Here is a 97852-nt window from a genome sequence, read left to right on the forward strand (position 1 = left end):
GATCGTTTACTTCATGGCACGCCGGGAATGGCTGGTGCAACAATCACTAGTGACGGTGGCATAGCGTTAATTCTAGATGTGCCAAGCATGTTGAAGCATTACGCCAAAAAATCAGACGTACATAAGAAGTTACGTAAGTAAAATAACGCCAAATTAAGAGATATTAAATGGCATACAAAGTATTGGTGGTTGATGACTCTAGCTTCTTTCGACGTAGAGTCAGCGACATCCTTAGCCAAGACTCAAACATCGAAGTAGTTGATGTTGCTATTAATGGCAAGGAGGCTGTAGAAAAAGCTGCCAAACTTAGACCAGACGTAATCACTATGGACATTGAAATGCCAGTCTTAAATGGTATTGAAGCTGTTCGTCAGATTATGTCTGACTCACCCACCGCTATTTTAATGTTTTCATCGTTAACACATGAAGGTGCCAAAGCGACATTTGAAGCGTTGGATGCTGGTGCATTAGATTTTTTACCGAAAAAGTTTAATGAAATAGCCAAAAATAGTGATGATGCTGGCAGCCTACTTAGGCAACGTGTATTAGAATTAGGTCGAAAAAGTGCTTCAGTAAAAAGAGGTAGTTTCGCTTCTAATCGACTTGCAAATAGGCCAATACGAACGAATAAGTCAGCTGGTTTATCTTCTGGTATCAAACGACCACTAGGTCAAAAATCAGCGCCAACTTCATCTACAGAGCCAGCAAAGTTAGTAGCGAGTAAATTAAGAAAAAGCTCTGGTAAAAAGTATAAATTATTAGCAATTGGTACTTCTACTGGTGGTCCTGTTGCGTTACAGAAAATTTTAACTCTTATTCCTAAAAACTTCCCACTGCCTATTGTGATGATTCAGCATATGCCGGCAGCATTTACAGAAGCGTTTTCAAATCGCTTAGACTCTCTGTGTCAAATTTCCGTCAAAGAAGCCCAGGATGGCGACAGGTTAACGCCTGGTACTGCTTACTTAGCGCCCGGTGGCATGCAAATGCTTATCGATGGTACGGAAAATGCAGCAAAACTAAAGATAATGGAAGACAACTCGCCAAGAGTTGCTTACAAACCAAGTGTAGATATTAGTTTTGGCTCTGCAGCGAAGATATATAGTGGTGATGTACTAGCGGTAATATTGACCGGCATGGGCGCAGATGGAAGGGAAGGCTCTCGCATGTTAAAAAGTAAAGGTGCGACAATTTGGGCGCAAGATGAAGCAAGTTGTGTTGTTTATGGTATGCCACAAGCGGTAACTGCAGCTGGTTTATCCGAAATGTCATTACCACTTGAGGAAGTAGCAGCAACTATCCTCAAGGAGGTTGGGAATGGATAAGCTCAGTATTGCTGGGCTTGTTGTTGCGATATTAGCTATATACCTAGGATTTAGTATCGAAGGTGGAGCGATATCGACGCTATTTGAATTTCCAGCATTTATTATTGTATTTGGCGGCACTGTTGGTGCTGTCATGTTGCAATCCTCTCATGAACAGTTCTTTCACGCGATTAAATTGTTAAAGTGGGTTTTTACACCGCCAAAATTCGATATCGACAGAGGAATAGAAGATATAGTCGACTGGGCACAAAAAGCCCGAGAGTCTGGATATTTAGTACTCGAAAATATAGCGTTTGATATTGATGATCATTTTGTCAATAAGGGGCTGAATTTTCTTGCTGACGGTGTTGAAACAGAACAGTTAATTACTAATATCGAACTAGATTTAGAATTATATCGCGAGCATAGTTTGCGCTCTGCAAATATTTACGAGTCAATGGGGGGCTATAGCCCAACTATTGGTATTCTTGGTGCCGTGCTTGGGCTTATTCAAGCAATGAGCAATTTAAGTAATCCAGATATGTTAGGACAAGGCATTGCTACTGCTTTTGTCGCAACAATATATGGTGTTGGCTTTGCTAATTTAATTTACATTCCTGTAGCTAACAAGTTACGTACAATTATTCATCAGCAAACCATGTATCGCGAGATGATGGCACAAGGGCTTATTGCAATTTCGCAAGGTGAAAACCCTCATGCCATTGAAAATCGATTGTCAGCATTTAGGTTAAATGAATAATGCGTATAAGAATCAAACGCCATGATGTCGAGCACGACGATGTTCATCGTTGGTTAGTTTCTTATGCTGATTATATGACACTTCTTTTTGCTTTGTTTGTTGTGTTATATGCTATGGCAATGGTCAATGAAGAGCCATTTGAAACGGTCACAGAGTCTTTAGGTCGTGTTTTTCAAGCAAATGATGAACTACCTAAAAACCGTGGTCACGGCGACGATATTTTACCTGTCAATTCCAGCCGTACTAACAAGCGTTTATATGGCAATGGTATTAAAGATGAGAAAGGTCCAGAGTTAACCGATGGCGATCCAATATTATCTAATGTATCAGATAGTGATGTTGGCACTAATTTAACTTCGCTTGAGGAAGAGTTACACACCGCGTTATATGATCTAATTGAGTCGGGGTATGCGCAACTGCAAATCGATGGAGACTGGCTTGAAATTGAACTTAACAGTGGACTGCTTTTTCCTAGCGGATCTTCATCTCCCACCTCTTCAGCCAGAGCTATTTTGTCGGTTATCAATAACATATTAGCTGATGTAACTAATTTTATTCGCGTTAGAGGCTATACTGATAATCAACCGATAAATAATGAAATATATGAATCGAATTGGGAGCTTTCTGTATTTCGTGCAACAGCGGTACTACGATTAATGGAAGAGCTTGAAATTGTACCTGAACGCATGGCGATTGAAGGTTATGGCCAATATTACCCCAGTGCTGATAATACTACCGAGGAAGGTAGGGCACAAAACCGCAAGGTTGTGATTGCAATTTCAAAGTACGGTTTAGATAAAGCTAGTTTACTTGAAACGCCAGCGGTAAGTATTAATGATATTCAAGCAGTAGAGGAAGTAGTTGATTCTACTGATAAAGATAATAGAATAAAAATTATTAGGTTGGAAAACGGAGCGATTCGTATTACAACCCGTGACGAAGATAATTCTGACGACTCAAATTAAGTAGGTGCTCTGTTGGTAGTTTGGACGATAGCAAATCAAAAAGGTGGTGTGGGTAAGACTACGTCAACTATCTCTCTTGGTGGTTTATTAGCAGAGAGGGGAAATAGAGTATTGCTAGTAGATACTGACCCGCATGCGTCACTTAGTTATTATTTTGGTATTGAGTCAGAAGATCTAGAGCTAAGCGTCTATGACTTGTTTACTCAAGTTTCTACAAAAGAACAAATTGAGCAAAGTCTTTGCCCAACAAAATATAAGAATATCGATATTCTTCCTGCAACCATGGGACTAGCGACGCTTGATCGCGCATTGGGTACTAAAGGAGGAATGGGTTTAGTGCTTAAAAAGGCGATTCAAAAACTTGAAGGTGATTACGATTTTGTATTGATGGATTGTCCACCTGTACTTGGCGTACTGATGGTAAATGCACTAGCAGCATCAGATAGAATTATCGTGCCAGTACAAACTGAGTTCTTAGCCCTAAAAGGCTTAGATCGCATGATGAAAACAATGGAGATAATGCAAGGTGAACAGCAAGAACCGTTTACTTATACTATAGTTCCAACAATGTTTGATAAAAGAACTAAAGCATCGTTATTGGCGTATCAAAAATTACAAGAAGTCTATGGTGATACCGTTTGGCCAGGTGTTATTCCTGTAGATACTAACTTTAGAAACGCTAGTGTTGCACAAAAAGTTCCTTCGGATTACGCAGGAGCCTCTAGAGGGGTGTATGCTTATAAGAGCTTACTTAAACATTTATTAAAACTTTCGGTGGTGAAAAAGTAGATGTCAAAATCATTAGCTGCTAGTCAAAAAGTTATGAAGTCTTACTTGTCTGAACTATTAACAGACGAGTCAGAGCAGCTGGAACACAAAGAGCCAGAAAACCAGAAGTTAGAAAAGTTACTGGAAAATGTAACACCGACTACAACATTACCAATTGAAGAAAAAGTAACTACTACAAAAGCTAAAGCTAAAGTAGAAATACCAACTGCTGAGCCGCCCGTTGTTAAAAAATCGGCGCCAGTTATTGAAGAAGCACCAGCCAAAGATATCGAGCTTCAAACTATCAAGAGCCAAAAAGGCATTACGGTTGAAGTGCGAAAAGATTATCGAGAAGGTAGCTTTCAAGCTATGTTTTTCGAAGTGGCAGGTCTTACCATTGCGGTGCCATTAATCGAGCTAGGCGGCATACATAATGTTGAACCTATCAATAATTTGATGGGAAAACCAAATTGGTTTAAAGGGGTAATGTTACACCGAGAAGAAAAAATTAACGTTGTTGATACTGCGCAATGGGTGATGCCAGAAAAGTGTGATGATAAATTAAAAGATTCACTAAACTATCAATATATTATAATGTTAAGTAATAGTCAGTGGGGGCTAATGGCAGAAACATTAGTTGATACTGTTACTTTAGAACAGTCCGATGTGAAGTGGATGGAAAATTCACATAAAAGACCTTGGCTCGCCGGGTTAGTAAAAGACAGAATGTGTGCGTTACTAGATGTAGATGCCCTTATCACGTTGTTAGATAAAGGGCTTGACGTATACCAAGCATAAATATGTTGCCTTCAACGCAACCTAGAAAATTAACTTGAGGACAAGAAGTATGTCTGATGAAAGACGTAATGCTAATGAAGCTATCGATACCAATGATGAAGTATTGCAATGGGTAACGTTTAAGTTAGAAACTGAAACTTATGGCATTAACGTAATGCAAGTCCAAGAAGTATTACGTTATACCGAAATTGCTCCAGTTCCAGGTGCACCAGACTATGTACTAGGGATTATAAATCTTCGTGGTAATGTTGTTACGGTTATCGATACTCGCTCTCGGTTTGGACTAGAATCAGCTGAAGTAACTGATAATACGCGCATTGTGATTATTGAAGCAGAAAAACAAGTAATTGGTATTTTGGTTGATAGTGTCGCTGAAGTTGTTTACTTGAAAGCTTCTGAAATTGATGTTGCACCAAATGTTGGAAATGAAGAAAGTGCTAGATTTATTCAAGGCGTATCTAACAGAGAAGGTGAGCTGTTAATTTTAGTTGATCTGAATAAATTACTTTCAGACGACGAATGGGATGAACTTAAACAGTTCTAAACCGTTAATTTAAGCAAAAAAGCCTGATTGTCAGGCTTTTTTTGTGAATGGAACTATAGCATTGCATATCGAACTTACTATCCTTGCGTTGGGACTACTGATTGTTTTAGTAACATATTCAGTTTTGTTATTTAAATTTTTTCGATTATCAAGTCAATTAAAGCTTTTGCAAAGTCAAATAACAGCGACAGAGTTGTTAAATGGTGACTTGCAAATGAACTTAAGTACCTTACATAAAGAATTTACTGACTTTAAAGTGAACTGTGAGCTTGCTGAAACGGAAAATAGTCAAGTAAGTAAACAACTTGAACATCGTATTAAGACCCTTCAACAAGAGCAGGCTTCAATTAATAGCCAGTTAATACAGGTTCAAGAGCAGCAACCTCAAGATAAGTTCTACACTCGAGCTAATAAATTGGCAGAAAAAGGTGCAGATGTAGAAGAAATCATGGCTGAGTGCGACTTACCTAGAGCTGAGGTTGAAATGCTATTAGCCATACATAAACAAGGTAAGTAGTTCGCAACATTTAGAAATGGTTTTTAATATCGATGTTTGTAAAGGTAAGTGCAACTTAACTACTCTGCATGTTAATATGCCGCCGAAAATAATAATGATTCAAGGGTTTTTTCGTGAATAGTATTTCTTCTCCCCCGCGTTTTATGCGCATGTTTTTCGTCACATGTTTATTAGTGTTATCGGGCTGTTCATCGACACCTGATGTCGAAAATGACCCTAAAGATCCGTTAGAGCCAATTAATCGAGTCTCGTGGACGATTACTTGGGACTATGCAGATAAGTACGTGTTTAAACCTGCTTCGTCAGCTTATGCTGATTATACGCCGACGTTTTTACGATCTGGTTTACATAATATGGCGTTAAACCTTAATGAACCCTCGTCGTTTATTAATAACCTATTGCAAGGTAAATTTACTAACGCAGGTAAAAGTGCCGGGCGATTTATTTTAAACTCCACTATTGGCTTATTTGGCTTCTTCGACCCTGCGAGTGATTTTGAATGGTCAACGCCACAAGAAGAGTTTGGTGAAGTATTAGCTGTTTATGGCGTAGGTGATGGCCCTTATATTGTTATTCCAGGCTTAGGTCCAAGCTCTGTACGTGAAGAAGTTGGTGATTTTGTCGATCGGTACTATTGGCCTCTAGCGGTTATTGATTTTTGGCCAAATATTGTGCGTAGTGCGATTATCGGCCTTGAAGCGCGAGCTTCACTTGGCGATCAGGAGCAACTTATTTATGAGGCTGTTGACCCGTACGAGTTTGTTAAAAACGTTTATTTCCAAAATATGCAATATAAAGTTTATGACGGTAACCCACCGATAGAAGTGGATGAAGATGAAGAAGCTGAACTTGACGCATACTTAGATGAATTTGAAGATGAAGGCTAATATAAAAGCTAGTAAAAAGGTGCATGATTGCACCTTTTTATGTCTTTATTTATTAATTGCTTAACAACACTTAACCCTATTGATAGAATTCGCCGTTGTTTTATCGTTAATTAGCTCTTGCAAGGACATAGTTGCTCAATGAGAAAATTCGTAATAAAAATTGCTGCGCTAGCGGCAGGTCTACTAATTTCCGTGTCGGCACTGACAGCCGCAGTACCTAGTCAAATTTCCCCGCAGCAACTTGAACAATTCAAAAAATTACCTGCCTCACAACAGAGAGCTTTGGCGCAAAGTATGGGCGTTGACTACAATGCCATTAAAAAACAGCTTCAAGGCACAGGGCAACAAGAAAATGAAAAATTCAACCAAGAGGACGTTGTTTACCCTCGTGGTACAAAATTTGATGAAAAGGGTAATCCTATTTTTCCTGATGATGAATTTTTAGAAGAAGAGGAAGAAGGGGATACTGAGCCAAAACCATTTGGCTATGAAGTATTCGCCAATGCGCCATACACTTTTGCACCGACCATGGATATCGCAGTTCCTGAAAACTACATTATTGGTGCTGGTGATGTTCTTAAAATTCAAATGTTTGGTAAAGAGAATGAAGAGCATGAGTTGTCAGTTAATCGTCGCGGTGAAATTGTATTACCTAATTTAGGGCCATTTTCTGTTTCCGGGTTAACTTACCGCGAATTAAAAAACTATTTTTCTAAAGAAATCAAAAAGAAAGTACTTGGCGTTGATGTCGTGGTAACTCTTTCAGAGCTACGCTCAATGCGCATATTTGTCGCTGGTGATGCATTTAAGCCGGGCCCATATGTATTGAGCGCATTATCAAGTGTTACACATGCAATTTTTGCCGCTGGTGGTATTAATGATATAGGTTCATTGCGAAATATTCAGGTTAAACGGGCAGGTAAATTAGTTACCACGTTGGACTTATATGACCTGTTAATTTTCGGTGACTCATCAAGTGATATTCTGCTTAAGTCGGGTGATGTTGTGTTTATTGCGCCTGTTGGTGATCGCGTAACTGTCGACGGTGAAGTTCGACGTCCAGCTATTTATGAGTTAGCAAACAAAGAAAGTTTCGAGTCAGTAGTTAAGATGGCGGGCGGGTTATTGCCATCGGCATATCCATCTTCAACCGTGGTTGAACGATTTAATCAACACAATATTCGAACGATCGTTAATATTGATCTGACTAAATCGGAAGCCAAAGCCAAACTTGTTAAAGGTGGTGATGTTGTTAAGGTGATGAAAACATCTGAACAGTACGATGAGTCGGTAACGATTATTGGTGCGGTAGCTCGTCCGGGTAAATACCAGTGGCACAAAGGGCAGAGAGTAACGGATTTATTACCTAATATTCACGCCTACATGTTAGAAGATGCGGACTTGAATTACAGCATAATTGTTAGAGAAAAGGACATTGGCCGCAATATTGAAGTATTGCAGTTTAGCTTATTCAATGCGTTAAGTGATCTAAACTCGCAAGATAATTTACTTATTCAACCGCATGATCGAGTTCTAGTTTTTTCAATTAATGAAAAGAATGCTTTTGCAGAAGAGTCATTAGATTTATTGGCAATGACTCAAGAAGAATTAAAGAAAAAGAGTAAAGAAAAAGCTAAAGAACAATATAAAGATCGCATGTTTTGGCTAGAGTATGGTGAAGAAGAGCCATTAGAAGAGTTTGATGAATTAGATGAATCACTTAAGCTTGCCGAAAAATCAATGGAAGAACTGACAGGAGGCTCTTATGAAGAAGAAGTTGACCCTAAAGATATTGCTATTTTTTCTCGCCAAAGGTTGTTAACTCCAGTTATTAAAAAGCTTCAATACCAAGCTGCATCAGGAGAACCGCTTCAACTAATTGAAGTGGTAGGTGCGGTTAAATATCCTGGCATTTATCCATTAGCTCAGAATTCTAATGTCCAAGATCTTGTTGCTGCATCTGGAGGGTTACTAGAATCAGCCTATTTAGATCGCGCGGAGATTACCCGAAATGAAATAGTGGATAATAAAGCACAAAAAAGCTCAATGAATATTAACCTTCACAGTGCTATTGCTGGGGAAGTTGCACATAATATATCAATACAAAGTAAAGACCGTCTAAATATTCACACTATTCCTGCTTGGCAAGAAAACCACATTATTGAGTTAAGAGGCGAATTTTTATTTCCTGGTAAATACACCATTCAACGCGGTGAAACTTTGGGGCAATTAATAGAGCGTGCAGGCGGTTTTTCTGAGTTTGCTTATTTAGATGGTTCTGTATTTACTCGCGAAAAGCTAAAACAGTTAGAGTTGCAAAACATTTTAAAAGTTTCAGAAAGCTTGCGTATGGAAATTGCGTCAAAGAGTTTGTCTCAAAAGGATTCCCAATCTATTGACTATGAACAAGCACGAATGCTATTGGCGGATTTGACTAAAGTACAACCAGTAGGTCGTTTGGTTGTAGACTTGCCAAGAATTAGTAAAGACTTGAATGCGGATATATTGTTAGAAAATGGCGACGTCCTTTATGTACCAACTAAACAAAACTCAATTAATGTTGTTGGGCAGGTTCAAGTAGCAACATCACATTTATATCGTGATGGATTAGATGCTCATGATTATGTCGAGCTAAGCGGCGGAGTTAAGCAACAAGCTGATGATGGTCGGATATATGTTATAAAGGCAAATGGGCGTGTCATTATTCCTGATTCTAACAGTTGGTTTTCAAGCAATGAAAATACTTTGAGCCCGGGAGATACAGTAGTTGTACCATTAGATTCATACTTTATGGATAACCTAAGTTTATGGTCTACTGCGACACAAATTATTTACCAAATGGCAGTAGCAGTGGCATCTATATCAAAGATTTAGCATTAAATTATGTAAATTTGTGTAACTTAGCTAGAAAAGCATTCGTATTTACTAGCTAAGTCACCAATATAACACTATAATTCACGCTGATTTACGGACGTGCTTTAACAGATTTGAAGCAACAATTAATTTAATTGGTCACCTTTAAACAATATGTTTGATTTTTTTGCTTTAGCAGTTGCATTTTTCTCCTCAATTTTGACTATTAAGGTTCTTCTTCCTCTTGCGCCCCATATAGGTCTCATCGACATTCCTAGCGAAAGAAAAAGGCATGATGGTGCTATTCCCCTAATAGGTGGTATCTCAATTTTTACTGGTGTATTAATTGCTTCCACACTATTTATTGGTCAAAGCCAAATTGTTAATTTGTACTTAATTTCTTCAGCGTTAATTGTTTTTATAGGTACACTTGATGACATTTACGACCTAAGTGTAGGCTCTCGTATATTATTTCAAGGCATCATTGCGTGCGTTCTCGTTTTTGGTGCAGGTGAATATATTCATAATTTTGGCAACATAATTAGTTTTGGCAATGTAGATATTGGAAGTTATGGAATGATATTTACTATTTTGGCCGTCATTGCTGCTATTAATGCATTTAATATGGTTGATGGAATTGATGGTTTGGCAGGCTCTATGAGTATAATCACTATTGCGTCAGTAGCAATATTAACTGTATTGAATTCGCCGGATCAAAATGTGTTATTGCCATTACTAATTGTTGTTTCAACAATCCCATACTTGTTTTATAACGTTAGTACTCGTAACCCTCGTGGAAAAAAAATATTTATGGGGGATGCAGGTAGTATGTACATGGGGTTGACGATAATTTGGCTTCTTACGATAAGTACTCAGTCAAGTGAAGCAAGTAGTAGCTCATTTAGGCCTGTTACAGCACTATGGATAATTGCAATTCCTTTAATGGATATGTTTGCTATTATGTATCGCCGCATAAGGAAAGGAGAGTCACCATTTAAAGCGGATAATGGCCATATCCATCATATCTTTTTAGCAAATGGCTTTACTTCAAGGAAAGCTTTATGGTTGATCAGTTTCTTATCAGTATTATGTGCGGCAGTTGGAATTACTGGTGATTATTACGCGATACCTGAGTGGTTAATGCTGGTTGGCTTCATCTTGGTGTTTTGTGTTTATACTACAGTACTTCAAAAACACTGTATTATCCCAATTAAGCAAAGAAAAGTAAGAGCGCGTAATAACCTACCCACAAAAGATTAACTAATCTATAAATTCGAACATTAATAGAAACATATAAGTATTCGACATAATATTTCGCTCTTGATAGACTCCTGTTTAGTTTACATTACATCTAATTTTAAATAGTCTTTATGAATAAAAATAATGGTTTCACTATGATCGAACTGCTCATTGTGATTGTGATATTAGGCTTGTTGGCGTCATTAGTGGCTCCAAAATTCTTTAACCAACTTGGCACAGCTGAGCGTGGTGTAGCATTGGCGCAAATGAATGCATTCGAAACCGCTTTAGATACTTATCGTTTAGATATTGGTACATATCCCACTTCTCTTGAAAGTCTGCGAAAAAGTGATATTCCTCGTTGGGATGGTCCATATTTACCAAAGGATATTCCATTAGATCCTTGGGGTAATCCATATGTTTATACAACGCCCGGTGACGACGGTAATCCCTATAAAATGATGTCTTATGGTGCAGATGGTCAGCCAGGTGGTACCGACACTAATGAAGATATAGTGCATAAATAATGTTGTTAGGTGAAATACTTACAAAAGACTTTCAGGTTTCAGCAGATGACTTATCACGTGCTGAAAATTATCAAAAGAAATATGGTGGTCGAATAGAGCAAATTCTCGTAAACATGGGAAGCTTACCTGACGATCAAGTTCAATTACTTTACAGTAAGTATTTAGATATTCCTTTATTAAACCTTACAAACTGGATCGAAGAGCCAGCTGTTAAAATTTCAGACGAAGATCTTAAGTTTCTTTCTAGTTATGACTGGATACCGTTAAGTGCAGAAAGCGATAACTGGGTGTTTGCCTGCCGCTTCCCATTAGAGTTATCGATAAATGAGTGGTTAAGTCAACGTAATATTGAGCCTAAAATATTATTAGCTTCTGAAGCCGACATTCAAGCTCTTGCAGCCAAATTTGAGCAACTAAGTCAACATGAATCTGAACAGGAAATACTTGGAGATGAAGAAGCTAGGTTGAGAGAGTTGGCGACTGAAGCTCCAACTGTAAATTTATTAAATTCATTAATTAGTCGTGCTTTAAGACAGGGTGCATCAGATATGCACTTGGAACCATTTAATGGCCGCTATCGTGCACGTTTTCGTGTTGATGGTGTATTGCATGAGGCGGAAACTCTAGCGCCTAGGATGCAATTGCCAATTGTGACGCGCCTTAAGATATTGTCAGGCATGGATATTGCTGAAAAACGTCGCCCGCAAGATGGTAAAATTGAAATGCGTATCGCAAATCAAGAGTTAGATATTCGTGTTTCAGCATTACCACTTAATGATGGTGAATCGATGGTAATGCGATTTCTTAGAAAAGATAATGTTAAGTATGATATGTCGGTACTTGGCTTGTCTGAAGACATTGACTCAATGATCAGAGAAGACATTAAAACAACTGCTGGTGTTGTATTGCTAACAGGGCCAACTGGCTCTGGTAAAACTACCACGCTATATACTTTTCTCAATGCGCTAAATAAAGATGATGTTAAAATTATCACTCTTGAAGATCCTGTTGAATATCAACTTGATGGGATAAACCAGGTTCAGGTTAATAGTGAAATAGGCTTTGACTTCGCTGCGGGCTTACGTTCCATCGTTCGTCAAGATCCTGATATTATCATGTTAGGTGAAATTCGTGATAAAGAAACTGCACAAATCGCTTTACAGTCGGCATTAACAGGTCATTTAGTCTTTTCTACTGTTCACACCAATGATGCAGCAAGTGCATATACACGTTTACTAGATCTAGGTGTTGAAGAGTTTTTATTAAATGCAGCGCTAGTTTCAATTGTAGCGCAACGATTGGCGAGAAAGATTTGTCCTATCTGTAGTGAACCTCACCCTGAAGCAGCGCAATTAATTGAAAAATATGAATTGAATAATTTAGCTTCTAAGTTCAATATTTCAAAAATTCAACTTAGACAAGGAAGTGGATGCGAAGCGTGTGCTAATACAGGTTATAAAGGCCGTATGGCTGTAACCGAATATTTACGTTGCGATGATGAAATAAAAGCAATGCCTAAAGATTCAGATTTTATAGGTAAAGCTAAAAGGCATAATGCTGAACTGCAAAGAAGAACATTATTAGAAGACGGGCTTTATAAAGCGGTTTTAGGTTTTACTACCATTGAAGAAGTGGTTAGGGTTGCAGGCTAATTATGCCAATTTTTGTTTATAAGGCTTACGATCAATCTGGAGCAAAGGTTGACGGTCAGATTGATGCTGAAGATAAGGTTCATGCATTAGCATCGCTCAAAAAACAAAATTTGTTAGCGACTGAAATAACCCTATTATCTGAAGAACAAAGTATTTTTAGTTTTACTTTAAAAATATCACTTGCTGATTTAGAGTTTCTTACCTCAGAACTAAGCCTGTTATTAGAGTCTGGCGTACGCATTGACAAAGGTATCGATATCATCCGTAAGACTAAAGCTAAGCCAGCTTTAGCCAAGTTGTTAGCAGATATCAGTAGTAGCCTTAAACAAGGTAAAAGCTTGTCAGAGTCGGTAAAAAAACATAACGATATTTTTGATCCTTTGTACTGCAACTTAATTGAACTTGGTGAAACATCGGGTAATTTAAGTGAGGTTTTTGATGGCTTAGCGAAAGATTTAAAATTTAAAAGAGAGTTGCAACGCAAAATTATTAGTTCCTTAGCTTACCCAACCGTTATTTTCTTTGTATGCATATTAAGTATCTTTTTCATATTTAACTTTATAATCCCAAAAATGTCGGCAATGTTTAATGATGTTGAAGCGTTACCCTGGTACACACAACTGATGCTGTCTACTAGCGACTGGATGGTGAATTATCAAGGACTGCTATTAGTGGGAGCAATTAGCAGTATATTTTTATTAGTTACTGCATTTAAACAATCGAGTTTTATTCGCTGGTGGCAAGAAACGAGTTTAAAGTTACCTTTAATTAATAAAGCCGTAGTTACCGTAGAACGCATTCGATTTAATAGTGGCTTAGCAATGATGATTAAGTCAGGGGTGCAAATAGATAGAGCAATAGAACTTTCAGCAGGTAATATAAAAAATAAAGTACTCCAACGTGAAATGAATATTGCTAAATCAAAAGTAAAAGGAGGAAGCTCATTAACACCAGCATTAAAGCAAACATCGCTTTATCCTGATTTTTTTGTTTCTTTGCTTGAGGTAGGTGAAGAGTCAGGTAACCTAGAGAGAGTGTTTGATGAAATAGCTAACCGCTCTCGTCAAGAGTTTGAAAGTTGGACCGAGCGTATGACAACATTATTAGAACCCTTAATGATATTATTTATGGGCGGCTTTGTAGGCGGAGTGGTAGTGGTGATGTTGATGAGTATGGTATCGATTAATGAACTGGGAATATAGTTTGTTATGCCCCTTCGAAAAGGAAAACATGTTGGCTTCACTTTAATTGAATTGATGATAGTGATGTCTATTGTTGCTTTACTAATGGGAATGGTAGGACCTATAGCCTTTAATAGTTTAGATAAAGCAAAAGCAAAACAAGAAATGCTCACCCTTAAAGTCTGGTTTCGTAAAGTTAGTGCCCGCGCGTACCAAACAGGAAAAAACCATACAATAGAACTTAACGGTAAGAAAATATTTTTATATGTAGAAAATGTTTTGCAGCCTATAGAACAAACCTCTTTTGAGTCGCTTTTTTTCCAACCTCAGCAATTAAAATATAATGACAAGGGCTTTGTAGATACTGACAAACTTGTTGGATCTTACAGAGGTCAGCCTCTTGAATTAGAGCTTTCCGTTTGGGTCAATGGAGAAACTGAAATTGCACAAGCTCATTGATTCACCTAGAAACTCATTTGGCTTTACTCTTATAGAAATACTGGTGGCTACAGTCATATTGTTGTCATCATTAGCAGTAATAAATGCATTATTTAGCGGTGCTTTATTAGCATCTAATAAAGCTGGGAATCATGTTCAAATTGCAAATATTACGCCTATTCTCGTTTCAAATATTCAATTAGAAATAAGGGATAAAGGCAATCAAAATGCGAATTCTCTATTTGGTGATGGAACATTATGGGGAGCCAATTTCGAGTGGCAAGCTGATTTGATTGAATATAGTGCTCCTCCTTCAACTTACGATGTAGAAACTGGAACATATACTCATAAAGATAAGAAGTACAAACTATGGTTGGTTAAATTAATTGTTGCACATAAGACTAGTAAACAGGAATTCACATATAAAGAGCTCAGTTGGAATGAATCATAAAAATAATGGTTTTACCTTAATTGAGTTATTAATATCAATATCGATATTGTCTTTGATTTTACTATTAGGAAGCTACTCATATAGTTTACTAGCAGAGCGCTGGCAATCAGCATTAACTAAGTTTGATTTAGTCGAAAAAGATACGAGAGCCTTTAGTTTATTTAACGCAGTTTTGTCGGGCATATATCCATCAGTAATATATGAAAAGTCAAATGGTTCAATAAGGCCTTCATTCTTTTTTTCTGGCTCTGAAGACAGGTTGTTATCTGTTACTAGAGGAGGACTTTTAAATGATTTTTATCCAGAAGTTTTTAGGTTAGTTGCGACTAAAAACTCAAATGGAAAAATTGACGTGATTTATCAGCTGTCAGCTTTAAAACAACCGATTACTTCAATAGAGCAAGAAGTAACCTTTAGCAATAACATAGAGTTGTTTTCTGATTTAGATGTATTTGAACTTCGATATTTGGGTTGGGACAGTATTCAAGAAAAAGACGCTGGTTTAGAGCAAGGTTTAGGCCCAACATTAAGACCTATGTTTTCGGGGATTGAAAATCAAATGTTACCAGACAAGGTGTTTGCAAACATATCAAAAAACGGTAAGAAAATGACATTTTATGTAAGCCTAGATAATAACGCGTCAAGGTTTTTAGAAGTTTATTCTAAGGAGTAGTTTGTTGTTTTTATTTAGGGGAATTGCACTTATTCAGGTGTTGCTGATTGTAGCGTTATTATCAATTTTTGCTTTGTATGTTAAAAAGTTAGCTATTGAGCAAGTTAATGTTGCCAAACTGTCACAAGATAAAGCTCAAGCGCTGGTTGAAAGTCACTCGGTTATGTCTGAGGTATTATTTGCTTTACTAGTAAATGATACTTCCAAATTTTCTAATAATGTAGATAGTGACGATAAGACAATTGTAAATAAAATAAGATTTTCAGGTGTTCCTTTTAAGGTGGCTAACACATCTGTTAAAGTACAAGATCAGTCTGGTTTGTTTAATATTCACTTTTTCTATAAAAAGCACTTCATAAACTTATTCCTAGAAAATGGAATTAACGAGTCAAGAGCTGAAGAATTATGGGCTACTATTGTTGATTGGCAAGATGAAAATGAGATTTCTTCTATAGCTGGAGTGGAGAAAAGCTTTAATGAGTTTCCCGTTAGAAATGGCAAAATTTCAGATATAACAGAGCTTGAATCAATAATTGACCTGACAGAAGTTGAAAAAGAGCTGTTGTATCAAAATTTTAGTATTTTTTCTATTGGTGATTTAAATCTAATGGCAGCTTCTAAAGACGTATTAGGTGCTATTATAGGAGGGGAATTAGCCAATCAAATTGTAGAACTCAGAAGTAGCAATAATTTAACAGTGAAAAATTTTAGAGAAATGACTGGTATCACTTTTGAGACAGACTATAGGTTTACGCCTTCCTCGAGACTTGGATTCGAATTGGTAACTCATATAAATGATGTCAAATATGAAAGAGAACTTGTATTATCTCTATCTCCATATGCAAAAAAACAGAGTTTACCCATAAATATATTATTAGATCGTAAATAAATGAAAAATTCACAAAACTCTACTTTTACTACACAGGCTAATAGTGTATTTGGTCGGCTGATTAGTAATATAGGATATTATAACGGTACTCTATACCGCTTTCAGAAATCTCACTCCGGGGTTACTCTAGTTGAGCCAGCCAACAACTTTAAACCGAGCATTATAATAGTCTCTCCTATGTACTACATGGAAACTATTGAGCTTTTACCTAATGTTGAAGCGTCGGAATTAAGAAAACTAATTAAACTTAAATTAGCTTCAACTGACATAGCCATAATAAAGAAAAAAACAGAACAAGAAGTGAAAGCTAATATTTGGCAATTCTCAAAAAATGTTCCTTCGGCTTTTATTACTTTACCTGAAACGTTTTTGCTATCGTCAACATTGAGCGACAACGAAACAGCGCTTTATAAAGGACCTGACGATAAAGAAAGGTATGTTATATCTATTGATAACTGTATTGCGTCGGCTGCGAAAACAAATTTAATTAATAGTTATACTAATTTTACCACGTCGATAGGAACGTATTCTGGGAATGGTATTCAGATAGATAAAAATGAATTTGCCGACAAACTAATTGTCGGGTTAATTAAATCTAAAAAACGAGAAATAATATCATTTGTAGCAAAACCAACTAAAGAAAGCGTACTCAGCTTTCTAAAAACGATTTCTTTACCTGTTTTTACGCTAGGGGCTTTTTATTTATTAGCTAGTAGTAGTTATTTGTATTTGAAAAATGAATATATAGCAATGAAATCAAACAGCGTTCAAAAAGAAGCTGTAACAATAATGGGGGTTCAATCTGATATTGAACGTAGGCTTGCGAATTACAATATTTTATTAGAATTATATAATAGTAATGTAAATCCTAATGGAACTTGGGAAGTTCTTTCCCCTATTTTTGCGTTAGCGAAGATAAACAGCGTAGCTTTGCAAAACAATATTGTTAAAGTTCGAGGACAGTCTAAAAGTGCATCTGAAGTATTAGAATTAATAGCTGAACATAATGAGGTTAAAAATGCCAAATTTGACTCTCCTGTCCGTAAGTCAAAAGGAACTGAAAGGTTTAGTATTAGTTTCGAAATTGCAAGAAAGCAAACAAGCAATGATAAAGGGAGTGTTTTTTAAAAATGGAAGAGTTAAAAAAACACCCATTTGCAGTAGGTTTAATCGTGATTTTGGTCGCAATCAAATTTGTTATTCTACCGATATTGAATTGGCAGAATAAATTAATTGATGAGATTAGGCTAAATGAAAAAAGGCTAGTTAAAACTCAAGCGCTGATTCAGAATGGTGATTTGCTGCAAAAAAACTATGCTGATTTATTAGCTGAAGAATCTAAGCTTTATTCCTTATATCATGTAACTGATGATTTAGGTAACCTTCAAAGAATCCTACAAAGAGACATTGAAGATAGACTTAAAAATTTGGGCTTGAAAATTAGCTCCATAGGCTGGAAAACACCTATTAAACTAGACAAAGCGTCAGTAAGTTTAATTTATATTGATTATCGAATTGAGGGAAGTTCGAAGAATGTAATCAATCATATATTAAAGCTAAGTTTGATGGCAAAACCTCCAAAAATTGAAGCATTAAATTTGGTATTTCAACGTAGTGAAGTTGGAAAAATCAAGCGCTTAAACGCTCGTATTAGTTTATCTTTCGCGGTAAGGTCTGAATCACAGAAGGTGCAGAGTCAACAGGGGGTCTATAGTGTCAGTGATTAAATCTCAGTTTGAACTAGCCAAAAGCCCCCTAGGCTTAGTTGTTTTCTCCATAGTTGTTTTGTCTATAACCTACGACTTATTGTCGAGAGTAATAGTCGTTGAAGAATATATGAAGCAAAAAGCAAACTCAGTTTCTTTGAATGTTGTTAGTGATGGCCGTGTGAAGCTTGAGCAACAAATTACACAAATAAATTCTGAATATGAACAATATTGGCGAAATGATGTTCTGCAAGCGAATACTGCAGAGCAAGATAGCTCTACTGAAGAACCAGCTAACCAAGAAAGTGGCTGGGTTAGTGTCGGTGACGGAGAAATTCGAATTAAAGCGATATTAAGTGAGACTCTTGGAGAGTCAAATAAAAAGCTTAAAATAGCGGTAATTAAAATACGAGATAAAGCTAGTCAAACAAGTGTAATCAAGAACTACCGGGAAAACGATATTATTCTAGGGCACAAATTGATGATTGAGGGTAATACTCGCGTGGTACTAATTAACACCGATGATAATAGTAAGAAAGCTTTTGAAATGTATAAGACTAAAAAGACTAACTAAGGTAACTAAATGAATAAGTATATTGGCATAAACAGCTGTATTTTTTTGGCCATAATGACTGTTAGCTGTGCTTCTAATAACGATCCTAAATTTTCACCTGAAAAGTCATTTTTATCCGGTAAGGAAGAAGTAAACGTTAATAATGCAGAACTAGTGTCGAAAAAGCAGAAAGAGTTAGAAAATTCAAAAAAGTATCGGTTTGTACCTCCTTTTAAAGTAGATAGTAGCTATGCGGATTCTGCTGAGGACATTATCAATGAGTTTAGCGAACTTAAGAATATATCATTTGCAGCAGATGACTTAGCATTAGAAAATCTTTTACACCTGGTGTTTGGAGAGAAGCTAAAGGTCAGTTATGTTATAGGAGAAAATGTAAAAAGCGATAGAAAAGCGGTTACATTAAACCTTCAGTCAGATGTTACCGAGCGCAAGTTGTTTTTACTTACAGAAGAGCTGCTTAATCAACGAGGCTATATTATTCGTTTTGATTCCGGCGTCTTTTATATTCATAAAAGAGAAGGAGCAGGGAATAATAGCGATGTGGTTTACGGTTATGGCAAAAGCAACGATGATGTTCCTTCAACATCACTTGATATTATTCAAATGGTGCCGTTCGAGTTTGGTTTGCAAGTATCTTTAGGAAATACACTTAGACAGTTGATTGGAATTCGAGCAACGACAGATCTTCAGCGTCAGAGCTTAACAATCAGAGGGAAACGCAAAGATATAATTAAAGCCTTAGAGTTTATCCGTTTGATGGATACACCAACGATGAAAAATCGGCATGTAGGTGTATATCAAAGTGTTTTTACTACCACGGAAGAGCTAGCGAATAAGTTGGAGGAGCTTTTAAAACAAGAAGGTATCTCTGTTTCTTCTAATGGGAGTACAGAAAAAGCGCTTTCTATTGTAGCAATTGATAAACAAGGTAAATTAGTTTTATTTGCAAATAATCAACAAATTATAGAGCGTGCAGTATATTGGGCTGAAGAAATTGATAAACCACTAGCGACCAATGAAAAACAATACTTCTTGTTTCACCCGAATTATGCGAGAGCAGTTGATATCGGAGAGAGCCTACAAGTATTGATAGGAGGTAATCAAACTTCATCTGTTACAAATAGCACAAGCCTAGTTGCAGATGATAAAGCTAATAAATCAAGCAGCAAAAATGCCTTGTCGGCTAACTCTAACGACATGCAAATGGTGGTAGATGAAAGAGCTAATGCAGTTGTATTTTATACATCAGGTGAACGCTACCAGCAAATTTTACCGTTAATCAAACGATTAGATGTATTGCCTAAACAAGTACTGCTAGAAGTCCTGATTGCAGAAGTTACTATGACGGATGAATTTAAACAGGGTGTAGAGTTTGCGTTTGCTAACGGAAATTACGGGCTTTCAACTGCTGGTGCGTTTATGGGAGAAGGTGGGTTTGGTGGCCTTTCGTATATCTTAGAAGGTACCAACGGGCAAGTGGCGATAAATTTACTGCAGACAAACAGCTTGGTTAATGTTTTATCTCGACCGTCTATTGTAGTTCGGGATGGTGTTGATGCCTCTATAAGTGTAGGAACTGACATTCCAATTATTGGTGAAACCACCAGTGACCCAATTAATGGCGAGAAACAAACGACTAGCATTGAGTATCGCCAAACTGGTATAGAGCTCTCTGTAACTCCAACAGTAAATAGTCGAGGTCTAGTTATTATGGAAATAGAGCAATCAATTAGTAATGAACTTGATACGGGTTCGACTGTTGCTGGTAGTCCTTCAGTATTCGAACGAAGCATAAAAACTGAAGTGATTGCGCAAACAGGTCAAACGGTAATGCTTGGCGGGTTAATCAGTGAAAATAAAAGTAACAAACAAACAAAAGTCCCGTTTTTTGGTGACTTACCATTATTAGGGGCGTTATTTAGAGCCGATACTGAAAGTGGCGATAAAACAGAACTTGTCGTGTTTGTAACGCCTAAAGTCATTGACTCTGTATCAGACTGGGAAGTTATTAAACGTGACTTTAATAACGCACTTGAACAATTAACAATAGAAAAGTTTTAACTTTAATCAAAAAAAACAAGTAAATTATGCTTTTGTTGATTCCAAGGGTTGAAATATTGCAGAATGTAAGTTAGTTTTCTATCCAAGTTAGGTTATGACATGGATGCACTAGTATAAAAATCAGTCAAGTTAATGATTTGCCGCTAAATCTGGGTAATAATTTCTTGACAACTATATAGTGCTGCGTAAACTAGCTTAAGTTAGAAGTCGCTTAGGCGACGGCCTAAGTGTTAATTTACCTAAGTGTTAATTTAACGAAAATAAAATCTTGGGATATTATTTGATAATACTTCAAGTTTCATGAAACAAAGGAAATTTTAAAATGTTTAAAAAGAGTTTAATCGCTTTAGCATTAACAACTGCTTCAGCTGCTTCATTTGCAGCTGTTGATATTGAAACTGGTACTGAGGCTGCTGCACTTAACGTGTCAATTGAAGGTGCTGTTAATATGACTGAAGTTACAGCGGGTGACGTTGTAGCTGTGTTAGGTGCTGAATATGCAGTTGGTGATATTATTACTTTCACTTTTGCTGGCGCGACTTTAGATGTTGCAACTGTACCTGGTACATTAACAGCTGTTAATGGTACAAACGACCTTGACGTAACTGTAGGTTTATTAAGTGCTGCAGATAATGTTGTTACATACCGTGTAACAGAAGTAAAAGATAATGGTAATGCTACTCTTCAAAGTACAGTTCTTGCAACTTTTACTATCTCTAACTTAGAGTTTGATACTGCTACAGTTTTAGCTAACGCTAAAACAACAGTAACTTATGCTGCTGAAACATCAACAGGCGTTACTATTGATGCAGGTACGAAATCTTCTGGTGATATGATCACAACACAAAAGCAATTCTCAGTAGATCGTTCAGCTGATAGTGACTTTGATGCAATTATTGATGTTGAAGAACAACGTCTTCAATTCACAGATAACGATGTTGTAGATCTAGTTGAAATTACTCTTGTAGATGACGCTGGCACAACTGACTTTAATGCAACTGCTGCTACGTTCGATATCGTATTAAACGGTTCTTTCTCTTACTTAGATACAGATGCTAATACTGCTGGTATCCAAACTACTGGTATTACTACATCTTCAGGTGCGATCGCTGCTGCTGATATTTTAGCTGATACAGTTACTATCAAAGGTGCTGCTGCTGGTACTGTTACAATTACAATTGATGCTGACGCTGGTGCTCCAGCTGCATTCTCTGAAGCTGTAATTCCTACCATCGATTATACTGCAACGATTACAGTTGATTACACTGATTCAGGTACTGATGGTGCAGGTACAGGTGCTGCAGCAGGTGAAGCTACTGTTGTTACTGGTGAAGATGTTGGTGAGTGGGTATTAAATGGTTCAGTAATCGAAGTACCATACATGCCTATGGGTCCAAATACTCAACCGTTCTTACGTCACACTAACGATGGTTCACAATCAGGTGACATTACTTTACGTTACATGGTTGAAGGTGTTGATACTGAATACACTGACAGCGTAACGTTAGTAGAAGACGCTGCACCTGGTGTTCGTAACTTATTAAACGAAATTGAAGCTGCTTTATTAGCAGACGGTTATGACCGTTCAGCTGCTGGCTTTAAAGTAGCGTTGGAGATTACATCTAACGTTCCTGCTGATGACGTTAAAGTTACTACTGGTGCTAAGTTCATCAACCAAGAAAATACTGACCGTTTATCTATCGGTGTAATTTCTAGCAACTAATCTGATAAGGATTAATTAGCTTAGAAAAAAGCGAGCTTCGGCTCGCTTTTTTATTTCTACAAATAAAGTTTTAGGTTGTCGATAAATGCGGTCGTTGAATTCTGTATATAGCGAAGTAAAAGAAAGTGTAGGCACAAAAGATTACAGCCGTGCTTTGGTGTTAATAAAAAATGTGTACAAAAAAAACGCTTTAGTAAGTGTTGCGGACCGATTCCAATTTAAGTATTTAGAAACATATTGCTACCTACAGCTATCTAAAGCTGATAAAGCTGAAGCATCGATTTTAGAACGTTCTTTATATACTAAAGAACAGCAAGTAAAATTAGTAAATTTGCTTGCCGCTTATTTTAGCAGCCAGCAGACAGCTAACCTTATTAAAGCAGAAAATTACTTAGAAGAGAGTTGTAGACTAGACTGTAGCGTTAACAATGCTCAAATGTTATTTTCCTTATTTAAGTTCTATTCGGCAACTTATGATGTTCAGAATGCAGAACGTTTGTGGAAGCAATTGGTTAAGTGGAAAAACACCTTTGAACCAGCGATGTTAGAAAGGTTGGAGTATGCTAGTCGTCTTAACCTATCGACTATATTCAATGACACAATTGCTGAGCTTATTAAGAATTTTAGAATGCTATCTGAACAGGGGTGTTATACGTTAATATATACTTTGGCAACATTTAATCAAAAAGAAGAGGCTGAAAGGCTTTTAAGAGGTAATTCTGCTTCATCCCTAACTATGGAAGATGCCAAGTTATTGAAAGCATCTATTTTGTTTGAAGATAACGACTTTAAAGGTTGTTTTAAGCTGTTAAATAGCTTAGAAAATCAAACTGTTCAGAGTTTAAACCAAATGGCAAAGTGTCAGGAAAAAATGGAGCAGCATAATGATGCTTTTGAGTTATTTGAACGTAGTGCAAAGTCATATTTAGAGCAAAGTGCGAAATTTAAATTTGCTAATATATTGAACAGCTATAAATCCTTAAACTTAAGTAAGATTCAAGCTAAAAACCAAGAAGGATTTGAATCGATAAATATAGAGAATAAAAGTTACAAACTTTGTTTCATGATAGGTTTTCCACGCTCAGGAACAACATTGCTAGAAAATATACTCGATAGCCAAAGTAGTATCTTCACATTGCCAGAACTTGGTTTGATTAATCGAGTTATTAGCATTTATCAGGCGGTTACGGATAAACCTTACCCTAAAGGGTTGGAATATTTAACCGAGCGTCAGAAGGCAGAATTAAGAGCTTACTATTGCCGCTTGCTAGCAAACATTATTGAATGTAGTGAGGAGAATATTGAGGATGAAATGTCATTAGTTATTGATAAAATGCCTTTAAATACTATCCATCTACCTCTGATAAAAGTGCTATTCCCAAATGCTAAGTTTATATTTTCTGCCCGTCACCCGCTTGATGTTGTGTTAAGTAACTTTCAGCAGTTCTATAATTTAAATCGTGAAATGTCATTTCTTATATCGCTGGACTCCACTGTTAAACGCTATGTTGAGGTTTTAGAGTATTTTGAAATGTGCAGGGCAGCTCTAAAATTAAACCTTTGTATAGCAAAATATGAAGATCTTGTGTGTAATTTTGATGCTGAGGTTAATAATATCTTTAAGTTTTTAGGGGTGGTACCATCAAATAATTACAGGGACTTTAATAAACTAGCAAAAAATAAAACGATTAAAACCCCTTCTAGAAGTCAAGTTAACCAAGCAATCTATAAAGGCGCTACCTACAAGTGGCAAAATTACCAAGAACAATTAAACCCTTACATTGAACAACTGAAACCTGTGATAGATAAACTAAATTATTCTATTTAATGTGTTTTTAAAACGTATAGTCAAAGAGTGCTATATCTTTTTTGTATAGTTCACCAATGAATTCTTTAGATTCATCATCATAGAATTCTTTATACGATGGAGAAGGTTGGCTTTTCTTGGACTTTTTAGGAAATAGCTTTTTCTTCAAAACATGAGCTAGTGAACCATCTTGGGTTTTATTTTTATGAGGGAGATCTAGTGGTTGGCCGCATAAAGTTTGAGTAATGGAAGCAAAGTCTTCTTTTAGGTTTTCAAATTTTCCTACAAAATCTACCATTAAATTGTCATTATTGTCGTAGATGAATTGATATTGTGGCATGACATGCCTATAAATGCCGTTATGCTCTTTGTAATCATCTACGCCTTCTTCAGGGAAGTGGTTAAATAAGAAATCTTTAAATGCAAATTTGTGTTGTTTATATCTGTATTCTGAAACTAGTCTGTCCCATGGGTTTCTAACAATGGTGAACTTAAATAACTTACTTAGCTCGTCTTTAGTTAAGTAACCGTAGTCAAGGTACTCTTGGGTTGTTAAGTGCGCTAAACGAGGAGGGCCTAATTCAGGGGTTGAATTAGGCTTTAGTAGCATTGCCTCACGTTGTTCCCAGCTCAGTCCTGCTCTCTCTAAAAATACCGACTCTATGCTTTGGCCAGCCGTCTTTGGAATGTGAATGTATAAACAGTTATCGAACGTAGAAATCATGGGTTAATACTAATTAAAAATTTTGGCGTATTTTAACGTAAAGCCTTTGTGTTATATACTTTTTTGTTAACAAAATAATAGCTTAAAAGGTTTTGACTAGCTATTGCTATGGTCGTCGTTATTGCTGCTCCAAGTGCTTTATATTCGGGAATTAAAATAAATGCTAATGCCAGAGTTAATATAGCGATAAATAAGCTGTTATTTCGGTGTAGTTTTTCGTGCCCAGTCATAATAAGCAAATTAACAGCAGATCCTGTTGATAGGTTAATAAACTGTCCTAGCACTAGAACTTGAAGCCAAACGACACCTTGGCTGTATGTTGGGCCAAATATATTGAGTATAAATTCAGCGAATGTAATGGCAATAACACTACTGAATATTGCTATACCAATAAGTAACTTTTGAATATTTTTGACCAATGACTTTAGCTGCTGTATCTCTCCGTTTGCATAAAGTTGAGCAAATTTTGGGGCGTTTACTGCATTGATTGCCACGAGGAAAAATGGCATCAATAACGACACTTTCAATGCTATGTAATAAACCCCTACATCGCTTGCATCAGTATGTTTTGCTAGGAACAGCGTAGAAAATTGTTGGATGGTTATCGCAACAAGTGAAACTACCCATAGGGACGCACCGCTATTTAACAATGATTTTAATTGAGCTTTATCTGTAATTAGGTTAAAACTTTCTATCCTGCAGCATTTAAAAAAACTTAGAGTACAGGCTAAACAATTTGATATAAACACTAGTTTAATTAATGCCTGAGCACTTGTTGGTGAGGTAATTAAAATAAGCACTGTTGAAAAAGATAAAGTGAATAACCCACTAAAGATTAATGACAGACTTGCTTGCTGTACTCCTCTAAGCATTCCAGAATTTATCGCTAAGAAAACAGAGGGAAGTATCATAATCGCAATGTATGAACTTAAAGAGCCCAAATCCTTTTTATTAAAAATATAGGTAAGTGTACTCTCTCCAATTAGGTAGAAAACCCAACTGATGGATAAACTTATGGTTAACGAGACTAAAAGTGCTGTGTAGTAAAAATTAGGGTGGCTATTATTTTTAAACCAAAGCGCGCTGCGTTTTATAATTGCTGTATCAAGCCCAAATTTACAGGTGGTTGCTAAAACAATAATTAACAGTTGGACAATAGAAAATAGCCCAAATTCATGGGGAGTAAGGTGCAGGGTTGCTGAATAATTAAATAGTAAGCTTATGGCTGCCGTTGCAATTTTTATTGCTAGGGGTAGTGCTGACTTTCGGATAAGCGTCTTTTTGGAATCGATTTTTTCAGACATTTTTTATTGCTTTATAATAGCTTTTTCCAATAGTTTATTTACTTTTCTTGCTATATTCTCTGATGAAAAGTTTTGGTGAATAAAGTGGCTTTTATCCTCTGATTCTTTCCTTTTCCTTTGTTCATAACTTTTATTTAACATAGCTTCAGATAAAGTACTAACGTTAAATGAGGGAAGTATTGTTTCTTTTAATGTTTTTATTGTAGGTTCTGGGCCGCCACAAGAAGAAGAGATAACAGACTTTCCAAGCGCTAACGCTTCGTGAACGGCCACTGAAAATGTTTCGTATGCTGAAGCTAATAAATAACAATCAGAAGTGGTCATTTCTTTTACTACTTGCGAACGAGGAAGCTCACCTAAAAAATGCACCGCATTATCGACTTTTAGTGTCTTCGAAAGTGTAATCAATTCTTCTATTTGTTCGCCATTTCCGATGATTTTTAACCTAATGTTTGAGTTGCTTGATAGAGCCTTAGCAAATGCTTTTATTATTACATCAATTTGTTTGATGGGGCGTAAATAAGCTACGACGACAAAAGTGTAATGGTTACTTTCATTCGGTTGTTCTGGCAGTTTAAAACTATCAACATCAATTATATTCCCTATTATATTTATATTTCTATTAACCCCAAATTCATGCAAGTCATTTGCTAAACTTTCTGATACTGCAACAACGCTTGAGGCATTGTCAAAAGCTTGTTTAATTAAAGGGACTTCTTTTTTTTGATAATATTTGGTGTGAAAAGACGATGCATGTTCAGTAATAACAAAAGGGATTTTGTATTTTTTTGAAATATAATGTGCAGCGAGACCAGCAGAGCCAAACGGACCTAAAGCGCAACTGTGTGCATGTAAAACATCAGGGGAACCATTATCTGCTATATATTTTTTGTATAGTTTTTCATATTGCTTAATTCTATTCCAAATATTGAATTGTCTTAATTTGGGGATGGTAAAATAGGAGCTTTTGTAGATTGGCAAGCCATCTTTAGTGCATGTCTTTCCGGGTCTCCAATGTTGTACTCCTTTAAAAGATACAGCGTTAGGGTGGATGATTGCCACTTTATGTCCGAGATTAAGTAAAGCTATAGACTGATCTTTAAAAAAAGAACCCAAAGTTGGGTTTTTTGTATTTTCAAACCAGGAAGGGAGAACCAAAATATTCATTAAACTTCACATTAAAACAGGTTGCACAACAAATTATTAAGTTGGCTTGTTATTGGTGATAAATGATAACATTAAACAAAATTCACAGAAATATTAATTTAAAGAGAATGTTAGGCAGTTTCACCAAACGAATATTCAAGCGTATTCCTTTATCGTATTACCCATTCAAACCATTTATGCATAAACATAAATGCATTTTTGTTCATATCCCTAAAAATGCAGGTAGTAGTGTATTAGCGCTTTTTAATGATAAAAACGGTAGGAAACATGCTAAATGGTACGATTTTTATGAGTCTAATGATTACTTTTTTAAAAAATATGTAAAATTCGCCATAGTTAGAGAGCCTGTATCTCGCTTAAAATCTGCTTATAGATATGGTATGCAAGGGGGAAATCAATCGCCTTCTGATTTGAAGTTAAAAGAGTATATAGAAGCACATTCACATGATTTTGAAAGCTTTGTTGCTAACGTACTTTCATACGATTTCGTAATGGAACAACCTTTATTTTATCCGCAATACTTGTTTGTTTTTGATAGAGAGCTGAATTGTAAAGTTGATGAGTTACTAAAGTATGAGAATCTACAAAAGGATTGGCATATGTTTTCTCAAAAGTATTCCTTTCCTAAGGAATTACCTTGGAAGAATAGTAGCCAAAAAGTAAAGCAGTTAGAGACGCTTAGTGACATAACTGAGGGTAAAATTAAACAAATATATAACAAGGATTTCATCCTTTTAAACTATAAAACTTAGTAATTTTATAGTTTTCTTCTAGTTGCATTTCGTTTGCTTAGGTAGAATACCTATTCATAATTTTTAGTTCGATTTCAGGTAATTATTATTTAAAGGGGACTTTCATTGCATAGTTTGGATAAAAAACAAGATATTTCATTATCCGAGATCTTTCATGTGTTATTTAAAGCCAAGCTTTTAATTGTTTTAGGAACATTAGTGTTTGCAGCGATTTCCGTTGCTTTTTCTATGTATTTGCCTAATCAATATAAGTCTAAGGCAACAATTATAATTAACACAGAGTCGTCGAGTAAACTTGCCTCTTTAGCAGGGAATCTAAGCGGACTTGCTGGCATGGCGGGAATTAGCCTTGGAAAACAGGATAGTTCTAATCCCCTAATAGCCAAGGAGTTAGTGAGTTCCCAAAAATTTATTTTGGACTTTATAGAAAAAAATAACGTGCTTGTTCCTTTAATGGCTGCTAAGGGATGGGATTCAGTCAATAATAAATTGATTTTGGATGCATCTAAATATGACGCACAACATGGGATATGGTTATTAGGTGAAAACCCTAGCAAAAAGTCTTTTCCTAAAAGGGAAAATATTGTTAAGGAATTTAAAGAGGTCATTCAGCTATCAGAAGATAGTAAAACTGGAATTATAACTTTGAGTGCGGAATTTTATTCTCCGGCTCTAGCTCAAAAGTGGCTAGAAATGTTTATTGATGAAATTAATGAAACAATTCGACAGTCAGACATTGAGCAATCAACTAAGAGTATTAGTTATTTGACTGATTTAATTAATGAAACTGAGAATACTCATTTACTTGAAACTTTTAATACGCTGATTCAAGAAGAATCTAAAAAGCTTATGTTAAGTAAAGTGAGACTTGATTATGTGTTTAAACCCATTGATCCGCCTAATTTACCTGAAAAAAAATCTAACCCACGAAGAGCTATTATTTGTATCGTTGGCACATTTATCGGAGGATTTTTAATGTGTTTTGGGGTGTTGGTTCGATATTTCCTAAGTCATAAATAAGCACATAAAGGTAATTTGTGAAGTCATCTCCACTAAAGATCGCATTTATAGCACCAGGTTCGTTACTTCATACCGTTAAATGGATTAATGGACTTGCCGCAGATACAAATCTTGCTGTTACTCTTATTACTCAACATAAAATAGAAGATAAAGTGGATGACAGGGTTAACATTCGATATCTACCCTTTAGCGGTGGCAAAGGGTATATTTTAAATGCACTAGCACTGAACAAAGAAATAAACAGATTGCTCCCCGATGTGATTAACGTTCATTATGCAAGTGGCTATGGGACTTTAGCATTATTATCTAATATTAAACCTTATATTTTGTCTGTGTGGGGAAGTGACGTTTATGAATTTCCATTTCAGTCTAAATTAAAGTATTGGTTGATTAGAAAGTCACTAAACAATGCTAAAAGAATAGCCTCAACTAGTCATGCTATGGCTAAACAAACACGTACATTAATAGGTGATCGTAAACTACCTATTGCTATAACTCCATTTGGCGTTGATTTATCACGTTTTAACGCCAAAACTGAACCATTTAACTCTGAATTCATTACCGTAGGAGTAGTTAAACGCCTAGAATATAAGTATGGCATTGATTTACTAATAGACGCATTTGCGGCTTTGAAAAGTCACTACCGTGATATAGACCGCTCATTCGCCGCCAAACTGAAGTTGATGATCGTGGGTGACGGTAGTTTGGAAAATGAGCTAATTGTTCAGTGTGATAAGTTGAACATTTATGAAGATGTAGAGTTTGTTGGAGCGGTTAACAACAATCAGGTACCTGATTATATTGACCAGATTGATTTATTTGTTGTACCTAGTCGGATTGAAAGTTTCGGTGTAGCTGCAATAGAGGCGTTAGCCTGTGAACGACCGTGCATCGTAGCTAATACAGGTGGATTGCCTGAGGTAGTCATTAATAAGAATACTGGATTAGTCTGTGATTACGAATCTGCAGAGTCGATAGCCCAATGCCTAATTTGGGCAATTGAAAACCCGCAACTTGTCGTTGAAATGGGGAAACAAGGTAGAGAAGACGTATTGCGAAAATATAGTCAGCAAGCAGCAATTGATATTATGAAAAAAGAATATATAGCCTTCTATGACGACTACAGTAAGTAATATTTATTTAAAAAGCTCGCATGCTTGGCGCTTTGTTGTTTTTATGGTGTTTCTGGTTGTAGGTCCTTCGCTGGCATTATTGCAACTGAAGGGCTTCCATTTATCTGTTTTTTTTCTAGCCTTAGTAGGCTTTCTATATCTTATAAAAACTAAAAGCCTTGATATTAAGCAAGCACAGTTATGTATGGTATATTCGGTTTTTATCGGAAGCTGGTTTGTTGTGCATGCATACTTAGGCGTTATTTCCACTAGGTATATTACTTATTTATTTTATTTTACTTTCACGTTAGCCGTTTTCTATTTCTCCTTTAGAGCCTTAATTACATTAGAAAAAGAGACGTTATTTAAGATAATTCAAACGTTTATTTATGTTGATCTATTTATCGTCATGTTGGAAGTGATTGCTAATCAGGCCATATTTAACTTTTATCCGTTAGTAGGTAGTGAATATCAAGTAGGCTCAGCATTTTGGTCGAATATGAATACCAATGCAACGGCACTTATTTTATTTAATACATCGTTATATTTTCTTAATTTTAAACGGGCTTTTTACGTTAATACTATACCACTAATGGTATTGTCATTAGTGGTTGATGCTAAGCTTTGTTTTATAGCAGCGACAGCTCAAATAGTATTAACACAAATGTTGGCTAGTGGATTGGCTAGAGTGATCTTTATTACGTCATTGGCAGTCGTTATCCCTATTATCGTGATTGTTTTTCAGCAGCAGCTAAATTATGTCATTTATACTTTTTATCAAGCTTTAGATTTTCTTTCAAATACTGAGGCGTTAGAAGCCATTGTTTCATCTGGTAACATGTTTTCTGTGGCAATACGTGCCTTCGCCTTATCTGAAATGTTAAACTTAGTATCTGAATTTTCAATATTAAACTGGGTGTTTGGTATTGGTTTTGGCAACATAAATATTTCTTTCGTTAATAACGAATGGGGCGGACTCATTGAATATTTTGCACCACATTTGTTTTATCTAGAAATGACAATTTATGCTGGTATTAATTATTACATATTTTATTTTTTAGTGATGAAAATTATAGGTGGTAGATTAGCATGGCGCAGTATGTTAATTGCTTGCCCAACGCTTGGCTCAGTTATCGCTATTAGTTCCGCTGTTTACTTTTTACCTTTGTATTTCTTTTTAGCGGTATTAGTTTATTGGGAGTACCAGCAATTGAATAAAGAGACATTAAATGCAAAATAATGCGTTAGTCACAGTTTATATAGCCACACATAATCGTTCTGACATGCTTATAAGAGCCATAAAGTCAGTATTAAGACAATCATATAGCCCAATTGAAATTATTGTTGCAGATGATTGTTCAATTGATGATACCTACCAAAAGCTACAGCCTTTTATTGAAAGTAACCAAGTACGTTATATTAAGAATGAAAAAGCTCAGGGTGCTTGTGTAGCGAGAAACAAGGCAATAGATATAGCGAAAGGTGAGTTTATTACTGGTATGGATGATGACGATGCTATGGAGCCTAATCGTATTGAGCATCTTTTAGAAGAATACTTATCTGATGACTATTCATGTATTGCTAGCTCAATTAAAGAGCGAACACCGCAAGGAGACATTGTTCGTAAAATGGACATTGGTGATGTGCATTTGGATGATTTGCTTCATTATAATATTCTTGGCAATCAAGTGTTAACGCGAACTGAATATTTACGCTCTATAGGTGGTTTTGATCCTGAAATGCCAGCATTTCAAGATTATGATACTTGGGTGAGACTAGTGAGCAAGTTTGGTGTAGCGAAAAAATCGACACATGCAAGTTACGTGTGGTTTACCGATCATGCTCATGGCAGAATTAGTGAAAGTTCCGATAAACGCAAAAAAGCATTTAACAACTTCTACCAGAAACACTCGCCGCTAATGAATCACGCTCATAAAAATTCATTTGAGATTCTCAGACGGAAATTGGTTAATGAACCATATGGATTTTTCGATTTTATTAAGTTAACAAATAAAGGTAATTGGAAAGCATCACTTTCTTTGTTTGTTAATCAAAACATAAGAGCACTTAAATACTTATTAGATTTAACACGAACGAAATTTAATTCAAAATAATGCACATTCTTTTTCTTACAGATAATTTCCCTCCTGAGGGAAACGCGCCTGCTACACGGACATTCGAGCATGCAAGAGAGTGGGTGAAAGAAGGGCATAAGGTTACAGTGATCACTTGTGCACCAAACTTTCCTGAGGGGAGGGTATTTGAAGGTTACAAAAATTCTTTATATTCTCGCTCAAATATGGATGGAATTGATGTAGTTAGAGTAAAGACCTTTATTTCTTCTAATGAAGGTTTCGTCCTAAGAATACTCGACTTTATTTCTTTTATGTTTTCATCGTTTTTGGCCGGATTATTACAGCGAAAAGTAGACGTTATAGTAGCCACATCCCCGCAATTTTTTACAGCGGTATCCGGCTGGGCATTATCCACAGTTAAACGCAAAAAGTTTGTTTTTGAATTGCGAGACATATGGCCTGCATCAATTACTGCTGTTGGAGCAATGAAAGATTCTTGGGCTATAAAAATTTTAGAAAAACTAGAAATGTTTCTATACCGACGCGCTGATAGCATAATCTCTGTAACTAAATCGTTTAAACAGGAGTTGATAGAGCGGGGCATTGATGGCGGTAAGATTTCAGTAGTATTAAATGGTGTTGACCTGTCCAAGTACCAGCTACAGAGAAAAAAAGATAAATATTTTTCTGAAAAGTACAAATTAGAAAATAAGTTTGTTGTTGGTTATATAGGTACACATGGCTTGGCACATGCGCTTGAACATGTCATAGAGGCTGCTGAACTATTACAGGCTGATGAAAATATTCGTTTTCTGTTTGCTGGCGGTGGTGCGGCTAAAGATAAATTAGTTAAACTTGTAGATGAAAAGCAGTTGACTAATGTTGTCTTTATTGCTCGTCAGCCGAAAGAAAGTATGCCTTCTATTTGGAGTTTGTGTGATGTTTCGCTTATTAGCCTACGAGATACGCCACTTTTTAAAACGGTGATACCTTCTAAAATATTTGAATCAATGGGGATGGGGCTGCCAATGCTTGCCCCTATTCCTAAAGGAGAAGCGAGTGAAATTATTGAACTGGCAAATGCGGGTATTATTTGCTCTCCTGAAAATGGCGATACCCTTGCTGAAAAAGTCGTCGAACTTATCAGCTCAGAAAAGCTATTACACCAATATCAACAGAATAGTTTAGCGGCAGCAGCTCAGTTTGATAGAAAACAAATGGCCAGCTTGATGTTAGATGTTGTAGAGAGGTTAACAAAATAAATCTAAAAAAAACAACAGGGTAAGGTTATACTATTGTTTTCCTAAATCTGTTAAGGACAACAATGAAAACCTGCACATGGATAATGGCTACATTTTTATTTATTCAAGGACTAACTGACAAAGTTGGCCCTTGAATGCCTTGGTGGTTGAAAATAAATCCAAGGCCTTAGGATTATTTTTTTCATTAATATTAGATTTCGCTGTAATTTTTTACTTTGAAATAATTACATGCTCACCGTTTTTCAAATCTAATTGCTTGACCACATTGAAATAGGTTCCAACCAGTTGATCTTTTGATGTTGAGGTAATATCAAAGAATGAATTTGCCAAGCCTGCTCTTGGAGCCGCACAGGTATTACTTTCTATATTATAAATGGCTAAGGAAGCACTACCGACGACATATAATACTTGGTTATCTTCATCTAAAAACAATTGTTCAACGCCCCAATCACCAGGGGCAAGTATTTCTTCATTATAGGAGCTTAGGCAACTATCTAATATGATTGATTTATCATTGTTTGATAAGTTAACCGAAAAAATAGCGCCTAATGATTGACTTAATACGTAGGCGATATTGTTTGTTGAGTTAATTTTTACATCAGTTGTACTAGAATTCCCATCCTTGTTATTTCCAAAGCCACTAGTTAAAGTATTTAATACTTTGGTTGATAAGTCTAGCGCCATTAGTGAAGAGTTTTCTGTGTCAGTAATGAGCAGTTTGTTATTTGCTTTATCTAAGTCAAAACCAGTAAATGTTCCCCTGTAATAGTTGCTACTCTTTACATTGATAAGTTCAGTAATAGTTTTGGTAGCGAGGTCAAATAAATGCACATTGTTACTAAGCAAAACATAGAGTTGTTGAGACTCGTCATCGATGAGAATGTCGTTAATTGCTCCATAGACGGAAAGGTTTGATAGTGGGCTTCTATCGCCTGTGCTTAAGTTAATACTATATAACATCTTCGACTCGCTCTCTCCTATATAGAGCTTTTTATTCTTTTTAGAATAAGCAATATCTGTTGGAGTAGTTAGTTTTCTTCCTTCGCCTATGCCATTTTTAAACGTCTCTTTTCGTTCACCAGTGGATAAGTTTATTTCAATTAATGTGTCAGTGCTTAAGTCTAATACCATTAACTCATTATTTTGTTCATCAATTTGGCTATGCCTAAAATAGCCTATTTTTAGGTTGGCTTCATCAGCCTCATTAGATATTCGTGTTAATTCGCCAGTTGCAATATTTAATTCGATCACTCCACTGCTATCGATCAAGTATGCTAAGCCTGTAATAGAATGTATGTTGATTGATTTTAGTGGTGAATTGTAAGTGCGTTTTGCTAATTCTGGTGTTTCACCTTCATTAGCGATTGTTAATATTAGATCATCTAAACCAGTAAAATATAATAAGCCATTAAAAAAGGCTAAGCGCCCTTGTCCTACTTGAGCACCATTATGATAAAAATCATCTAACTTATCAGTCGACATATATAGACTGAGTTTGTCGTTGTCAAAACTATACTTATAGATGGCTAGTTTGGTTCTTGCTGACCTTAAGCGGACAAGAAAGTATGTCGCATTTTGCGGCTCAACATGCAGCATATCTTCTAATAAAGAATAATCTATTTCTGGATTATTTTGTTTCATATCATAATTAAATAATGAGACTCCAGAATTTGAGGTCAATGACACAGCTGAAGCTTTTAGGCTTCCCCCATATGAGGAAGCGGTTATTGCTAACGAAAGTGAGTTGTTATAAGTAATATGACTGCCGCTAATATTACCAACTGAAAGTGTAGATGCTGTTCCATCTGATAAATTTAGTACCATAATCCCAGATGAATAGCCTATTAAGCGATGGTTCTCATTATCTATTGTGAACATGTACGGTAAGTCTAAAGAACTTAAGGAAAATTGACCTGCTTTGTTATTTCTATGCCCGTTGCTGCTTTGTGTTTGTATATTAATATTTTGTTTAAATGATTTTTTTACCGGAATTTTGGCTTGCCATTGTATTGTTGAGTTTGTTTGAGAAATGTCAGCCGAGACACCCTCTATAACAATATCTGCTATTCCATCATCTTCCGTTGCTGTTCCTTTTATAGTTAATGTTGACGCATCCGTTTTTGCCGAGGAAATTGGAAACGTTATTTCAACCTTTGGTGCCAATGACTCATCATTAACAAAAGTAATAGGTGGGTTTTCTTTTTCTGTAGTGTCTTCTTTAACTGATTAGCTGTTACAACCAAGTAATAAGAAAAAGACAAGATAACTGATATATTTTTTCATTATTAAATCCATTTAATATTAAGTTTTTATGATCGGATTATTGAATATATATAAGTTAATTACTAGATTATTTAAATTAATTAATTGAACTTGCATTAAATGGCTTTTTAAAATGTTAATCTCATCAATGCTTACAGCAGAATAAAAAAACTTGTAAAATCAGTTCTCTTTTGAATTACACTAAACTAATAAACGAACGATCAGATTCATTCTTGAATCTAATTATCACTGCAATAAAGCTATTATGTTTAAATTATCTTTTATTAAATTTTCAAGACTCTGTGCAATATGTTTTATTGCAATTACTATTATCGGTTGCAACGGTGAAAGCAAGCAGCATAATTTTACAGACTTAAATGAGAATAATTTATCTCGAGAACAAGTCATTGAAATAGCTATTGAAAAATATTATAAGTTTGCGAAAGAGCGCTCCCCGATAGACGGTTACCCACGCTCTGTTGAGAATGAACACTGGGTATTAACCAATTGGAAAAGTTGGACCGATGGCTTTTTTCCTGGCATTTTATGGCAATTATCAATTGTTGACCCGAGTATACTTGAACAAGCAAAAACATGGACTTTACCATTGGAAAGCCATACGACTATGCCGAGTCATGATTTGGGCTTTATTATCAATAATAGCTTTGGTAAAGCTTATCGGTTAACAGGAGATATAGATTATTTACCTATGTTAGAAAAGGCTACTAACAATTTGTCTAGTAGATTTAATATGAATGTAGGTGCAACACGTTCATGGGACTTTGGTTCATATAGTTTCCCAGTAATTGTAGATAACATGATGAATTTAGCTTTGCTTTTTGATAGCAGTAAAGTACTAAATTCAGAACCATATTATTCGCAAGCGGTGGCCCACGCTTATACTACATTGGATAATCATGTAAGAAATGATGGTACTAGCTTTCACTTAGTTGACTTTTCGCCATTGAGTGGAGAGGTAATTAACAAAGTTACTGTGCAGGGATTAGCAGACGATTCAACATGGGCGAGAGGGCAAGCTTGGGGGCTTTATGGTTTTACTCTCGCATTTATCGAATCCGGTGAAATAGAATTTTTGGTGGCTGCAGAAAAACTAGCTAACTATTTTATTGATAACTTACCCGAAGATTCAATTCCTTATTGGGATTTTTATGTGAATGACTTGTCTGAACCAAGAGACAGTTCGGCGGGGGCGATAGCTGCATCAGGTTTATGGATGCTGTCAAAGCAAACAAATGACCCAATTCTGGAAGATAAATTTAGAAAGGCTTCCCTGACAATTGTCGACAGCCTAATTTCTGAAGACTACTTTAATCAAGATGATAAATACCCAGCACTTCTGATGCACGCGACCGGAAATAAGCCTGGAGATAAAGAAGTTGATACTTCATTAATTTACGCTGATTACTACCTAATTGAAGCACTTTTAATGCAATTAGGGTATATGGAACTACCTGTTTAAAATAGTAATTACAAACCTATGATGTTATTTCTTGATAAATATTAAATTCATAATTTTGGCTGTGCTCTAAACTAGTACACTCTTAGTGAGTAGACAGTTTGGCTACTTTAATTACTCTCTTAATTTCATTCACATTCCTCTCGATTAAGCTTGTGGAATAAATGCAACTATCTTTTATTTTGTTTTAATGATTACTTAATTCTAAGCATATTAGCTTTATCTATTTACTTAGGAGTATTAAAGTTATCCATGCGGATCATTATTTGCTTTAGGGGATCGTGCTCTTCGTTATACCCTTTATTCCAATACATTCCCCATTGAATAGCGTGAACCCCTGATTCAGATTTGGTTTTGTATTCAACGTCACTTATTACATTATCATTTACTATTAGCGAAGCTTGACCAGCATCACTAATAATGAACTCAATATGATAATTAACGCCAATTTCAATGTGTATTTCACCGTTTAAGCGGTTTTTTGGCAAATGAGATGGATTACCAATTTGAGCTGGGTAGAGCCATTGCCAACTATTGTCATAATGCCTTAAGAAAAATTTTCCATTATTGTGTTCAATTTTCAACGTTGAAATAGGACGGTTGCCATCTTCGTCATCAGGATAGATTCGCACCCAATCTTGAAAAATGATGATATATTCTGGTGGGTTGTTTTGACTAATTGATAACAGTTGAAATTCGAATGAGTGGTTAACCACCCTATCAGGTTTATAATTTCGATCAGCGTAGTTAATATCTATTTTTCGGCATATTTCTCTTTTGTCATAGGAGCATGAGTTTTTTGTATGGCTAGTAAATACCCATGAACGTTCGTCAATGATGTCGATTGTCCCGTTATAAGCAAAATGATAGTGAAGACCATCTATTACAGCATTTTCAATTTCATCTTCAGGTTTATTTTCACCAATACAGCTACTTAACATCAATAGAGAGAAAGAACAAAAAATAAAGCGAACAAAAAAATTTAGGGATAAATTCATGGGTTTTAGGGTTTGTACTAATTATTATTTATATTAAGTTTCTCAAATCTACCCCTAAATGGGTATAAATTTCAACAGGCTATTTTATTATGTGTCTTTTGTAAAAAGTCATTTTTATAGGGTTAAAAATGAAAAGTTTTATAGCAAACAAAATAGCTAACGAGAGAATTAACATTTCCCACTCTTGTCTTGCTAAAAATAAAAAGGGAGGGATAAACATTATTAACTTTAATAAATTAAGTATTAACTTTTCAGGTACAGTCAGCTTTTGCTCTGCAAAATAAAGCTTCTCCCGTCTATCTTGAATTGATAAATCGGCTAGCTCAGGTATATCTTTTGAAGAAAAGTAAAATTTCATAAATTAATAAAGTTAATGTTTTTCATAATATATTACCTAAATACCTTGATAAATCCTAATTGTTGAATAAGAAAGGTAATTTATTTAACTCACAAACAAGTACCTAAAACTGCTAATTTTTGTTAGAATCGCGACAATTTTTTATCCAAGGTAAAATTCAATGAACGTAATCGAAGGTAATTTCGAAGCTAAAGGCAAAAAGTTTGCTATCGTTGTTTCACGTTTTAATGACTTTGTTGTTAATTCGCTATTAGAAGGTGCAGTTGATACCTTAAAGCGCCACGGTAATGTAAACGATGAAGACATTACGGTTGTTAAAGTGCCTGGTGCATACGAGTTGCCATTAACAGCACAAAAAATTGCTGAGAAAAGTGAATTTGACGCAATTATCGCAATCGGAGCGGTAATTCGTGGTGGTACACCCCATTTTGATTTTGTTGCAGGTGAATGTAATAAAGGCCTAGCGCAAGTCGCTTTATCAGCTTCTGTTCCTGTTTCATTTGGTGTAATAACGACTGATTCTATTGAGCAAGCAATTGAACGTGCTGGTTGTAAAATGGGTAACAAAGGCGGTGAAGCCGCTCTTGGTGCACTTGAAATGGTTAACGTGCTGTCTCAGCTTTAATATAAGGATTAGATAGTGAAACCTACTCCTAGAAGAAAAGCTCGTGAATTGGCGGTTCAAGCCGTATATTCATGGCAATTAAGTAACAACGAAATTGCTGATGTTGAAGCACACTTTCTAACAGAAAATGCTAAACGCCGATTTGATATCGAATATTTTCAGCAATTATTCCGTGGTGTTACGGCTAAATTATCGCAACTTGATGAAGCGATTGCACCGCATGTAGAGCGCCCACTTGACGAAATCGATCATGTTGAAAAAGCAATATTGCGAACTGCAATTTATGAGCTGAGCGACTGCCAAGATGTACCATACAAAGTGATCATCAATGAAGCGATTGAATTAGCTAAATCATTCGCAGCAGACGATAGCCATAAATTTGTAAACGGTGTATTGGACAAGATTGTTAAAGACTTTCGTCCAAACGAGTAAACCATTCACGTAAGAAGTTCTTATGAAAGAGTTTGATCTAATCAAGCGCTACTTCGCTGAGCAGCCTGTTCAGCGAAAAGATGTGTTGTTGGGAATTGGTGACGATTGCGCCATTGTTGTTGCTGACGACAAACATCATATTGCCATTACTACCGACACCTTAGTTTCAGGTGTTCACTTTTTTGAAGATACAGATCCGCGAGCAATTGGTCATAAGTCAATTGCTGTGAGCTTGTCTGATTTAGCTGCGATGGGCGCTGAACCTAGCTGGATTTCACTTGCTATATCAATGCCTTCGATTGATGAAGATTGGGTGGAACAGTTTTGTGCTGGCGTCTTTGAGCTCTCAGAATATTATAATGTTCAATTAATCGGTGGTGATACCACAAGCGGGCCGTTAAGCATAACGGTAACTGCCCAAGGGCTTACTCCTGTCGATAAACGTCTTACGCGTGCCGGCGCAAATGCTGGCGATTGGATATATGTGACTGGTGAAATAGGTGATGCAGCACTTGCATTGCAATATTTGCTTAAAAATGTTGCTGTAGAAGAAGTGTACCGTGACCAACTGTTAACTAAGTTACATTACCCTAAGCCAAAAGTATTAGCAGGCCAACTTCTTAAAGAGTATGCCTCTTCGGCAATTGACTTGTCTGATGGATTGATAGGTGATTTAAATCATATCTGTCAGGCTTCAAATGTTGGTGCAAACTTAGTTTTAGATTCAATACCACTATCTCAGGCGTTAGTTGAAACGTTAGGGCTAGAGCAGGGTGTTAAGCTGGCATTAAATGGTGGTGATGATTACGAGCTACTGTTTACCGTTTCTGAAGACAATAAAGTAGGCATGGAAACCGCATTAAACAATGCCAATGTTAAGCATACTTGTATTGGTCAACTAAATGGCAATGACAAAATAACGACCACTTTAGATAATCAGCCTATTCAGATTGACGCTAAAGGGTTTGAGCATTTTCTTCATGACTAAGCAGCCTGCTCATAAGCTATTTAAATTAAGCGATCCTGTTCAGTTCCTAGCTGTTGGCTTTGGTTCTGGTCTAGCGCCTAAAGCTCCGGGTACTTTCGGTACACTAGCGGCAATTCCTATTTATTTGCTAATGGCGCTATATTTATTTCCAGCAGCCTATTTAGCGATAACCATACTAGTGTCGGTTTTAGGTATTTGGATTTGTGATAAAGCCGCTAAAGATGTAAATGTACATGATCACCCTGCCATTGTATGGGACGAAATAGCAGGCTTTTTAATTACCATGGCATTTGTACCTTTATCTTTGAGTAATGTTCTTTTAGGGTTTGTGCTGTTTCGTATTTTCGATATATTTAAACCTTGGCCTATTTCTATTGCTGACAAAAAAGTGCATGGCGGCTTGGGTATCATGTTAGATGATGTCTTGGCGGGAGTATTCGCCTGCCTTTCACTACATCTGATTATTAGCTTTTAAGTTACCGCAGAGATAGTAGCAATTAAAAAGCCGAGCATTTAGCTCGGCTTTTTGTTGATGTAATCTTGTCTTTGAATTGCTAGTGAAGAATACGTGCTCTAATTGTACCTTCAATTTGCTTAAGCTCATTCAATGCTGCTTCACTGTTTTCAGTTTCAACATCAATTACGACGTAACCAATTTTATCGTCAGTTTGTAGGTACTGGGCAGCAATATTAACGTTATGTTGAGCAAAAGCGTTGTTAATTGCAGTAAGTACACCTGGTTGGTTATGGTGGATATGTAATAAGCGAGACGTACCAGTGTGTCCTGGCAGCGATACTTCAGGGAAGTTTACTGCTGATAGTGTTGAACCATTGTCTGAGTACTTAGCTAGTTTGCTTGCGACTTCTAAACCAATGTTCTCTTGTGCTTCTTGGGTACTACCACCAATGTGTGGCGTTAAAATACAGTTGTCGAATTCGCGTAATGGTGAAATAAACTCTTCATCGTTACCTTTTGGCTCAACTGGGAACACGTCAATCGCTGCGCCACCAACCTTTTTAGCACCTAACGCTTCAGCTAATGCGTCAATATCAACAACCGTGCCTCGAGAGGCGTTAATGAAAATAGCACCTTGCTTCATTACTTCAAATTCAGCGGCACCAATCATGTTTTGTGTTTGGACTGTTTCTGGTACATGTAAGCTGATGACATCTGCTTCTTTTAATAACGCAGTAAGCGATGGTGCTTGGCTTGCGTTACCCAATGGAAGCTTAGTTTCAATATCGTAAAAACGAACCTTCATGCCAATAGTTTCAGCCATAATACCAAGTTGAGTACCGATATGGCCGTATCCAATAATACCTAATGTTTTACCACGAGCCTCTACAGAGCCAACTGCAGATTTATTCCACTCGCCTCTATGTGCCATCGCATTCTTTTCAGGGATGCCGCGAAGTAAAAGCAGGATTTCACCCAATACTAGCTCAGCAACCGAGCGAGTATTTGAAAATGGTGCGTTAAATACTGGAATACCACGTATTTGTGCTGCAGGCAGCTCTACTTGGTTTGTACCGATACAAAAACAGCCAATAGCGACTAACTTACTCGCATGGCTTAACACTTTGTCTGTGAGGTGAGTTCGAGAACGAATACCGATGAAGTGAACATCTTTAATTTTTTCAATAAGATCAGCTTCAGCTAACGAAGTTTTTACATATTCGATATTGCTGTAACCTTTTGCTTTTAGTTCTTCAAGTGCACTTTGGTGTACACCTTCAAGTAATAAAATCTTAATTTTTTCTTTTGCAAGCGAGTTCTTGTTCATGTCATTCATTCAATTGGTTTAGATGGCTAGATTTCTAAACTAACATATAGTGTTAAAACTCTAAAGTGTTAATTTAGATATTCTGCTGGTTATTTATAACTCTTTTACACCGTTGCTTGTGCCAAGTAATAACTTATCAGCGCCACGGCATGCAAATAAACCGTTAGTTACGACACCTACGATTGCATTGATGGCAATTTCAGTCGCTTTCGGGTCAATAATGCTCATATTGTGAACATCAAGAATAACATTACCGTTATCGGTTACTACACCTTGACGGTATACAGGATCACCACCTAATTTTACGAGCTCGCGTGCAACATAACTGCGCGCCATTGGAATCACTTCAACCGGCAATGGAAATTGACCAAGCACGCCCACTTGCTTGCTGTCGTCCGCGATACAGATAAACTCTTTGGCAACGGCTGCGACAATTTTTTCACGGGTCAGGGCGGCACCACCACCTTTTATCATGTGCATATGCTCGGTAATTTCATCAGCGCCATCAATATAAACATCTAGCTGATCGACATCATTTAAACTAAAAACTTCAATACCATACGACTTGAGTTTTTCAGTCGATTGCTCAGAGCTAGATACTGCACCTCTAATTTGATCTTTTATTTCAGCTAATGCATCGATGAAGTGATTGACTGTAGAGCCAGTACCTACACCTACGATTGAATCCGGTTTTACAAATTTAACAGCCGCTTGGCCAACGGCTTTTTTTAATTCGTCTTGAGTCATAAAAGGGCCTATTACCATGATTGGTTTAGTTTAGTTTTGTGATGAAATTAAGTGGCTAAATTATATAGTAAGCCAGTTTACTCTGCCTTAATTATTCTTGTTGGCGTTATAATTTTTGGGATAGGGATATCCCAAGGTTCAATAGGCACATTATCAACCTGTTGGCAGTCGTGAGCTAGCCCAATCGTGTATGGTTTTTTAGTGTTAGTTGCCTGAGCCAATGTGCGATCATAAAACCCGCCGCCCATACCTAAACGCTGACCTTTATCGTCAAATGCAACCAGTGGTGTAAAAATTAATTCGACATTTTTGAAAGGTACAACCTGAGTCACATCTAGCTTGGGCTCGGCAATACTATATTTATTGTTATGCATTAATGTATCTGGCTTGTATTGCAAAAATATGAGATGGCCTTTGGTAAAAGGGTGCAAAACGGGAAGCAATACGTGCTTACCTTGCTGCCAGCACCAATTAATGAGAGGTTTAGTGTCCAGCTCACCATCATTTGCTAAGTAAATTGCTATTGAGTTAGCTTGAATTACTTCGCTAAGCTTACTCGCTTGTTGCACTAGCTGCTCTGCAGCCTGGTGTTGAAAGTTTTCATCAAGGTGGTTTCGCTTATGGCGAGTTTGAATTCTAATTTTTTCACGTTGATTGGCATTGTTGCTTTGTGGCATAGAAAACTCTAGGTATAAAAAAAGCTAGCCTAAGGCTAGCTTTTTTAGTGATAAAATCAAATGATTAGTTATGATTTTCCGGCATAGCTTCATGTGTACCGGTAACTGAAAGTTCTTCTTCCAGCTTCTCTTCCATATCGTGACTAGATTCACCTTCAGCACCGTGCATCCACTCAACTAGTTTGTTGGCACTGATAAAGATGATTAATGCGGTAATTAACGCACCAAGACCAACACCCATAAATATGGTACCAGCATTCGTTACTTGCTCTTCACCTTCACCAACGAATTGGCCAATGAATGCGGCAAGTTTATTAGATAATGCCGTAAAGAAGAACCAAACACCCATTAATAATGAAGTGAATTTCACCGGCGCTAATTTAGATACTAACGATAGGCCAATTGGTGATAAGCATAATTCACCTAACGTATGGAAAAGGTAAGCAAACACTAAGAACAGCATACTTACTTTAATTGTCGTATCGCCGTCTTGAACCATAGTTGCCCATAACATGACGAAGAAACCTAACGCTAAGAACACCATAGCTAAAGCAAACTTCACTGGAGATGTTGGCTCCTTGCTACCCATTTTAACCCATATAGACGCTATAACAGGTGCTAGTAGGATGATGAACATTGCATTTAATGATTGAAACCATGTTGCAGGTACTTCAAAACCCATAAAGTTACGATCGGTAAACTGAGACGCGTAGATGTTGAATAAGCCACCCGCTTGCTCAAATCCAGCCCAGAAGATTACTGAGAATACACTCATGATTAAGATTACTTTCGTACGATCTTTTTCTTCTTTTGTTAATGCGCGCGCTTTTAAGTCTTCTTTAGATTCTTTAGCTTTGTTAGCTGAAGGCTCAACACCAATTTCACCTAAATATTTATTAGCTAGTGTAAGCTGTAGCGCAAGACCAATTAACATACCGCAACCAGCGGCGATGAAGCCGTAATGCCAGTTAACTTTTTCACCCAAGTAACCAACGATTAGTGGTGATAAGAAAGCACCTAAGTTGATACCCATGTAGAAAATCGTAAATGCAGCGTCACGGCGGTGATCGCCATCTTCGTATAGATCACCTACTAAGCTTGATACGTTGGCTTTGAATAAACCGTTACCACAGATAATTAGCACTAAGCCAATATAGAACACCATTTCTTCCATACCAGGAATCATGGTTTTAGGAATACCTAGCGTAAAGTAACCGGCAGAAAATAAAATACCGCCTAAAATAATTGCTTTACGTTGACCAATAAAGTTATCAGCTAACCAACCACCAATCATAGGTGTTAAGTAAACTGCCATGGTGAATGTGCCGTATAAGCCAAGCGCGTCACCTGTTGACCAGCCAAAACCACCATCTTGTACACTTGCTACTAAATAAAGTACCAACAATGCACGCATACCGTAGTAACCGAAACGTTCCCACATTTCAGTACCAAATAACAGGAAGAGTCCTTTCGGGTGACCTAAAAAAGTACCCGCATTAGGTTTATTCATATAATTATCCTTTCCTAATCTGAGGTCCATATTCATTACAGAAACTTCATTCTGTAGAAAAAATGTACGCTCAAGTCATCACAAAAATTTATACAGCCCGTGTTATACCTTTGCTAGAGAAGAAAGGCAAGGCTGTAAAGTTAAGCAGTTTGAAATATAAGGTGAAATAATTCATGGAGTATTTAATCTAATTTCTAGCTTGGAGTGTTTAACTAAATTCACCTCATAGGTGATTCTTTTTCAACTATTTACTCGATTGCATGACTACCACCGGTAATAATAGTCGGGTATTATGTTTGTGCATGATGTCGCGAGCTATAGATAACAAGTTTTTTGATACTGATATAGCTAGTGAAATTTCATTGATGAGTTTGTAATTATAAAGAGTGATATTAAGGAAGTTTATGTCAGGTCAGATTAGAAAAGCGGTAATACCAGTAGCTGGTTTAGGTACACGTATGTTACCAGCAACCAAAGCCATTCCAAAAGAAATGCTGCCAATTGTCGATAAACCATTAATTCAGTATATCGTTAATGAATGTGTTTCTGCTGGGATCAAAGAAATCATTCTCGTTACACACTCTTCAAAAAATGCCATTGAAAACCATTTTGATAAATCATTTGAATTAGAAACAACATTAGAGAAGCGTGTAAAACGTCAGCTACTCGAAGAAATTCAATCGATTTGCCCTAAAGATGTCACCATTATGCATGTGCGACAAGGTGAAGCTAAAGGACTTGGGCATGCGGTATTAAAGGCACATCCGCTGGTTGGTAATGAACCATTTGTAGTTGTACTACCTGATGTTGTTTTAGACGATGCAAGTGCTGATGCAAAAGTAGAAAACTTAGCAGCGATGATGAACCGGTTTAGTGAATGTGGTCATAGCCAAATTATGGTTGAACCTGTGCCCATGGAAAAGGTGAGTAGCTACGGTGTAGTTGATTGCGGCGGCGCAAAGCTTATGGCCGGTGAAGTAGCACCAATGACTGAAGTTGTTGAAAAGCCAGCTATTGATGAAGCACCATCGAACTTGGCGGTTGTTGGACGATATGTGTTATCAGCGCAAATTTGGGACTTGCTTGCATATACTCCACCAGGTGCTGGCGATGAAATTCAATTGACTGATGCCATTGCAAGTTTAATGAAAGTAGAGACGGTTGAAGCTTTTCATATGACAGGGAAATCACACGATTGTGGCTCAAAGCTAGGTTACATGAAAGCAAATGTTGAATATGCACTTAGGCACCCTGAACTTAAAGAGCGCTTTTCAGAATATTTAAAGTCTCTAGCACTGTAGTTGCTAAATTAAATATTTAAGCTTTAGAACAATTTAAAATAGTGGTGATACGCCACTATTTCTCATATCATAAGTAGTAGGCCAAGGAATAAGTAATTCAAACTTATTTCTCACCTTTAAAAACTATATTAATCAGTTTTTAAATAACTTTAAGTTATATGAAAGCTGATTGTTATATGGTTTACAAATTTTTTCTATGCCAAACTACGGCTATAAAGAATTTATACCTGACGTTGTATATTGACTAGGAGTCAATAGAAACTTGTGGTCACTTTAAATAAGATTAACCAATGAATTTAACACATTTACAAAAGTTAGAAGCTGAATCTATTCATATTATTCGTGAAGTTGCAGCAGAATTTGATAAGCCGGTGATGCTTTACTCTGTCGGTAAAGACTCAGCGGTTTTATTACACCTTGCTCGAAAAGCCTTTGCACCGGGCAAAATACCTTTCCCGTTACTGCATGTAGATACTGACTGGAAATTTAAAGAAATGATCCAGTTTCGTGATCAAATGGCTGAAAAATACGGCTTTGAATTATTAGTTCATAAGAACCCAGAAGGCTTAGCTATGGGTATGAGCCCTTTTGTACACGGTAGCGCTACTCATACTGACGTAATGAAAACTCAAGGTTTAAAACAAGCGCTTGATAAGTATCAATTTGATGCAGCTTTCGGTGGGGCGCGTCGCGATGAAGAAAAATCGCGTGCCAAAGAGCGTGTTTATTCATTCAGAGATAAAAATCACCGTTGGGATCCTAAAAACCAACGTCCAGAATTATGGAATGTCTATAACGGTAAAGTAAATAAAGGAGAGAGCATTCGTGTATTTCCTTTATCTAACTGGACAGAACTAGATATTTGGCAATATATCTATTTAGAAAATATTGAAATTGTACCTTTGTATTTATCTGCTGAACGTCCAGTTGTCGAGCGAGATGGCACCTTGATTATGGTCGACGATGACCGTATGCCTATTGAAGACGATGAACAAATACAAATGAAGAAAGTGCGTTTTAGAACATTAGGTTGTTACCCTTTAACAGGGGCTGTTGAATCTGAAGCAGCAACATTACCGGATATTATTCAAGAAATGCTGCTGACAAAAACATCTGAACGGCAAGGGCGCGTAATCGATCACGATTCCGCTGGTTCGATGGAAAAGAAAAAGATGGAAGGCTACTTCTAAAGTAAGTGGTATATAAGCAGTATTTATCTCGCAAGATTTTGATTAGGATTTAAAAATGAGTCACCAGTCAGACTTAATTGAACAAGATATTCAGGCATATTTAAAGCAGCACGAAAACAAAGAGTTAGTGCGCTTTTTAACCTGTGGTAGTGTTGATGACGGAAAAAGTACGTTAATTGGTCGGTTATTACATGATTCAAAAATGATTTTTGAAGACCAATTAGCTGCTATTGAAAAAGACAGTAAAAAATCAGGTACCACTGGAGAAACTGTCGATTTAGCATTGTTAGTGGATGGCTTGCAATCGGAAAGAGAGCAGGGCATTACTATTGATGTAGCTTATCGTTACTTTTCTACGGAGAAGCGTAAATTTATTATTGCTGATACCCCAGGACATGAGCAATATACTCGCAACATGGCGACCGGCGCTTCAACCTGTGATTTAGCAATTATATTGATTGATGCTCGTCGTGGCGTTCAGGTACAAACACGTCGTCATTCATTTATCTGCTCTTTATTAGGTATTAAGCATGTGCTAGTTGCTGTTAATAAAATGGATCTGGTTGACTATGATCAGGAACGATATCAGAAGATAAAGAAAGACTATCGAGAGTTTGCCGAAGATTTAAACTTTGAAGACGTTCGCTTTGTGCCTATTTCAGCACTAAACGGCGATAACGTAGTTGACGAGAGTGAAAACATGTCGTGGTACCCAGGTGCGACATTAATGAAGCTACTAAATACCATTAAGGTTGAGTCGACAAGCCAACTAAGCGAGTTTAGGTTCCCGGTACAATACGTTAACCGTCCTCATCTCAACTTTAGAGGGTTTGCCGGCACTATTGCTTCAGGGCAAGTTAGAATTGGTGATACGATTGTTGCGCTACCTTCAGGTAAAGAAAGTGAAGTAAAATCAATTGTTACGTTTGACGGTGAATTAGAGCGTGCTGAAAAAGGACAAGCCGTTACGCTTACATTGGAAGACGAAATCGATATTAGCCGTGGTGAGATGATTGTTCGCAAAGGTAGTACGGTTGTTTCGTCTAAAGAATTTAATGCTTCGATTGTTTGGATGCATGACGAAGCGTTAGAGACGGGTCGCGAGTACTATATTAAACACGGTGCAAAATTAACAACTGGTCATGTTTCTACGGTACTGAACAGAACTGACGTTAATACCATGGAACAAACTGAAGCAAGCAACCTATCGCTTAATGAAATAGGCTCGGTGAATTTTGAAGTGGCAGAAGTACTCCATTTTGATCCATACCAATTAAACCCTGAAACAGGTGCTTTTATCATCATTGATCGTTTGACCAATATAACCGTTGGTGCAGGTATGATTAATCATGCGACTGAACAAGATGAAGCACAAACCTATTCAGCCTTTGAAATTGAATTTAATGCACTTGTCCGCAAACATTTCCCACACTGGGGTTCACGCGACATTTCAAAATTATTCAACTAATCATACGGATATAGCTTTATCACTTGCTAGCTTATTAAAACTGAGCAATAGTAAGTGGTAAGGCATATGTGATGTTAAAACCATTTAAGAGATACTTTTTATGACAGCAATGCAATGGTTAATGCTGGCTGTATTTCTGGCGACTTTTTTAGGGCTAATAAAATTTCAAAAAGCGCCAGAAAGGGTGTTTTTTTCAGCAACACTTGTCTGCTTGCTGGCCTCTTTTGTCTCAACAGAAGATATCTTATATAACGCGGTAAATCCTGGTTTAGTTACTTTAATTTTACTAGTGTTTTGTTCTTTTACTTTTGAGCGAACTAGCGTTCTTCGTAAACTTTCTAATATTTTAATTAGCGGCTCTAAGGTTAAGTCGATCTTAAGAACGCTATTAAGTGCTGGCTTTGCTTCTGCGCTCATGAATAACACTGCAGTTGTAGCAAGCCTTATCAATAGCATTAAAAATAATACATTAATTAACCCTGGGAAGCTTCTGCTGCCATTGTCTTTTGTTTGTATTTTAGGTGGCACATTAACTTTAGTGGGCACCTCTACCAACCTGCTAGTTAATAGTTTGTATATCGAGCAAACTGAACAACCCTTACAGTTTTTTGATTTTACTTTAGTAGGATTAACCGCGTTAGCTGTATGTTTTGTCGTGATATTAATTCGCCTTCCCAGTTTGCCTAACATTGCAAAAGAAGCACTTCAAACTAAAGAATATTTACTTGAAGCTGCGATTGCAGAAGGCTCAGAGTTAATAGGAAAAACCGTTGAAGAGAATGGTTTGCGAAATTTGGATTCCATCTTCTTAGTGGAAGTGGTGCGAAAGGGTCGATTAATTTCACCTGTTACTCCAGAAGAAGTATTGCAGCCAAAAGACAAATTAATATTTACAGGTGATATTACCAAAGTTTTAACATTACAGCAGTTTGATGGCTTAACATTATTTGCTGAGCAAGATGGATTATTACGAGATAATTTAACTGAAGTCGTCATAAAGCCTGACTCGTCCGTTATTGGTAAAAGCCTTAAAAGTGCGGGCTTTCGGGCGCGTTTCGATTCAGCAGTTGTTGCTATTCGCCGAGAAGGTGAAACATTGTCTGGAAAGCTCGGTGAAATCATAATTCAATCTGGCGACTTTTTAGTGCTAGCAGTGGGTAACGATTTTAGCTCTCGTACTAATTTATCTAAAAACTTCTTTATTCTATCTGGCCATAAACCAGACAACATGCTTTCAGGTTGGCGAGATAAAATTACCGTTGTTGGCTTTTTCACGACGATTGCTTTGTCAGTGTTTACGTCATTATCATTGCTAAAGTGTCTAATGTTTTATGTGGCGTTATTAGTATTTACAGGCTGCTTAACTGTCAATGAAATAAAGCGTCGATTTCCATTAGAAATTTGGATGATTGTACTGAGTGCCTTGACGCTAGCTAAAGCCATGGAAAATACCGGTCTCGCTGCATTGCTTGCCAGTAATGTAGAGCAATTGCTGGATGGTAAGGGTACATATATCGCTTTTGCGATGATATTTATATTAACGTTGTTAGTCACAGAGTTAGTGACAAACAATGCTGCTGCAGCATTGATATTCCCAATTGCTTATAACATGGCAATTGGTCTTGATGTTAGCCCTATGCCATTTGTAATGGCGGTAGCCTTTGCTGCTAGCGGCAGCTTTATTAGCCCGTACGGCTATCAAACAAATGTTATGGTATATAACGCTGGCAATTATAAACTGCTGGATTTTGTTAAATTTGGTATTCCTGTGTCATTAACATACTCTGCGGTTGTGATGATAATGATCCCACTTATATTCCCGTTTTAAAAATTATGAAAACAGAAAATACGGTTTGGCATGATCAGCATGTCGTCAAGTCACAACGAGCAACACTAAAACAGCAAAAACCAGCGCTATTATGGTTTACTGGGCTTAGTGGTTCGGGTAAGTCCACTATTGCTAATGCGGTAGACGCACTATTACACGAAAAAGGGCAACACACTTATTTATTAGATGGTGACAATGTTAGGCATGGCCTTAATGGTGATTTAGGTTTTAGTGATATCGATAGGGTAGAAAATATCCGCCGAATAAGTGAGGTCTCAAAATTATTTATTGATGCTGGTCTTATTGTCTCAACTGCATTTATTTCACCATTTGCACAAGATAGGGCAATGGCAAGAAATTTACTTGAAACTGGTGAATTTATAGAAGTTTTTATTGATACCCCCATAGATATATGTGAACAGCGTGATCCAAAAGGTTTATATAAAAAAGCGCGTGCAGGCGAGATAAAAGACTTTACCGGTATTGATTCTGATTACGATATTCCTCAGCAACCTGAGTTGCATGTCAAAACAGCTGAATTATCAATCGAAGACTGTGCGAAGCAAATTGTCAGTTACCTCGAACTAAATGGATATTTGGAAGCATAACTATGCATTATGATGTATTTAATGGTGATGCAGATGGCATCATTGCTTTAGTGCAGCTTCGATTAGCTCAGCCTAAAGAAACGACGCTAGTTACTGGTGTTAAACGTGATATTAGTTTGCTCAAACAAGTTGATATTGAAAGTGCCCGTTCAGTGACTGTTCTAGATATATCTATGGAAAAAAACATAGAGTCTTTAGAAGGTTTACTTGCTAAGCAAGTGCCTGTGTTTTATGTAGATCACCACCGGACCGGTGAAATGCCGGTGAATGAGGGTTTAGAAGCCTTAATTGATTTAGATGCTAATACTTGCACAAGTTTATTAGTTAACCAGTATTTAAATGAGCAATACTACCTTTGGGCGATTGCGGCTGCATTTGGCGATAATATGAATGCCTCTGCTAAGGCATTGGCAGATAAGCACAATGTTAGCGATGAAGATCAAAGGTTTTTAAAGGCGTTAGGTATATATATTAATTACAATGGCTACGGCAGCCAATTAAGTGACTTACATTTTCCTCCGGCTGAATTGTTTAAGTTGCTTTTAGCATATGAAAACCCTTTAGAATTGCGCACTCAGACTGATTCTGTTTTTTATTATTTAGAGCGGGCGTATAAAGGTGATATGGCCAATGCTGAGCAAGCAACAGTTCATCTAGACACTAAAATCGTTAAAGTTATTGAATTGCCTAACCATGCATGGTCGAGGCGAGTAAGTGGCGTGCTTGGCAATGCGTTAGCAAATCAGTCTCCGGATAAAGCTCACGGAGTATTAACGTTAAATGAAGACAATAGTTATACAGTAAGTGTCAGAGCACCTTTAAATAATAAGCAAGGAGCAGATAAGGTCTGTACTCAATTTGATACTGGTGGTGGCCGAGCGGCAGCAGCTGGTATTAATCAGTTACCTGCATGTGATATAAATAGGTTTATTGAAACATTAACAACTTATTATAGCTAAAAGTAGCTATCGACTTACTGTTAAATAAACATTTTTGAGGATGATATGAGTTTATTGTTAACTGGTGGTATGGGCTATATCGGCAGCCACACGGTTGTTGAGTTGATCAGCCAACAACAAGATGTTGTTATCTTTGATAATTTGACGAATTCATCGCCTAAAGTGTTGGATAGGTTGGAGGAAATCACTGGTGTTCGTCCACATTTTGTCGAAGGTGATATTTGTAATAAAGCAGATTTGATTAAGGTATTTACTGATTTTGAGATTGATGCCGTAGTGCATTTTGCAGGTTTGAAAGCGGTAGGCGAATCTAATGAAGTCCCATTGATGTATTATCAAAATAATGTCAGTGGCTCAGTTAATTTATTTCAAGTAATGGGCGACTTTAATGTTAAAAACTTAGTCTTTAGTTCATCGGCTACAGTTTATGGCGAAAATAATCAGTCTCCGCTTGTCGAAACTATGCCAACATCGGCGACAAACCCTTATGGCCAAACTAAGTTAATGATTGAAAATATTTTGTTTGATTTGGCAAAAAGTGATCCGAATTGGTCAATTATAAACTTGAGGTATTTCAACCCGATAGGTGCTCATGAGTCTGGCTTAATAGGTGAAAATCCAAGTGGTATTCCAAATAACCTTCTACCTTATGTAGCACAAGTTGCTGTAGGTCGATTAGCTCAACTGAGTGTGTTTGGCGATGATTATGACACGCCAGACGGTACAGGTGTTAGAGACTATATCCATGTTGTTGATTTAGCTAAAGGACATGTAAAAGCACTACAGAAATTAACAGATATTTCAGGTTGTCAGGCGATCAACTTAGGGACAGGGAATGGCACTTCTGTACTAGAAATTATCGATGCTTTTGCGCGGATTAGTGAAAAGACAATTAACTATAAAATAGTCCCCAGAAGAGCAGGTGATATTGCAACAGTGTTTGCCAATGCTAATTTGGCGAAAACCGTGTTAAATTGGCAGGCAGATTTAGATCTTACCACCATGATTACCGATACGTGGCGCTGGCAATCGAAGAATCCAAATGGCTATGAGTAATACAAAGCATAAGATTTAATATTTGGATAACAGTCATATAATAAAAAAGAGCGCTCGATGCGCTCTTTTTTATTAATACTGCATTTTATTATGTCACTTGCTGCGCTTGTTCATCCGCCCAAGCTAAGGCTTCGTTATAACACTCTATCGCTTGTTCTTTATCAACCTTAAGTTTATCCATTACGATAGATGTTTTATCCCACTCAGCATGCTCTATAAGCTCTACCAGCTTTATTAGCGCTGCTAATACCCCTTTACGTGTTAATAACGGATCTTTTATTTCCTGTGCAAGTGGAAGTTTCTCTAAAACACTCTCAATATCTTCATCAAGAATTGCATCTATCATAGATAAGAGGCCAGTTAGAAATGCAATTGATGCATCTATAGGAGAATTAACTTTTGCTGAGATAAGTTCACAGAACTTCGCTCGAGTCATCGACATATTAATAAGCTCTGTAGGCTTATCTGGGTTTACATTTGCGGCAAACATTAAACCAATAAAACGTTTTAATTCACCAGAGCCTAATATAACTAAAGCTTGCTTGATAGTAGCAATTTCACTACGTCGCCTAAAAATTGGCGAGTTAGCATAGCGAAGTAGCTTGTATGACAAAGTAACGTCACGTTCAAAAACAGACGTTATGCTACTTAGATCTAGCTCAGGCTTACTGGTTTCATAAAGTAACTCCGCCATCGCCATTTGCGAAGGAGATAAGTTCTTGGTTTTGACCATTTCAGGCTTAGAGAAAAAGTAACCCTGAAAATAATCGAAACCTAACTCGACCGCCATATTATATTCTTCATGAGTTTCTACTTTCTCAGCAAGTAACTCAATATGAGGGTGATTAGCAATAGCTTGCTTAATTTCATTTATTTGCTCTTCATTCGTTTCTTGAATGTCGATTTTGATAATTTTGATATAAGGGTAGAAGTGTGCCCATACGCTTTGATGCTCATAATCATCAAGTGCTAAGGTATAGCCTTTCTCATGAAGATCTTGACATAAGCTAAGTAACTTTTTACCAGGCTTTACGGTTTCTAATACCTCGACAACGACTTCTTCATTGGTCAACATTGTAGGGTATCCTTTACTTAAGGTATCTAAAGTAAAGTTAATAAAAGCAGGTTTATTGCCAGTAAATTCGTGAAGGCCCATATTAAATTGGCTGGCTTCAACCATTTTAGATGTTGCTTCATCACCATCTACATCTGGAAAGACATTATCGATGCTGTCGCGAAATAATAACTCGTAAGCAAATAGGTTTTTATTTTTATCTAAAATTGGCTGTCGAGCTGCATAAAAATACATAAAATTAGAAGTCCTTAGCGTAATTTTCTAATGCTATTAATCGGCTTTAAAATCATTGGATTACAGCTTTATAGCTGAACATTACTACAGAAAATGGCCATCTATTCTGAGTTTATATTTGTTGGCACTATAATTTAATCACAACAAGATAGCCATTGTTTTTTGAGTAATATAAATAACCTAATTATGACCTTGGCTTAAGCGTTCGAATATAGATTCTGCTTCCTGGTTTTCTTTTTGATTAAGCTGAGAAATCAAAATACCGGCAATAAATGCGAAAACAAATCCTGGCACTATTTCATATAAATCAAAAATTCCACCAGATAACTGTTTCCATGTAACTACCGTAATGGCTCCAGTGACTATAGCGGCAATGGCGCCGAATTTATTAAACTTAGACCAAAATAGCGCTAAGATCACGGTAGGGCCAAAAGCTGCACCAAAACCTGCCCAGGCATAACTAACTAAGTCGAGTACAGAGCTTTCTGGGTTGGTGGCGATTAAGGTGGCGATAATAGCAATAGCAGCCAATGCGAAACGAGATAACCAAACCAACTCGGCTTCAGTGTTTTGTTTTTTGCTGAAATGTTTATAGAAATCTTCAACAACCACGCTTGAACAAACCAATAACTGAGAATCAATAGTGCTCATAATGGCAGATAAGATAGCCGCAATAAGAATGCCGGCAACCCATGGGTTTAAAATTGCTGATGCCAGTTGTAAAAACACTGTTTCAGGGTTTGCTAGTGGTTTATCGACAAAATAAGCTAAGCCAACTAGGCCTATGGCTAGTGCACCGATAAGTGATAACACCATCCACGCCATCGCAATATTACGCGACATTGGAATATCTTTAGTTGAACGTATTGCCATAAAGCGGCTAAGGATGTGAGGCTGTCCAAAATAACCTAATCCCCATGCCATTAAGGAAATAAAGCCCATCCAAGAAAAATTCAGAAATAAGTTGTCAAATTCTGGGTTGATTTTGGTAAGTGTTTCAGTTGTTGCTTCTAGGCCACCCATGGTTGAAACAGCAACAATTGGTAAGAGAATTAAGGCAATTAACATTAAGCAGCCTTGAAAAAAGTCAGTCCAGCTAACGGCTAAAAAGCCGCCAAGGAATGTATAAGAAACGATAACTAATGCGCCAATTACTAGCGCAGTGCTGTAATCAAGTCCGAATACTTTTTCAAATAATATTGCGCCACCAACTAAGCCAGAAGAGACATAAAAAGTGAAAAATATCAGTATGGTGATGGCTGATATAAAGCGCAATAAGTGGCTTTTATCATTGAAACGATTTTCAAAAAATTCAGGGAGGGTTAACGAGTCGTTAGCATTCTCAGTAAAGTGCCTAAGTCTTGGAGCGACAAGTAACCAGTTAAAAAATGCGCCGATAACTAAGCCAACACCTATCCAGACTTCACTCGCACCCGATAAGTAAATAGCACCAGGTAAGCCCAATAGTAACCAACCACTCATATCTGAAGCGCCAACACTTAACGCGGTAACTGCTGGCCCTAATTGCCTGCCACCAAGAATGTAGTCGCTTAACGTGTCAGTTGCCTTATAGGCAACATAGCCGATGGCGAGAGTTGCTACTAGGTAGCCGATAAAAGTTACTAAGGTAGGTAGTTCAATTGTCATTGTTTATTCTTGCTAGACGACTAAATAATCAGACATGCTAGCAAGAATAATAGGGAAGGAGCTAGTTTTTGTAGACGTATCTACACATTTTTACGTTATATCAACGTAAACTAAATTGACCATTGTGTATTGTCGCTAAGGTTTTTCTGCCATTGGCTTAAGACCTCTGATTTATCGCCCACAATAATGACATGGTTTTCACCAAACGTAAGTGATTGACCATTTAGCTTACTATCGCTAAATGTCTGACTAAAGGCGACTTCTCCTCTTTCTGGTACTATAAACACATTCACAGGTGAGTTCTTGCCTTGATAAACTAAGTGCAAGCTCTTTACACCATCAAAGCGACAGTAGTCTGCTGCAATAAGCTTTCCTACATTCTGAACAAAGCTTCCGTTAAATGTTGACATTTTATTATTGACTGAGGCAAGTGTTACGTTGGCAGTAGCATTATTGTTAAATACGCCTTCTTCGTGATAAACATGGGCGAGGGCGTAATCGCCAATATCGGCATAGGCACTAGAGAACTGTAAAAAGTTAACTGTTAAACCGACGGCAAATGCTACAGAAGCTGCTAATGCCAAATGTACTCTGCTTTTCCGTTTCTGCTGTTGATGGCTTGCCATTGCCTGTCGTAAAATTAATTTATTGCACAAGTCGTCAGGTACAGGAACATTTAGTGCGCTAGCAATTTGATCGTCGAGTTGCTCTATTTCTTTAGCAAATTGGGCGCGTGCGGGATCTGCATTTTTCGCCGCTATAACTTCAGCATCCTGGTTTTTGGGATCGGCGTAAATACTTCGCCTAAATTGCAAATCATCCATTGTAATTACCTCGTTTCAATGGTTCTTTCTCTAACGCTTCTTTTAACTGGTTTCTGGCTCTAAATAGACGTGTCATCACGGTATTTTTATTAAGTCCTAACATGCTGGCAATTTCTTCACCGCTAAAACCGCCTATAACTTGAAGAACAAGGGGCTCTCGATATTCTTCTGACATGTTAGCAATGCGTTCTCTAAGCCAATGGTTCTCTATTTCCTGCTCTGAACTTGTAGACATGTGATCGGAAATGTTAGCTTCTTCATATTCACCCATATCAAAACGTTTTCGTTCAAAACGGCGAGCATTTTCACGGCGAAGTATGGTGATTAACCAAGACTTTGCTGCTTTCTCATCTTTTAGCGAGTCCAATGCTCGCCAAGCTCTTAGAAAGGTTTCCTGAACTAAATCTTCGGCTACTTGTTTATCGTGCGTTAACCAGTAGGCATAACGAAATAGGTCAGTATGTAACGCTTTAACTAAAGCTTCATATCTAACTTGTTTAGTACTCATGCTGGATGAGACCTTGGAAGGCGTTATTTTATTTCGAATTTTTTTTATCATTTTTATCCCGTTAAAGTAACGCCAGTAATTATAACGCTAGCTTTAACAGGATTTATATGAAAATTTGTTGGCTAGGGGTTTAATGAACCGAGTGGTTGAACAGAGTTAGCGCTTTTTTGTTTAAGGTAGGTTTTCAATGCAGCGACAAATGGTTTGCTGTCCCAATGCCGAGTACACTCTTTTTCTGCAGAGTGACCAAATAAAGCTTGTTGCAAATTATCTATTTCTTTTACTAAGACTTCATTGTTACAGTATTTCTTTAGCTCGCTTATCGTTGACACATTATTATTGCGTGCTAGGCCGTTAAACCAAGGCACCAATAACGATAATACTTGTTTGCCATTCCCTTGTTTACAAGCGGCTAGAATGGCAAGTTGTAGATTATCAACAGAGTGCTCAACTTGGTGTTCACTTTGCCCGTTAGTTTTTCGTCTTAGCAATTCAACCGTTAACCAAGCCAACATTGTTAAAATCCAAAGTGCTAAGAATAGCCATTGTAATAATGGTGACTTCTCAACGATAACTGTCTCAATCGGGCCTGTAGGTGTGCTTGAAGCATTATTGTTAAGTGGAGTCGCTGGCAGGTTTGTAATGTCTACATCTTCATTGGCAAGTACGTTTATTGTTTGCGCAGGCAAGGAGCTGACTTCAATTCGGTTAGTAACAGTGTTCCACCAACTAACGTCGACAGCTGGCATTGTGTATTGACCAGGCTGACTTGCAACAATGGCAAAGTTGTTAACTGTTTGGCTGACAAAACGACCATTAGTGACATTTGAGTGTGCTGTCTGCTGGTCTGGATATACTTTTAAGCCTTTTGGTAAATTTAGCGTAAGCTCAGGAAGTTGTTCTTCACTTACTCCGACCGCCGTTAATGTAATTGTGCGAGTAATTGGTTCGCCGACCTTAAATTGGCTAACATCAGGTTGCCATTCTTGGTGTAAGGTTAATAGCTCGCTTGGTAGCCAGTGTCCTTGAAAGCTTTCCGGCATTGCTTTTACCGTTATAGGGACTTCATCACCTAGTACACTAATAGCTTTGGTTTCGCCGAAACTAAGAAAATTCGAACGTCTAGCCGATTGCACCATAATCTCACCGGAAAACATCGGAGAACGCAGCATAAACTCACCGCTTTGTTGCGGTGTCACTGAAAAAGTTCGTTCTATTACGCGATAGCGTCGGCCATTTATGATGGTTTCAGACTCAGCGTCTTTGCCTACTTGCGCAATGGCCGCTCCAGTTAACTCGGGTTCGGTTAAGCTACCTCTTTTTAACTCAGCGGCAAAATGAAGTTTCACCGTAAGAGTAAGCATTTGTTGTACATATACTTGGTTATTTGAAACAGAAGCAGTAATGAAAACATCTCTTTGGCTATTCGCAGCAGGATCATTCCCGTCCAATACGGTAAGCGTAATAGGTGCGGTTTTTTGACCTTCAACAGTCAATGGTGGAATAACGATTGTGCCTGTTTGTTTTGGTATGAGTACGGTTTGCCACTTTGTAGTCCGCGATGTTTTAAAGTTGACCATGCTGGTTTGCGTGCTAACGGACGTACGGCCAACAATAAAGTTGCTTAATAGTGGTGCGGTGTTGAGTGCATTAGTGTCTACATCATCATCTGCGATTACGGTTAGGATTAGTGACTCTTTAACGGTAACTGGATTTCTGTCAACGGTTGCTGTGACTTGAGTGAGTGCATATGTGCTTGGGGCAATAAAGGTTAACAGCACAATAAATAATATTCTTACCACTTTTTCTTAACTCCACTGTTTGTGCCTTCTTGACGACGCTTTTGATATTCTAACTGCATCTTATTGCGCAGCAGTAGGTAAGGGTCATCGGTCACTTTCTTTAAAAGCTGTTGATGTTTCTGGGCTTTCTCTTGGTTTGCCTGTTGCTCTGCCGCAGTTAATTGTTGTTGCTCAGTGCTTTGTTGTTCAGGTTGTTTCTCTGACTGTTCAGCTTGCGATTCGCTAGCTTGCTGATCATTTTGTTGATCTGTTTGCTGCTCGCTTTGCGACTGTTGTTCATTTTGCTGCTGAGTATCACTGTTCTGTTGTTGCTCATTACTTTGGCTTGGATCTTGTTGCTGACCACTATCATCGCTTTGTTGATCCTGTGGTTGTTGCTCACCACCTTCGCCCTGATTTTGATTGTCACCTTGCTGACTTTGATCCTGTTGCTGTTTATCACCTTGCTGCTGATTCTCAGAGTCTTGTTGTTGCTCTTGCTGTTGTTGCTCTTGCTGCTTTTTTAGTTGCTCAAGTAACGTCTTATTATCTTTCGCATCTTGGTGTTCACCATCTAATGACAGGGCTTTTTCATAAGCGTCAATTGCTTTGTCTAACTGCTGCAGTTTTGCCAATGCATTACCTTGGTTATAAAAACCTTCTGCAGTGCCTTGTTTTGCAAAGACATCAGCGGCTGCTTGATAATTCTCAGCTTTGTAATGTGCAGAGCCTTGCCACATTGAATTTTCAAAGGTATCCGCAGCTTTTGCATAGCTTTTTTGATTAAACGCTTGTTGCCCTTGTTGATCTTTTGTCTGCCATAAACTTTGCCAGTCAATAGCATTGGCTTGTTCAGTTGGCACTAATATCAACATTAGTGGCACAAGTGACAATAGCGCGCCACGTCTAAAGTAGGTGAGTAACAACGGAAGAACTAATAATACTAAATAAGGGCCAAATTCCTGCCATTGATCACCTTGACTCGTGTTTTCACTTTCTTTTTCCTGCTGTTGTTGAAAGTCATTGTTAACTAATGTTTCTATATCAGCATTGTCATTTGTATGGCTTCGGTATTTTCCTCTGCTTTTGACAGCTACACCGTACAATAACTTCTCACTTAATTTAGGAACGACAATCGCGCCTAAATCGTCTTTTAATAACTTACCGTTAGGCAGCTTGATTGGTGCGCCTTGGCTAGTTCCAATGCCTAATATGTTAAGTTTATGAGGGTGTTGGTTTGACCATTGGTTGAGATCAGCTACATCCTCTGGGTCAATGCCGTCAGTTAACCAGTATATGTCACCCTCGATATGACCGGCATTTGTTAGCATTTGATGGGCGAGGGAAAGGGCTGCCAAAGGATTGCTTCCTAATTCAGGCATAAGCTCTGGGCTAAGCGAGGGTAAAAGTAATTTTATATTATTAATATCCTCGGTTAATGGGCTTATAGTAAATGCATCACCTGCATAGGCTATTAACCCCGTGTCACCTTCATTTAAGCTGTCTAATAAATCAATGGCTTTATATCGTGTTCTGGTTAAACGGTTCGGCGAAACATCAGTTGAATACATCGAATACGACATATCAAGAACGAGCACCGAGCCCCGTTCAATTTGATAAACAGGTTGAGGTAGTTTTTGCCAGCTAGGACCTGCCAATGCAGTAATTACCAATATCAATAACAAGCTTACCGGTATTAATGAAATACCTTTTTGTTTGCTTCCTTGCTCAATCATTTGCCCTGCAAGGTGCGGTGGTAATATTTTTGTCCAACCAGAGTTACTGACTTGCAGTCGTTTAATTAAATAAATAATGACTGGCAGAGCAATTAAGCCTAGCAACCAAAATGGGCGGATAAAGTGAAAATCAGACAACATTAGTTCACCTTATTGTTTATTTTAGCAATAGACGGTATTGCAGGACGGTTGTGCCACAACAATTGCAATAACGCTAAAAGAAAGGCAATCGACAACGGCCAATAAAACAACGCGGTTAAGGGCCTCATTTGCTGCTGTTCTTGTTCGACAGGCTCTAACTTATCTAATAGTTGATAAATTTCCGTCATGGATTGGCTGTCACGGGCCCTAAAGTATCGACCGCCTGTTTGCTCAGCAATATTCGATAACGTTTTTTCATCTAATTCGCTAGAAGGGTTCACACGACGAGTACCGAATAATGAGCGTTGTAACATTACATCGGCGCCAATGCCGATGGTGTAAATAGTTATGTCTTTTGCAACGGCTAGTTCAAGTGCTTGTTCTGGCGTTATTTTACCCGCGGTATTTTGACCATCGGTAAGTAAAAGTAACACTCTGTTTGACTCTTTTTTCTGTTCGAAACGCTTTACTGATAGTGCGATAGCATCGCCAATTGCTGTTTTTTTGCCAACTAAACCTAATACCGTTTCATCGAGCATTTGTGCGACGGTTTGCCTGTCATAGGTCATTGGGGTTTGCATATAGGCATCGTCACCAAATAAGATCAGGCCTAATCGGTCACCGGTTCTACGATCAATAAAATCACCTAACAATACTTTGAGCATTTGCAGGCGGTTTACTGTAGCGCCATTTAACTCCATATCTTCGACTTGCATACTGCCGGAAAGATCGACAGCGATCATCATTTCACGACCTTCCGTCGGAATATCGACGGCTTCACCCAGCCACTGTGGTCTACTGGCGGCTAGCACCGTCAAACACCAAATAGTGGCCAATAATATCAGTGGCATACGGCTTTTTTTACCGCCGTGAGCTTTGACTGTCAAACCTGGTACTAGCGTTGGCATTCTAAGTGCGGCGCTAATAGTTTGTTTTTTCGCAGGCAATAAATAAACCAAAATAGGTAGCGGTAATGCAAATAAAAGATAGGGCCAAGCAAAGTTAATCATTTCGACCTCCTTTTTTCGGAGGGAGTGCATTTGTTAACCAATAGATAACACTTTGATTAAATGCCTGAACATCAATGTCACAATTTTCTTGATACATGGTTTCAAATGAAAAGGGGTTTAACTTTTTAAATGTCGCTTGCTTCTTTTCTGGCAATTGAGCTGTTAAGAAGGTTGTCAACTTGTCACCATACAAATTAGCGGTTTGATACCTAGGGAAATAACTGAGTAACGCTAACTTTAAAAGCTCGTTACTTTGTTCAATAGAGTTTGAATCGTTGAGTTTCGCCAAAATTTGCTTTTTAACGATTCTAGCTTTTCGAAAATTGCGAAACCAGTGAAACGCTAAAACCAATAAGGTAATAGTAAAGATTAGGACAAGCCACCAACCAGGCGCTATTGGATAGTTATTAATTTGTTCAGGTAAGTGAATGTCTTTTAACTGTGCTAACGGATCCACTGGTGTGCTCCATTATATAGTTGCTGTTCAATTGATTCGCCACAAGAGAGTGAAAATACACGAGCACCTGCTTGAGTAAATAATTGTTGCTTTTGATTCATTACTGCGGAAACTTTATCTACGTACATTTGCTGCGTACGGATATCACCTAAGGTGATGTTTTGCCGAGCATTACCGTCGGTCATCGCAACATTTATTCGTTGGCTAACATCTGGTAATTGTTGTTCAAGCGGGTCTACTACAAGACAGACTATTAGCTCGCAATGTCTACTAATATGTGACAGATGACGAACACTTTGTTGATTGACGGCATTACCGTCAGTAATCAAATAAACTAAACTACCGGGCTTTGCCAATTGCCTTAATCGCTGACAGTTTTCTTCAAATGCTATATCAAAACTAACATTGTGAAGTTGTTCATTTTGCGCGATGGTTTGTTGGTGAATGTCATGTAAGCTGTGTAGATATTGCAATACGCCTTGCTTTCGGGCTCGTGGCTTACATTCTTGATGGCTCAATTCATTAAAAATAATACCACCGAGACGATCGCCTCGAGCTTTGGCATGCCATGCAACAAGTGAAGCAATATGAGCAGCTTGTACAGATTTGCACATAAGTTGACTGCCAAAAAGCATACTTGCGCTTAAGTCTGTAGCAACCAAGACTGGTCGTTCTATCTCTTCTCTATACAACTTAGTATGCGTTTTACCAGTACGAGCCGTTACTCGCCAGTCAATAGCGCGAATATCATCGCCATGCTGGTAATGACGAACTTCATCAAATTCCATACCTCGGCCTTTGCTACGAGCTAAATAGTTACCAGACATTCTCGATTGCTGATTTCTTGATGCTTTTAAGTCAATTAATCCAGCTTTACTTTGATATAGCAGCATTTCCTCGATAGTTAAATGCAAACCATCGGTTCTTAGCTCGCTTAATTGCGCTTGAAGTTGTTGAAATTTATTATCGCTAGTACTGCGAGTAAACCATTTCATGAATATGACCTATTAACCTATAGCAACAAGTTCGACAAGCAAGTCGATGACTTGATTTGTCGTAATACCTTCGGCTTCCGCTTGATAAGTTAACAGTAAACGATGTCTTAGCACGTTGTGCAATACAGCTTGAACATCTTCGGGGCTTACGAAATCGCGGTTATGTAACCAAGCGCGTGCTCTCGCACAGCGATCTAAAGCGATAGTGGCACGCGGACTTGCACCAAAGGCTAACCACTGTTTGAGTTTTTCGTCATATTTTTCAGGTTTGCGCGTCGCGATGATTAAATCGACGATATACTGCTCTACAGCTGGCGCCATATGAATTTTTAATACATCTTCGCGTGCTGCAAAAATTTCGTCTTGAGAAAGCGTTCTAAGCGGTTTGTTCTCTTGTTTTAATGCTTCGCCACGATTGAGCTTTAAAATGTCTAATTCGCTTGCAACATCAGGATAATCTATCGATAAATGCATTAAGAAGCGATCCAATTGCGCTTCTGGCAAAGGGTAAGTCCCTTCTTGCTCTATCGGGTTTTGGGTGGCCATAACTAAAAACAGTTCTGGTAACTTGTATGTTTTACGACCAACGGTTATTTGGCCTTCTGCCATCGCCTCTAACAATGCTGATTGTACTTTTGCAGGTGCCCGGTTAATTTCATCTGCCAACACTAAATTTCTAAACAGCGGCCCTGATTGAAACACAAAGGTCCCGTCTTCAGGGCGGTAAATGTCAGTTCCTGTTAAATCAGCAGGTAATAAGTCAGGGGTAAATTGAACACGATGAAAATCAGCTTCTAATCCATCAGCTAATGCGTTTACTGCTCTGGTTTTTGCTAAGCCAGGAGGGCCTTCAACAATTAGATGACCATTAGCAAGCAAAGCAATCAGTAGATTTTCTACTAAGTCTTGTTGGCCAATGATTTGCTCAGATAAGTGGGTTTTAAGGGTTGAAAAGTGTTCAATAGTCATAGGATTAGTTTTCTATTTATTATCTATCTACTAGTGTTATTAGTGTTTATGTATGCCATTTTTAAGACACTGGACTTTATATATGGTTCCCAACAATAAATACAAGGTTTATCTTGTAAGAAATTATCGCAATGAACATAAATTAGACAACGTATTGAAAAAAAATGCTGAGGCGTTAGAATTGAGTTAAATTTTCAGAGGTCAGACCTCTTAAAGGAAACATAATGACAAAGTCAAAAACAATTATGACACCACAAGGTGAACGTATTGCTATCGTAGCAGGCTTACGTACTCCGTTTGCTAAACAAGCTACTGCTTTTCATGGCGTACCAGCCGTCGATTTAGGCAAGATGGTTGTGAACGAACTAATGCAAAAGCATGAGATTGATCCAAAAATTGTTGATCAGTTAGTGTACGGCCAAGTTGTTCAAATGCCTGAAGCACCAAATATTGCGCGTGAAATCGTGTTAGGTACCGGTATGAATGTCCATACTGATGCATATAGTGTGTCGCGTGCCTGTGCGACAAGCTTCCAATCAACGGTAAATGTTGCCGAGTCTATTATGGCTGGTATTGCTGATGTTGGTATAGCAGGTGGTGCTGATTCTTCTTCTGTGGCTCCTATCGGTGTTACTAAAAAGTTAGCACGTACTTTGTTAGATTTGTCTAAAGCAAAAACCATGGGTCAAAAGTTTGCGCTTATTCGCCAACTTGGTTTAAAAGACTTGTTACCAGTTCCACCAGCAGTGGCTGAGTACTCAACAGGTCTTTCAATGGGACAAACAGCCGAGCAAATGGCAAAAACTCATCAAATATCTCGTCAAGAGCAAGATGAATTAGCACATCGCTCTCATGTGTTGGCAACAGAAAGTTGGGCGGCAGGTAAGCTTGATGGCGAAGTGATGACTGCACATCCTGAGCCGCATAAAACTTTTATAGAAAAAGATAACTGTTTCCGCGAAAACTCAGAATTAGCGGGTTACGCGAAATTGCGCCCTGTGTTCGATCGTAAGCATGGTACCGTAACGGCAGCCAATAGTACGGCGTTAACCGATGGTGCATCGGCTATTTTATTAATGCGTGAAGGTCGTGCAAAAGAACTAGGTTACAAGCCACTAGGTTATATCAAGAGCTATGCATTTGCAGCCATTGATGTTTGGGAAGATATGTTGATGGGGCCAAGTTTTGCGACACCATTAGCATTATCTCGTGCAGGTATGGAGCTAAGTGATTTAACCTTAATTGAAATGCACGAAGCATTTGCTGCACAAGCGCTTGCCAATATGAAAATGTTTGGCTCTAAGAAGTTTGCTCAAACACACCTTGGTCGTGATAAAGCTATTGGTGAAATAGATATGGATAAGTTTAATGTAATGGGCGGTTCACTGGCCTATGGTCATCCATTTGCTGCGACAGGTGCAAGACTTATCACGCAAACATTAAATGAATTAAACCGTCGAGGCGGCGGTATAGGCCTTACAACAGCTTGTGCAGCAGGTGGTTTAGGTGCGGCAATGATTGTGGAGACAGACTAATGACTGAAGCAAATAACAATCAAAAAAATAGCGTTTTTACGCTTAAGCGTCAGGAAAATGGTATCGCACATCTTATTATGGATGTGAAAGGCGATACGATGAATACTCTAAAAGCAGAATTTGGTGAGCAAATTACTGCAGTATTGAAGGAGATTAAAGAAGATAGCAGCATCACAGGTGTTGTTGTCGTTAGTGGCAAAGCCGACTCTTTTGTAGCTGGCGCTGATATAAATATGTTAGCAGACTGCACAACAGCTGAAGAAGCAACAACGATCTCTCGTCAAGGCCAAATGATCTTTGATCAAATGGAGAATTTTCCTAAGCCACTAGTAGCAGCCATCAACGGTGCATGTTTAGGTGGTGGACTTGAATTGGCGTTAGCTTGTCACGCGCGTATCTGTAGTGATAATGGTAAAACTGCATTAGGTGTACCTGAAGTACAGCTTGGTTTGTTACCGGGTAGTGGTGGCACGCAACGTTTACCAAAACTAGTCGGTATTCAAAAAGCGTTAGATATGATGCTAACAGGCAAACAATTGCGTGCTAAGCAAGCACTAAAGTCAGGATTAGTGGATGACGTTGTACCTAATAGTATTTTGGTCGAGACGGCAGAAAAGCTAGCGTTAAAAGGTAAAGTTAAGCGTAAGCCACTTATGCGCTCAACAATGGATAAGTTACTAGAAGGTAACCCTTTAGGCCGCAAAGTACTTTTCGATCAAGCGACAAAGTCAGTTTTGGCCAAAACGAAAGGCAATTACCCTGCACCACTTAAAATCATTGATTGCGTACGAGTAGGCGTAGAGCGTTCTCCTGCGATGGGTTATCAAGTAGAAGCAGATCATTTTGGGCACTTAGTGATGACACCAGAGTCTGAACAGTTACGTAATTTGTTCTTTGCTACGACGGATATGAAGAAAGAACATGGCGTTGAGGGTGTTGCTCCTGAAAAAGTATCTAAAGCAGGTGTACTTGGTGGTGGCCTTATGGGCGGTGGTATCGCATTTGTCACGGCGACTAAAGCTAAGGTTCCAGTACGAGTTAAAGATATCGCTCATAAAGGCATAAATGCCGCGCTTAAATACACTTATGATTTGCTGAATAAAAAAGTAAAACGTCGTTTTATGCGCCATAGTGAGATGCAGCAGCAGATGGCTGGTATCACAGGAACGCTTGATTATTCGGGTTTTAAGGATGTTGATATTATTGTTGAAGCGGTATTTGAAGATTTATCGTTAAAGCAAAAAATGGTGGCAGATGTAGAGCAAAATTGTAGTGAAAGCACCATATTTGCAAGTAATACTTCAAGTTTACCTATTGGTCAAATTGCTGCAAAAGCAGCGCGTCCAGAAAACGTGATTGGTCTGCACTACTTTTCACCTGTGGATAAAATGCCACTGGCTGAAATCATCGCGCATGAGAAAACCTCTGATCAAACGATTTCGACTACTGTTGCTTTTGCTAAGAAACAAGGCAAAACACCAATTGTAGTAAAAGACAAAGCAGGCTTTTTTGTTAACCGCATTTTAGCACCTTATATGAACGAAGCTGCATTAATGCTGCTTGAAGGTGAGCCAGTTGATAAGTTAGATAAAGCGTTAGTTAAATTTGGATTCCCTGTAGGTCCAATGCAATTACTTGATGAAGTAGGTATTGATATTGGCGCAAAAATTGGCCCAATTCTTAAAGCTGAGCTAGGAGAACGTTTTACGACGCCAGATGCTTTCGACAGCCTAATTAATGATGGTCGTTTAGGTAAGAAATCGAACAAAGGCTTTTATCTATATGGCAACGCCGCTAAGAAAGGTAAGAAGCAAGTAGATGAAAATGTTTATAGCTTATTGGGTGTAACACCTTCAGGTAAATTATCTGAGCAAGATATTGCCAAACGCTGTGTGTATATGATGCTAAATGAAGCTGCACGTTGTTTAGATGAAAAAATTGTTCGCAATGCTAGAGATGGTGATATTGGCGCAATATTTGGTATCGGCTTCCCGCCATTCCTAGGTGGGCCTTACCGTTACATAGATAAAGTTGGGGCTAAAGATGTTGTTAACCAACTCAATCAATGGGCGCAACAGTATGGTGAACGCTTTAAGCCTTGTGATGCGTTAGTTGCAATGGCAGAAAAAGGCGAGACTTGTTATTAACCTTATTAAATAAATAGGTATTATTTGCCAAGGCATTTGGCAATCAGCGCAAAAAAAGAGGCAATATTTGCCTCTTTTTTTGTATGTAAAATGTACGTTTCTCTTTCAAATCTCAACTAATTAATGTATATTGCTTTGCTGAGAATTGGTGCTTTTACTCTAATTGTTTTTGAAGGTTTAGTATTATGTTGTTACTAGCTTTAGCTGTCAGTTTACTTTGCTCTGTGTTTTTTTATTGTCAGGCAATTTCAAATGGCTTAGGAAGACGTCGCTGGGCGTTGGGCGGACTTTTGTTTGGGCCGGTACTTTGGCCAATGTTTTGTATGAAGAAGCGAATGAAAGTGGCTAAGAATTTTGGATTGAATTGTTTGTTATTTAACGCATAACAAGTAAGAGGCAATCTTTAAAAAAGTAATACGCTAACTTCCGTGTAGCATATATCACACGAAAAAATGTTTACTTTCCTAAGTCGGATGCAGGCATTTCTTTAATTACAATTGCTTTGGCAATTTTGTTTTCGCTTGGCTTGTGGCCAAAGATAGATTTAATTAAGTTAATCATTAGATTCTTTCTCCACGACGCTTTTCACCGATGCGCTCACCACGGCGTTTTTCGCCAATACGCTCACCACGGCGTTTTTCACCGATGCGCTCGCCACGACGCTTTTCGCCAATGCGCTCGCCACGACGCTTTTCACCAACAGTTACTTCTGTGTAGTTTGGTGAAGTGTCTAACCCTAAAGAATCTTCTCCAGCGGCTGGTTGTGCCATTGACAACATGGTTGAAAGAATAATTTCTGTTATCATTTTGTTTCCCTTATGGTTGTTAAGTTCCGTTAAGGGAAAGCGATATATATGCCAACTTGCTGGCAAGTTTTCCAAATAAAAATAGTGTATGTTAGTTCATGATATACAAAGGGTTTTTATAGTTTTCTATGTGGGCGATGATTTTTTGGCGCCGCTATGATGCTGAACACTTAAAGTAGCAAATAGAGTCAAAATTTTAACGTTTTTTGACTGAGTTTAGCTTTTCAACATGCTGGTAGATTGATCAGTAATTTGATAGCTCAACAGGTATTTCTGGAATTCGCTTTCTGGAAGAGGCTTGCTGTATAGGTAGCCCTGCAGTTGCTCACAAGCTAGGCCTGATAAAAAGCTTAACTGGTTATTGGTTTCAACGCCTTCAGCAACAACTTGCATACCTAGGTTATGAGCGATAGTGACAATAGTTGCTACCATATTGCGACCTTGTTCTGATATTTCAATATCATCAACAAAAGCTTTGTCAATTTTAAGTGTATTAAGTGGGAATTTTTTTAAATACGCGAGTGACGAATAACCTGTGCCAAAGTCATCTAATGACAAATGTATGCCCATAGAACGAATTTGCAACATGGTATCTATCGCTTGCTGTGGCGAGTCCATTACCGTACCTTCTGTGATTTCCAGCTCTAAATGTTTAGCAGGTAAACCGCTCTCTTCTAGAATTGTGGCAATCATTTTAGGCAGGTTAGGTTGGGTAAACTGAACTGCTGATAAATTTACTGCTACACGGCCGTCAAACAATCCTGCATCAACCCATTTTTTCGCCGCATAACAAGACTTTCTCAAAACAATTTCACCGATATCGATAATCTGTCCTGTTTCTTCTGATACCGGAATAAAGACCACGGGGCTAATTATACCTTTAGTCGGTGTTTCAAAGCGCACTAATGCTTCCATACCAGCGACTTTTCCGGTGGCAATTTCGATTTTGGGTTGATAGAACACTGAGAAGTAATCTTCTTTTAAGCCATGCCTGATAAGCGTTTCGATTTGCATGCGTTTTACCGCTTGCTTATTCATTGAATCGCTGAAGAACTGATAACGATTACCCCCACTATCTTTAGCGTGGTACATCGCTGTATCGGCATTTTTTAACAGCTCAGCTGGTGTTGCGCCATCTTCTGGGTAAAGAACGATGCCGACACTGCTATAAAGCACTATTTCCTGGTTTCTTACCTTTAGTGGTTGCGCAATTAGTTTTAAAATGTCTTTTGCTAGAGAAGTAATAGTATGAATGTCATTAGTATTTTCAATTATTACACTAAATTCATCTCCACCGAGTCGATAGACGCTATTGCGTTTTGAGCCTATTTTTACGATGCGTTTGGCAACTTCAATTAATATCATATCGCCAACTTGATGGCCCATTGAGTCATTAATTTTTTTGAAATTATCCAGATCAAATACTAATAGGGCATGAGGTATTTTATTTTTTACCAATCGTTGTTGATTTGCTTGGAAAAAAGAACGGTTAGGTAAACCCGTTAAAGTATCGGAATTCGCTAATTTCCGTAAATCTGATTCAGATTTCTTTCTAGCGGTAATGTCTGAGAATACCCCGACAAAATGAGAAATATTGCTACTTTCATCGCGAATCACATCAAGTGTTAAGTCAGTGTAGTAGGTTTCATCTTGTCCTCTGCGGCTTTCAATTTCACCTTGCCAGCTACCATGCATGACTAAGTGTTTTTTAATCGCTTGAGTAAAGCTATCAGGGTAACGATTAAATTTAATTTGTTTACCCAGCATACTGGCTTTAGATTTGCCCGTAATACGTATGAAAGACTTATTAACGTCGACAATATTAAATTGACGATCGTAAATAATTACCGCCTCAGAGATATTTTCAATACATTTAGCAAAAAGTTTTAAGCGCTCTTCTGCCTTTTTAATATGAGAGATATCTTTTAAGGTACCAGTCATACGTAGAGGTTTGTCCTTGTCATCTCGTTCAACGACCTTTCCCCTGTCTAGAACCCAAACCCACTGTTCTTGTTTGTCTTTAACTCGATAGGTTATTTCAAAATGTTCAGTTTTCTTATCAAAATGTTCGTTTAGTGCATCTTTTACCCGGGGAATGTCATTTGGATGAATATTGGTTTGTTCTGTACCTACATTACGCGTCCCATCTTGAGGGAATTCTAGAATGCCCCAAATATTCGAACGGAAAATCTTCTTGGTTTTGATATTCCAATCCCACATTTCATCACCGCTGCCCCAAAGTGATAACTTTAAGCGCTCTTCACTTTTCTTTATTTGTAAGTGATATTGGCGACGGTGGCGCCATTGCTGAACAAAATACAACACCATAAGGATTGCTGCTAATCCATAGATGAATTTGGCGCTGTTGGTTAGCCATAGAGGTGGAAGAATCTCTATTTCTAGCTGTGTGCGTTCAGATATTTTGGGGTTGAATGTGTCAAATACTTCGACTTCAAATAGATAAGTTCCAGGACTTAGGTTGGTATATGTGGCTCTTCGGTTAGCTATAGTAGTTTCTACCCAAGATTCCTCTAATCCTTTTAGTCTATATTTATATTTTGTTTGATTGGGTAGAGAGGCATTTGGAGATGTAAACTCAATGCTCAGAGGAAAATCCAAATAGTTTATTGCTACTTTTTTTAAGAAAGTGAAATCAAGTGCTGAACTAACATGCTTATATTCGTTTATTGTCGTAATACTTTTATTTGCAATACTTATATCTCTTAATACTGGAGGCTTAATTTTTTGCGGTGTATGAAATACGTCATTTGCGGAAAATTTGTAATATCCATTAGGGCTTCCGAAAAATATGTCGTTTTCTTGTGTATAGAGAGAAGAGTATGAAATAAACTCTATTCCTTGAAGATTGTAGTCAGAATCAAATAGTTTGCTTGACTTGCTTTCTCCGCTAATTACACCAATACCATTATTAGTGGCGAACCAAAGGTTATCTCGCTTAGAAACAATTATGTCAGCAATAAAGCTATTATTTAAACTATTACTTTCGTTGAATAGCGTGGAGTTATTGGTTAGCAAATTGATATGAACTATGCCCTGACCATTAGAAGCTAACCACAGGTTGTCCTTTTTATATGCAATATGTTTAATCTCAAAATCTTTATATTCTGACTCCATCAAAGAGAAAACTGCTGAAAAACTTGGTGCCCCTAGCTCATAGCTATAAATAACCTTACTATCAGTCAAAAGAACTATATTATTTCCTTCACCTTTCTCTATAAGTGATATTGAGTTTTCGCCGTCTGGTAAGTTAGAGCGTGTTGTTTCTCGTTCACTATCGTAACAACTCAAATGGCCTTGGGTATCTATTTGGCAAATTGAATTACCTATTGCTACTAGCTCTTGATACTGATTATTTGAAGGGCTCCATTTAGGGTGATTAATTAGTTTATGATCGGCTAGATTTAGTTCATGTAGAGTTTGTTCATAAGACTTAAGCCAAATAGAGTTTTTATTTTTATTTCGTATTTGGGCTACTTCTATAGGAAGTGGAATGTGAGTTATATCATTACTTATAGGTTCCTTGAAAAAAAGCTCTCCTTGTTCATTGTTAAACCAAATGTTTCCATCGAAACTTTCTGCGAAAGAACTTATCCACCTATCAGACACTACATTTTCTGAAGGTCCATTCTGAAATAAATTAGAATGGCTACTACTAAATTGTATTCCTCCCCCATATGTACCTAACCAAATATTGTTTGCTGAGTCTTTAAACGAAGACATAATCCAAGGAATATCAAAGCTTCCCGATATTGAGCTACTTAGGTCAATTTCATTAATATCAAGAGTAATTTGATTTATACTATTGATACCTTTGTTAGAGCCTAACCATATATTTCCATTGTTGTTAAGTTCGATAGCTCTGATTTGATCTGATAATAACCTTCCATTGCTCGATTTATGAGTAATATGATGGGCAACTTGAAATTGTTGATCGAGTATATACAGCCCCTTATCGGTAGCTAGCCAATACTGTTCTTCAATTTTCTTCATATCATAAAGCGAGTTGGCCTTTAGTGATAAATTCCATTTAGCAGATGCAGATTTACTGGTACTAGTTTGTATGTGTTTTGCTAAGGTAAAACTTTGGTTGACTAAATAGATACCATTATCAAATGAGCCTAGCCAATAGTCATTGTTTTCATCTTGGAATATGGTTTTCACTTCATTGAAACTGTTTTCAAATTGTTTAACCGTAACTTTGGTAAAAGTTTTAGAATCAGGGTTAAAACGATGAAGACCGGTTGAGGTGCTCACTAAAAACTCATTTTCTTCATTTTGAGTTTTTCCTTCGTAAATATCCCAAATGACATTGTCACTTAGCGATTCAGATTCGCGATCTTCTTCGTGTCTAAAGTTAATGAAGTTGTTTTTTTGGGCGTCATATTTACTTAAACCATTTTTAGTGCCAACCCATAAGTTGTCATTACTATCGATAAATAAGGTTCGCACATAATTATCAGCTAAAGACTTGGGATCATCGACGTTGTGACGATAATGAACAAACTCGAAACCATCATACCGGTTTAAACCATCTTGCGTGGCAAACCACATAAAGCCATGTTTGTCTTGGACGATAGAAAATACGTAGCTTTGGGAAAGGCCATCTGTGGTGGTGAGTTGTTTGAATTTTAACTGCGTTGTATTTTCTTGAGCGGCAGCAGAAAGCGAACTTATTGTTAGCAAGCTAACTAAAATAAGCAACGAAGAGATGATTTTTTGACCTGTTAAAAAAATATACTGCAAAAACTTCACGTATTAACTGCCATTAACGGGCGGTCATTATAATAATAATTTTGTGCACTCATTTAATCGAATGCCTAACCTCAAGTCAAATATCGATTAGGCTTTTCATTAAAAAATCAGTATTTTCTTTTACTGTTTTGTGTAAATTCTTGTGGCATTAGTACTATTTCGGCTACTCTGCTTTGCCAATGAGTTAAATCATTGATGTTATCGCTAGAAACCAAAGTTACTCTTTCTATGTAATGATGGTGTTCATCACAGCGGATAAGTTCATTTAAAAAGCTGCTAATATCGGCTAACGTTACTTTTTCGATAGATTCAATCAGTAATTGCTTACGATTGAATTCAAAATCTTTATTACATATAGCCGCCCAAAAACGTTGGCTCTTGGTGCGTAAGCTAGTGTCTTTTTCTTTCAATTGTGCAGCTAAGCCATGTTTAAATGTTAACCATTGTTGCTCTGATATCGTTGATATCTTCTTATCAGCTTGCTCGACAAATTCGTCCATTGCTTCAATTAACTGGCAAGGCAGGGTATTTGGTGACTGAATATAAAAAGCAATGCCAGGATAACGATTAATAGGAATATAACCAACATTCACTAAATATCCGTATTGCTTTTCTGTTCGCATTTCTTGGAAGAAAATTGGTGCTAACAAATGGCTAGTTAACATCGTTAGCGCAGTGGAGTCGTTATCTTTTTCTGTTAGAGGGTAATAACAAACGGCGGCGTGATCATGGTCGAGCATTTCAACGGGGATAATTATTTCTTTTTGCTCGCTGATGTCTATTATTGGGCAGCTAACATGATTCCTGCCGTCAAAATTATGATCAAATGCATCTTTGATCAGTTCGGCAATATCGTGTGCGTGATTTTCGAGCCAATTGCCGTGAATTAGTACATCTAATGTCACATGTTCGAACAGCTGATGACAAAAGTGATTAAACGCGTCAAAAGATATTGGTGCTAAGGCCTCTTTTAGTTGTTCTGAAGAGGGGTTATGAGGCTGCATAAACGCACTAAGTGTAGAAAAAAGTTGCGAGATAGACTTGTTCTTATCCGCATTTTCCCATTGTTTAAGTTGCTGATTTTTTAATAAATTAAATTGCTCTTCGTTAAATGAATGATTCGTGAGACTTGATAATAGCTTGCCAAGTAGCAGCGGCTGTTTTTCACTTAAACCTGAAACTTGCAGCGTTATGCCACCTTGATGAGCATATAAATGATAGTGAATACCTGCTAACTCAGCGTCGTAATGCTCTTCAATTACTTTATCGGTAAACAAGTCAGCGAAAAGTCTTGTCATCGCGATATTAGCTGTTGATGATACTGCTAATGGTGAGTCAATTCCTAAATAAATATAACCTTTGGGTACTTTAAAAGTGGTGTCTTGTTTGTACCAGATGCACAGACCATTTTGTGTTTCTATAAGTGCGGGTTTGTTAGATTCGTAACTGTGAGGCCAAACTTTTGGCTTCTCTACAATATAGGGGTTTTCATCAGGTAAGAATAATTGCTCATAAATATCAATTTTTGCCCACTTTTCTAGCGTTTTTTGCTTGATATTGTTTATTGCGTAAGGTACTTGATACCAATGACTAACCTTGTCGCAACGGTATTGTTGACCAATTTTAATGACACGGCAATTTTCTGGATTAATAAACGCTAGTAATTCCGTGATGGACTTATCGCACATGCCTTCCATTACATAATCACCAAATATGTAATCGTCTATCGGGTAATGTTGCATGTTAACCACGAGTTGACTAACTGAGTCCATTGGTTTTAATTTTTCTAAAAATTGAAATGCGGTATCGGCAAGTTCTTGTTTTTCAAAATAGAAGTGATGAGGAATCGGCGCTTTTTTTAATAACTGAATATAACTAAAGATCGTATCGAGGATTTCCTCAGTGTGTAGTTCCCCTGCTTCGGTAAGCGAAATACTAATATTAAAATCTTTAAAGTTTGAACCGTTAATACCCGAACCAGCCGTAAGGCCAAATGCCCATTGTTTGTTTTTAAGGTAAGAAAGAATACTACCTTTCCCTTCATGACCTAATAGGTAAGTAAGAATGGATTCAGGTTTATGTCGGTAATACTTGTCTATGCATGGCAGGGCAAAACTCACTATCAACTGTTTATCATTTTTTACTGGCTGTACGGATATTTCCATCGCCAAGTTTTCTGTTAAGTAAAGTGGGGTGGTTACCGCCACTTTTTTACCACCACTAGCAATAGAATCAAAATATTGATGAGCCAACTTTCTTAAGTCTTGAACATCTTGCGGACCTTCTATAGCCAAGGTCATTAGTTCAGCTTTATAGTATTGCTTAAAAAATTGCTCTATATCTTGTTGAGCAGGTTGGCCTGGTCGGTCGGCTAATGTTTCTATGTTGCCGACAGAAAATTGTGCAAAGGGGTGAGCTTGGTTTACTGTTTCTTTGTGTACGTCGTAAAGCCTGCGAATATCATCTTTAAGTTTTAATTTAAATTCTGCGTCGATATTTTGTCGTTCAGATTCAACGAACTGTTCACTTAGTAATGGTGATATAAAAAAATCAGCAAAGCGTGCAAGCGCTGGTTCTAGGTAACTGCTATGAATATCAAAGAAGTAACATGTGTGCTCGGTACCTGTCCATGCGTTATTGTGGCCACCATGTTGACTAATGAATTTTTGGTACTCACTACCGTCGGGGTAGTTTTTCGTGCCCAAGAAAAGCATGTGCTCTACGAAATGAGCCAACCCTTGACGATCTTTAGGGTCGTCAAAGTGACCAGCATTGACAGCGAGTGCTGCAGCAGCTTTATCAGACTCTTTATTTTGAATAAGCAGTACTTTTAGACCATTATCAAGCGTAATGGGAAGGTAGTGTTTTTTATCATTAGGGCTTTGTTTCAACAATAAACTCCTATTAAACACTTATATTGACGGCTGCAGCCAACATTTAGCATTTTATTATTTTTATTATAGCTTTGTTTTTGTTATAAATTACCCGAAGGAATAAAGTTAGTCTATTTTATTCTTAACTGTTGTTATAAATCGTCACCGGTTTCTTTTACTATAGCCGGAATTTTTATCGAGCATCCGCGTTTTTTTGATGTGCGGGAGATAGTCAATGCAAATTTTCATTATGCGTCACGGACAAGCGAGTTTTCAGGCTGAGTCTGATGCGAAGCGGCAACTCACTAATCAGGGAATGCTAGAGGCCGAGCTAATGGGAAAACGACTCAATGAATTGTCTATTGCGCCTGATTTGGTATGGGTAAGCCCGTATATAAGAGCACAGCAGACTTATAAAGCGTTAGCGAGCACGCTAACGTGCAAAAAAGTTGAAACTGTATCAGTGATTACTCCCGATGGCTCTGCACAAGAAGTACATGATCTAATAGACGGAGAGTTGTCAGTTAATAAATTTGAGCAACTATTACTTGTTTCTCATATGCCAATTGTTAGTTATTTAGTATCAACGTTGACTCAACACCAACAGGCACCACTTTTTCAAACTGCAGCTATTGTTGAAATAAATTATGACATTGAAACAATGAAAGGTGAGTATATAAGAATGCTTACCCCTTCAGATTAAATATTTCTATATAAAGTTAAAATTTATCTTTTATATCTATTAAGGCTAATAAAGCACCATCTCCACCATATTCTAAAGGTGCTTGATGAAATGCTAAAATGTCAGGGTGTTGAACCAACCAATGTGGGACTTTATTTTTTAAAATACGGTTTCCTATTCCATGAACGATACAGATACACCGCACATGTTCTTTATGGCAAGCGATTAATAGCGCGGCAATTTCTCGTTTAGCGTGTTCTTGGTTTAAACCGTGTAAATCTAATATCAACTCCGGCTGATATATACCTCGACGGAGATTTTTAGCTTCATAACTATCGGCGCCTTCCTTAACGTATTTCATCGGACCTGTTTGGTTTAAATTTGGTTCAAATTCATCAGAGAAATGGAATTCTGCCCCTTGCCTTGTCGTTAAATCATTGGCTTTGCGAATTGTTGATGTTTTTTTAGTTTTAGGGTGCACGACCTTGTCTTGCACCATAGGTTTAATTTTACCAATAGCTTCTTTAAATTGCTGCTTTTCTTCGCTGGTTAATAAATCTTTAAATTTCATGGTAAAGGTCGAGATAACAGTGAGATTTAATGATATATTACTTAGCTATTTTTGTCTTGGTAGACTCTCGTTTTACTGTTGATAATGAGCTTTGTTAGTAAGCTTTTGTTTAGGAATTATTCATGACGGCATCTTCACTCATCGAACAACTCACAACAATTGAAGATTGGGTGCGCTGGTCTGCTAGCGAATTTAATCGTGCAGATCTTTATTTTGGCCATGGTACTGATAATGCCTGGGATGAGGCAGTAAACCTTGTGATGTTCAGCTTAGCTTTGCCAGAAGAATTATTTATCAAAGCTAAGTCGACAAAAATTCTTGAAGAAGAAAAAGAAGATATTTATGAGATTATTCGTCGTCGAGTCGAAGAGCAACTGCCAGCAGCTTACTTAACGAATCAAGCATATTTCGCAGGTCTGTCATTTTATGTAGATGATCGTGTGCTGGTGCCTCGCTCGCCTATTGCAGAATTAATTTCGGATAAGTTTTCACCATACTTAAGGCATACGCCACCTAAGCGAATATTAGATTTGTGTACAGGCAGTGGTTGTATCGCGATTGCGTGTGCATACGCATTTCCTGACGCAGAAATCGATGCGCTTGATTTGTCACTAGATGCACTGAATGTTGCTCAGATTAATATTGAAGGTCATGGTTTATTGGAACAAGTTATTCCAATCCAATCTGATCTTTTTTCTTCAGTTCCACAAGAAAAATATGATTTAATCGTTACTAACCCGCCTTATGTAGACCAAGAAGACGTTGATAGCCTTCCGGTAGAGTATACCCATGAACCAGAAATAGGCTTAGGTTCAGGTCATGATGGTTTAGATATTACTCGTGAAATATTGGCAAAAGCGGCGAGCCATTTAACCGAACAAGGTATTTTGGTTTGTGAAGTAGGAAACTCTCAAATACATATTGAGGCGACATATCCTGAAATACCGTTTCATTGGGTAGAGTTTAAAAAGGGTGGGCATGGTGTGTTTATTTTAACGAAAGCGCAGTTAACACAATTTCAAGAAGTATTTAATCAGCAGGTAGTTGCAAGATAATGTCAGGTAATTCATACGGAAAGTTATTTACAGTCACCTCATACGGTGAAAGTCATGGTTTAGGGTTAGGGGCTATTGTTGATGGGTGCCCGCCAGGGCTGGAAATTAGCGAAGAAGACTTACAAATAGATTTAGATAGAAGAAAACCTGGAACTTCTCGCTTTACCACTGCTAGGCGTGAAGCTGATGAAGTTAAGATCATGTCTGGTATTTTTGAAGGTAAAACAACAGGTACACCAATTGGCTTAGTGATTGAAAACACTGATCAACGCTCAAAAGATTACGGTAATATCGCTCAGAGTTTTAGGCCAGGTCACGCAGATTACACGTATACCCAAAAGTATGGCTTTAGAGATTATCGCGGTGGTGGGCGATCATCTGCTCGTGAAACTGCTATGCGCGTAGCGGCTGGCGCTATTGCTAAGAAATATTTGAAGCAACAACTTGGTATTGAGATAAAAGCCTGTGTTAGTCAAATAGCAGATATTCAAGCAGAACAGTTTGACTGGAGTATCGTTGAAGACAACCCATTCTTTTTTCCTGACGAATCTAAACTCGAACAGTTAGATGAAACATTACGTGGAATTATAAAACAAAAAGACTCTATTGGTGCAAAGGTCACGGTAGTCGCTACAGGTGTGCCTGTCGGGTTAGGTGAACCTATTTTCGATCGACTCGATGCCGATATTGCGCATAGCTTAATGAGCATTAACGCTGTTAAGGGGGTTGAAATTGGAGATGGCTTTGACGTTGTAAATCAAAAGGGTTCAGAGCATCGTGATGAATTAACACCTGACGGTTTTGAATCTAATCACGCAGGTGGAGTATTAGGCGGTTTATCTTCTGGCCAACCAATTGTAGCGCATATTGCAATGAAGCCAACTTCAAGCATAGGTGTTAGTGGCAAAACTGTTGATATAGAGGGTAAGCCAATGGATATTATTACTAAAGGACGTCATGATCCTTGTGTTGGTATCCGAGCTGTACCTATCGCTGAAGCCATGCTTGCATTAACATTAATGGACCATTACTTAAGGCATCGAGCACAAAATGCTGATGTACGATGCTCCACGCCAATAATAGAGTGATTTGGTAAGCTCGCTGCGGCGAGCTTTTTATTTTTATGCATATTAAAAACTTTACTCGATTATCTAACAGCTATTTTTGGTACTTTTCGGTCCTCGGTTTAGCTATTCCTTTCCTTGCTATTTTTCTCGAAGGTCGTGGTTTTAACTCTCTGCAGATGGGAGAGATTTTAGCGGTATTCACAGCTACTAAGATCATTGGTCCAACATTCTGGGCATTTATGGCAGATAAAACAGGTAAAAAGCTGCCGTTTATTCAATTGGGAGCTACATTATCACTTGTGTGTTTTAGTGTTCTGTTTTTTGTCGATGGTTATTGGCCTATTCTCACGATACTTGCGTTGTTTAGCTTATTCTGGACGGGCATGCAGCCGCAAATGGAAGTGCTAACGTTAGGTGCTATGCGCAAAAGTACCAAATTTTATGCACGAATTAGGTTATGGGGAAGTGTAGGGTTTATAGTTTTTGCGTTAGCCTCTGGTGAAGTAATTGGATACTTTGGTAGTGATAGCTTTATTGCTATTGGCTTTGTTATTTTAGTTGGCCTTTGGCTATCCACTTTATGGCTAAATGAAACTAATTGTCGTACGTCTTTTGTGAATGTTAATAGCAGAATAATTCATAAATTTTTGACAGCCAATTTTATTCTGTTTTTTATATCTGGGTTACTATTTCAATTAAGCTTTGGTCCGTATTATTCGTTTTTTGCTTTATATTTAAGAGATTTAACTTATCCAAGTTATGCCGTAGGAATGTTCGTTAGCCTAGCTGTTGTCGCGGAAATTGTCATTTTTATCGTGGCGGGTCGATTGTTTAAGCGGTTTGACGCTAAAAACTTATTGGTACTGAGCATTGCGATTACCGCCGCACGTTGGTTTATTATGGCCTACTTTGGTGATAATGGCATTATGCTAGCAATTTCACAGTTGGCACACGCGGCAAGTTTCGGGTTGTATCACAGTGCATCGATGCAGTTTATTCAAAACCACTTTAACCCGAACCAACAAAATAGAGCACAAGCAGTATATGTTAGCGGTATGTACGGTATTGGTGGTGCTATAGGTGCTTATTTGGCTGGTGTGTATTGGATGGATGGTCTAGGTGCTCAGCAGACATTTATTTATGCAGGTTATGTGGCGTTGTTCGCTAGCATTATTGCATTCCTAATGAGCAATAAAAAAGCCCCTATGTAAGGGGCTTTTTACAATCATAATAAATGATTAGAAGCTATAAACTAAAGTAATTGCTGTTTGCGTGTCAGTATTATCTTTACCTTCATCAACTTCTGTATTGTGCTCAACTCGGAAAGAAAACTTCATTGCAAGTTCTTCAATTAACTTTGTTGTAACAGAAGTTTCAGCGATATAGACACTGTTGTCGTCACTCTCAAACGCCTGCGTCATACGCACTAACTGTTTTAATTCAACATGTTCATTTAACTTTCTTTTGTAAGCTGCTTGAGCCTGAATGATAAATGCGTCGTTGTTTTCACTTTTTTGTGTATCTGTTGCGCTTAAACGGTCGCGTTTGAAACCAGGACCAATATCAGAAGTAAATTCCCAAACGTCATTATTATGCCATCTTTTACCCCAACCAGCAGATGCTTGCGTTTGGTAGTCAAAGCTACTAAAGCGATCGTCTGTATAACCAAAACTACCGTAAATATAGTTAGCGCCGTCGGCTTCAATTGTATAGTTAGTTTGACCATTGATGGTTAGCTTTTGATCGCTAGTTTCAAATTCGTCAGACGTAGAGCCATCTTCTTCTGTAACTTCTACTTCAGTCTTTCTATACAATAAATTTGCGACTAATTTACTGGTCCATTGCGCATATTTGTGCTCAAAGTCAAAGCCAGTTTTAACGTCACCGCTTTTGCTATTACCTGTTTTATATAAAAAGCCAAGCTCAGCTGAAGCATTGTATTCATGTTTAGCTGTTTCAGCACTTTCTTCTGCAAATGATGCTGCACTAAGTAATAACGAGCTGATGGTTGCAGCAATCAATTTATTTTTCATTTTGTTCCTCTTTATTCATATGAACTGAAACTTGTGGGTATGGAATGTCGATACCGGCGTCATCTAACGCTACTTTCATATTTTCTAACAAACTAAAGTATACTGGCCAATAGTCACCAGATTTTACCCAAGGGCGAACAACAATATTAACTGAACTATCAGCTAACTCACTCACGCCAATAGTAACGTCATGATCAGTCAATACACGTTCATCTTTAGCAACAACGTCAGCTAAGATTTTCTTTGCGTCAGCAAGATTAGCGTCGTAACTCACACCCATTACTATGTCTACACGACGAATTGGTTTAGTTGAGTAATTGGTAATTACGCCACCAGTAATGTTACCGTTAGGAATAACAACTGCTTTATTATCACCCGTTTTCAACATTGTCGAAAAAATTTGAATTTCTTCAACTACGCCAGCAACACCAGCCACTTCGACAAAGTCGCCTGCTTTAAATGGTCTAAACAAAATAAGGAGTACGCCAGAGGCAAAGTTAGACAATGAGCCTTGTAAAGCCAAACCAACAGCTAAACCAGCAGCACCTAAAATGGCGACTAATGATGTAGTGTTAAAGCCAAGGTGAGATATGGCGACAATAACGGTTAACGCAAATGCAATACCATAAACTAAGCTTGCGACGAATGAAGTGACTGTCGAATCTACGCCATTGTGAAGCATTACTTTTGAGATTGTTTTACTGACTAGCCTAGATAACCACTTACCAACAATGAAAATGATTATTGCGACAATAAATTTGATGCCAAATCCGATTAGCATTTCTTGATTATTATTAAAAAAATCAACTACTACATCCATTTTATTTCTCCCTAGTATTATTTTGTCGAATTATATAAAACAATTTAGTCGAAACCTATAATAAAACGTTTTATTTGTTAAAAAATAGTAATAAAAAAGGGCCTAAAGGCCCTTTTTTTAATGATGACGAGGTTTTTACTTGATAAGTGCGTCTAACTCACCGTTATTGTAACGGTTAAACATATTATCTAAAGAGATAGGCTTAATTTTTCCAGCGTTACCAGCTGTACCGAAAGCTTCATATCGCGCGATGCAGATTTCGGTCATAGCTTCAGTTGTTTTCGCTAAGAATTTACGCGGGTCAAATTCGCTAGGGTTTTCAGCTAGGAAGCGACGTGTCGCGCCAGTTGATGCTAAACGTAAGTCAGTATCAATATTTACTTTACGAACACCGTGCTTAATACCTTCACAAATTTGTTCAACAGGAACACCATAAGTCTCTGGGATTTCGCCACCGAATTCGTTAATTACTGCTAACCATTCTTGCGGTACAGACGAAGAACCATGCATAACTAAATGTGTATTTGGAATACGTTCGTGAATTGCTTTAATTCGGTCAATAGCTAAAATGTCACCTGTTGGTGGGCGAGTAAATTTGTACGCACCATGTGATGTACCACAGGCAATAGCTAATGCATCAACTTGTGTTTTTTGTACAAAGTCAGCTGCTTCTTCAGGGTCTGTTAACATTTGCTCCATGGTTAATTTGCCTTCAGCGCCAATACCGTCTTCTTCACCAGCTTCACCAGTTTCTAGTGAGCCTAAGCAGCCTAACTCACCTTCTACAGATACACCACAAGCGTGTGCCATTTCTACTGTACGGCGAGTAACATCGACATTGTATTCATAGCTCGACGGTGTTTTTCCATCTTCACCAAGAGAACCATCCATCATTACTGAAGAAAAGCCTAATTGAATAGAGCGTTGACATACAGCAGGAGATGTACCGTGATCTTGATGCATAACCACAGGAATATGCGGAAATTCTTCAATAGCGGCTAAAATCAAATGACGTAAAAATGGTGCACCTGCATATTTACGTGCGCCTGCAGAACCTTGTAAGATAACTGGGCTGTTTGTTTTATCAGCCGCAATCATAATGGCACGAACTTGCTCTAAGTTATTTACGTTAAAAGCGGGAATGCCATATCCATTTTCAGCTGCGTGATCAAGCATTTGACGCATGGAAATTAAAGCCATGTAATACTCCTAATTTGTATTCTGTCATCATGAAACAAAAACTGTTGCTACTTTTAAAAGTTTTCAGTTAAAAGCGGCGCGATTGTAGCAGAATGATGCGTTAAAAATCACTAAAAAATATAGCCTTAACGTCAATAAAAACAATAGACAACGCTGTCATTCTTGTTATGTAAATCCATAACAACAAATATTAAGTAATTGAGTGAAATATGGATGTTTTGATTGAAAGTTTACAACATGCTCGGCAATAAAGTAACGTGTCGCCGTAGCTAATAAAAGGCCGGTATTTATATCGTGTTGTTAAAAAGAGGAAGGATTACTTTTTTATAAATGAGGGTTATGAATACGCATGCTAAATATTTTAGCATGCGATGAGGTATAGTTAGATGTTAGAAATTGAATAATTAAGAGCGCAGCATATTCTGTACTCTCTATTTTGCTTAATGATTTAACCGTTAGCTCTTTCTTCTAAAATCGCAACTGCCGGTAGTTTCTTGCCTTCTAAAAACTCTAAAAAAGCGCCACCACCAGTTGATATGTACGATACTTTGTCTGCGATGTCGTACTTATCTACGGCTGCTAAGGTATCACCACCACCTGCGATAGAGAATGCAGAGCTTTCGGCAATTGCTTTTGCTATCGCTTCAGTGCCTGAGCCAAATTGGTCAAATTCAAATACACCAACAGGGCCATTCCAAACGATAGTTCCTGCGTTTTTAAGCACATTTGCAAGTGCTTTTGCTGATTCTGGGCCAATATCGAAAATCATATCGCCATCAGCTACTTCATTTACTGGTTTTAATGTCGCTTTAGCCGTTTCAGAAAATTCGGTACCAACAACAACGTCAGAAGGTACTGGGATGTCACCGTCATTAGCTTTTGCTGCTGACGTTAAACGGTTAGCTTCATCAATTAAATCTGCTTCGTAAAGTGATTTGCCAACATTATGGCCTGCTGCAGCAATAAAGGTATTTGCTATACCTCCACCGACAACGAGCTGATCAACAACTTTTGAAAGAGAGTCAAGTACCGTCAGCTTAGTTGAAACTTTAGAACCACCAACAATTGCTACTAACGGGCGAGCAGGGTTGTCGAGTGCTTTTCCTAGTGCATCTAATTCGCCAGCAAGTAATGGGCCGGCACAAGCGATAGGTGCAAATTTCGCTACGCCATGAGTACTTGCTTGTGCTCGGTGAGCTGTGCCAAATGCGTCCATTACGTAGATATCACATAACGCTGCTAACTTTTGAGAAAGCGCTTCGTCGTTTTTCTTTTCACCCTCGTTAAAACGGATATTTTCAAATATTACAAGCTCGCCTGTTCCTACTTCTACACCGTCTAAGTAATCTTTTACCAAACGAACAGGGTAGTTAAGTGCCGCAGCTAAGTAGTCGACAACTGGTTGTAGTGAAAACTCTGCATTAAACTCTCCTTCTGTTGGTCTGCCTAAATGTGACATCACCATTACTTTTGCTCCTGACTCTAAAGCAAGCTTTAGTGTAGGCAAAGCTGCACGAAGGCGGGCATCTGATGTGATCTTGCCATCCTTTACTGGAACATTTAAATCTTCTCTAATTAAAACTCGTTGGTCTTGAAGTGATAGATCACTCATTTTGATGACTGACATTTGTGACTCCGAACTATTTATTTATAAATTTGGCCATTTCACTGGCGGTATCTAACATACGGTTTGCAAAACCCCATTCGTTATCACACCAAATCAGCATCTTTACTAATCGTTTGTGACTGACTCGTGTTTGATTACCATCAACAATACAGGAGTGGGGGTCGTGGTTAAAATCAACTGACACTAATGGCTCTTCGGTATAGCCGAGTATGCCGGCTAGGCCATTATCTTTAGCTTTTATAATTGCTTGATTAATATCGTTAATGGTTACATCGCTATTTACCGTTACACTTAAATCCATAGCTGTTACGTTAATAGTAGGCACTCTAACTGCAATTGCTTCAAATCGACCAGTTAAATTGGGGAGAATTCTTTCTATTCCAACGGCTAATTTGGTATCAACAGGAATAATAGACTGGCTTGCTGCGCGGGTTCTTCTTAAATCGTCATGATAGGCATCAATGACTTGCTGATCATGCATGGAAGAATGAATTGTGGTAATGGTGCCACTTTCTATGCCAAATGCATCGTCAATTACTTTGATTACAGGTACAACACAATTGGTGGTACACGAGCCATTAGATATAACGTTATCTTCGTCGCTGAGCCCATCGTGATTAATGCCATAGATGATTGTTGAGTCAACATCCTGAGACGCAGGATGAGAATACAATACCTTTTGAGCACCTTGAGCAATATGAACTAGCCCTTCGGCTTTTGAAGAATACTTGCCTGTACAATCAAGTACGATATCGACATCTTGTGCCTGCCACGGTAGTCTATTTAACGAAGTTTGATGGCTTAATGCTATTTCATGGCCAGCTACGAATAAACTATCGTCTTCATGGCTAACTGCAAAGGAAAAACGCCCGTGCGTAGTGTCATACTTAAGTAAATGCGCAATTCCTTTAGCGTCAGCGGGTTCATTAATAGCTACTAAGCTGAAATCGTCGTATCGAGCATTTTCAAAGTATGCTCGAGCGACACTTCGACCTATTCGGCCAAAACCATTAATCGCAATATTTACTGTCATAATCTCTTTCTAAAATAAAAGGCGCCTAATTTGGCGCCTAGATATTCGTTGATTGTAAATTACAGGCTATTAACTGTATTTACAACGTTTTCAACAGTGAAGCCAAAGTGCTTCATTAAGTCACCGCCTGGCGCAGACTCACCGAAAGTCGTCATGCCGACAACCTTGCCATTAAAGCCAACGTACTTGTACCAGAAGTCAGTATGTGCTGCTTCAATCGCAACACGTTTAGTTACCGACGAAGGTAGTACTGACGCTTTGTAATTTGCATCTTGTCCATCAAATATATTGGTTGATGGCATAGAAACAACACGTACGTTGTCACCTAACTGATCTGCCGCAGCAAGTGCTAATGACACTTCTGAGCCGGTTGCAATCAAGATAACTTCAGGTGTACCAACACTATCACGTAAAATGTAACCACCTTTTGCAATGTTTGCTATTTGCTCATCTGAGCGAGTTTGATGCGGTAAACCTTGGCGAGAAAATACCAATGATGTCGGTGCATTTTGACGCTCAATAGCATTTTTCCATGCAACTGCAGATTCTACTGAGTCTGCCGGGCGCCATGTCACCATATTTGGTGTAGTACGTAAGTTAGTTAATTGCTCGATTGGCTGATGCGTAGGACCATCTTCACCTTGACCGATTGAATCATGCGTGTAAACAAAGATGTTTTGAATACCCATAAGCGCCGACATACGAACTGCGTTACGCGCATATTCCATAAACATCATGAACGTTGCGCCGTAGTTAATAAAACCACCGTGTAATGAGATACCGTTCATAATGCCAGACATACCAAATTCACGTACACCGTAGAAAATATAGTTACCGGCAGCGTCGTCTTGAATACCTTTTGAACCAGACCATAAAGTAAGGTTAGAACCTGCTAAGTCAGCAGAGCCACCTAAAAGTTCAGGTAATACTTTACCGAAAGCTTCAATTGCATTTTGTGATGCTTTACGTGAAGCAATGCTTTCGCCTTTATCAGCACATTCTTGAATGAATGCATCTGCTTTTGATGCGAAATCAGCAGGTAATTCGCCTTTTATCACACGGCGTTCATATTCAGCGGCTAATTCTGGATGAGCAGCTTGATATGCCGAGAATTTATCATTCCAAGATGATTGAGAAGCCGTGCCTTTGTCAGATTGATTCCAATCCGCGGCAATGTCAGCTGGAATTTCAAATGGCGCGTGTGGCCAGTTTAAAAATTCACGAGCCGCAGCAATTTCTTCTTCACCTAATGGAGCACCGTGGCAGTCATGAGAGCCTGACTTATTCGGTGAACCAAAACCGATAATGGTTTTACAACAGATCATGCTAGGCTTGTCAGTTACTGACTTGGCTTCTTCTATAGCAGCGTTGATTGCTTCAGGGTTATGACCGTCAACATCAGCAATTACGTGCCAGCCATATGAAGCAAAACGAGCAGGAGTATCGTCAGAGAACCAGCCTTCAACTTCACCATCGATTGAAATGCCATTGTCATCCCAAAATGCGACTAGCTTACCTAGACCTAAAGTGCCCGCTAATGAACAAGCTTCATGCGAGATACCTTCCATTAAACAACCGTCGCCTAAGAAGCAGTAGGTGAAGTGATCGACAATATCGTGGCCGTCACGGTTAAACTGAGCTGCTAATGTTTTTTCAGCAATCGCCATACCTACAGCGTTTGAGATACCTGCACCAAGTGGTCCTGTTGTCGTTTCAACACCCGGCGTATAACCATATTCGGGATGACCCGGCGTTTTAGAGTGTAGCTGACGGAAGTTTTCAAGTTCTGACATCGGTAAGTCATAACCTGATAAATGAAGGAGTGAATAAATCAACATTGAACCGTGACCATTTGACAAAATAAAGCGGTCACGATCTGCCCAGTTTGGATCAGTAGGGTTATGCTTTAAATGATCGCGCCATAATACTTCTGCGATATCTGCCATACCCATAGGTGCACCTGGGTGACCTGATTTTGCTTTTTGTACTGCGTCCATGCTTAAAGCACGGATAGCATTTGCCAATTGTTGACGCGACGGCATAACTGCTCCTAGTAATTCTGAATATTTTGTCGATGGATAAGAGTGGCCGTTATTCTCGCTCAGCGGCCGCATTACTGCAAATGAATTTGTGGTATTTAAGGTAATTTTTCAATAATAAATACAAACTGAAATACAACGCTTTAAATTTGTTGTTTTCAATGTAGTACAACCAATTAAATTTCACGCCTTAGAAATAGAAAACTCTTCACTTATGTTTAACTTTTGTGGAACAATCAGGGATACATAAAATAATGTTAATTAAAATAAAAAACGCTAAGGAAGGGTAATAATGATAAAAGCAACCGACATGTTTACTTCGCTTGTGTCGTTTGTCATTGTCATCACTGTCGTCAACTTTAGTTTGTCTCCTTTTTCTTTGCTCAATTTCTTTGGTGCTATAGCCGGCGCATCCTCCGCGTTAGTAGTGTTAAAAGGCCCGCGAATGTTGTTAAGCATATTGCTTAATTTACTCGGTATTCACCTTGTTGCTGCTTACTACTTTAATGTAGTTTTTAATGCAGAGTATGTGGCGATTGGCTTATTGGCCATTATGCTACAAAGCGTATGGACTGCACAGTTGACTTCGGATGAAATGAAAGATGTTGGGTGGTTATCTAGCCGAGAAAAACTGTCACGATTTTTAATTAAACTTGGACCTTTATCAGGCTTAGTTTCTGCGTCTGCAGTGATTATTTTAATCTTGATTAGTAATCAAAAAGTTGGTGTTGGCTATTTATATACATTTGTTCTTAACTGGTCGTTAAGTCAACTGGTTGCTATTTTTCTATTGCCCACTTTACTTTTTATTGGTGATATACCAAAGGTTTCTCGCAATAAACGTGCACAGGTCGTTATTGCATCTGTACTAGCCGCTATTGCGTTAAGCATTCTTTTTAGAGTGTCGCAAAATGATTACCAGCATAAAAGAATTGATGATTTTAGTTTGGCGGTAAATCAGCTAACCAATGAAATTGATGATGAAATTAGTGGCATTTCTCAAAGTATTAATGCGCTGCATGCATATTTCGATGCTAGTGAATACGTCAGTCGAGCTGAATTTGAGCAGTTTGCGAGCCAAATCTATCCAGAACATTCAAGTGTTATTGCATTTGCATGGGTGCCAGTTATTCAAAAAAATCAAAAAGTGTCATTTGAAGATTGGGCAAGAATTGATAATAGTGAGAGTTTTAATATCAAGCAACTAGGCGTCGGTCCTTATACTCCCTCCAAAGAGGAACAAATTTCATTTCATGCCCCTATTTATTATGCGTATCCAACCATTGAGAACCAACAAGCAATAGGTCTAGATTTGGTTACCGATCGAGCACGTTACATGGCTATGTTTAATGCTGCAAAGAAAAATCAAACAGTGAGTTCACCACCTATCCCTTTGATTGATCAAGCAGTGACAAGCCCTGGTATGGTGATCTTTACTCCTATTTTTAATGCAAGTTCATTAAACCCATTTGGTGGTATTGCGCTTGGCGGCAATGACAATCTTGATGGCTTTGTTATTGCCGTAATACAGCTCAAAGAAGTGATTGATGAACTTATAAAAAGCCCAGTAGCAAATAAGGTCACTATAAATGTGCAAGACGTTACTAACCCAGAGCCTTTTTATCTCTATGGCGTGCCAGCACCAACTGGCGAACATTTAATTCATACCATTGAACGGTTTGAATTTAGTCGATTTTGGCGAATTACAATTTCTGAGCGAACGTCTTGGGTAGCCCAGCCAAGAAATTGGCTGAACTGGGGAGTGCTTATTGGCTGTACTTTAGGTGGTATTTTATACCAATTGCTTATTCTGCTAATGACAGCGTATTCATCAGAGCTCAATCAAAAAGTGTCGGATAAGACGAAAGAATTAATTTTGCAAAAAGAAGACTCTGAAAAGCAAAATAAAGCTAAAAGTCAATTTTTAATTAATTTAAGTAATGAGTTAAAAACACCGATAAGCGCGTTAAGTGGTCTGTTGATACAGTTAAATGAAAGCGCTAAGAATGACAAATACAGCGGCTTAATTGAGAAAATTAATAGCGTATCTTCAAATTTAAAACAATCGATAGATACATTATCCGATTTATCAGAGATAGAGTCGGGTAAGTTGGAATTCCAACAACATGGTTTTGATTTTCATCTATTTTTGCAACAACTAGAAACTATGTTAAATGTAAGTACTGACTTACTTTTAGTTAACGTTCGTTTTCAATTTGATGAAAGCGTTCCTCATTATGTTACAGGCGATAAACTTCGTATTCAGCAACTTATCGTGGCGCTAGTGCACAATGGTGCGTTAATTTTTAATAATAATAAATTATCGCTTACAGTAAATGCGCATCGCCACCAAAGGGGAACCGTAACTATTTTTCTTGTTATTACTCCTGATAAAGAAGAGCTGGATGCTAAAACAATTCCAAACATGGTAGTAGAGCAAGAATTCGATAACTTAACGACTTCAATGACAATGGCTAAAGAAATCTGTCAGCGTTTAGGTGGAGCGATTAATTTAGCGCCGATAGCCGAAACGGGAGATTATATGTTGAGTGCATCGTTTAAGTTAAAACTTGATGATAGTGCTCAGCAGTTAACTTATCCGTTAGATAATAGTTTAGTAGAATTATCAGATAAACATGTGGTGATAATTAGTGATGATGAAACGTCAAATGACATTATTTCCCGTTATTTTAGTAAGTTTGGCTGTGAACTGTATGTTTATGAAGTGATCAATGAAAAAGTACTAAATGAGATTACTTTGCACCAATGTGATTTGATTTTTATTGCATGTTTTTCGGCAAATGAAAACGGTTTTTGGCTAATTGATAAGATCAAAAGCATAAATGAAATAAGTCAGGTCCCTATTGTTGGTGTGGCGCCACAGTTTATGTCTGCAGAGCAATTAAATATAATCCAGTCTGGTTTAGATTTTTATATTAGTAAGCCAATTAAGCTTTCAGCGTTGACACAAATCGTTCACCAATATTTATCATAGAGAATTAAATGTCTATAGCATTAATGATCACTGATCGAGACTTGTCCTCATTATCAAAAGCGTTATCAGATAAACTGCCTGATGTGGCTATTAAGCAATGGCCAGATTGCTGTTTAGATAAGAATGTCGAGTTTGCTGTAGCTTGGCGCCACCCTATGTCAATGTGGCAGCAATTTCCAAATTTGAAAGTTGTTTCTTCGCTTGGTGCAGGAGTAGACGGTTTGATAACTGATCAAAGTAGACCTGAACATATTCAGCTTACTCGGATAGTAGACAATAATTTATCAATACAAATGTCAGAGTTCGTGTTAACTGCAATATTAATGCATAAATGCCGTATAAATGAATTTCAACAAGCAAGTACCAAGAGAGAGTGGGTTTTTCATCCTAGATTAAAACACGATACTGTTACTATTTTAGGAGCTGGTGAGATAGGAATGGCCGTGGCTGAAAGGTTAAATGCAAATGGTTTTTCAGTATCAACTTGGAGTCAGACAAAAAAATCAGCTCCATATATTGCACAGAGTTTTACAGGTGATAAAGAACTTCATAAAAGTGTAGAAAATGCAGCTTTTGTAGTGTCTATTCTTCCCGCGACAAAGGACACTGACAATATAGTAAATAAGCGGTTGTTATCGAGCATGCCAAAACATGCTTATTTTATCAATGTTGGCCGTGGTAATGCGGTTGATGAAAAAGCACTATTACATGCGCTAGATAAAGAATTTGTTTCAGGTGCTTTGTTGGATGTATTTAAAGACGAACCATTACCTGAAACCCATGCTTTTTGGCAATGTAAGAAGCTGCAAATAACCCCTCATATTTCTGCCATTACAGAAGAGTCTGCTATTGTTGAACAAATAGTAGATAATTATTTAAGGTTTAAGCAGAAAAAGCCGCTAAAAAACCGAGTTAATGTTGAAAATGGCTACTAAATGCTAAAAAATCCACTTATTTACAATAAACGATTGAAAAATCGATTCTAATCATATAGATTTTTTAACGTTGTTAAGTAATAACAAAAATAAAACAACTTTAGAAAGTAGGTTTGCGTATGAATAGACCAGCTTCGAAAGGATTTAAACTTACTACTGTAATATTTGCTGTTTTGTTTTTAGCAGTATCAGCAGTATTAAGTAATACATCGGTTGCAGATGATACGGAAGTCATATTAGAGCAGTCAGAATAAGTAGTCGATTGTGAAACAAATAAGCCCCTATTATAGGGGCTTATTTGTTTTAGCGAGCATCAATATTGCAATTAAGATTGTGCACATTCTTCTAATGGTTGATTAACATCAGCTTCTTCGACCGACCTTTTTAACAGATAGAATCCGTTTATTAGAACCAAAATAATATTTGACACCATTCCTTGTGCTACTTCGATATGAATGTAATAGACACCCATTAATGAACAACCTACTAACGTAGCTAATCTCAACATAAAAATATCTTTGATAAAAAATGCACCTATACATATGGCTAGTCCTATCCAGCTTAAGGCGTCAAAGAAAAGTGGGTTCATTAGTGTGTGTTACTCCTATTGGTTAATGTGTCTTTTTAAAGGACGTGCATTATCCTGATTTGTTAATGTCCTTCAAACGAAAAAAATTAGTCGTTTATGATTAGAAAAACTAATGATTTGGTTTGGGTTTTGTATAGGTGTGCGTAGTGTTTATTGGAAAGTTATGGAGCTTAGTGACTTGGTTGTCTGTCCTACGTCACTGTAATTTATGGAGTTATTTTATTTTTCTTGATTAGGGGGTCTATGGTTTCTGAAATATATTTGATTAATAATTGTATGGCTTAGTTGTTTCTGATTTATAAGTGGTTGGCGTCTCTGGCAGGAGTTGAACCTGCGACCCTTCGCTTAGGAGGCGAATGCTCTATCCAGCTGAGCTACAGAGACTAAATATGGACTTTAACTTATCGGCAATTGGACTATTTTACAATGACCAACTAAGCGCTAATTACCAATGAAAATGTTTTAATAATTTAGCCTATATAAGTTGACTAGTGTTTTACAGCAAGATCATCTTGTTGAATATTACCTAATAAGCCCTTATCTGCTGTAGTTGCTACTGCTGAATTTTGGAAAACCTCTGTAACTGTAACCTTATAGGGGCTCACGTTATAGCCGGAATATAATTTACCTGTATCTGTTTTAAAGTTATTTAGATGCAGTAACGAAAATTCATCACCAAGCTTAACGCCTTGTTGTTTGCCCACATTAACGATAACCTCATTGCCGGACACTTTTATTATTCGAGAGCGGGTTTGCTGACACATCATACTTTCATCAAAATCAATGATGGCATTCTCTAACGTTCTATCTAACATTTGTCCATAAGCACTCTGCCAAAAGCTATGGCTGCTAAAGTCTATATTCTCTCGTTTGCCAAATTGCCAAGGCGCTTTATCTTGGTATTCTTGTGCTGCCAATTGTTCGCCATTAGTTGTACTATATATATAGAAAGTAACGTTGAAATGACGTTCAAAGTTATCTTCTTGCCAAAACTGCCATTGATTCAATACTTCACCAGAAAAAGATACATCATTTATTTCGGTAAAAAGTACAAATTGGCTGTCAAATCGTTGGCCAAGTTCGATTGCCAAAGATTTGATACTTTCTTGCTCAAAGCTTTGATTGTACCGACTAAATGGCAACTTTCTTTTGTGCGCTAACTTAATGTCGATAAATTGACTTTTACTAGTTAGCATATTGGCAAAACGAGAAACTAGCTGTTTATCTATATTGTATATCTGTCCAATGTTAGCTTGTTCTCGTTTCATTAGATGGGCACGAGTAACTAACATCGATTTTTTGAAGTCTGCGGCGAAGCATTGTTGTTCTTGTGGAAAGATATCCGCCCTAATGGTTACTTTGACTATATTGTCTTCAAAGGTTTCATCAACTAATTCAACTGCATTTACAGTTCCCTTGGCTCGAATGTTAAGTTCATCTTGCGTCAGTAAACCGTTTACTACTTGCTGAACACTGCTGACTGAAGCCCCTGCAACAAGCAAGGCTTTTTTTAATGCGTTTTCTACTGCAGATGCTCTAGCTATGCTTTTGTCACCATTTAAAATTACCGCGCTACCTTGCGTTTGATACCATTGCGCACTAGCAAATGGAGAAGTTAAAAGCAAAATGTAGATTAAAAGCAATCGCATGACGTCAGTTCACCTAATATTAATGGTCTATTTATTGCCTATTGCATTAGTTTAAGTGCAATAGAAAGCTGTTAAGCTAGATATTGATCACTGGTCGGAATATTGACTATGTGAGCATATATGACTAACTAAAGCATGAAGTGTGCCTAATTATCAAAGAAGTTATGGTTGGCTTAATTCCTGCATGACTAATATTAATTAGAAACATGTTGTATAAAGTTGAGGTGTCTCAATGAAAAACTGGGCATTAGCTGCATTTATTCCGTTATTAGCTTCTTGTGCTATGAATGAAGAGCAGGATTTTTATAGTGTTAGCCACCAAAAAAAAGGTGAGATAGACAGTTATGACTTACCCAAGCACGCGATTAATGATGTGGTAAAAGGTTTGGCGTATCAGATGCTAGAGCATAGTGCCTTCGTTACGCCTAAAACACCTATTGCTGTTGCATCATTTGTAAACTTAGAAGATCTAGAGTCTACGAACTGGCTGGGCAATCAACTTTCAGAAAACTTTGTTCACGAATTACAGCGCCACGGTATGGTTATCGTTGACTATAAGACTACGGGCCATATTAGAGTGACAAAGGAAGGTGACTATGTATTTAGTCGGGACTGGAAAGAATTACCTGAACGACAAATAATTGACTATGTAGTAACAGGTACCATGATGGAGCAAGAGACAGGTATCTTAGTTAATGCTCGTATGATAGGTATGCAATCTAGAGTTGTTGTCGCAAGTGCACAGTCTTTTATACCTAAGTGGGTTATAGGTGATGAAGTTTATCGCGACGAAACGGTGAGAATGAAAGACGGTATGATTATTCGAACAAGCGAAAATCTTACCGAAGATGTGCGAGCTGTGACAATTAAACAATAGGTATCAGCATGAAAAAGTTAATGTCCACTTATATAGTACTTATTGGAACATTGTTTTTGTCTGCATGTACCTCAGTGTATGATAAACATGTGAGTTGGCAGCCAGTTAAGCCTGAGTCATTTCCAATTGTTACTGCTGTTGGTTACGCTCCTATTAGTCTCCAAAATTCTGAACATGAAACGCAACGTATGTTGATGGCGATTAAAGCGTCAAAACTTGCCGCTTATGCGGAATTAGCGGAACAAGTCTACGGACAACAAATTGCCTCCAATATGACGATGGCCGATCTTTTGATTGAAAATAGCCAATTAAAAGCATCTGTACAAGGAGTTATCCGTGGGGCAAAAGTAATGAAAAGCTACCCTGTTGGTGACACCTACGCTACTGAGCTTACAATAGACTTTAAAGAAGTGTATGAAATCTATGTAGCTTCAATGCGTAAACAAGAAATAAAAGAAGTTACCTATTATTAAGCTCTGTTCACATAAATCTAACGTTTTATAAGCACTATTTATACTTGTCTGTTCAATAAATCACCGAACAGTAAAAAAGTTGCAAATAGTGCTTGATCCTTTCTCAAAAACCCCTAAAATGCGCTCCACTTCTTCAGGGAGACCTAAGAAGCTTGTTTTGAACAGTTTAGTTCCTTAATAAAGTAATTAAGCGGGTCAGATAACTTAGAAAAATAAGTTAAAGTTTTTTTTCAAAAAGTTGTTGACATTAAAACAGGGAAGCGTAAAATGCGCATCCGCTCTCAACGGTAGAGCACACGCCAAACACGAATGTGATGTCTGGCGAGATTCGAAAGAATCTTTTCTTTAACAATTAGTTATCATGCAATTTGTGTGGACATTCACATGATGTTGATTTTACCAAATAAGCTTTCTTCTTCGGAAGGGGCAAAAATTAACTCATTGAAAGTTCATACATAAAATACTTTTTAAGTTTTATATGTACAGAATTCATTGAGCTAGGTCTTAGGACCACAAACGATTTTAATTGAAGAGTTTGATCATGGCTCAGATTGAACGCTGGCGGCAGGCTTAACACATGCAAGTCGAGCGGAAACGAGGAGTACTTGTACTTCGGCGTCGAGCGGCGGACGGGTGAGTAATGCTTGGGAATATGCCTTGAGGTGGGGGACAACAGTTGGAAACGACTGCTAATA

Annotated in this window: 85 protein-coding genes, 1 tRNA gene and 1 rRNA gene (1 of these 87 only partly in view); 54 read left to right on the forward strand and 33 right to left on the reverse strand. The window is 37.7% G+C overall.

What is annotated here, in order from left to right:
• The 24 genes from HII17_RS15350 to HII17_RS15465 all read left to right on the forward strand — a co-directional run.
• On the forward strand, positions 1-141 hold the end of the coding sequence (locus HII17_RS15350; RefSeq protein WP_169076251.1) for a chemotaxis protein CheA. 1983 nt of this gene lie to the left of the window's left edge; the window shows 141 of its 2124 coding nt (coding positions 1984-2124); the start codon falls outside the window, past its left edge; its stop codon occupies positions 139-141.
• A 26-nt stretch (positions 142-167) separates the two neighbouring features.
• Positions 168-1325, forward strand: a complete 1158-nt coding sequence (locus HII17_RS15355) for a protein-glutamate methylesterase/protein-glutamine glutaminase (protein WP_169076252.1) — start codon at positions 168-170, stop codon at positions 1323-1325.
• On the forward strand, positions 1318-2064 hold the full coding sequence (locus tag HII17_RS15360) for a flagellar motor protein (RefSeq protein ID WP_169076253.1): 747 nt from the start codon (positions 1318-1320) through the stop codon (positions 2062-2064). The genes HII17_RS15355 and HII17_RS15360 overlap by 8 nt, the downstream gene beginning before the upstream one ends.
• Positions 2064-3029: a flagellar motor protein MotB gene (locus HII17_RS15365; RefSeq protein ID WP_211185381.1), complete on the forward strand. Its 966-nt coding sequence runs from the start codon at positions 2064-2066 to the stop codon at positions 3027-3029. Before HII17_RS15360 ends, HII17_RS15365 begins: the two co-directional genes overlap by 1 nt.
• 12 nt (positions 3030-3041) lie before the next feature.
• Complete coding sequence (locus HII17_RS15370; RefSeq protein ID WP_169076254.1) at positions 3042-3818, forward strand: ParA family protein; 777 nt, start codon at positions 3042-3044, stop codon at positions 3816-3818.
• Positions 3819-4595 carry a chemotaxis protein CheW gene (locus HII17_RS15375; RefSeq protein ID WP_169076255.1) on the forward strand — a complete coding sequence of 259 codons (777 nt, stop codon included), beginning with the start codon at positions 3819-3821 and terminating at the stop codon, positions 4593-4595.
• A 49-nt stretch (positions 4596-4644) separates the two neighbouring features.
• The gene (locus HII17_RS15380) at positions 4645-5139 is read left to right on the forward strand and encodes a chemotaxis protein CheW (RefSeq protein WP_169076256.1); all 495 of its coding nucleotides are present in this window, start codon (positions 4645-4647) and stop codon (positions 5137-5139) included.
• A gap of 43 nt (positions 5140-5182) precedes the next feature.
• A complete protein-coding gene (locus HII17_RS19340) occupies positions 5183-5656 on the forward strand; it encodes a DUF2802 domain-containing protein (protein WP_169076257.1) in 474 nt (157 codons plus the stop codon).
• Between the two features lie 113 nt (positions 5657-5769).
• On the forward strand, positions 5770-6543 hold the full coding sequence (locus HII17_RS15390; protein WP_328824554.1) for an MlaA family lipoprotein: 774 nt from the start codon (positions 5770-5772) through the stop codon (positions 6541-6543).
• Positions 6544-6681: 138 nt separating this feature from the next.
• Complete coding sequence (locus HII17_RS15395; RefSeq protein ID WP_169076258.1) at positions 6682-9417, forward strand: SLBB domain-containing protein; 2736 nt, start codon at positions 6682-6684, stop codon at positions 9415-9417.
• 153 nt (positions 9418-9570) lie between these two features.
• Positions 9571-10656 (forward strand): UDP-N-acetylglucosamine--undecaprenyl-phosphate N-acetylglucosaminephosphotransferase, encoded by a 1086-nt coding sequence (gene wecA / locus HII17_RS15400; protein WP_169076259.1) that lies wholly within the window; start codon positions 9571-9573, stop codon positions 10654-10656.
• 110 nt (positions 10657-10766) lie between these two features.
• A complete protein-coding gene (gspG, locus tag HII17_RS15405; RefSeq protein WP_169076260.1) occupies positions 10767-11162 on the forward strand; it encodes a type II secretion system major pseudopilin GspG in 396 nt (131 codons plus the stop codon).
• On the forward strand, positions 11162-12814 hold the full coding sequence (locus HII17_RS15410; protein ID WP_169076261.1) for a GspE/PulE family protein: 1653 nt from the start codon (positions 11162-11164) through the stop codon (positions 12812-12814). The genes gspG and HII17_RS15410 overlap by 1 nt, the downstream gene beginning before the upstream one ends.
• 2 nt (positions 12815-12816) lie before the next feature.
• On the forward strand, positions 12817-14016 hold the full coding sequence (locus tag HII17_RS15415) for a type II secretion system F family protein (RefSeq protein ID WP_169076262.1): 1200 nt from the start codon (positions 12817-12819) through the stop codon (positions 14014-14016).
• A 6-nt stretch (positions 14017-14022) separates the two neighbouring features.
• On the forward strand, positions 14023-14454 hold the full coding sequence (locus HII17_RS15420) for a type II secretion system protein (protein ID WP_169076263.1): 432 nt from the start codon (positions 14023-14025) through the stop codon (positions 14452-14454).
• Positions 14438-14884 carry a type IV pilus modification PilV family protein gene (locus HII17_RS15425; protein WP_169076264.1) on the forward strand — a complete coding sequence of 149 codons (447 nt, stop codon included), beginning with the start codon at positions 14438-14440 and terminating at the stop codon, positions 14882-14884. Before HII17_RS15420 ends, HII17_RS15425 begins: the two co-directional genes overlap by 17 nt.
• Positions 14874-15557 (forward strand): prepilin-type N-terminal cleavage/methylation domain-containing protein, encoded by a 684-nt coding sequence (locus tag HII17_RS15430; protein WP_169076265.1) that lies wholly within the window; start codon positions 14874-14876, stop codon positions 15555-15557. The genes HII17_RS15425 and HII17_RS15430 overlap by 11 nt, the downstream gene beginning before the upstream one ends.
• A 1-nt stretch (position 15558) precedes the next feature.
• A complete protein-coding gene (locus HII17_RS15435; protein ID WP_169076266.1) occupies positions 15559-16446 on the forward strand; it encodes a type II secretion system protein GspK in 888 nt (295 codons plus the stop codon).
• A complete protein-coding gene (locus tag HII17_RS15440) occupies positions 16447-17574 on the forward strand; it encodes a hypothetical protein (RefSeq protein ID WP_169076267.1) in 1128 nt (375 codons plus the stop codon).
• 2 nt (positions 17575-17576) lie between these two features.
• Positions 17577-18173: a hypothetical protein gene (locus tag HII17_RS15445; protein WP_169076268.1), complete on the forward strand. Its 597-nt coding sequence runs from the start codon at positions 17577-17579 to the stop codon at positions 18171-18173.
• Positions 18160-18726 carry a hypothetical protein gene (locus tag HII17_RS15450; protein WP_169076269.1) on the forward strand — a complete coding sequence of 189 codons (567 nt, stop codon included), beginning with the start codon at positions 18160-18162 and terminating at the stop codon, positions 18724-18726. The genes HII17_RS15445 and HII17_RS15450 overlap by 14 nt, the downstream gene beginning before the upstream one ends.
• Positions 18727-18735: 9 nt before the next feature.
• A complete protein-coding gene (locus HII17_RS15455; RefSeq protein WP_169076270.1) occupies positions 18736-20787 on the forward strand; it encodes a secretin N-terminal domain-containing protein in 2052 nt (683 codons plus the stop codon).
• Positions 20788-21109: 322 nt separating this feature from the next.
• The gene (locus HII17_RS15460) at positions 21110-22510 is read left to right on the forward strand and encodes a hypothetical protein (RefSeq protein ID WP_169076271.1); all 1401 of its coding nucleotides are present in this window, start codon (positions 21110-21112) and stop codon (positions 22508-22510) included.
• Between the two features lie 94 nt (positions 22511-22604).
• A complete protein-coding gene (locus tag HII17_RS15465; RefSeq protein WP_169076272.1) occupies positions 22605-24338 on the forward strand; it encodes a tetratricopeptide repeat-containing sulfotransferase family protein in 1734 nt (577 codons plus the stop codon).
• A 7-nt stretch (positions 24339-24345) separates the two neighbouring features.
• Here the strand turns inward: HII17_RS15465 and HII17_RS15470 are convergent, their stop codons facing one another.
• From HII17_RS15470 to HII17_RS15480, 3 genes are read right to left on the reverse strand one after another with little or no spacing between them, the layout of a single operon-like run.
• Positions 24346-25041 (reverse strand): sulfotransferase family protein, encoded by a 696-nt coding sequence (locus HII17_RS15470; RefSeq protein ID WP_169076273.1) that lies wholly within the window; start codon positions 25039-25041, stop codon positions 24346-24348.
• Positions 25042-25073: 32 nt separating this feature from the next.
• Positions 25074-26345, reverse strand: a complete 1272-nt coding sequence (locus tag HII17_RS15475) for a lipopolysaccharide biosynthesis protein (protein WP_169076274.1) — start codon at positions 26343-26345, stop codon at positions 25074-25076.
• Positions 26346-26348: 3 nt separating this feature from the next.
• Positions 26349-27512, reverse strand: coding sequence for a glycosyltransferase (locus HII17_RS15480; protein WP_169076275.1), 1164 nt, complete (start codon positions 27510-27512; stop codon positions 26349-26351).
• A 62-nt stretch (positions 27513-27574) separates the two neighbouring features.
• On the opposite strand from HII17_RS15480, the gene HII17_RS15485 reads away from it, so the two are divergent.
• The 6 genes from HII17_RS15485 (at position 27575) to HII17_RS15510 (ending at position 33733) form a co-directional block, all read left to right on the forward strand.
• Positions 27575-28264 (forward strand): sulfotransferase family 2 domain-containing protein, encoded by a 690-nt coding sequence (locus HII17_RS15485; RefSeq protein ID WP_169076276.1) that lies wholly within the window; start codon positions 27575-27577, stop codon positions 28262-28264.
• Between the two features lie 105 nt (positions 28265-28369).
• On the forward strand, positions 28370-29284 hold the full coding sequence (locus tag HII17_RS15490) for a Wzz/FepE/Etk N-terminal domain-containing protein (RefSeq protein WP_211185383.1): 915 nt from the start codon (positions 28370-28372) through the stop codon (positions 29282-29284).
• 17 nt (positions 29285-29301) lie between these two features.
• Positions 29302-30417, forward strand: a complete 1116-nt coding sequence (locus HII17_RS19235) for a glycosyltransferase (RefSeq protein WP_169076278.1) — start codon at positions 29302-29304, stop codon at positions 30415-30417.
• The gene (locus tag HII17_RS15500) at positions 30398-31636 is read left to right on the forward strand and encodes a hypothetical protein (RefSeq protein WP_169076279.1); all 1239 of its coding nucleotides are present in this window, start codon (positions 30398-30400) and stop codon (positions 31634-31636) included. Before HII17_RS19235 ends, HII17_RS15500 begins: the two co-directional genes overlap by 20 nt.
• Positions 31626-32510 carry a glycosyltransferase gene (locus HII17_RS15505; RefSeq protein WP_169076280.1) on the forward strand — a complete coding sequence of 295 codons (885 nt, stop codon included), beginning with the start codon at positions 31626-31628 and terminating at the stop codon, positions 32508-32510. The genes HII17_RS15500 and HII17_RS15505 overlap by 11 nt, the downstream gene beginning before the upstream one ends.
• Positions 32510-33733, forward strand: a complete 1224-nt coding sequence (locus tag HII17_RS15510) for a glycosyltransferase family 4 protein (RefSeq protein WP_169076281.1) — start codon at positions 32510-32512, stop codon at positions 33731-33733. The genes HII17_RS15505 and HII17_RS15510 overlap by 1 nt, the downstream gene beginning before the upstream one ends.
• A gap of 210 nt (positions 33734-33943) precedes the next feature.
• Here HII17_RS15510 and HII17_RS15515 read toward each other — a convergent pair whose 3' ends face one another.
• Positions 33944-35896, reverse strand: coding sequence for a YncE family protein (locus HII17_RS15515; RefSeq protein WP_169076282.1), 1953 nt, complete (start codon positions 35894-35896; stop codon positions 33944-33946).
• 364 nt (positions 35897-36260) lie between these two features.
• Between HII17_RS15515 and HII17_RS15520 the strand changes: the two genes are divergently transcribed.
• A complete protein-coding gene (locus tag HII17_RS15520; protein ID WP_169076283.1) occupies positions 36261-37475 on the forward strand; it encodes a glycoside hydrolase family 88 protein in 1215 nt (404 codons plus the stop codon).
• A gap of 224 nt (positions 37476-37699) precedes the next feature.
• Here the strand turns inward: HII17_RS15520 and HII17_RS15525 are convergent, their stop codons facing one another.
• Positions 37700-38470, reverse strand: coding sequence for a hypothetical protein (locus HII17_RS15525; protein ID WP_169076284.1), 771 nt, complete (start codon positions 38468-38470; stop codon positions 37700-37702).
• Between the two features lie 79 nt (positions 38471-38549).
• Positions 38550-38828 (reverse strand): DUF6170 family protein, encoded by a 279-nt coding sequence (locus tag HII17_RS19405; protein WP_408033891.1) that lies wholly within the window; start codon positions 38826-38828, stop codon positions 38550-38552.
• A gap of 160 nt (positions 38829-38988) precedes the next feature.
• Here HII17_RS19405 and ribH point away from each other — a divergent pair, with 160 nt between their 5' ends.
• Genes ribH through HII17_RS15545 form a run of 4 tightly spaced genes read left to right on the forward strand, consistent with a single transcriptional unit; the run spans position 38989 to position 41348 of the window.
• Positions 38989-39453, forward strand: a complete 465-nt coding sequence (gene ribH, locus HII17_RS15530; protein ID WP_169076285.1) for a 6,7-dimethyl-8-ribityllumazine synthase — start codon at positions 38989-38991, stop codon at positions 39451-39453.
• A 15-nt stretch (positions 39454-39468) separates the two neighbouring features.
• Positions 39469-39885: a transcription antitermination factor NusB gene (nusB, locus tag HII17_RS15535; RefSeq protein ID WP_169076286.1), complete on the forward strand. Its 417-nt coding sequence runs from the start codon at positions 39469-39471 to the stop codon at positions 39883-39885.
• 22 nt (positions 39886-39907) lie between these two features.
• Complete coding sequence (thiL, locus tag HII17_RS15540) at positions 39908-40873, forward strand: thiamine-phosphate kinase (protein WP_169076287.1); 966 nt, start codon at positions 39908-39910, stop codon at positions 40871-40873.
• Complete coding sequence (locus tag HII17_RS15545) at positions 40866-41348, forward strand: phosphatidylglycerophosphatase A family protein (RefSeq protein WP_169076288.1); 483 nt, start codon at positions 40866-40868, stop codon at positions 41346-41348. The genes thiL and HII17_RS15545 overlap by 8 nt, the downstream gene beginning before the upstream one ends.
• 79 nt (positions 41349-41427) lie before the next feature.
• On the opposite strand, the gene serA is transcribed toward HII17_RS15545, so the two are convergent.
• From serA to HII17_RS15565, 4 genes are all read right to left on the reverse strand, one after another.
• A complete protein-coding gene (gene serA, locus HII17_RS15550) occupies positions 41428-42657 on the reverse strand; it encodes a phosphoglycerate dehydrogenase (RefSeq protein ID WP_169076289.1) in 1230 nt (409 codons plus the stop codon).
• 93 nt (positions 42658-42750) lie between these two features.
• Positions 42751-43404, reverse strand: coding sequence for a ribose-5-phosphate isomerase RpiA (rpiA, locus tag HII17_RS15555; protein WP_169076290.1), 654 nt, complete (start codon positions 43402-43404; stop codon positions 42751-42753).
• Positions 43405-43481: 77 nt separating this feature from the next.
• Positions 43482-44081, reverse strand: coding sequence for a 5-formyltetrahydrofolate cyclo-ligase (locus tag HII17_RS15560; protein WP_169076291.1), 600 nt, complete (start codon positions 44079-44081; stop codon positions 43482-43484).
• 64 nt (positions 44082-44145) lie between these two features.
• Positions 44146-45591 (reverse strand): peptide MFS transporter, encoded by a 1446-nt coding sequence (locus HII17_RS15565; RefSeq protein ID WP_169076292.1) that lies wholly within the window; start codon positions 45589-45591, stop codon positions 44146-44148.
• Positions 45592-45995: 404 nt separating this feature from the next.
• Between HII17_RS15565 and galU the strand changes: the two genes are divergently transcribed.
• The 7 genes from galU to galE all read left to right on the forward strand — a co-directional run bounded on the left by galU (position 45996) and on the right by galE (position 54001).
• A complete protein-coding gene (gene galU / locus HII17_RS15570) occupies positions 45996-46892 on the forward strand; it encodes a UTP--glucose-1-phosphate uridylyltransferase GalU (protein WP_169076293.1) in 897 nt (298 codons plus the stop codon).
• A 290-nt stretch (positions 46893-47182) separates the two neighbouring features.
• A complete protein-coding gene (gene cysD / locus HII17_RS15575) occupies positions 47183-48082 on the forward strand; it encodes a sulfate adenylyltransferase subunit CysD (RefSeq protein ID WP_169076294.1) in 900 nt (299 codons plus the stop codon).
• A gap of 55 nt (positions 48083-48137) precedes the next feature.
• Positions 48138-49550 (forward strand): sulfate adenylyltransferase subunit CysN, encoded by a 1413-nt coding sequence (gene cysN / locus HII17_RS15580; protein ID WP_169076295.1) that lies wholly within the window; start codon positions 48138-48140, stop codon positions 49548-49550.
• A gap of 100 nt (positions 49551-49650) precedes the next feature.
• A complete protein-coding gene (locus HII17_RS15585) occupies positions 49651-51378 on the forward strand; it encodes an SLC13 family permease (RefSeq protein ID WP_169076296.1) in 1728 nt (575 codons plus the stop codon).
• 5 nt (positions 51379-51383) lie between these two features.
• Positions 51384-51986: an adenylyl-sulfate kinase gene (cysC, locus tag HII17_RS15590; RefSeq protein ID WP_169076297.1), complete on the forward strand. Its 603-nt coding sequence runs from the start codon at positions 51384-51386 to the stop codon at positions 51984-51986.
• Between the two features lie 2 nt (positions 51987-51988).
• Entirely contained in the window at positions 51989-52945 is a 957-nt protein-coding gene (locus HII17_RS15595; protein WP_169076298.1) for a DHH family phosphoesterase, read from the forward strand.
• A 45-nt stretch (positions 52946-52990) separates the two neighbouring features.
• Positions 52991-54001: a UDP-glucose 4-epimerase GalE gene (gene galE, locus HII17_RS15600; RefSeq protein ID WP_169076299.1), complete on the forward strand. Its 1011-nt coding sequence runs from the start codon at positions 52991-52993 to the stop codon at positions 53999-54001.
• A gap of 88 nt (positions 54002-54089) precedes the next feature.
• Here the strand turns inward: galE and HII17_RS15605 are convergent, their stop codons facing one another.
• The 10 genes from HII17_RS15605 to HII17_RS15650 form a co-directional block, all read right to left on the reverse strand.
• Complete coding sequence (locus HII17_RS15605) at positions 54090-55310, reverse strand: EAL and HDOD domain-containing protein (RefSeq protein ID WP_169076300.1); 1221 nt, start codon at positions 55308-55310, stop codon at positions 54090-54092.
• A 180-nt stretch (positions 55311-55490) separates the two neighbouring features.
• Entirely contained in the window at positions 55491-56957 is a 1467-nt protein-coding gene (gene putP / locus HII17_RS15610) for a sodium/proline symporter PutP (protein ID WP_169076301.1), read from the reverse strand.
• A gap of 110 nt (positions 56958-57067) precedes the next feature.
• Positions 57068-57781 (reverse strand): DUF3379 family protein, encoded by a 714-nt coding sequence (locus HII17_RS15615; RefSeq protein WP_169076302.1) that lies wholly within the window; start codon positions 57779-57781, stop codon positions 57068-57070.
• Complete coding sequence (locus HII17_RS15620; RefSeq protein WP_169076303.1) at positions 57774-58340, reverse strand: sigma-70 family RNA polymerase sigma factor; 567 nt, start codon at positions 58338-58340, stop codon at positions 57774-57776. The genes HII17_RS15615 and HII17_RS15620 overlap by 8 nt, the downstream gene beginning before the upstream one ends.
• 71 nt (positions 58341-58411) lie before the next feature.
• Positions 58412-60091, reverse strand: coding sequence for a BatD family protein (locus HII17_RS15625; protein WP_169076304.1), 1680 nt, complete (start codon positions 60089-60091; stop codon positions 58412-58414).
• Positions 60085-61947: a VWA domain-containing protein gene (locus tag HII17_RS15630; protein ID WP_169076305.1), complete on the reverse strand. Its 1863-nt coding sequence runs from the start codon at positions 61945-61947 to the stop codon at positions 60085-60087. The genes HII17_RS15625 and HII17_RS15630 overlap by 7 nt, the downstream gene beginning before the upstream one ends.
• Entirely contained in the window at positions 61947-62957 is a 1011-nt protein-coding gene (locus HII17_RS15635; protein WP_169076306.1) for a vWA domain-containing protein, read from the reverse strand. The genes HII17_RS15630 and HII17_RS15635 overlap by 1 nt, the downstream gene beginning before the upstream one ends.
• The gene (locus tag HII17_RS15640; RefSeq protein WP_169076307.1) at positions 62950-63414 is read right to left on the reverse strand and encodes a DUF4381 domain-containing protein; all 465 of its coding nucleotides are present in this window, start codon (positions 63412-63414) and stop codon (positions 62950-62952) included. Before HII17_RS15640 ends, HII17_RS15635 begins: the two co-directional genes overlap by 8 nt.
• A complete protein-coding gene (locus HII17_RS15645) occupies positions 63402-64409 on the reverse strand; it encodes a DUF58 domain-containing protein (RefSeq protein ID WP_169076308.1) in 1008 nt (335 codons plus the stop codon). Before HII17_RS15645 ends, HII17_RS15640 begins: the two co-directional genes overlap by 13 nt.
• A gap of 12 nt (positions 64410-64421) precedes the next feature.
• The gene (locus tag HII17_RS15650) at positions 64422-65378 is read right to left on the reverse strand and encodes an AAA family ATPase (protein ID WP_169076309.1); all 957 of its coding nucleotides are present in this window, start codon (positions 65376-65378) and stop codon (positions 64422-64424) included.
• Positions 65379-65602: 224 nt separating this feature from the next.
• On the opposite strand from HII17_RS15650, the gene fadI reads away from it, so the two are divergent.
• Positions 65603-66913 (forward strand): acetyl-CoA C-acyltransferase FadI, encoded by a 1311-nt coding sequence (fadI, locus tag HII17_RS15655; RefSeq protein ID WP_169076310.1) that lies wholly within the window; start codon positions 65603-65605, stop codon positions 66911-66913.
• Positions 66913-69060: a fatty acid oxidation complex subunit alpha FadJ gene (fadJ, locus tag HII17_RS15660; RefSeq protein ID WP_169076311.1), complete on the forward strand. Its 2148-nt coding sequence runs from the start codon at positions 66913-66915 to the stop codon at positions 69058-69060. Before fadI ends, fadJ begins: the two co-directional genes overlap by 1 nt.
• A gap of 560 nt (positions 69061-69620) precedes the next feature.
• Here the strand turns inward: fadJ and HII17_RS15665 are convergent.
• The 3 genes from HII17_RS15665 to HII17_RS15675 all read right to left on the reverse strand — a co-directional run bounded on the left by HII17_RS15665 (position 69621) and on the right by HII17_RS15675 (position 77530).
• A complete protein-coding gene (locus HII17_RS15665) occupies positions 69621-69866 on the reverse strand; it encodes a hypothetical protein (RefSeq protein WP_169076312.1) in 246 nt (81 codons plus the stop codon).
• A 216-nt stretch (positions 69867-70082) separates the two neighbouring features.
• The gene (locus tag HII17_RS15670; protein WP_169076313.1) at positions 70083-74630 is read right to left on the reverse strand and encodes an EAL domain-containing protein; all 4548 of its coding nucleotides are present in this window, start codon (positions 74628-74630) and stop codon (positions 70083-70085) included.
• A 116-nt stretch (positions 74631-74746) separates the two neighbouring features.
• Positions 74747-77530 (reverse strand): insulinase family protein, encoded by a 2784-nt coding sequence (locus HII17_RS15675; protein ID WP_169076314.1) that lies wholly within the window; start codon positions 77528-77530, stop codon positions 74747-74749.
• Positions 77531-77747: 217 nt separating this feature from the next.
• Between HII17_RS15675 and sixA the strand changes: the two genes are divergently transcribed.
• Complete coding sequence (gene sixA / locus HII17_RS15680; protein WP_169076315.1) at positions 77748-78215, forward strand: phosphohistidine phosphatase SixA; 468 nt, start codon at positions 77748-77750, stop codon at positions 78213-78215.
• A 16-nt stretch (positions 78216-78231) separates the two neighbouring features.
• Here sixA and smrB read toward each other — a convergent pair whose 3' ends face one another.
• Positions 78232-78765 (reverse strand): endonuclease SmrB, encoded by a 534-nt coding sequence (smrB, locus tag HII17_RS15685; protein WP_169076316.1) that lies wholly within the window; start codon positions 78763-78765, stop codon positions 78232-78234.
• 122 nt (positions 78766-78887) lie between these two features.
• Here smrB and prmB point away from each other — a divergent pair, with 122 nt between their 5' ends.
• Genes prmB through HII17_RS15700 form a run of 3 tightly spaced genes read left to right on the forward strand, consistent with a single transcriptional unit; the run spans position 78888 to position 82098 of the window.
• Positions 78888-79820 carry a 50S ribosomal protein L3 N(5)-glutamine methyltransferase gene (gene prmB, locus HII17_RS15690; protein WP_169076317.1) on the forward strand — a complete coding sequence of 311 codons (933 nt, stop codon included), beginning with the start codon at positions 78888-78890 and terminating at the stop codon, positions 79818-79820.
• Positions 79820-80908, forward strand: a complete 1089-nt coding sequence (gene aroC, locus HII17_RS15695; RefSeq protein ID WP_169076318.1) for a chorismate synthase — start codon at positions 79820-79822, stop codon at positions 80906-80908. Before prmB ends, aroC begins: the two co-directional genes overlap by 1 nt.
• A 35-nt stretch (positions 80909-80943) precedes the next feature.
• Positions 80944-82098, forward strand: coding sequence for an MFS transporter (locus HII17_RS15700; protein ID WP_169076319.1), 1155 nt, complete (start codon positions 80944-80946; stop codon positions 82096-82098).
• A 27-nt stretch (positions 82099-82125) separates the two neighbouring features.
• On the opposite strand, the gene HII17_RS15705 is transcribed toward HII17_RS15700, so the two are convergent.
• The 6 genes from HII17_RS15705 to tkt form a co-directional block, all read right to left on the reverse strand.
• The gene (locus tag HII17_RS15705) at positions 82126-82920 is read right to left on the reverse strand and encodes a DUF481 domain-containing protein (protein WP_169076320.1); all 795 of its coding nucleotides are present in this window, start codon (positions 82918-82920) and stop codon (positions 82126-82128) included.
• Positions 82910-83740 carry a mechanosensitive ion channel domain-containing protein gene (locus HII17_RS15710; RefSeq protein WP_169076321.1) on the reverse strand — a complete coding sequence of 277 codons (831 nt, stop codon included), beginning with the start codon at positions 83738-83740 and terminating at the stop codon, positions 82910-82912. The genes HII17_RS15705 and HII17_RS15710 overlap by 11 nt, the downstream gene beginning before the upstream one ends.
• Positions 83741-83875: 135 nt before the next feature.
• A complete protein-coding gene (gene fba / locus HII17_RS15715; RefSeq protein ID WP_169076322.1) occupies positions 83876-84940 on the reverse strand; it encodes a class II fructose-bisphosphate aldolase in 1065 nt (354 codons plus the stop codon).
• 448 nt (positions 84941-85388) lie between these two features.
• Positions 85389-86567, reverse strand: a complete 1179-nt coding sequence (locus tag HII17_RS15720; RefSeq protein ID WP_169076323.1) for a phosphoglycerate kinase — start codon at positions 86565-86567, stop codon at positions 85389-85391.
• 13 nt (positions 86568-86580) lie between these two features.
• Positions 86581-87600, reverse strand: a complete 1020-nt coding sequence (gene epd / locus HII17_RS15725) for an erythrose-4-phosphate dehydrogenase (protein ID WP_169076324.1) — start codon at positions 87598-87600, stop codon at positions 86581-86583.
• 59 nt (positions 87601-87659) lie between these two features.
• On the reverse strand, positions 87660-89642 hold the full coding sequence (gene tkt / locus HII17_RS15730; protein ID WP_169076325.1) for a transketolase: 1983 nt from the start codon (positions 89640-89642) through the stop codon (positions 87660-87662).
• A gap of 289 nt (positions 89643-89931) precedes the next feature.
• On the opposite strand from tkt, the gene HII17_RS15735 reads away from it, so the two are divergent.
• The 3 genes from HII17_RS15735 (at position 89932) to HII17_RS19240 (ending at position 93823) form a co-directional block, all read left to right on the forward strand.
• Positions 89932-92634: a CHASE domain-containing protein gene (locus HII17_RS15735; RefSeq protein WP_169076326.1), complete on the forward strand. Its 2703-nt coding sequence runs from the start codon at positions 89932-89934 to the stop codon at positions 92632-92634.
• 8 nt (positions 92635-92642) lie between these two features.
• Positions 92643-93569, forward strand: a complete 927-nt coding sequence (locus HII17_RS15740) for a 2-hydroxyacid dehydrogenase (RefSeq protein WP_169076327.1) — start codon at positions 92643-92645, stop codon at positions 93567-93569.
• 119 nt (positions 93570-93688) lie between these two features.
• Complete coding sequence (locus HII17_RS19240) at positions 93689-93823, forward strand: hypothetical protein (protein ID WP_268969172.1); 135 nt, start codon at positions 93689-93691, stop codon at positions 93821-93823.
• Positions 93824-93894: 71 nt separating this feature from the next.
• Here the strand turns inward: HII17_RS19240 and HII17_RS15745 are convergent, their stop codons facing one another.
• The 3 genes from HII17_RS15745 to HII17_RS15755 all read right to left on the reverse strand — a co-directional run bounded on the left by HII17_RS15745 (position 93895) and on the right by HII17_RS15755 (position 95807).
• Positions 93895-94158, reverse strand: a complete 264-nt coding sequence (locus tag HII17_RS15745; RefSeq protein WP_169076328.1) for a hypothetical protein — start codon at positions 94156-94158, stop codon at positions 93895-93897.
• Positions 94159-94465: 307 nt separating this feature from the next.
• Positions 94466-94542 (reverse strand) — tRNA-Arg (locus HII17_RS15750).
• Positions 94543-94646: 104 nt separating this feature from the next.
• The gene (locus HII17_RS15755) at positions 94647-95807 is read right to left on the reverse strand and encodes a flagellar assembly protein T N-terminal domain-containing protein (RefSeq protein ID WP_169076329.1); all 1161 of its coding nucleotides are present in this window, start codon (positions 95805-95807) and stop codon (positions 94647-94649) included.
• Between the two features lie 232 nt (positions 95808-96039).
• On the opposite strand from HII17_RS15755, the gene HII17_RS15760 reads away from it, so the two are divergent.
• The 3 genes from HII17_RS15760 to HII17_RS15770 form a co-directional block, all read left to right on the forward strand.
• A complete protein-coding gene (locus HII17_RS15760) occupies positions 96040-96684 on the forward strand; it encodes a FlgO family outer membrane protein (RefSeq protein ID WP_169076330.1) in 645 nt (214 codons plus the stop codon).
• Between the two features lie 8 nt (positions 96685-96692).
• A complete protein-coding gene (locus tag HII17_RS15765) occupies positions 96693-97157 on the forward strand; it encodes an LPP20 family lipoprotein (RefSeq protein WP_169076331.1) in 465 nt (154 codons plus the stop codon).
• A 523-nt stretch (positions 97158-97680) separates the two neighbouring features.
• Positions 97681-97852: ribosomal RNA gene (locus HII17_RS15770) — 16S ribosomal RNA — on the forward strand; the annotation flags it as partial.

Origin of the sequence: Thalassotalea algicola, from assembly GCF_012932965.1 — a bacterium.
Taxonomy (GTDB): Bacteria; Pseudomonadota; Gammaproteobacteria; order Enterobacterales; family Alteromonadaceae; genus Thalassotalea_F; species Thalassotalea_F algicola.

Bases quoted from the DNA above. Each gene is read 5' to 3' on its own strand.
- HII17_RS15355 (WP_169076252.1), top strand. From the start codon at position 168: ATGGCATACAAAGTATTGGTGGTTGATGACTCTAGCTTCTTTCGACGT.
- HII17_RS15360 (WP_169076253.1), top strand. From the start codon at position 1,318: ATGGATAAGCTCAGTATTGCTGGGCTTGTTGTTGCGATATTAGCTATA.
- HII17_RS15365 (WP_211185381.1), top strand. From the start codon at position 2,064: ATGCGTATAAGAATCAAACGCCATGATGTCGAGCACGACGATGTTCAT.
- HII17_RS15375 (WP_169076255.1), top strand. From the start codon at position 3,819: ATGTCAAAATCATTAGCTGCTAGTCAAAAAGTTATGAAGTCTTACTTG.
- HII17_RS15380 (WP_169076256.1), top strand. From the start codon at position 4,645: ATGTCTGATGAAAGACGTAATGCTAATGAAGCTATCGATACCAATGAT.
- HII17_RS15395 (WP_169076258.1), top strand. From the start codon at position 6,682: ATGAGAAAATTCGTAATAAAAATTGCTGCGCTAGCGGCAGGTCTACTA.
- wecA (WP_169076259.1), top strand. From the start codon at position 9,571: ATGTTTGATTTTTTTGCTTTAGCAGTTGCATTTTTCTCCTCAATTTTG.
- gspG (WP_169076260.1), top strand. From the start codon at position 10,767: ATGAATAAAAATAATGGTTTCACTATGATCGAACTGCTCATTGTGATT.
- HII17_RS15410 (WP_169076261.1), top strand. From the start codon at position 11,162: ATGTTGTTAGGTGAAATACTTACAAAAGACTTTCAGGTTTCAGCAGAT.
- HII17_RS15415 (WP_169076262.1), top strand. From the start codon at position 12,817: ATGCCAATTTTTGTTTATAAGGCTTACGATCAATCTGGAGCAAAGGTT.
- HII17_RS15420 (WP_169076263.1), top strand. From the start codon at position 14,023: ATGCCCCTTCGAAAAGGAAAACATGTTGGCTTCACTTTAATTGAATTG.
- HII17_RS15430 (WP_169076265.1), top strand. From the start codon at position 14,874: ATGAATCATAAAAATAATGGTTTTACCTTAATTGAGTTATTAATATCA.
- HII17_RS15440 (WP_169076267.1), top strand. From the start codon at position 16,447: ATGAAAAATTCACAAAACTCTACTTTTACTACACAGGCTAATAGTGTA.
- HII17_RS15445 (WP_169076268.1), top strand. From the start codon at position 17,577: ATGGAAGAGTTAAAAAAACACCCATTTGCAGTAGGTTTAATCGTGATT.
- HII17_RS15455 (WP_169076270.1), top strand. From the start codon at position 18,736: ATGAATAAGTATATTGGCATAAACAGCTGTATTTTTTTGGCCATAATG.
- HII17_RS15460 (WP_169076271.1), top strand. From the start codon at position 21,110: ATGTTTAAAAAGAGTTTAATCGCTTTAGCATTAACAACTGCTTCAGCT.
- HII17_RS15470 (WP_169076273.1), bottom strand. From the start codon at position 25,041: ATGATTTCTACGTTCGATAACTGTTTATACATTCACATTCCAAAGACG.
- HII17_RS15475 (WP_169076274.1), bottom strand. From the start codon at position 26,345: ATGTCTGAAAAAATCGATTCCAAAAAGACGCTTATCCGAAAGTCAGCA.
- HII17_RS15480 (WP_169076275.1), bottom strand. From the start codon at position 27,512: ATGAATATTTTGGTTCTCCCTTCCTGGTTTGAAAATACAAAAAACCCA.
- HII17_RS15485 (WP_169076276.1), top strand. From the start codon at position 27,575: ATGATAACATTAAACAAAATTCACAGAAATATTAATTTAAAGAGAATG.
- HII17_RS15500 (WP_169076279.1), top strand. From the start codon at position 30,398: ATGACGACTACAGTAAGTAATATTTATTTAAAAAGCTCGCATGCTTGG.
- HII17_RS15505 (WP_169076280.1), top strand. From the start codon at position 31,626: ATGCAAAATAATGCGTTAGTCACAGTTTATATAGCCACACATAATCGT.
- HII17_RS15510 (WP_169076281.1), top strand. From the start codon at position 32,510: ATGCACATTCTTTTTCTTACAGATAATTTCCCTCCTGAGGGAAACGCG.
- HII17_RS15520 (WP_169076283.1), top strand. From the start codon at position 36,261: ATGTTTAAATTATCTTTTATTAAATTTTCAAGACTCTGTGCAATATGT.
- HII17_RS15525 (WP_169076284.1), bottom strand. From the start codon at position 38,470: ATGAATTTATCCCTAAATTTTTTTGTTCGCTTTATTTTTTGTTCTTTC.
- HII17_RS19405 (WP_408033891.1), bottom strand. From the start codon at position 38,828: ATGAAATTTTACTTTTCTTCAAAAGATATACCTGAGCTAGCCGATTTA.
- ribH (WP_169076285.1), top strand. From the start codon at position 38,989: ATGAACGTAATCGAAGGTAATTTCGAAGCTAAAGGCAAAAAGTTTGCT.
- thiL (WP_169076287.1), top strand. From the start codon at position 39,908: ATGAAAGAGTTTGATCTAATCAAGCGCTACTTCGCTGAGCAGCCTGTT.
- HII17_RS15545 (WP_169076288.1), top strand. From the start codon at position 40,866: ATGACTAAGCAGCCTGCTCATAAGCTATTTAAATTAAGCGATCCTGTT.
- serA (WP_169076289.1), bottom strand. From the start codon at position 42,657: ATGAACAAGAACTCGCTTGCAAAAGAAAAAATTAAGATTTTATTACTT.
- rpiA (WP_169076290.1), bottom strand. From the start codon at position 43,404: ATGACTCAAGACGAATTAAAAAAAGCCGTTGGCCAAGCGGCTGTTAAA.
- HII17_RS15560 (WP_169076291.1), bottom strand. From the start codon at position 44,081: ATGCCACAAAGCAACAATGCCAATCAACGTGAAAAAATTAGAATTCAA.
- HII17_RS15565 (WP_169076292.1), bottom strand. From the start codon at position 45,591: ATGAATAAACCTAATGCGGGTACTTTTTTAGGTCACCCGAAAGGACTC.
- galU (WP_169076293.1), top strand. From the start codon at position 45,996: ATGTCAGGTCAGATTAGAAAAGCGGTAATACCAGTAGCTGGTTTAGGT.
- cysD (WP_169076294.1), top strand. From the start codon at position 47,183: ATGAATTTAACACATTTACAAAAGTTAGAAGCTGAATCTATTCATATT.
- cysN (WP_169076295.1), top strand. From the start codon at position 48,138: ATGAGTCACCAGTCAGACTTAATTGAACAAGATATTCAGGCATATTTA.
- HII17_RS15585 (WP_169076296.1), top strand. From the start codon at position 49,651: ATGACAGCAATGCAATGGTTAATGCTGGCTGTATTTCTGGCGACTTTT.
- cysC (WP_169076297.1), top strand. From the start codon at position 51,384: ATGAAAACAGAAAATACGGTTTGGCATGATCAGCATGTCGTCAAGTCA.
- HII17_RS15595 (WP_169076298.1), top strand. From the start codon at position 51,989: ATGCATTATGATGTATTTAATGGTGATGCAGATGGCATCATTGCTTTA.
- galE (WP_169076299.1), top strand. From the start codon at position 52,991: ATGAGTTTATTGTTAACTGGTGGTATGGGCTATATCGGCAGCCACACG.
- HII17_RS15605 (WP_169076300.1), bottom strand. From the start codon at position 55,310: ATGTATTTTTATGCAGCTCGACAGCCAATTTTAGATAAAAATAAAAAC.
- putP (WP_169076301.1), bottom strand. From the start codon at position 56,957: ATGACAATTGAACTACCTACCTTAGTAACTTTTATCGGCTACCTAGTA.
- HII17_RS15615 (WP_169076302.1), bottom strand. From the start codon at position 57,781: ATGGATGATTTGCAATTTAGGCGAAGTATTTACGCCGATCCCAAAAAC.
- HII17_RS15620 (WP_169076303.1), bottom strand. From the start codon at position 58,340: ATGATAAAAAAAATTCGAAATAAAATAACGCCTTCCAAGGTCTCATCC.
- HII17_RS15630 (WP_169076305.1), bottom strand. From the start codon at position 61,947: ATGTTGTCTGATTTTCACTTTATCCGCCCATTTTGGTTGCTAGGCTTA.
- HII17_RS15635 (WP_169076306.1), bottom strand. From the start codon at position 62,957: ATGATTAACTTTGCTTGGCCCTATCTTTTATTTGCATTACCGCTACCT.
- HII17_RS15645 (WP_169076308.1), bottom strand. From the start codon at position 64,409: ATGAAATGGTTTACTCGCAGTACTAGCGATAATAAATTTCAACAACTT.
- HII17_RS15650 (WP_169076309.1), bottom strand. From the start codon at position 65,378: ATGACTATTGAACACTTTTCAACCCTTAAAACCCACTTATCTGAGCAA.
- fadI (WP_169076310.1), top strand. From the start codon at position 65,603: ATGACAAAGTCAAAAACAATTATGACACCACAAGGTGAACGTATTGCT.
- fadJ (WP_169076311.1), top strand. From the start codon at position 66,913: ATGACTGAAGCAAATAACAATCAAAAAAATAGCGTTTTTACGCTTAAG.
- HII17_RS15665 (WP_169076312.1), bottom strand. From the start codon at position 69,866: ATGATAACAGAAATTATTCTTTCAACCATGTTGTCAATGGCACAACCA.
- sixA (WP_169076315.1), top strand. From the start codon at position 77,748: ATGCAAATTTTCATTATGCGTCACGGACAAGCGAGTTTTCAGGCTGAG.
- smrB (WP_169076316.1), bottom strand. From the start codon at position 78,765: ATGAAATTTAAAGATTTATTAACCAGCGAAGAAAAGCAGCAATTTAAA.
- prmB (WP_169076317.1), top strand. From the start codon at position 78,888: ATGACGGCATCTTCACTCATCGAACAACTCACAACAATTGAAGATTGG.
- aroC (WP_169076318.1), top strand. From the start codon at position 79,820: ATGTCAGGTAATTCATACGGAAAGTTATTTACAGTCACCTCATACGGT.
- HII17_RS15700 (WP_169076319.1), top strand. From the start codon at position 80,944: ATGCATATTAAAAACTTTACTCGATTATCTAACAGCTATTTTTGGTAC.
- HII17_RS15705 (WP_169076320.1), bottom strand. From the start codon at position 82,920: ATGAAAAATAAATTGATTGCTGCAACCATCAGCTCGTTATTACTTAGT.
- HII17_RS15710 (WP_169076321.1), bottom strand. From the start codon at position 83,740: ATGGATGTAGTAGTTGATTTTTTTAATAATAATCAAGAAATGCTAATC.
- fba (WP_169076322.1), bottom strand. From the start codon at position 84,940: ATGGCTTTAATTTCCATGCGTCAAATGCTTGATCACGCAGCTGAAAAT.
- HII17_RS15720 (WP_169076323.1), bottom strand. From the start codon at position 86,567: ATGTCAGTCATCAAAATGAGTGATCTATCACTTCAAGACCAACGAGTT.
- epd (WP_169076324.1), bottom strand. From the start codon at position 87,600: ATGACAGTAAATATTGCGATTAATGGTTTTGGCCGAATAGGTCGAAGT.
- tkt (WP_169076325.1), bottom strand. From the start codon at position 89,642: ATGCCGTCGCGTCAACAATTGGCAAATGCTATCCGTGCTTTAAGCATG.
- HII17_RS15735 (WP_169076326.1), top strand. From the start codon at position 89,932: ATGATAAAAGCAACCGACATGTTTACTTCGCTTGTGTCGTTTGTCATT.
- HII17_RS15740 (WP_169076327.1), top strand. From the start codon at position 92,643: ATGTCTATAGCATTAATGATCACTGATCGAGACTTGTCCTCATTATCA.
- HII17_RS19240 (WP_268969172.1), top strand. From the start codon at position 93,689: ATGAATAGACCAGCTTCGAAAGGATTTAAACTTACTACTGTAATATTT.
- HII17_RS15745 (WP_169076328.1), bottom strand. From the start codon at position 94,158: ATGAACCCACTTTTCTTTGACGCCTTAAGCTGGATAGGACTAGCCATA.
- HII17_RS15755 (WP_169076329.1), bottom strand. From the start codon at position 95,807: ATGCGATTGCTTTTAATCTACATTTTGCTTTTAACTTCTCCATTTGCT.
- HII17_RS15760 (WP_169076330.1), top strand. From the start codon at position 96,040: ATGAAAAACTGGGCATTAGCTGCATTTATTCCGTTATTAGCTTCTTGT.
- HII17_RS15765 (WP_169076331.1), top strand. From the start codon at position 96,693: ATGAAAAAGTTAATGTCCACTTATATAGTACTTATTGGAACATTGTTT.